Source organism: Mycobacterium europaeum (assembly GCF_034555895.2).
Lineage (GTDB): Bacteria > Actinomycetota > Actinomycetes > Mycobacteriales > Mycobacteriaceae > Mycobacterium > Mycobacterium europaeum.
The window spans coordinates 5,592,108-5,707,450 of the sequence record NZ_CP157315.1; the positions used below are offsets into that span (position 1 = coordinate 5,592,108).

At 63.9% G+C, this 115,343-nt stretch carries 92 protein-coding genes and 9 pseudogenes (2 of these 101 cut by a window edge); 56 read left to right on the forward strand and 45 right to left on the reverse strand.

Annotated features, from left to right (window positions below):
* The 7 genes from U8D42_RS26030 to U8D42_RS26060 all read left to right on the forward strand — a co-directional run.
* On the forward strand, positions 1–1,547 hold the 3' portion of the coding sequence (locus tag U8D42_RS26030) for a PPE domain-containing protein (RefSeq protein WP_007172136.1). The gene continues 199 nt to the left of window position 1, outside the view; the window shows 1,547 of its 1,746 coding nt (coding positions 200–1,746); the start codon falls outside the window, past its left edge; the stop codon is at positions 1,545–1,547.
* Entirely contained in the window at positions 1,544–1,684 is a 141-nt protein-coding gene (locus U8D42_RS26035) for a hypothetical protein (RefSeq protein ID WP_007172137.1), read from the forward strand. The genes U8D42_RS26030 and U8D42_RS26035 overlap by 4 nt, the downstream gene beginning before the upstream one ends.
* Positions 1,681–2,067 carry a YbaB/EbfC family nucleoid-associated protein gene (locus tag U8D42_RS26040; RefSeq protein WP_007172138.1) on the forward strand — a complete coding sequence of 129 codons (387 nt, stop codon included), beginning with the start codon at positions 1,681–1,683 and terminating at the stop codon, positions 2,065–2,067. The genes U8D42_RS26035 and U8D42_RS26040 overlap by 4 nt, the downstream gene beginning before the upstream one ends.
* Positions 2,068–2,136: 69 nt before the next feature.
* Entirely contained in the window at positions 2,137–2,814 is a 678-nt protein-coding gene (locus tag U8D42_RS26045) for a hypothetical protein (protein WP_101930854.1), read from the forward strand.
* Positions 2,814–3,146 carry a hypothetical protein gene (locus U8D42_RS26050; RefSeq protein WP_033717256.1) on the forward strand — a complete coding sequence of 111 codons (333 nt, stop codon included), beginning with the start codon at positions 2,814–2,816 and terminating at the stop codon, positions 3,144–3,146. Before U8D42_RS26045 ends, U8D42_RS26050 begins: the two co-directional genes overlap by 1 nt.
* 287 nt (positions 3,147–3,433) lie before the next feature.
* Positions 3,434–3,721: a hypothetical protein gene (locus U8D42_RS26055; protein ID WP_007172141.1), complete on the forward strand. Its 288-nt coding sequence runs from the start codon at positions 3,434–3,436 to the stop codon at positions 3,719–3,721.
* 18 nt (positions 3,722–3,739) lie between these two features.
* The gene (locus U8D42_RS26060) at positions 3,740–6,094 is read left to right on the forward strand and encodes a hypothetical protein (RefSeq protein ID WP_007172142.1); all 2,355 of its coding nucleotides are present in this window, start codon (positions 3,740–3,742) and stop codon (positions 6,092–6,094) included.
* A gap of 371 nt (positions 6,095–6,465) precedes the next feature.
* Here U8D42_RS26060 and U8D42_RS26065 read toward each other — a convergent pair whose 3' ends face one another.
* The 4 genes from U8D42_RS26065 to istA (U8D42_RS26085) form a co-directional block, all read right to left on the reverse strand.
* Positions 6,466–6,771, reverse strand: coding sequence for a hypothetical protein (locus tag U8D42_RS26065; protein ID WP_007172144.1), 306 nt, complete (start codon positions 6,769–6,771; stop codon positions 6,466–6,468).
* Positions 6,768–6,995, reverse strand: coding sequence for a ribbon-helix-helix protein, CopG family (locus U8D42_RS26070; RefSeq protein WP_007172145.1), 228 nt, complete (start codon positions 6,993–6,995; stop codon positions 6,768–6,770). The genes U8D42_RS26065 and U8D42_RS26070 overlap by 4 nt, the downstream gene beginning before the upstream one ends.
* 294 nt (positions 6,996–7,289) lie before the next feature.
* Positions 7,290–8,099, reverse strand: a complete 810-nt coding sequence (istB, locus tag U8D42_RS26080; RefSeq protein ID WP_007172566.1) for an IS21-like element helper ATPase IstB — start codon at positions 8,097–8,099, stop codon at positions 7,290–7,292.
* The gene (gene istA / locus U8D42_RS26085; RefSeq protein ID WP_079669096.1) at positions 8,096–9,604 is read right to left on the reverse strand and encodes an IS21 family transposase; all 1,509 of its coding nucleotides are present in this window, start codon (positions 9,602–9,604) and stop codon (positions 8,096–8,098) included. Before istA (U8D42_RS26085) ends, istB (U8D42_RS26080) begins: the two co-directional genes overlap by 4 nt.
* A 426-nt stretch (positions 9,605–10,030) precedes the next feature.
* On the opposite strand from istA (U8D42_RS26085), the gene eccB reads away from it, so the two are divergent.
* The 15 genes from eccB to U8D42_RS26160 all read left to right on the forward strand — a co-directional run bounded on the left by eccB (position 10,031) and on the right by U8D42_RS26160 (position 28,551).
* Positions 10,031–11,521: a type VII secretion protein EccB gene (gene eccB / locus U8D42_RS26090; protein ID WP_007172147.1), complete on the forward strand. Its 1,491-nt coding sequence runs from the start codon at positions 10,031–10,033 to the stop codon at positions 11,519–11,521.
* 73 nt (positions 11,522–11,594) lie between these two features.
* Complete coding sequence (locus U8D42_RS26095) at positions 11,595–12,650, forward strand: hypothetical protein (RefSeq protein WP_007172148.1); 1,056 nt, start codon at positions 11,595–11,597, stop codon at positions 12,648–12,650.
* A complete protein-coding gene (gene eccCb / locus U8D42_RS26100) occupies positions 12,640–15,738 on the forward strand; it encodes a type VII secretion protein EccCb (RefSeq protein ID WP_007172149.1) in 3,099 nt (1,032 codons plus the stop codon). Before U8D42_RS26095 ends, eccCb begins: the two co-directional genes overlap by 11 nt.
* Positions 15,735–16,151: a helix-turn-helix domain-containing protein gene (locus U8D42_RS26105; protein ID WP_007172150.1), complete on the forward strand. Its 417-nt coding sequence runs from the start codon at positions 15,735–15,737 to the stop codon at positions 16,149–16,151. Before eccCb ends, U8D42_RS26105 begins: the two co-directional genes overlap by 4 nt.
* 239 nt (positions 16,152–16,390) lie before the next feature.
* The gene (locus tag U8D42_RS26110; protein ID WP_101930858.1) at positions 16,391–16,684 is read left to right on the forward strand and encodes a PE domain-containing protein; all 294 of its coding nucleotides are present in this window, start codon (positions 16,391–16,393) and stop codon (positions 16,682–16,684) included.
* 15 nt (positions 16,685–16,699) lie between these two features.
* Positions 16,700–18,181, forward strand: coding sequence for a PPE family protein (locus tag U8D42_RS26115; protein WP_007172152.1), 1,482 nt, complete (start codon positions 16,700–16,702; stop codon positions 18,179–18,181).
* Positions 18,182–18,259: 78 nt separating this feature from the next.
* Positions 18,260–18,562, forward strand: a complete 303-nt coding sequence (locus U8D42_RS26120; protein ID WP_007172153.1) for a WXG100 family type VII secretion target — start codon at positions 18,260–18,262, stop codon at positions 18,560–18,562.
* 75 nt (positions 18,563–18,637) lie between these two features.
* Entirely contained in the window at positions 18,638–18,904 is a 267-nt protein-coding gene (locus tag U8D42_RS26125; protein WP_232060647.1) for a hypothetical protein, read from the forward strand.
* Complete coding sequence (locus U8D42_RS26130) at positions 18,901–19,842, forward strand: ESX secretion-associated protein EspG (RefSeq protein WP_007172155.1); 942 nt, start codon at positions 18,901–18,903, stop codon at positions 19,840–19,842. The genes U8D42_RS26125 and U8D42_RS26130 overlap by 4 nt, the downstream gene beginning before the upstream one ends.
* 768 nt (positions 19,843–20,610) lie before the next feature.
* Positions 20,611–21,492: a MinD/ParA family ATP-binding protein gene (locus tag U8D42_RS26135; RefSeq protein WP_007172156.1), complete on the forward strand. Its 882-nt coding sequence runs from the start codon at positions 20,611–20,613 to the stop codon at positions 21,490–21,492.
* Positions 21,489–22,985: a type VII secretion integral membrane protein EccD gene (gene eccD, locus U8D42_RS26140; RefSeq protein WP_007172157.1), complete on the forward strand. Its 1,497-nt coding sequence runs from the start codon at positions 21,489–21,491 to the stop codon at positions 22,983–22,985. Before U8D42_RS26135 ends, eccD begins: the two co-directional genes overlap by 4 nt.
* The gene (locus tag U8D42_RS26145; protein WP_040624272.1) at positions 22,985–24,622 is read left to right on the forward strand and encodes a S8 family serine peptidase; all 1,638 of its coding nucleotides are present in this window, start codon (positions 22,985–22,987) and stop codon (positions 24,620–24,622) included. The genes eccD and U8D42_RS26145 overlap by 1 nt, the downstream gene beginning before the upstream one ends.
* Entirely contained in the window at positions 24,622–26,166 is a 1,545-nt protein-coding gene (eccE, locus tag U8D42_RS26150) for a type VII secretion protein EccE (RefSeq protein WP_007172159.1), read from the forward strand. The genes U8D42_RS26145 and eccE overlap by 1 nt, the downstream gene beginning before the upstream one ends.
* Before the next feature lie 65 nt (positions 26,167–26,231).
* Positions 26,232–27,053, forward strand: a complete 822-nt coding sequence (locus tag U8D42_RS26155) for a DUF2637 domain-containing protein (protein ID WP_080691135.1) — start codon at positions 26,232–26,234, stop codon at positions 27,051–27,053.
* Between the two features lie 94 nt (positions 27,054–27,147).
* Positions 27,148–28,551, forward strand: a complete 1,404-nt coding sequence (locus U8D42_RS26160; RefSeq protein ID WP_040624275.1) for a type IV secretory system conjugative DNA transfer family protein — start codon at positions 27,148–27,150, stop codon at positions 28,549–28,551.
* Between the two features lie 199 nt (positions 28,552–28,750).
* Here the strand turns inward: U8D42_RS26160 and U8D42_RS26165 are convergent, their stop codons facing one another.
* The 3 genes from U8D42_RS26165 to U8D42_RS26175 form a co-directional block, all read right to left on the reverse strand.
* Entirely contained in the window at positions 28,751–29,029 is a 279-nt protein-coding gene (locus U8D42_RS26165; RefSeq protein WP_007172162.1) for a hypothetical protein, read from the reverse strand.
* A 99-nt stretch (positions 29,030–29,128) separates the two neighbouring features.
* A complete protein-coding gene (locus U8D42_RS26170) occupies positions 29,129–29,947 on the reverse strand; it encodes a hypothetical protein (RefSeq protein WP_007172163.1) in 819 nt (272 codons plus the stop codon).
* Positions 29,937–30,320 carry a helix-turn-helix domain-containing protein gene (locus U8D42_RS26175; protein WP_073877511.1) on the reverse strand — a complete coding sequence of 128 codons (384 nt, stop codon included), beginning with the start codon at positions 30,318–30,320 and terminating at the stop codon, positions 29,937–29,939. Before U8D42_RS26175 ends, U8D42_RS26170 begins: the two co-directional genes overlap by 11 nt.
* 130 nt (positions 30,321–30,450) lie before the next feature.
* Here U8D42_RS26175 and U8D42_RS26180 point away from each other — a divergent pair, with 130 nt between their 5' ends.
* The 7 genes from U8D42_RS26180 to U8D42_RS26210 all read left to right on the forward strand — a co-directional run bounded on the left by U8D42_RS26180 (position 30,451) and on the right by U8D42_RS26210 (position 40,129).
* Entirely contained in the window at positions 30,451–30,897 is a 447-nt protein-coding gene (locus tag U8D42_RS26180) for a hypothetical protein (RefSeq protein ID WP_007172165.1), read from the forward strand.
* A complete protein-coding gene (locus tag U8D42_RS26185; RefSeq protein ID WP_046182038.1) occupies positions 30,894–31,976 on the forward strand; it encodes a hypothetical protein in 1,083 nt (360 codons plus the stop codon). Before U8D42_RS26180 ends, U8D42_RS26185 begins: the two co-directional genes overlap by 4 nt.
* 10 nt (positions 31,977–31,986) lie before the next feature.
* Positions 31,987–32,910, forward strand: a complete 924-nt coding sequence (locus U8D42_RS26190; RefSeq protein ID WP_073877513.1) for a conjugal transfer protein — start codon at positions 31,987–31,989, stop codon at positions 32,908–32,910.
* Positions 32,911–32,971: 61 nt separating this feature from the next.
* Entirely contained in the window at positions 32,972–33,262 is a 291-nt protein-coding gene (locus U8D42_RS26195; protein WP_225325409.1) for a hypothetical protein, read from the forward strand.
* Positions 33,256–36,171: an ATP-binding protein gene (locus tag U8D42_RS26200; protein WP_225325408.1), complete on the forward strand. Its 2,916-nt coding sequence runs from the start codon at positions 33,256–33,258 to the stop codon at positions 36,169–36,171. The genes U8D42_RS26195 and U8D42_RS26200 overlap by 7 nt, the downstream gene beginning before the upstream one ends.
* A gap of 53 nt (positions 36,172–36,224) precedes the next feature.
* Complete coding sequence (locus U8D42_RS26205) at positions 36,225–38,327, forward strand: hypothetical protein (RefSeq protein WP_047323961.1); 2,103 nt, start codon at positions 36,225–36,227, stop codon at positions 38,325–38,327.
* Positions 38,324–40,129, forward strand: a complete 1,806-nt coding sequence (locus U8D42_RS26210; RefSeq protein ID WP_007172172.1) for an AAA family ATPase — start codon at positions 38,324–38,326, stop codon at positions 40,127–40,129. Before U8D42_RS26205 ends, U8D42_RS26210 begins: the two co-directional genes overlap by 4 nt.
* Here the strand turns inward: U8D42_RS26210 and U8D42_RS26215 are convergent.
* The 4 genes from U8D42_RS26215 to mobF all read right to left on the reverse strand — a co-directional run bounded on the left by U8D42_RS26215 (position 40,119) and on the right by mobF (position 50,313).
* Positions 40,119–40,292 (reverse strand): hypothetical protein, encoded by a 174-nt coding sequence (locus tag U8D42_RS26215; protein ID WP_154074410.1) that lies wholly within the window; start codon positions 40,290–40,292, stop codon positions 40,119–40,121. The genes U8D42_RS26210 and U8D42_RS26215 overlap by 11 nt on opposite strands.
* A 553-nt stretch (positions 40,293–40,845) precedes the next feature.
* Positions 40,846–42,642, reverse strand: a complete 1,797-nt coding sequence (locus U8D42_RS26220) for a DEAD/DEAH box helicase (RefSeq protein ID WP_007172175.1) — start codon at positions 42,640–42,642, stop codon at positions 40,846–40,848.
* 46 nt (positions 42,643–42,688) lie between these two features.
* The gene (locus U8D42_RS26225; RefSeq protein WP_197083339.1) at positions 42,689–44,203 is read right to left on the reverse strand and encodes a serine/threonine-protein kinase; all 1,515 of its coding nucleotides are present in this window, start codon (positions 44,201–44,203) and stop codon (positions 42,689–42,691) included.
* A gap of 248 nt (positions 44,204–44,451) precedes the next feature.
* Complete coding sequence (mobF, locus tag U8D42_RS26230; RefSeq protein ID WP_007172177.1) at positions 44,452–50,313, reverse strand: MobF family relaxase; 5,862 nt, start codon at positions 50,311–50,313, stop codon at positions 44,452–44,454.
* A 289-nt stretch (positions 50,314–50,602) separates the two neighbouring features.
* Between mobF and U8D42_RS26235 the strand changes: the two genes are divergently transcribed.
* The 3 genes from U8D42_RS26235 to U8D42_RS26245 all read left to right on the forward strand — a co-directional run bounded on the left by U8D42_RS26235 (position 50,603) and on the right by U8D42_RS26245 (position 52,755).
* Positions 50,603–51,115, forward strand: coding sequence for a hypothetical protein (locus U8D42_RS26235; RefSeq protein WP_007172179.1), 513 nt, complete (start codon positions 50,603–50,605; stop codon positions 51,113–51,115).
* Between the two features lie 9 nt (positions 51,116–51,124).
* Entirely contained in the window at positions 51,125–51,637 is a 513-nt protein-coding gene (locus U8D42_RS26240) for a hypothetical protein (RefSeq protein ID WP_225325864.1), read from the forward strand.
* 497 nt (positions 51,638–52,134) lie between these two features.
* Entirely contained in the window at positions 52,135–52,755 is a 621-nt protein-coding gene (locus U8D42_RS26245) for a hypothetical protein (RefSeq protein WP_225325865.1), read from the forward strand.
* Positions 52,756–52,836: 81 nt separating this feature from the next.
* On the opposite strand, the gene U8D42_RS26250 is transcribed toward U8D42_RS26245, so the two are convergent.
* The 10 genes from U8D42_RS26250 to U8D42_RS26295 all read right to left on the reverse strand — a co-directional run bounded on the left by U8D42_RS26250 (position 52,837) and on the right by U8D42_RS26295 (position 63,194).
* Entirely contained in the window at positions 52,837–53,430 is a 594-nt protein-coding gene (locus U8D42_RS26250; RefSeq protein WP_007172182.1) for a hypothetical protein, read from the reverse strand.
* Positions 53,427–54,011, reverse strand: a complete 585-nt coding sequence (locus tag U8D42_RS26255) for a hypothetical protein (RefSeq protein ID WP_007172183.1) — start codon at positions 54,009–54,011, stop codon at positions 53,427–53,429. Before U8D42_RS26255 ends, U8D42_RS26250 begins: the two co-directional genes overlap by 4 nt.
* Before the next feature lie 224 nt (positions 54,012–54,235).
* On the reverse strand, positions 54,236–54,706 hold the full coding sequence (locus U8D42_RS26260; RefSeq protein ID WP_007172184.1) for a hypothetical protein: 471 nt from the start codon (positions 54,704–54,706) through the stop codon (positions 54,236–54,238).
* The gene (locus U8D42_RS26265) at positions 54,703–56,904 is read right to left on the reverse strand and encodes a hypothetical protein (protein ID WP_007172185.1); all 2,202 of its coding nucleotides are present in this window, start codon (positions 56,902–56,904) and stop codon (positions 54,703–54,705) included. Before U8D42_RS26265 ends, U8D42_RS26260 begins: the two co-directional genes overlap by 4 nt.
* On the reverse strand, positions 56,901–58,625 hold the full coding sequence (locus U8D42_RS26270; protein WP_007172186.1) for a hypothetical protein: 1,725 nt from the start codon (positions 58,623–58,625) through the stop codon (positions 56,901–56,903). Before U8D42_RS26270 ends, U8D42_RS26265 begins: the two co-directional genes overlap by 4 nt.
* Positions 58,625–60,094: a tyrosine-type recombinase/integrase gene (locus U8D42_RS26275; protein WP_162839945.1), complete on the reverse strand. Its 1,470-nt coding sequence runs from the start codon at positions 60,092–60,094 to the stop codon at positions 58,625–58,627. Before U8D42_RS26275 ends, U8D42_RS26270 begins: the two co-directional genes overlap by 1 nt.
* Before the next feature lie 89 nt (positions 60,095–60,183).
* A complete protein-coding gene (locus U8D42_RS26280) occupies positions 60,184–60,813 on the reverse strand; it encodes a hypothetical protein (RefSeq protein ID WP_007172188.1) in 630 nt (209 codons plus the stop codon).
* Positions 60,810–62,033, reverse strand: coding sequence for a hypothetical protein (locus U8D42_RS26285; RefSeq protein ID WP_007172189.1), 1,224 nt, complete (start codon positions 62,031–62,033; stop codon positions 60,810–60,812). Before U8D42_RS26285 ends, U8D42_RS26280 begins: the two co-directional genes overlap by 4 nt.
* Positions 62,030–62,962, reverse strand: coding sequence for a tyrosine-type recombinase/integrase (locus U8D42_RS26290; RefSeq protein WP_007172190.1), 933 nt, complete (start codon positions 62,960–62,962; stop codon positions 62,030–62,032). Before U8D42_RS26290 ends, U8D42_RS26285 begins: the two co-directional genes overlap by 4 nt.
* On the reverse strand, positions 62,931–63,194 hold the full coding sequence (locus U8D42_RS26295) for a hypothetical protein (protein WP_225325868.1): 264 nt from the start codon (positions 63,192–63,194) through the stop codon (positions 62,931–62,933). Before U8D42_RS26295 ends, U8D42_RS26290 begins: the two co-directional genes overlap by 32 nt.
* Positions 63,195–63,344: 150 nt before the next feature.
* Here U8D42_RS26295 and U8D42_RS26300 point away from each other — a divergent pair.
* The 6 genes and pseudogenes from U8D42_RS26300 to U8D42_RS26325 form a co-directional block, all read left to right on the forward strand.
* A pseudogene (locus U8D42_RS26300) lies at positions 63,345–63,912 on the forward strand (tyrosine-type recombinase/integrase); the annotation flags it as partial.
* Positions 63,872–64,981, forward strand: coding sequence for a tyrosine-type recombinase/integrase (locus tag U8D42_RS26305; RefSeq protein ID WP_007172192.1), 1,110 nt, complete (start codon positions 63,872–63,874; stop codon positions 64,979–64,981). The pseudogene U8D42_RS26300 and the gene U8D42_RS26305, both read left to right, overlap by 41 nt.
* The gene (locus tag U8D42_RS26310; RefSeq protein ID WP_007172193.1) at positions 64,978–67,233 is read left to right on the forward strand and encodes a tyrosine-type recombinase/integrase; all 2,256 of its coding nucleotides are present in this window, start codon (positions 64,978–64,980) and stop codon (positions 67,231–67,233) included. Before U8D42_RS26305 ends, U8D42_RS26310 begins: the two co-directional genes overlap by 4 nt.
* On the forward strand, positions 67,223–67,663 hold the full coding sequence (locus tag U8D42_RS26315) for a DUF6262 family protein (protein WP_007172194.1): 441 nt from the start codon (positions 67,223–67,225) through the stop codon (positions 67,661–67,663). Before U8D42_RS26310 ends, U8D42_RS26315 begins: the two co-directional genes overlap by 11 nt.
* A 225-nt stretch (positions 67,664–67,888) precedes the next feature.
* A complete protein-coding gene (locus U8D42_RS26320; protein ID WP_007172195.1) occupies positions 67,889–68,215 on the forward strand; it encodes a helix-turn-helix domain-containing protein in 327 nt (108 codons plus the stop codon).
* A gap of 848 nt (positions 68,216–69,063) precedes the next feature.
* A complete protein-coding gene (locus tag U8D42_RS26325) occupies positions 69,064–69,684 on the forward strand; it encodes a hypothetical protein (protein WP_007172196.1) in 621 nt (206 codons plus the stop codon).
* Here U8D42_RS26325 and U8D42_RS26330 read toward each other — a convergent pair whose 3' ends face one another.
* Positions 69,685–70,941, reverse strand: coding sequence for an IS30 family transposase (locus U8D42_RS26330; RefSeq protein ID WP_420492635.1), 1,257 nt, complete (start codon positions 70,939–70,941; stop codon positions 69,685–69,687).
* A 169-nt stretch (positions 70,942–71,110) separates the two neighbouring features.
* Between U8D42_RS26330 and U8D42_RS26335 the strand changes: the two genes are divergently transcribed.
* Complete coding sequence (locus U8D42_RS26335; RefSeq protein ID WP_174814221.1) at positions 71,111–71,788, forward strand: hypothetical protein; 678 nt, start codon at positions 71,111–71,113, stop codon at positions 71,786–71,788.
* Positions 71,789–71,947: 159 nt separating this feature from the next.
* On the opposite strand, the gene U8D42_RS26340 is transcribed toward U8D42_RS26335, so the two are convergent.
* The gene (locus U8D42_RS26340; protein WP_033717415.1) at positions 71,948–72,547 is read right to left on the reverse strand and encodes a TetR family transcriptional regulator; all 600 of its coding nucleotides are present in this window, start codon (positions 72,545–72,547) and stop codon (positions 71,948–71,950) included.
* A 428-nt stretch (positions 72,548–72,975) separates the two neighbouring features.
* Here U8D42_RS26340 and U8D42_RS26345 point away from each other — a divergent pair, with 428 nt between their 5' ends.
* Positions 72,976–73,587, forward strand: a complete 612-nt coding sequence (locus tag U8D42_RS26345) for a TetR family transcriptional regulator (RefSeq protein ID WP_007172200.1) — start codon at positions 72,976–72,978, stop codon at positions 73,585–73,587.
* A gap of 75 nt (positions 73,588–73,662) precedes the next feature.
* Positions 73,663–74,109: a DUF6188 family protein gene (locus U8D42_RS26350; RefSeq protein ID WP_007172201.1), complete on the forward strand. Its 447-nt coding sequence runs from the start codon at positions 73,663–73,665 to the stop codon at positions 74,107–74,109.
* Positions 74,110–74,223: 114 nt separating this feature from the next.
* Here U8D42_RS26350 and U8D42_RS26355 read toward each other — a convergent pair whose 3' ends face one another.
* Positions 74,224–75,120 (reverse strand): alpha/beta fold hydrolase, encoded by an 897-nt coding sequence (locus U8D42_RS26355; RefSeq protein ID WP_033717417.1) that lies wholly within the window; start codon positions 75,118–75,120, stop codon positions 74,224–74,226.
* On the reverse strand, positions 75,117–78,203 hold the full coding sequence (locus tag U8D42_RS26360; protein ID WP_007172203.1) for an RND family transporter: 3,087 nt from the start codon (positions 78,201–78,203) through the stop codon (positions 75,117–75,119). The genes U8D42_RS26355 and U8D42_RS26360 overlap by 4 nt, the downstream gene beginning before the upstream one ends.
* A gap of 804 nt (positions 78,204–79,007) precedes the next feature.
* On the opposite strand from U8D42_RS26360, the gene U8D42_RS26365 reads away from it, so the two are divergent.
* Positions 79,008–79,649, forward strand: coding sequence for a TetR/AcrR family transcriptional regulator (locus tag U8D42_RS26365; protein ID WP_007172204.1), 642 nt, complete (start codon positions 79,008–79,010; stop codon positions 79,647–79,649).
* A 245-nt stretch (positions 79,650–79,894) separates the two neighbouring features.
* Positions 79,895–80,051: pseudogene (locus tag U8D42_RS26370) on the forward strand (DUF5078 domain-containing protein); the annotation flags it as partial.
* 50 nt (positions 80,052–80,101) lie between these two features.
* On the opposite strand, the gene U8D42_RS26375 reads toward U8D42_RS26370, so the two are convergent.
* From U8D42_RS26375 to U8D42_RS26390, 4 genes and pseudogenes are all read right to left on the reverse strand, one after another.
* Positions 80,102–83,035, reverse strand: a complete 2,934-nt coding sequence (locus U8D42_RS26375) for an RND family transporter (protein WP_007172562.1) — start codon at positions 83,033–83,035, stop codon at positions 80,102–80,104.
* Entirely contained in the window at positions 83,032–83,451 is a 420-nt protein-coding gene (locus tag U8D42_RS26380; RefSeq protein WP_007172563.1) for an MmpS family transport accessory protein, read from the reverse strand. The genes U8D42_RS26375 and U8D42_RS26380 overlap by 4 nt, the downstream gene beginning before the upstream one ends.
* Positions 83,452–83,669: 218 nt before the next feature.
* A pseudogene (locus U8D42_RS26385) lies at positions 83,670–83,976 on the reverse strand (TetR/AcrR family transcriptional regulator); the annotation flags it as partial.
* Between the two features lie 82 nt (positions 83,977–84,058).
* A complete protein-coding gene (locus U8D42_RS26390; protein ID WP_033721600.1) occupies positions 84,059–85,069 on the reverse strand; it encodes an alpha/beta hydrolase in 1,011 nt (336 codons plus the stop codon).
* Positions 85,070–85,346: 277 nt separating this feature from the next.
* On the opposite strand from U8D42_RS26390, the pseudogene U8D42_RS26395 reads away from it, so the two are divergent.
* Together U8D42_RS26395 and U8D42_RS26400 are read left to right on the forward strand one after the other, a co-directional pair.
* A pseudogene (locus tag U8D42_RS26395) lies at positions 85,347–86,635 on the forward strand (IS1380 family transposase); the annotation flags it as partial.
* Positions 86,634–86,969, forward strand: a pseudogene (locus U8D42_RS26400) (IS5 family transposase); the annotation flags it as partial. The pseudogenes U8D42_RS26395 and U8D42_RS26400, both read left to right, overlap by 2 nt.
* A 14-nt stretch (positions 86,970–86,983) precedes the next feature.
* Here the strand turns inward: U8D42_RS26400 and U8D42_RS26405 are convergent.
* Complete coding sequence (locus tag U8D42_RS26405) at positions 86,984–88,258, reverse strand: ISL3 family transposase (RefSeq protein ID WP_046187320.1); 1,275 nt, start codon at positions 88,256–88,258, stop codon at positions 86,984–86,986.
* Between the two features lie 188 nt (positions 88,259–88,446).
* On the opposite strand from U8D42_RS26405, the pseudogene U8D42_RS26410 reads away from it, so the two are divergent.
* A pseudogene (locus U8D42_RS26410) lies at positions 88,447–89,053 on the forward strand (IS5 family transposase); the annotation flags it as partial.
* A 50-nt stretch (positions 89,054–89,103) separates the two neighbouring features.
* On the opposite strand, the gene U8D42_RS26415 reads toward U8D42_RS26410, so the two are convergent.
* The 7 genes and pseudogenes from U8D42_RS26415 to U8D42_RS26445 all read right to left on the reverse strand — a co-directional run.
* Complete coding sequence (locus tag U8D42_RS26415) at positions 89,104–90,246, reverse strand: acyl-CoA dehydrogenase family protein (protein ID WP_047324229.1); 1,143 nt, start codon at positions 90,244–90,246, stop codon at positions 89,104–89,106.
* A gap of 76 nt (positions 90,247–90,322) precedes the next feature.
* Positions 90,323–90,979, reverse strand: a complete 657-nt coding sequence (locus U8D42_RS26420; RefSeq protein WP_007172209.1) for a transglutaminase-like domain-containing protein — start codon at positions 90,977–90,979, stop codon at positions 90,323–90,325.
* Positions 90,976–92,432 (reverse strand): annotated as a pseudogene (locus U8D42_RS26425) (cytochrome P450). Before U8D42_RS26425 ends, U8D42_RS26420 begins: the two are co-directional and overlap by 4 nt.
* A 185-nt stretch (positions 92,433–92,617) precedes the next feature.
* Positions 92,618–93,106: pseudogene (locus U8D42_RS26430) on the reverse strand (alpha/beta hydrolase fold domain-containing protein); the annotation flags it as partial.
* Positions 93,107–93,278: 172 nt separating this feature from the next.
* Positions 93,279–94,091, reverse strand: coding sequence for an IS21-like element ISMyma9 family helper ATPase IstB (gene istB, locus U8D42_RS26435; protein WP_322861696.1), 813 nt, complete (start codon positions 94,089–94,091; stop codon positions 93,279–93,281).
* Positions 94,091–95,308 carry an IS21 family transposase gene (istA, locus tag U8D42_RS26440; protein WP_322861695.1) on the reverse strand — a complete coding sequence of 406 codons (1,218 nt, stop codon included), beginning with the start codon at positions 95,306–95,308 and terminating at the stop codon, positions 94,091–94,093. Before istA (U8D42_RS26440) ends, istB (U8D42_RS26435) begins: the two co-directional genes overlap by 1 nt.
* A 70-nt stretch (positions 95,309–95,378) precedes the next feature.
* Positions 95,379–95,828 (reverse strand): annotated as a pseudogene (locus U8D42_RS26445) (alpha/beta hydrolase fold domain-containing protein); the annotation flags it as partial.
* 180 nt (positions 95,829–96,008) lie between these two features.
* On the opposite strand from U8D42_RS26445, the gene istA (U8D42_RS26450) reads away from it, so the two are divergent.
* Positions 96,009–97,517 (forward strand): IS21 family transposase, encoded by a 1,509-nt coding sequence (gene istA / locus U8D42_RS26450; RefSeq protein ID WP_079669096.1) that lies wholly within the window; start codon positions 96,009–96,011, stop codon positions 97,515–97,517.
* Positions 97,514–98,323, forward strand: coding sequence for an IS21-like element helper ATPase IstB (istB, locus tag U8D42_RS26455; protein WP_007172566.1), 810 nt, complete (start codon positions 97,514–97,516; stop codon positions 98,321–98,323). Before istA (U8D42_RS26450) ends, istB (U8D42_RS26455) begins: the two co-directional genes overlap by 4 nt.
* 346 nt (positions 98,324–98,669) lie before the next feature.
* Here the strand turns inward: istB (U8D42_RS26455) and U8D42_RS26460 are convergent, their stop codons facing one another.
* From U8D42_RS26460 to U8D42_RS26480, 5 genes are read right to left on the reverse strand one after another with little or no spacing between them, the layout of a single operon-like run.
* On the reverse strand, positions 98,670–99,122 hold the full coding sequence (locus U8D42_RS26460; protein ID WP_007172211.1) for a MaoC/PaaZ C-terminal domain-containing protein: 453 nt from the start codon (positions 99,120–99,122) through the stop codon (positions 98,670–98,672).
* A gap of 14 nt (positions 99,123–99,136) precedes the next feature.
* Positions 99,137–99,613 (reverse strand): FAS1-like dehydratase domain-containing protein, encoded by a 477-nt coding sequence (locus tag U8D42_RS26465; RefSeq protein ID WP_170826177.1) that lies wholly within the window; start codon positions 99,611–99,613, stop codon positions 99,137–99,139.
* A gap of 32 nt (positions 99,614–99,645) precedes the next feature.
* Positions 99,646–99,981, reverse strand: a complete 336-nt coding sequence (locus U8D42_RS26470) for an AtuA-related protein (RefSeq protein WP_007172213.1) — start codon at positions 99,979–99,981, stop codon at positions 99,646–99,648.
* Positions 99,968–101,359 carry an acyclic terpene utilization AtuA family protein gene (locus tag U8D42_RS26475; RefSeq protein WP_033721564.1) on the reverse strand — a complete coding sequence of 464 codons (1,392 nt, stop codon included), beginning with the start codon at positions 101,357–101,359 and terminating at the stop codon, positions 99,968–99,970. The genes U8D42_RS26470 and U8D42_RS26475 overlap by 14 nt, the downstream gene beginning before the upstream one ends.
* Positions 101,356–101,529, reverse strand: a complete 174-nt coding sequence (locus tag U8D42_RS26480) for a hypothetical protein (protein WP_007172215.1) — start codon at positions 101,527–101,529, stop codon at positions 101,356–101,358. The genes U8D42_RS26475 and U8D42_RS26480 overlap by 4 nt, the downstream gene beginning before the upstream one ends.
* A 456-nt stretch (positions 101,530–101,985) precedes the next feature.
* On the opposite strand from U8D42_RS26480, the gene U8D42_RS26485 reads away from it, so the two are divergent.
* The 4 genes from U8D42_RS26485 to U8D42_RS26500 all read left to right on the forward strand — a co-directional run bounded on the left by U8D42_RS26485 (position 101,986) and on the right by U8D42_RS26500 (position 105,366).
* The gene (locus tag U8D42_RS26485) at positions 101,986–103,140 is read left to right on the forward strand and encodes an acyl-CoA dehydrogenase family protein (RefSeq protein ID WP_007172216.1); all 1,155 of its coding nucleotides are present in this window, start codon (positions 101,986–101,988) and stop codon (positions 103,138–103,140) included.
* 40 nt (positions 103,141–103,180) lie between these two features.
* Entirely contained in the window at positions 103,181–104,368 is a 1,188-nt protein-coding gene (locus U8D42_RS26490) for a thiolase family protein (protein ID WP_033721567.1), read from the forward strand.
* A gap of 20 nt (positions 104,369–104,388) precedes the next feature.
* Entirely contained in the window at positions 104,389–104,769 is a 381-nt protein-coding gene (locus U8D42_RS26495; protein ID WP_046185921.1) for a Zn-ribbon domain-containing OB-fold protein, read from the forward strand.
* Positions 104,770–104,841: 72 nt separating this feature from the next.
* Entirely contained in the window at positions 104,842–105,366 is a 525-nt protein-coding gene (locus tag U8D42_RS26500) for a transposase (protein ID WP_369741417.1), read from the forward strand.
* 393 nt (positions 105,367–105,759) lie between these two features.
* Here U8D42_RS26500 and U8D42_RS26505 read toward each other — a convergent pair whose 3' ends face one another.
* Together U8D42_RS26505 and U8D42_RS26510 are read right to left on the reverse strand one after the other, a co-directional pair.
* Complete coding sequence (locus U8D42_RS26505; protein WP_007172220.1) at positions 105,760–107,307, reverse strand: acyl-CoA synthetase; 1,548 nt, start codon at positions 107,305–107,307, stop codon at positions 105,760–105,762.
* A 62-nt stretch (positions 107,308–107,369) separates the two neighbouring features.
* A complete protein-coding gene (locus tag U8D42_RS26510; protein WP_007172221.1) occupies positions 107,370–108,569 on the reverse strand; it encodes an acyl-CoA dehydrogenase family protein in 1,200 nt (399 codons plus the stop codon).
* A 768-nt stretch (positions 108,570–109,337) separates the two neighbouring features.
* Here U8D42_RS26510 and U8D42_RS26515 point away from each other — a divergent pair.
* Positions 109,338–109,991, forward strand: coding sequence for a TetR/AcrR family transcriptional regulator (locus U8D42_RS26515; protein ID WP_007172222.1), 654 nt, complete (start codon positions 109,338–109,340; stop codon positions 109,989–109,991).
* A 214-nt stretch (positions 109,992–110,205) separates the two neighbouring features.
* On the opposite strand, the gene U8D42_RS26520 is transcribed toward U8D42_RS26515, so the two are convergent.
* Positions 110,206–110,970 carry an enoyl-CoA hydratase/isomerase family protein gene (locus tag U8D42_RS26520; protein WP_007172223.1) on the reverse strand — a complete coding sequence of 255 codons (765 nt, stop codon included), beginning with the start codon at positions 110,968–110,970 and terminating at the stop codon, positions 110,206–110,208.
* A gap of 423 nt (positions 110,971–111,393) precedes the next feature.
* Between U8D42_RS26520 and U8D42_RS26525 the strand changes: the two genes are divergently transcribed.
* From U8D42_RS26525 to U8D42_RS26535, 3 genes are all read left to right on the forward strand, one after another.
* On the forward strand, positions 111,394–112,947 hold the full coding sequence (locus U8D42_RS26525; RefSeq protein ID WP_007172224.1) for an acyl-CoA synthetase: 1,554 nt from the start codon (positions 111,394–111,396) through the stop codon (positions 112,945–112,947).
* Between the two features lie 92 nt (positions 112,948–113,039).
* The gene (locus U8D42_RS26530; protein ID WP_007172225.1) at positions 113,040–114,098 is read left to right on the forward strand and encodes a BtrH N-terminal domain-containing protein; all 1,059 of its coding nucleotides are present in this window, start codon (positions 113,040–113,042) and stop codon (positions 114,096–114,098) included.
* Between the two features lie 338 nt (positions 114,099–114,436).
* Positions 114,437–115,343, forward strand: the 5' portion of a protein-coding gene (locus tag U8D42_RS26535) for a flavin-containing monooxygenase (protein ID WP_007172226.1). Its footprint extends 551 nt past the window's final position; only the first 907 of its 1,458 coding nucleotides appear in the window; the start codon lies at positions 114,437–114,439; its stop codon lies off the right edge, out of view.

Sequence of the window (115,343 nt, forward strand, 5' to 3'; positions counted from 1 at the left end):
TTGCGGCCGGCGCCAAGGCGATAACCCAGTCAGCAGTCGCGTATGGGCAGATGGACCAGGCCAATCAAGCGGTGGTGAGCTTGCAAGGTAACCCTGCACCCTCCACGCCGGGCTTCACCCCGGCGGTGACGGTGAATCTTGTTGCGCCTGATGTGCCGATCGCCCCGCCGGGACCCCGCCCAGCCGAAACGACGGCGGCGATCATGGAAGCCGGTCAGCCCGCTGCCGGGGATGCGTTTGTGGCCGACTGTGCGGCACTGTCAGAAGGATTTAGCGCTGCCGCGCGATCGGCCCGCCGCGGGGCGGCCACGGTCAGTGAACATCTCAAAGGGGAAGCAGGACCGCGTATTTCGGCGGCGTTGAATCGTTACGCGGACTGGGCGCAGGAGATGGCCCGCCATGCCGACACCGTTGGAAAGCTCGCCGGCAGCCACAAGAACAGATTTACACAAGCCAAGCAGGCGACTCCGACGACCACGGAGTTCGCTAACCGTCACCGCGAGCTCCACAACGCGATCGCACTCAACAGCTCTTATCCCAGTCCGGGATCGGCGGCCGCGGTGTCTAAGGCACACACGAATTTGACCCAGTTAACGAACCACACCCAGGTTGTGGCCGCTGGCTACCACACCGGCGAGACGATACCGGAGGCTCCGCCGGGGCCACCGCCAGCCCCAGCAATCGTGGAACCTGGTGCCGGACAAGGGGACACCCCGCCGTCTCCAACTCAGCAGGGAGCGGATCCAAAACCGACACGCGATCACCCGGGCACCACCCACGCCGGCGACGTCGACCCCGACACCGACCCCGCCGGCCTCGACGAGAGTCTCAATGCAGGCGATGGTGATCCCGCCGCTAACCCGCTAGCGCCTGCGGGAACGGGTGCGATGCCGGGAATGGCCTCATCTTTGCCGCCGATGTTGACCGGCCTGCTGGGCGCCGGGGTCGGGATGGCCACCCAGATACCGCAGAAATTAGGCCAAGAGCTGCAGGGATTGGCCCAGCAAGCCACCCAGAGCGTTGCAGGTTTGGCACAAGGAATGGCAGGCAAGAACGGGCTGGACGACGCGGCCAAAATTGAGCCAGCAGACTCCCTGGGCAGCGGTGCCGGCGGAGGCGGTGGTGACGACGGCGCTACCGCCCCGGCGGCCAGCGGCGGCGCAGATCTCAAGCCGGCGGCTTCAGCGATCTCCGGAATGAGTTCCCCCACCTCGCCCCCGTTGGCGGGGGCCAGCGCCACCCCGAGTCCCACCGCTGCCGCCGCTGAGAGCGGTATGGGCGGCTCCCCAATGTTCATGCCCCCGATGGGGGGCATGGGCGCTGGCGCCGGGGCGGCCAAGCGCAAGGTAAAGGACCCGGACAAGTCGATCGAGATGCCATCGCGCCCTAATTCCGAGCCGATCAAAGGCGAACGGGGAGACCCAATTCGGCACACGGCCACCGTTGACGCCGCTGCCTACCCCAAAGACGGGCCGAAGCGCACGGTGACCGTTCGGTCACGCAGCCGACGCGTCGACCGCGACCCGGGCAGCGGTGATGACCAGTGAGCGTGAATGGGTGCGTCGGCTATCAGTCCGATCAGAATCTGGTCGCTGAAGTGATGGCCCAGCTCGATTCGGTGTCGATGGCCCTGCCCGACCTGCAGGATGAAATTGCGTCCGACGACGATGGTGAGGCCCCGTGACGGTGTACGAGTATGACGGCTACCAGGCGGATAAGAATTTAACCGCCAGTGTCATAGCGCGCATGGAACGGGTGTCGACGATGCTTTCCAAGCTGCTCGAGGAGATGGATGGCATCGACCTGGAAGCCATCGGCGGCGATGGCGACGTCGTGTTGTCGGTGAACTCCCAAGGACAACTCACCTCGCTGTCGCTGGCGCAGGGCTGCACCACCCGCTACTCACACGGGGCTTTGGCCGAGCTGATCAACACCACGATCGACGAGGCAGTCAACGCCGCGGCCGAGGAAACAGCGAGCGTGGGAGGCGGCCAAGACCAGGAAGCGCTCGACGCTGCTGTGCAAGCGTTCATCAATCCCGAAAGTGAGATCTGGACTGCCACCTGAGCACCGGTTTCGTCTTGGATTCGCGTCCAACGGTAGCCCGATGTCGCCGCAGGACAGTACGCTGATTGCATGAATCCGCAGGCAGTTGGGCAGCCGAGCTACCCCGCTGCGACCGGCGGCCCGCCCACCTCCACGAGTACGGTCGGTGTGCCGACCGGTGCCGCGGTGTTGCCACCACCGCCCAGCTACGTGCCACCCCCACAAGCTCCTGCACCGCCACCGGTGTACCGCAGACGCGGGCCGGGCTGGCTGGCGGTATGGGTAATGCTGGCGCTCGCGCTGCTACTGGCGTTAAGCGCAACGGTGATGAGTGCGATGAAGTTGACCGCATCAAACCCGGCCGCGACAACCACCACGGTGATGGCGCCACCCCCACCGCCGGTGAGCTACAGCCCGGAGCAAGTGGCGGCGGCCAAGAAGGAAGCCTGCGACGCCAGCGATACGGCGGACAAATCGATAATTGCTGCTCAAAAGAACTTCTTCGACGCTGCGCGAGACCGGCAATCGCCTCAATACCATCCTGCACTGGGCAACTTCCAGCTTGTGGTGATACTGGAGACGCAGTACATCCAACAGCATCTTCCGCCGGCTACCCCGAAGAACGTGCTAGACGCGACCAATGAATATGTCACCGCAGTAATTCGGTTGGTCGACGCCAATACCCGCGAGCTGTCCGACCACGATGCCCAGCCGTTCGTGTTAGCGCTTAGAAGTGCGGGAGATCGACTCGACAAGGTGTGTGAGTGATGCGAACCGATGACATTCTGCAGGTCATTCCCGCTGCGGCGGAGTCGGCGAACATGCTGACCGGTTCGGCAACGGTCGAGTTTGCTACGACCGTGCCCGAGCACGCGGCCCATGGCGCGGCGGCCACGGCAGCCGGGGGGGCTCACGCGGCTTCAATGTGGGCGCCGAGCGTGGCAGCAAGCGCAGGTGTGAACCAGCAAGTCGCGGGAGCCGGTGCCGCGCTGGCGCCACGCGGTGGAAAGGTGGCTCAACGCAACGATCAATCGTTGACCGCAGACCTTCAGACCGACAACCAGAACGCTCAGGACCTGACACCGGTGGTGAGCATATGACCGCCACCCTGCACTCGCCCCAAGCGGGGACACCGCTCCCACCCGCTTTCCCGCCACGTCAGCTTCCGCCACCGGCGGGGCCCGGCCGCGGGGCGGTGGGGGGCACGGCGGCGGCGCTAGTCGTTGCGGTCGGAGCCGCCGTCCTTGCCGCAGTAGCGTGGATGACGCCATCCAAAGTTCCCGTCAGTACGGTGGTTGCGCCGTGGTCACCACCTGCCCCGAGTTCCGACCAGGTGGCAGCCGCACGCACAAAGGCATGCCAAGTGTGGGGGATTACCGCGACAGCAATGGACGCGGCCACGAACGCGGTGGCCCACGCTCCAGCCGACTGGAATGACCCTGGCACCCAAGAGGCCTTGGCCAACGAGGCGCGGGTAATCCTGGTGGAAAGCGCATACCTGCGCCGTGAACTGCCCGCCGATACACCGGCAACGATCCGCTCAGGGATCGACGACTACCTTGCGGCCAGCTCGGACATGGAAAACGCCACCACGCATCGCAAGGGCAGCTTGCGAAACGCCGCGATCGGTCGTGCAAACACCGCAGAAGACAAGGTAAACGCCGCTTGCCGGTAGTGTGAGGAAGAGGGAGCCGTGGCGGATGTGCCCGCAACCAGTATCGCTGGGAACATCATCATCACCCCGGATATGGTGCCGCCAGCAGCAGAGCCGTTGGAGACCCAAGCGGCGCACTACGCGGCGTTGGCGGAGAAAGTCGGTGAGCTGCAGCAGCAGCTCAAAGCCGCCAATGCGATGCGCGAAGAGGCCGCACAATCGCCCGGTTGGGAAGCTGGGCACGAAAAGAATCGCCAATTGGCCGCAGACTACGGCCGGATGGTCGAGATATACAACGCGGCGGCAGATTATTTCAACGGAGTCGCTGGCGTTTACCGCGACGCGCAAACCGCCCAACGGAACGTCTTGATGAAAGCCAATGCTGAACTGTCGCAGGCCAAGAACGCGATACAACAGCAGGAGATCGCGGCGCGCTGGCACACGCACGCCCGAGCCCTGACGACCAGCGCGGTAGGAGCCGCTACAGCCAAGGCCGGAGTTTTCGAGCACACTGCAGGCACCGATATCACGGCTCTTACCTCACGCCTAGGCGGTCCGGCACCTCAAGACCCCGTCTTGCCCCATAGCGGCGGAGGCGGAATAGCCGTACCCACAGGCAAAGAGGGCTCCGGACTAGGTGATGACAACGGCGACCCCGCGAACCCCAACGGCACTGGCAATCCGCAGGGAATAGGTAATGGGCACACGCCGCGCCACAGTGGTGCAGCGAAGGGCGAGGACGGCGAGCCGGCGACGACGGGACCAGGATCCACTCCTGCGGTGATGGGGAGCCCTTATCCGGGTGCCGGGCAGATGCCGATGCCGGGTGGTGGTGGCAGCGGGATTCAGTCTGTTGGTTTCCCGCCGGGGTTGACGTCGATGACGGGGGGACTTGGATCGATGCCCGGTGGGGGTGGCATGGGAGGCCTGGGCTCTGGTGGGGGCTTGGGCGGGCTGCCCGGCGGTATGGGGCAGCTGCCCGGTACTCAGGCTGCCGGGCTGGGGAACCTGCCCGCTAATGCCGCACCAGCAGCCGGGGCACCGGCACAGTTGGGACCGGCGTTCTCCCAAGGACTTTCAGCCGGATCGGCGTTGGGGTCGCTGCCGCCTGCGACCGGCACTGGAACGCCGGCCGCAGGGCAAGCAGCCGCAACTCCAGCGGCAGGGCTGACTTCGGGTGCGGGCGTTCCTTCGGCCGGGTTGACAGGAGCAGGTGCGACCCCTCCGGCAGTCAGCCCCGCAGCGCCGGGGCTTGCCACGTCTGGCGGGCCGACGAGTGCTGCACCGGCGGCGATGATGCTTCCGCCCCCGGGTATGGGCGCTCCCGCGGCCCCCGTAGCTGCGGGTGGCGCAAGTGCTGCAGCCCCCGTCGCCCCTGCTGGCAACACGGCCACACCGGGTGGCTCCGCGCCGACAACCGGGCCGGCAGCTGGATCGACGGTCGGATCGGGTGGGGCGGTGGTTGTGCCGGCAAGTGTTGTCAGCGCCGGAGCTGGCGCCCGCAACCGTGGACGACCGGAGTCAGCCGAACTGGCAACCGCAAAAGTGTTGGCGCGCAAGCTCCGTCGTGACAGCGACATTGTTAATTACGCGTGCATTGAGTGGGCCGTGGGCGTATTTCGCCGCGAGGCTGGCGGGGCCACCGAGTGCGTGGTGATGTCCAACGAAGGCTTTGGTTACATTCCGCGGGGAGTGTTCTTGCCACGTACTGCCCGTCTGTTGACGGCAGATAAGTTGGTAGACAACCAATTTCGGGAAGGCTGGTTCGGGTCATCCGATCCTGCCGAGGTGCTAGCCGAATATGCACGGCTGCGCGGCCGCGGCGGAACGCATCTGGTTGCCATGGCAGTAACCGCGGACAGCCCCTACGGTCGGGTGCCAGGGGTCGAATACGCGGTTTGTCAACGCGAATTCGATGACGGTGCTTACATCCGCCCGATTCTCGACGATATGCATATGCATCGTCTCGAAGCGTTGCACCCGGAGGTGTATGCCCGGGTTCAGCAGACGACCTCCACTGAACCTGAGACGCGCATGGTTGAAAATCAGGTCGTTGTGCCGCTGGCTGTGCAGATGATCGAAGCTGTGAAGATGTCGGGGGAGATGACGCTCGATCTGCGGCAGATGTGGGATGTGCTGGGCACCGGCGACCACATCTCGGAGGAGGTATGGAACCAGTACCGGATCGCCTCAACCGTGTACTACGTGAACCTCAGCGCGAACCGGCCTCGGCCGGAGGCCTCCACAGGAGATCGCGAGCGTTATCAGGCGCAGTGGGTCACCGCACGCACGATGGAGTTGCTGCAGGGTTGGGAGCGGCGACCGGTCGACGTAGCGGATATGGTCTACGCTGCGGCGACGGCCTACCCATGGAGATTTTGGCACCAAATTTGAATTGTTATGGCGCGTGGTCGAATCCGAGCTCGGCTGCGGCGTAGCGTGAGGTGCCGCGGCGTGCGACGTGGGATGCAGTGATCAGGATTGACCGCCGAGCGCTGGCGAAAACCGTTATAGGAGCACGCCTTATAAGTACGTGGTAGCTGGGCCTCGATTTGGCGATCGAGGTGATGGCCGGATCGTTGGAGGAGAGACGCCGAGTCGTCACAGTGACGAAATAAGCGGTATTCGCTGGAAGCACCCATCCATCCACCGCCGCGGCCACGCGCGCAGGGTTGCCCGAGAAATTGGTGTCTGTTCTCACGCAATCTCGGGGACATTCTTATCGGATTGGGGGCAAGTTGCGATCGGGGATAGTACGTTGAGGGTCAGGAAATGAGCGCGGTGACGGCGGTCGTGGTCGTGTCAGCGAGCGCGATGCCGCCGATATTGCCGATGGGTTGGTCGAGGGCCGCGACAGGAAGCCACTGGATGAGCTCCGGTAAGACAACCCCTTTGGGTTGCAGCACTGTGACGATCATAGCCATTGTGCTGCTGGGGATTTCACCGGGAATGAAGGGGCAGATGATCACCTGGCCGGTGGCGGCTGCGAGGTGAATCGTGTTAGATAGTACGACAACGTACAGTTCCTGGTTGGTGTCGCGGCCTGGCGTGATGTCTCCGGGTGTGATCACAGGCCAGCGGCCCGGTTCGCCTGATAGACCTTCTCCGCGTAGGCGTCGATGTCGAGCGTTGGCACAGTGTGTGTTGTGTAGTTCTCGAGCGAGATTCGGAGATGCTCGTTGTGCAGGGCTCGTTCGATCATCTCTGAACGATTCAGCCCGGCCGCCTGGGCGTCCGCATCGGCCGCCGCCAGCACGGCCTCTTCAATCATTACGGACACTTTGGCTTTCGCCATACCATTTATCCTACTCTGAGCAGGACAGTTGTCGTGAGGGTACTCCGGCTGGTGGCGCCGACGCAGGTTGCGTTAAATGGTGCGAGGACGACCTACCACAGATTCAGCTTGCCAGTCACGGTTACGGACGGGCCCATGTACGCCGATGACGACGATTCGGGGCGCGAAACGGTGTACCTGCTAGGTTCGCGTGAGAATGCGCGCCGCCTCATGGCGGCCGTCGCACGGTGTCAATGGCCAAGTAGAAGTACCCGCTGGTGGCCGGATAAAAGTACCCACCCCGTGCAGTGATTCTTAGATTGGTTGGGGGTTCTCCTTCCGGTGTTGGGCGTCCTTCATTCGGTAGGACTGGCCGTCGGTGATGACGACGGTGGCGTGATGCAGGAGCCGGTCCAAGATGCTGACGGCGGTGGTCTGCTCGGGCAGGAATCGACCCCACTCTTGGAAGGGCCAGTGCGAGCCGATGGCCAGGGAGCGGCGTTCGTAGGCGCCGGCGACGAGGCGGAACAGCAGCTGGGTGCCGGTGTCGTCGAGTGGGGCGAAGCCCAGTTCGTCGAGGATGATCAGATCGACACGGAGCAGGGATTCGATGATCTTGCCGACGGTGTTGTCGGCCAAGCCGCGGTAGAGGGTTTCGACGAGGTCGGCGGCGGTGAAGTACCGGACCTTGTGCCCAGCATGAATCGCAGCGACCCCCAGTCCGATCAGGGTGTGGGACTTGCCGGTCCCAGCCGGTCCGATGATCGCCAGATTCTGTTGTGTGCGAACCCATTCCAGGCTCGACAGGTAGTCGAACACCTTGGGCTGAATCGACGATGCGGCCACGTCGAAGGACTCCAAGGTCTTGGTGACCGGGAACCCGGCAGCCTTGAGCCGGTTGACGACGTTGGAGGCATCCCGTGCCGCCAGTTCGGTCTCGACGAGGGTCCGTAGCACTTCTTCGGGGGTCCAGCGCTGGGTCTTGGCGGTGATTAGGACTTCGGGGGCGGTGCGCCGGATCGCGGCGAGCTTGAGCCGCCGCAGCCCGGCGTCGAGATCAGCGGCGAATTGCGGAGTGGACAGTGGTGCAACGGGTTTGGTTGCCTTGGCTGGCGTGCCGTTCATGACGTGGCACCACCGTCTGCGGCCGGGTTGACCGTGTAGGCAGCCAGGGATCGGGTCGGGGCGACTGGGAGGTCCAGGATCAACGCATCCCCGGCGGGGCGGGGCTGCGGCGTTCCGGCGCCGGCGGCCAGGATGGACCGCACGTCGATCGCGCGGAACCTCCGGAACGCGACCGCCCGGCGAAGCGCGCCGACCAAGGCGTCGGTGCCGTGGGCGGCGCCCAACGCCAGTAGGACTTCCAGTTCGGAGCCCAGCCGAGTGTTGCCGATCGCGGCGGCCCCGACCAGGAATGCTTGAGCATCCTCGCCGAGTGTGCAGAACTGTTGCTCAGCATGAGTTTTGGGTCGTGGTCCGCGGCTAGGTTCCGGGCGGGGACCGTCGTAGTGATCGTCGAGGACTGATGCGCTGCCTGGGGCACCCAGTTCGTGCTCAGCCACGATCACCCCAGTCGCGGGCTCCACGATGCACAGCGCGCCGTGATCGACGACGACGGCCACGCTGGTCCCGATCAGTCGGGTGGGCACCGAGTAGCGGGCCGAGGCATACCGGACACACGACAGCCGGTCGACCTTGCGGATCACCGACGGTGCCCCGATTCGAAGTTGCAGCGACGGCAACGGTTGCAGGAGTTCCCGTTCGATCAGCAGTTGCTCATCGGGGACCGCACAGATCTCCGAATGCACCGCGGCATTGACCTCCAGACACCACGCCCTGGCCGCAACGTTGGCAGCACGCAGATCAACCGGCACCCCGGCGATGGCGGCGTCGGTGAGCAGCGGGACGGCGAGGTCGCGTTGGGCGTAGCCGCACAAGTTCTCCACGATGCCCTTCGATTTAGGGTCGGATGCATGGCAGAAGTCCGGCGCGAAACCGTAATGACCTGCCAGCCGGACGTATTCGGCGGTAGGGATCACCACGTTGGCGACCACGCCGCCCTTCAGACAGGCCATCCGGTCGGCCAGCACCCGGGCCGGGACACCACCTATCCCGGCCATCGCTTCGGCGATCAACGCCAACGTCGTGGACGCCTTCTGGTCGGTGGCGAACGCGACGAAGCGCCACCGGGAGAACGCCAGCACTGCGCAGAACAGGAACAACCCGGGTGCGGCTTGGGCCCAGTCGATCACCAGATACTCACCCGGTGACCACACCGCCGGGCGACGTCCCCGGTGATGTTCGTTGCGCCACAACACCTTCGCCTCAGCAACGAGGCGACGGAAGTTGCGTGCCGACCCGTCGTAACCGGCGGCCTTCGCGATCGGCAACATCCGCTTCGCCGACATCCGACCCGCCGACTTCTCGACACGCTCGGCGACCAGATCGGCCACCGCATCGTAATTGTGGGCCCGCTCGACCCGCGGCGGTGCGCTCTCACCGGCTTCGAATTTCTCGACGACTTTCTTGACGGTCCTATGGGTGGTGCCGCACAGCTGCGCGGCGCCGCGGTATGACCCGACTTGTTGATAAGCAGAAATGATGTCCATGCGGTCCCTCGCAGACTTCAATGGAACTCCCCGGTGGTGACGATGAGTGGTTGGCACCTTCACCGTCACCACCGGGGCCCGCAGTTCCTGATCGACACGACGAACACGGGGTGGGTACTTTTATCCGGCCACCAGCGGATACCTCCACTTGGCCACCAGTGGGTACTTTTTCATGGCCACGGACACACGGGATAGGGCCGTCGTCCCGGGCTGGCGAGCCTTACTAAGTCGATGGCCGAACTCGAGGAGATGGTCGGCGGCCAGGAGTGAGCTGCGATCCTGATGGGTAGGGCGACTTCGCTTTTGGGGCGGACTCCGATCGCTGGCGGTCAAGGTCCTGAAAGCCCGGTACCTGTAGCGATCTGGCGCCACTGCGGTGTTCTGGGTTTTCATTCAATTTGGACGTGCTGGTAGCGGGGGTGTAGCGGGGGGCGGTACGGTGCCGGTGTGCCGTTGAAGTTGGCGTCTAAGACGCAGGTTTCGGGTCATTTCTTTGTTCGGCGACGCTTGTCGTTTGCGTTGCTGCGCCGTTCGGTGAGCATGGAGATCAATCCGGTTCGCTGGCACCGCACGCTGTTGATGTTGTCGGCGGTGTTGGGTGTGGTGCTCGTGGTGGGGGCGTTCGTGTACGGGTGGTTTCGCCCGGCGGGGGTGATCGACGACTCGTCGAAGATCGTTGCTGATCGTTCGTCGGGGGCGTTGTTTGTGGTGGTCGACAAGCGACTGTATCCGGCGTTGAATCTGGTGTCGGCGCAGCTGATTGCTGGGTCGCCGGATCGGCCGACGTTTGTGGCATCGGGGGAGATTGCGAAGTGGCCCAAAGGGCCGACGGTGGGGATCCAGGGCGCTCCGGTGGAGACACCGGCGGTGGTGTCTCCGCAGGTTTCGCGCTGGGCTGTGTGCGACACGGCGCCGACGACGGTTGGTGGTTCGCCGTTGGTGACGGGCATCAATGGGCAGTTGTTGCTCGGGGAGGCGGCGGGAGAGCTCGCCGGCAGCGAGGCCTTGTTGTTGTCTTATGGGCCGCAGGTACACCTGGTGACTAATGGTGTTCGGATGCCGATTGATCTGTCTCAGTCCGCGGTCGCCGGGCCCCTGGGGATTGCGCCCGGGGCGCAGGCGACGGGGATGTCGCGGGCCCTTTTTGACGCGTTGCCGGCGGGGGGACCGCTGGCTGTTCCCGCGGTGCCTGGCGCCGGTGGGCCCGGTCAGGTGGATTTGGGGGCGGGGGTTGTTGTCGGTGCGGTGGTGGCGAGCCGGGATGTGGCTGCACAGTCGGACCGCTTTTATGTGGTGCTGGCAGATGGGGTTCAAGAGGTCTCGCCTGTGGTGGCTTCGATGCTGCGCCAGCATGATTCGTTTGGTTTAGCCACGCCGCCGCAGATATCGCCGGATCATTTGGCGCATATTCCGCTGCGTCATGTTCTTGATGTGGATTATTATCCGCGGTCGCCTGTGCGCCTGGTTGATGCGGGCAGTCGGCCGGTTTCGTGTGTGGCGTGGCAGTGGAGTGTGAGCGAGCGTCAGGCGCGGCTCGCGGTGATTTCGGGTCGGGGGTTGCCCATCCGCGCGGATCAGCGGGCGAAGATGGTGCCGTTGGTGGGTGCCGGCAATGGCGGGGTGCAAGCGAATCAGGTCTTGGTCGGTGATGGTGCATCGACGTTTGTTAGCACTACTGGTCAGGCATTGGATTCGCCTGCGCGCGAGACGATGTGGCTGACTAGCTCCACCGGGTCGCGCTATGGTGTGCCGTTTGACGACAATAGCGTGCAGGCGTTGGGGCTGGTGTTATCTCAGGTTCGTCCGGCGCCGTGGTCGATGCTGCAGGTGTGGCCTGCGGGACCGGAGTTGTCGCGGGCGGCCGCGTTGACGGTGCATAGCCCGTCGGACGCGGTGGCTGTGTTGCCGACGAAGACCAACGTACGGGCCGGCGGATAGGAGGGGGAGAAGGTTGTCGACGATTCGTTTCAGCCCGTCTCGGCGGCTGAGGGCGCCCAAAGTTGATGGCGGCATGCAGTCGGTACGCGATTCTCCGATCGCGCCGCGCCGGTTGCCGATGACGAAGGCGCAGATCATTTTGCCTGCAGTCATGGGCGCGGCGTTTTTGGGCATGATGGCCATGATCTTGACTCAACCGGGGCTGCGCTCGGGGCCGATGAGTTTGTTTTCGTTGTTTGTGCCGGTGATGATGATTGTGTCGTTCGCCGGGGTGTTTATGCAGGGCCGTTTTGGTGGCGGTGATAAGGCGTTGTCTCCGCAGGCGTTGGAAGAAGAGCGCCGTGCCTACATGGACGAGCTCGACCAGACACGTGATGTGATTCAAAGTGACGCCGAGCGTCAGTTCGCCAATTACCAGTTCTTGCATCCCGAACCGGCGATGCTGCGTGGGTTGGTCGGGTCGCCGCGGATGTGGGAGCGATCGGGTTCTGCTGAGGACTTGGCGATGCACTTTGGTTTTGTCCGTTTCGGAACCGGTACTTCGGATTTGGCGAAGAAGCTGGCTAAGCCTCGGTTGGGGGAGTCGGCCGATTATGAGCCAGTCTGCTATGACGCGCTGCGCAAGTTTTTGTTGGAGCAGTCCAAGATTAGTGGGATCGCTAAACCGCTGTCGCTCAAGGTGATTCCGCTGATGACGTTGGTGGGTGAGGATGGTCCGGACACAGTCCACGGTGTGGTGCGGGCGATGATTTGTCAGGCGGCCTGCTTCCATTCACCGCAGGACTTGAAAGTCATGGTCGTCACCGACGAACCAGCACGATGGGATTGGGTCAAGTGGTTGCCGCATTGCCAACACGACAAGCTCTTTGATAGTGGCGGGCCGTTGCGAATGGTGTGGACGTCGCCGACGGCGATGGATGCGGCGGTTGGTCACGAATTGCATGGCGCTCGAAAGAATTACGGGGACCCTGGCGCCGCGGACGGGGTACGTCCGCATTGGCTTGTGATCAACGACCAGCTCCGTGTGGATAGTGAATGGGACACGTTGAATCGCAGGGGCGTTGGGGGGGTCGCGGGCGTGACCTTTGTGCGTGTAGTGGTCAAGGAGGGCGCGGCGGATGACAACTGAGTTCACATTGCATGTCAAGCGCGACGGGGCATATGACGAGGAGGGGTTTTTCGCGCTCCCCGATACGCTGGACACGGCGTCCGCGGTCGCGTTTGCGCGCAAAATGGCTAGATACCATGCAGATTCGCGGGTAACGCAAAGTTCGACTGCCGCCGCATCGAAGGTCGTGGATCTGTATGAGATTCTCGGCCACGCTGATCCGGGCGATATCGATGTGGAGGAGGCCTGGGCGGCGACGCGGCTGGGTCCGCCGCTGCAAGACGACGAGGGCGAATTGCAGTGGGGTCGGGAGTGGATGCGGTTCCCGATCGGTATTGATCCACGCAATGGACAGCCCGTGGCCCTCGACTTGAAGGAGACTCACGAGTTCGAGGGGATGGGCCATCACGTCGTCGTCGTCGGCACGACTGGGAGTGGTAAATCGGTGTTTTTGACGGCGTTGATTACGTCGGCGTGTTTGACGCATTCGCCAGACTCGTTGAAGGTCGCGGTGTTTGACTTTAAGGGTAGTGCGTTGGCGCATTTGGTGGCGGGATTCCCGCACTGCGTCGCGGCGATGAGCAACTTGCGTAACGATCGCCTGTGGATTGTGAGGATGGAAGATGTCCTCTACGGCGAGATGGAGCGCCGCAAGTCTTGGCTTGACCGGGCTGGGGTCAGTGACATCGCTGAATATGAGTATTTGCGCATTCACAAGAAGGAGAAGTTGCGGCCGATGCCGCACCTGCTGCTGATTGTCGATGAGTTCACGCAGATGTTCGCTGAACATGACGGAGCCAAAGCGGTCATGGACGAGGTCGGCCGCCAGGGCCGCTCGCAGGGGCTTCGCCTCGTGATGGGGTCGCAGCGGCTGGGCCACCAGATGCAGGGCGGCATCATGAGTAACATCCCGGTGCGGGTGGCGCTGCGAACTGTCGGCGACACCGATTCCCACGAGGTGTTGGGTAGCGATGAGGCCAATCATCTGCCCAAAAAACCTGCTGGGGCTGGGCTTTTGAAGGTAGGTGCCAACAAGAACCTGACGAGGTTTCAGACGGCGTTCGTGCTCAAGAGCTATGTACCGCCCCAACGGGCAGCAGCTGCTGCGGCCAGGCAGGAAGCCGGTTACCTTGAGCCACAAGAGTTCCAGGCGGTCGGTATGCCTGCTCTGCAGATGGCCCGCGACGGCGAGGGCGAGCAGACCAAAATCCCGGAACCACGCGCCATCATTGGCGCCGATGGCCGCACCGTCAAACAGGTGCAGGCAACGGTGGATTGCTTGAATCGGCTGAATCTTCCTCCACTGCAAGCGATGTGGCTGCCGCCGCTGCAGCCGGTCCCTGCTGATGAGCTGGTGCGGCGGTTGCGGGGCCAACCGTGGGATGTCGACTATGGCTCGGCCCAAAGCGAGCTCTCGAGGCTGATGTTTCCGGTCGGGATCGAAGACAGGCCGCGCGACCACCGCCAGCTTGTCTATGCGCCCAATCTGGCCGAAGGTAACTGCGCGGTCATTGGTATGGGGCAATCGGGTAAGACGGTGGCCATCGCGACGATGATCTCGGGTGCCGCTTTGTTGTATCATCCTCGGCGGCTTCAGTTCTACGTCATCGCACTCAGCGGGCCGGACCTCAACCTGGTAGCTGGTTTGCCGCACGTCGGTGGTTTCGCACGCGAGGTGGACCCCGAGCAGGTCAAACGAATCATCGCCGAGATGCTGGCGCTGATCGATCAGCGCGAGCAGGCGTTCACCAAGCTAGGTCTGACGCTAACCAAGCTGCGTGAACGCAAATTTGGCGGCGTGCCAGGTGAGGTGCCTCAAGACTCGTTCGGCGATGTGTTTTTGGTGATCGATGGCTGGCCAACGTTTGTGAAGAACTGGGAGCTGTTGGTTTCTGACGTGGAACGAATCTTGGCTAAAGGACCCGATGTTGGGGTGCACGCCATTGTGTCGACCAGTGGCTGGGTGGCCAACAAATTCCCGTCAGGAATGACCAAGAATTTCACCAGCAACGTGGAGCTCAAGCTCGGTGACAACGATGACATGACGGTCAACAATGTGAAGGTCGCGCGCGACGTTCCCTTCGGGGAGCAGAAGATGTTCCTCGACGAAGAGGACGACACTGGCGGTGAGGTCGAGCAGGTCAACGTGGTCAAGATCAGGGGCCGCGGCACGACGATGGAGGGGTACCATTTTCAGGCCGGGTTACCGGAGATAACCGTGCAAGGGCGGCGCGCCGACGTGGCAGCAGCCGTTGAGCCAATTCAGCGGCTCGCTGGACCTGACAGTGCGGCCGCGCGGGTACGGATGCTGCCCAAAATCGTCGGTATCGACGAGGTCTTCGCGCAATGGGAGCAGCGTGAGCATGGGCCGGGTGGGGTCGACTGGAGTGGTGTCGTGCCGTTCGGGATTTCAGAAATCGGTTTGGAGCCGGCGGTCGCGAACTTCGCTGCGACCCCGCATCTGCTGCTTACCGGTCGGCCTGAATGTGGATTGTCGAGCGGGTTGGCCACGGTGGCCCAAGCTGTGATGCGGGTGTACGGGCCCGAGCAGGCCCAGATCTATGTGGTGGACCCTCATAATGAGTTGCTGCGCGTGGTCGAAGGTGAACATTTGGGCGCCTACGTTTTCCGGGAGGACCAGGTGCGTGCCTTGGGTGACAGCCTGGGGGCGATCCTGACTGAACGTATGCCGATGACAGACCTAAGCCAGGCGGAGTTGGCTGCGGGGACGCGGCGTTGGAGCGGGCCAGAGATCTTTGTCTTCATCGATCGTGAAGAGACCCTTGCTAGTTGGGACACTGGTGGGTTCGTGGCAGGAACCGGATACCCGTTGGGCCCGCTGGCGCGGTTTATTGCGCGGGGTAAAGAGGTCGGCCTGCACCTGGTCGTGTCGCGGCGGATCGCTCAGTGGGGCCGCACGCTGACCAATCCGATAATCGGGGAGTTGCTCAAGGCCAAAGCACCTGTCGTGGTAATGGACGGCGACCCTGATGAAGGGCCGATCGTCGGCAAAACGAAAGCCGTGCCAGCTGACCCCGGTCGTGGCCTGTACGTCACTGACCGGATGGTGGCGCCGGTGCAGATCGCGTTCCCGGCGAGCGCCCATTGAGCGAGGATGACCCCGCGTGGCTGCTCGTCCACGCGGTGGAACAAGCCCGCTTAGAACAGGGGTTGTCCAAACATGATCTGGCACGCCTGGCGCGCGTGGCGCGGCCTACGATCTCGCGGCTGATCAACCATGGCATGGTCCCGTCTCGTGCGGCCACGCTGGATAGGATCGGCTCGGCGCTGGGCTGGGAGGCCGGGACGTGTGCGGCCTTGTTGGCCGGCCAACCCCTACCGGGTCCACGCGCGCCGGTGACTCGCTCGGCCCAGCTCGTCGCAGCGCGGCTCACCGAGATTGCCGAGGAGGCGCGGTCGGCCGCCGGTGCTGCCGAGCAGTCGATTCTGCGGCTGAAAACCATCGAGGAGCGTGCGCGTGCGGCTGCGCAGTTCGTGCTGGGCGGTTCAGTAGCTGATTAAGCGGTCGATCTGGACCGATTCATGCGTCGGCATGGGCCTTTGTCGCTCGGTGATGCGTGGCGGTATTTCGCCAGGTGAGCGGCGCCGTAGAGGGTGTCGGGAAACAGGGGGTGTTGCCTTGTGTGGAATGTCGGAGGTTTGGTTGCCGGTGTCCCTGGGGGCGGTTATCGTCGCATCAAACGGCGGCTTTATTGCTCGTGGGGCGAATGGGATATGTGGACAGGGGTGGGATTGCAATGATGTTCATTGAGGCGCCGGCGCTGGCGGCGCAGGCAGCATCAGAGGGCGCAGGCGGGGCGACCACGGCGGCCACTCTTGCCGCTGGGGCACCAGCGATGGGCGCTGTGCTGCCGATGGGCGGCGAGGAAGTGTCGGCAATGTTCGCTCAAGCTATCGCCGCGCACGGCGCGCAGTTCTTGGCGGCAGGTGCTCTAGGTGTGGCTCAGCGGGAGGCGTTCGCAGCCACCGTGGCTACGTCGGCGGCCACCTACACCGCTATGGATGCGGTCGGCAAGGCGCTGCTGTCGCTGTAGCGCGGCGGTGCACTGATGTACTGGGGTATCCCACCAGAGATCAACGCATTTCGGTTGACCAGGATGGGCGCGGGTCCAACGGCGCACGTCCCACAGATCACCGCCTACACGGCTGCTGCGGCCACGCACTTCGAGCAAGGGATGCAGCAGTCGGTGACCGCGATCGCGACCGCGCCGGTTTTCCAGGGCTCTGGCGGAATGGGGATGCTCGATAGTGCCACGCCGATGGCGGCCTGGCAGCAGACCGCCGGGCTGCATGCAGAGACTGCGGCGGCCACCATCCAAACTGGGTTGACTGCGTACAGCGCGGCCGTGTCCGCGACCATTCCTCATGAAGTGGTGGTGGCCAACCGGGTCCGCGAGGCCACTTTGGAATCAACAAATTTCATGGGGATCAACACCCCAGCGATCGCCGAGGCGAATGCTGAATATGGGGAGTATTGGTCGCAGAACGCCGGGGCCATGGTCGGCTACTTGGGCGCTATGGCCCCTGTCGTGAGCGCGCTGACCGTTCCCTTGCCGACGTTGCCTGATATGAGCAATCCGCTGGGGGCGACGGCCGGCTTGGCAGGGTTGGTCGGCGACGGGGTTGGTGCTGGCGTGCAGGCCTTAGGGTCGGGCATTAGCGCCGGTGGGGGAGTGGTGTCGGCTGGCAGTGGGATCAGCACAGGCGTGGCCACTGGGATCTCGAGCGGCGTGTTCAACGGCACGGGAGCAGGCGTGCAGGCCGCAGGGTCGCCCACTGGTGGGCAAACCCCGGCACCGCAGCCAGCGACCACCGGCACGACCGCGGGGCAGGGCGTGCCCGCAACGACGGGCACCGGCCAGGGCGTCACGAGTAACGCGCCGCAGGGAAAAGCTCCACCGTTGCAGGCGGGTCAAGGCGGTCAGCCGCCCCTGGAAGAGTCTGGACAGTCGTTGCTCGGCCAACTCACCCAGGCGCCAACCGAAATGATGAGTTCGCTCAGTTCACCACTGGAGTCACTGGGGCAGCTCCCGTCGAGTGCCAGTGGCCAACTAAGCGGCCTGATGGGCCCGTTGTCGGCGCTGACCGGTGGAATGTCCGGTGGATTGGGTGGGCCCCCAGCCGGGGGAGCACCGGGATTCAGCGCAGCCAGTGCACCGTGGTCGGGACTAAGTGGCGCCAACGGCGGCTTCGCCGGGGGCGCGTCAGCGGTTGCCGCGGCGTTGACGAAACCGTCTGCTGGCGGGCTAGGTGGGCCTGTGGGCGTGCCGGGCGGCTGGTGGGCCGACGTGGCTGATGGCGCTGAAACAGACGAGCAACCGGCTGCGGGACTGCGAAGCGGCGCGGCAGCGGGCAGAGGAGCCATGGCGCCCGGAATGTATGGACCCATGGCGGCAACGGGGCGCTCCGGACGCGGCAGTGAATATGCCGATGTCAGCGAGCAGGATAAGACGATCACGCTACCGGCCTCCGCGCATGCGGCGCCGGTGCTCACGTCTGAGGGCGTGGTCCACGTCGGGCAGGGAGGATAACTCCCGGCAGGGGCCCGGGTCATTGCTGAACTGATCGAACCAGCGGTAACCACTTGCTAGTGAAGGAGATACACCATCATGGCGTTGAACGCCGATGTCGCCCAGATGCTTTCGGGCGCAAGTCAATTGTCGAACATTCAACAAGAGGTGCTGTCGGCGTTGGGCCGTTATGTCACCATGAACCAGAACCTCACCGGTACTGGGTTTAGTGGTGATGCGGCGCTGGCCTCCATGGCCACCACCGAGGACATCAACCGGACCGGCCAACAGGTCAGCCAGCGGTTTCAGAGCGTCATCGACATAATGAAGCGCTCGGCGCACCAGTACCAAGAAACGAACGCGCAGAACCGCGCGGCGCTGGGCTCCATCCAGTCGACCTGACCGCGGCCAATCTTTCAGACATCGAACGACTTTCAGAGGAGAATGGTTATGGATTCAATGCGTTACGACCACGCCATGATCGCCGATCACGTGTCGGCCCAGGCGCAGCTGGTCGCTCACATGAACGATCTGCGTACCCGGGCCATGGGAACAATCAACCAGGTCGCCACAGTCTGGACGCAGCATGGTTCTGACGCTGCCCAGGTCGCCATGCACGAGATCGATCAGGCGTTCCAGGCGGTGTTCACCACGATCGAGCGCCATGGACAGGCCCAGGGGCACGCGTCGACGAATGCGCTGGGCACCGACCACGCGGTCCAGGCTGGTTTCCGGGGCTTGTGACCGAGACCGGAACCGCGGTTGCAGCGCGGCTGTCGACCACGTCGGAAGGTTTGTGGTTGACAGCCGCGCTTTGCGGTGTGGCTCAATTGCCACCTGCCCTCAAGATCCGGCCCATTGGGGCGGTGCAGGCCACCATCGCGGCTCACCCCGGGATGGAGGTGCTCGAAAACGCGGGGATTTGTCAGGGCGGCGAGGTTGACCCCAGCGTGGCCTCTTGGGTGCGGGCCTTGGGGCGTCCCGACGTCGAGATTGACGTGACGATTACCCGCCCCGAGATCCGACCGGAGCGGCTTGAAGGCCCACCAGCGGTCTTCACCGCCCCGGAGGACGCGATTGAGGCCGCCGAGGCGCTGGCACGGTGGTACGCCCAGCGGCCTCCCCAGCGAGTTGTGACATTGTGCCGGCGCGATAACGCGTGGGTGGCCGCCGCGCGGCTCTGGCGCCCGGGCCAAGACACCAGCGATGAGGTTGTGGTCACCCCGCTGGGTGGGACCGAGATCGCGCACGTCGTCGTCGACACGATAGGGCCGGCCGACCCGGCCCAATTCCACGGCATCAATAGCGAAGCAGCGGTACTCAATACAGTTCTGTCGGCCTGGCAGGCCAACCCCGCCATCGACATCATCGCGGGCCTCGTAGAGGTTGGACTTTCAGTTCCCCAGGCGCGGCTAGTCGAAGCGGTCGCCGACCGGGGCACCACCCGCGCGGTTATCGGCGCGGCCGAATTCTCTATCAGTGGCCCGGCGCGGGCGCCGATGGCGGTGACCGTGGCTGACACCTTGATCGGCCGCGTCGTTGTCAGCAACAGCGTTGGTCCTGACGGCAGGCAATGGACCACACTGCTGCCCGGCGCCGATCACGCAATCCACACGGCTGTGGTCGAGCTGCTCGAAACTTTGCCCTCGGGACGCGGCTGGGCGACTCATCAGCGGACATAAAATTTCGATACAGGCGAATATGGTGTCCGTTGTAGACGGATGAAAACCGTGGTTGTTACTGTCGCGCTGTGGCCAAATTATGTGGCGCTAAGCGAAATTCGAATACGTCTGGTGACGAGGGGACACGGTATGACAAGTCCGCATGAGCGTGAGGAACGCGACTTTTTCAATGGCCTGGCGGCAGGTCCGCCGCCCGAGACGCAGCCCGCGCCAGGCGCAGTTGAGCCCAGCCATCCCAACAACAGCGGCGAACCGACGAGCGATGATGGGCGGCCGCGGTTTTCACCCCCGGAGGCCGCTCTTGGGCTCCCCGCCCAGGATGCGACGCCGGCGCCGTCTTCGGCGCCCCAACAAGCCCCGGGTTGGCAGCCGCCGCGGTTTTCGCCCCCGGAGGGCACCTTGGCACCCCAGGGCCAAGACACCCCTCCGCCACCTCCGTGGGCGCAGCAGGCCGGTCCCCATCAGCAGGGGACGCCCAGCGAAAGCTACGGTTCCTCAAGTCAATTGGGCCGCCCACCGCAGGGAGTGTCGGAGGCGGCGCTCGGTGGGCGTCACGGCGCACCGCAGCCAGCCGGTCACGCAGATCCCAGCCAGGTTGCGCGTCCGTATCCGCCGGCAGAAGAACATGGTTGGCGTGCGCCAACACCCCAACCGTCGCCTCGCACCGCGGGCACGCCACGGTCTTCGGACGCGCTGCGAGAGCACCTGCGCGCCACGGACTTGATTGCCCCACACAAGGAGGCGCCATCCAAGGGGTGGCGCAGGGCGTTGCTCAAGGTTTCTGGTGGGCTGATTAACGTCGGTGAGTCCAGCGACGAGCGCACAGTGCGTGGCCTCAAGGCTGCGATCGGGGCCAATTTGCGTGGCACTTATACCGTCGTGGTGCTTGGTGGCAAGGGCGGTTCGGGCAAGACCGCGATGACTGTCGCGACCGCCAGTGAGTTTGCACGCAATCGTAACGACCAAGTGGTCGCTGTCGACGCCGATCCGGCACAGGCCGCAAATTTGGCGGCTCGGGTGGATCCCAAGGCGTCATCGCTGCGTGCGATTAACGACGACCTTAATCTTCATCGCTACGCCGATGTTGGGGCCTTGACGGGCCACAACCAAGTTGGTTTAGACGTTGTGGCTTCCCCGCGCCATGGAGGCGCTCGCGGGGAGGGGTTGACCGCTGATGAGTTCAGCAAGGGCCATATGCGTCTACAACGGTTCTACAGTGTGCTTTTCGTTGACTGCGGTGTCGATCTCGAACACGAGGTGATGAAGGGTGTGTTCGAGCGCGCCGATGCGGTGTTGATGGTGGCCTCGGCCGTCCCGGACGGCGCCGAAGGCGCGAGCACCAATTTCGAGTGGTTGCGCGACGAAGGCTATCACCAGTTGCTGTCGCGAACAGTGTTGGTGATCAACCACATTCGCCCGGCGCGCAATCGGAAGGATCGTAAGGAGGCGGCCAAACTGGTCGCCACACTCAGGGAGCATTTCGGGAGCTGGGTCAAAAACGATCGCATTATCGAGGTACCCTTTGACCCCCACATCGCCTCGGCGGGCGAGTTGGACCTTCGAAGGGTCAACCCTAAGACCGCCAGGGCGGTGCTTAAGACCGCCGCCGCATTGGCGGCAGGGTTCTCGACAGCGGCCGATGCCCGATGACCACCGCCAATTCCGCACAACAGGCGCCGGAAGTCCCTCGGCTGTGCAAGGTTCATTTGCTGGTCGGGGATGACACGCTCATCGATTACGTCCTGCCTGCTGGGGTGGCGTTGATTGCGGTGATCGAGGACCTCATCCCGCGGGTCAATGCGATTCTCAAAGATCGCGGGCGGGCACCTCTTGATGACACGTTGACCTTTCAACTGTGCCGTGCAGACGCCACTCCGCTCGATCCGCAGCGATCCCTTGATGACAGCCGTGTCTACGACGGGGACTTGTTGTGTCTCTTGCCTACTGACGCCACCGAACGCTTCGCACCTGTCATTGAGGAGGTGTCGACGGCGCTGGCTCGTTCAGCACGCCAGCAGTTCGCCACAGTCGATGTCACGGTCGCGCGTCGGGTAGCCGGGGGGCTTTTCGCAGCGCTGGTCGCGTGGGCCGAGGTGATGTTGGCGCAGTTGTGGTGGCAACAGCACGGCTGGCTGCCCGCGGCGGTGTCGTGGGGATTAGCCGCCGTTTTCTTGGTGTCGGCGAGGGCGGCGACGCGGGCACGAGATGAGCAGCGACGCCGATCGGCGGACTTCCTGGTGTGGTCGGCGCTGATTTGCGCCGGTGCAGGCGCGGCGATGTCGGTGCCGGGACCACCCGGTGGCTGGCATGTGGTGGCCGCGACGGCCACCGTGTTGGCCGGCGTGGCGGCATTGACGATGCTGACCGGCCGCTATCTGACTGTGTTTGCGGGGATGGCTGTGGTCGGGTTATCTGCGGGCGCGGTGGCGGCGATCCACGCCAGCGGTTGGCGAGTGCTGCCAGCGCATCTGGCGGTCGTCTTCTTGGTAGCGGACCTGGTGCTAGTGACGTTTGCAACCAGCATCGGGATCGTGGGGGCCGGAGTGCCCGGGCCATGGTTTCCTTCGGTCACTAACCGGGGGGTGTTTGAGACTCGAGAAGGCGCTGCCCTAAACACGGTGTCGCCGGTGGAGCGTCCGGGCAATGAAACCGTTGAGCAGATCGCGACGTGGGCTCGGCGCGGCACCGCCATCGTGACGGGTCTGCTGGCTGGCGGCGCTGTGGTGTTGGTGGCGGCCGCGCGCTATGCAGTGATGCCCGAAACTGGCGGCGGGTGGCGGTTTTTGGCATTCACGTTGGGGATTTGCGCAATCTTTCTGCTCCGGGCGCGCTCGTTTGTTGATCGCAATCAATCGGTGATGCTGGCCGTTGGTGCGGTCGTCGCGGTAGCGGTGGTGATCGGACGATACGCAAGCGCTCCCAACCCGGCTTCGCCGGTTGTCACCCTGATATGTGTTGGCGCAGCGCTAATGTTGGCCGGGGCGGGCCTGCTTGGAGCGCTGGTGGTGCCCAATGCGCGGATCAGCGCACCGGTAAACCGCGCCGTCGAAGTCAGCGAGTACATTCTGCTGATTTTCGTTGTGCCATGGGCGATCTGGCTGCTGAATCTGCTGTGGGTGGTACGAAATGCGGTCCACGGCTGATGATTAAAGCCGTGAGTACGCTGGGCGCGATCGGGCTCGCCGCAGCACTGGTTGCCGTATCTGGCGGCGTGGCCGGCGCGATTGATCCCCCGGTGGTGCCGCCTGGGCCACCCCCGCCCGATCCCGCACCCGGGCCGGATCAGCCGATGCGCCAGATCGCGGCGTGCACAACAACCGGCGTGTTGCCCGGCAGTGATTTGCGTGAGTTGCCCGCGGCGCTGCAGCTGATGAACATGCCAGAAGCGTGGAAAGAATCCACCGGTGTTGGCGTGGTCGTCGGGGTTATCGATACCGGCGTGGCTGCACAACCTCGGCTGCCGCACCTAGTTTCTGGCGGGGACTATGTCATGGGCCCGTTTGGCGACGGCTTATCGGATTGCGACGGGCACGGCACAGTAGTGGCTTCACTGATTGGGGCGGCGCCTTCAGGGCTCGCACTGGTCCCCAAGCCGGCGTGGGCGGCGCCTGCGGCCCCGCCGGCCGGGGCTCCGCCGCCGCGCGCGATTCCACCGCCACCGCCTCCGCCGACGGTCACGGTGACCCAAACGGTGGCGCCGCCGCCGCCACCACCGCCGCCGCCGCCGCCGCCCGACGAGCCATCATGGGTGGGTATGCCGCCGTCTCCGGTTACTCTCGGCCACGCTCGCGGGCCGGCGCCGCTGGAACCGTCGCCCGGTGGTGGTCCAGACGGGCTGATCGGCATCGCCCCAGACGCGGTGCTGCTGTCGATTCGCCAGACCGCGCAGACTTTCGGCCTGGTTGATCCCGGCGTGGTCGACAACCCCGAGGATGTTCGCCGCGCCGGTGACATCAATTCGTTGGCTCGCGCGATCGTGCACGCGGCGAATCTGGGCGTCAAAGTGATCAACATCAGTGTGGTGTCGTGCATCTCGACAGCCAAGCCCCAGGATCAAAGCGCCTTGGCCGACGCGGTCCACTATGCCGCGGTTGACCGCGACGTGGTGATCGTGACCGCGGCGGGCAACGTTCATGCCCAGGGCTGCAATGGGCAAAACCCGGACCCATTACCGGGTGATCCCACTCGGGGGTGGTCGTCAGTCAAAACGATCGCCACCCCAGCATGGTTTAGCGACTACGCGTTGGCGGTGTCGGCCACCGATTCGACCGGCGTTCCCGCCAGCGGCGACGCCGCCTCATTGCACGGCCCGTGGGTAGGACTGGCTGCGCCGGGAGCCGACATCGTGGGGCTGTCGACGAGCGGGCAGGTGATCAACGGTTCAGTCGATGACGACAAGCTGCACCCTATCGCTGGTAGCTCGTTTAGCTCGGCGTTCGTCGGGGGAGTGGCGGCTTTGGTGCGGGCCAAATTTCCCAACCTGACAGCCCATCAAGTGATCCACCGGTTAGAGGCCACCGCGCACCCTCCCGCTGGTGGACGTGACAACGTGGTCGGTTATGGAACTGTGGACCCCGTTGCGGCGCTGACCTGGGATGTGCCGCCGGGTGAGACGTTTGCCCCCGGGGTTCAGCGCGCCCAGTTGAAAGTGCCGGCCCCGCCCCCGCCACGCGACGCACGTCCGGGCTGGGTCGCGATGGCCATCACCGGTCTCGCCGTCGTCAGCGTATTGGGACTTGCTGTGGGCCTGACCGTCTCGCGTCGCAGGGAGCGAATCTGATGAAGCAACGGTTTGTCTCGGCCCGTATCGCACCCCGCGCCGTGGTCACCGGCGAAGTGGTCGCAGGTCTGGTTGCGCTGGCACTGAGCGCCACGCTGGATTCGTGGCCGATCGCCGTCGCCAGCGGCGCCGCGACCGGACTGGTGATCTGTGTGCTGACCTTCCGGGAGCGCACCGTGTGGCAGTGGGCGTGGCGGGCCATGTCCTGGACGCGCCGCCGGGTGCGCAGACTCCAGCTGCCTCAACCGGTCGATGTCACCCTCAACGAGCACACAGTCGGTGTTGTGATCGACGGGCACACCGTGTCCACGATGATCACTGTGCTGGGCAAGCCTTACATCCCCACCCTATTGCACGCCGACCACACCAAAACACTTAATACCGTGCCGATTAGCGTAATCGCACAAGAGATGCAGCGCTGCGGGTTGAGTGTTGATGTCGACATCATCTGCGAGGGCAGCCGCACAGCCAGAGACAACTATGCCGAACTGTATGAAGCGGCGCTACGGGGGCTGCCGGCGGCCGGTCAGCGTAGCGTGACGTTGGTAGTCCGCTTCGATACGCGCAGCGACCGCATTCTGCCTGGACTGCTGTGGCGGCGAGACACGATCGGCGCGGCGGTGGCGGCTTCTCAGCGCATCACCAGAGCGCTGTGCCAAACAAACTGTCGTGCAAGGCTTTTGACCGCAGCGCAGATGAACGACGCGGTAGCGGCCAGCCTGGGTGGGCCCGAAAACGCGACAGCTTCTTACCAGGACCGCTGGACGAATCTGCAGCGCGGCGGGAAGGCCTATGTCACAGCGTATTTCTTCAGCGCCAGTGACGTGCGCTCTGCTCAACTCGACGACGTGTGGGCCTACCAGAGCGACCACACGACCCTGGTGATCGCGTTGCGCAGCGATCCTGCCGGCGTGCGGGCTTCAGCCCTCGTCCGGTTGACCACCGTGCAACCGCTTGCCAGCTCGCCGCGGCTGGTGCTCAACCCGATGGCGGGCCGACAGTGGGAAGCGTTGGCGCTGACCTTGCCTGGGTGCAGGCGGCTGAGGTTGCCATCAACGCCAGTAACTACCGAACTCAACACAGCTGTCGTAGCCGGCGCATCGGGTGTTCTGCTGGGTGAACTGCGAGACGCTATGCTGTTGATGCCGATATCAGATCCCGCGGCCCCCACCCGAATTGCTCTGCACGCCGATGATGACCAGGCGGTGAAACGGCTGATTCGCCGGGCGGCCGCAGCAGGCGAACAGGTCGCCGTTTACGACCCCACTGGGCGTTGGACAATGACGTCTGCTTCCCCACGGATCTGGACGACGCGCGACGTCACAGCCCAGCCGCCACGTCCTCCGACGATGGTGGTACACAATGGTCGCGTCAACAACTACCCACCCGCGCGCACATCGATCACGGTCGGCGATGTGCCCGCCAGCGCTGCACCCGATATCCGTATCGAACAGCGGGGCGAGCGAATCACCGTGAAAACACAGCGTTTTCGCACCACGTTGAGGTCTGTGACATTCCGCAACGAGGATGCTTATCTGCGGTAATCGATCCTCCCAATGTGGCTGACTTTGGTAGACGAATACCGGGGTGGGAGTGCACGATTGCGGGTATGGCTTGCGATAGCGCCCGCAGCACTCCCGCCGATACCGATCCGAAAACCCACCGGCGCGCAGTGCGTTTCTTTTGGGTGGTGTTGATAGGAGCAAGCGCGGCCTCGATCGCTGGCAACGCGTTACACGCGATCGTGCAGGCCGATCACGTCGCCCCGGCGCTGGCGGCCGCGGTGGCCACGGCCCCACCTCTGGTATTGCTCGGGTCCACGGAAGGGCTCTCGCTGCTCATCAAGGTGCACCGCCGGCCCACCTTGACGTTCTGGGCGGCGGTGATCATGACGCTGTTACTGGGGGCCGGTGCGTTTCGCCTGTCATTTGATGCGTTGTGCAGCTTGGCTATCCGGTGCGGTATCCGCCCAAGCTTGGCATGGTTGTGGCCGCTGATCATTGACGTCACGACCGCGCAGGCCACCGTTGCGCTGGTAGCCCTGACCCGGCTCCTACACAGCCGCGCCGAGGCGCCGCCGGCCCTCGTCGAGGAGGACGTCCCGGTGTCCCTGTCGGCGACACCTCTGCCAGTCGCTGGGTCCTCAGCAGGTGAGCGTGATAGGGCCATGGTGGCGGTCGAGCCGGACCGGTCGCTGTCATCGGTTCCAAGAGTGGACGCCGCTGTGCCCCCGCGAGAGCGTCATGAACACGCCGTACGCACAGTGATGGCATCGAAAAGAACCAAGCAGCCTGCAGAAATCATTGACGCTGTGCTGCGCCGCCACGCTGACGGGCAAAAGCCGGGTGAAATCTCAGAGGAACTCAAGCTGCACCACACAACGGTGAACCGGATACTGGCGACGGCGCTCCACTCGGCAGCGGCGGTGTAAACCCGAAGCTTCCGCCGCAGTGACCTACGTCCGGCGATCGCGAATGTCGCTGCTTTGATAGACGTTCGCGGCCAGTGGCGCCCATGATGACGTAGTGGTCAACGAACCGTACACCCCGTACTGCGGCCTCACCTACAATCGCCAAAACGTTGCCGTGCGTGCGGAGACAGCACCTCACATTCTGGTAAGCGCACCAACACGTACGGGTAAAACACGCAGGATTTTGGCCCCGGCGGCGCTCGTGCATCCTGGGCCGGAAGTTTTGGTGTCGTCGAAACCCGACCTGGCAGAGCTTGTTCTAACACGACGCAATATCGGGATTACCGGTGTGATTGATCTGCGGCCTGAGCACACTGAGGTATGGCCGGCCGGGGTTAGGCGTATGGTCACCGACCCGACCCGCACGATCGCCAGCGCCCATGAAGCACTGACCGTTGCTGAGACCATGCTCGCGACCTCGGGCGTGGGTTTCAGTGGCGCATCGGGCGGCAACGCTGTTGCTGCGGGCGGGCTTTGGGAAAGTCAGGCCGCACCGCCGTTGGCATGCCTGCTGTACGCGGCCAGCCCGCAGGGCAACAGTTTGGGAATGCCCTGGGTGCTCGATGCCGTGCAGGATTTCGGTATCGACGAAACCGGCGGCGACCAACCCATCCCCGAGCTCGGACGCCCGTCGTGGCTGACCGCTTACGGGCTTTGCGAACAACCGAAACTCGCGGCCCCGCTGTATTCTGTTATCGCCGGGATGGATTCCCGGCTGCGTGACAGCATCAAGATCACGGTGTCCAAGGCCGTAACACCGTGGCTGCGCTTGGGTTTGAGCGCCGACGAGGGAGCACCGTACTTGAGCGCGGTCGAACGTGTCGCTGTGGAGTCATTCGACGTCCACATGCTTGATGAGCCGGACGCCACATTGTTTGTGATCGCCCCGAACACCGGCTCGGTCGCCGGAGCCGCGGTGGCTCTGATCGATTCCATCGTGCGTCATTTCCGCCGCAAGATGGCCAATCATCAACTGACGCATCCGCTGCTGCTGGAACTCGACGAGGTATGTAACTCATGTCCGTTGCCGGATCTGTTGACCTACGTGGGGGAGTCAGCGGGACTGGGTGTCAACATCTTGGCGACGGTGCAGGCGTCGGCGCATTTCGACGTTGTATTTGGGTCCAAGTACGCTGAAGCGCTGCGGGAGATGTTTCCGGGCACGCTGATCATGTATGGAGCTCACGAGCGCCATTTGCTCGAACAGGCCTCACATTGGCTGGGAGAGACAACCCGACGTACCGAAGCCTATGAGCCCACAGGGGGGAGTCGGGGCCAATCGTCGCAATTCGGCCAGGCGATCGGTTGGCAGGAACTGCTTCCCCAAAGCCGGGAAGAAGCCCAGCTGTTGCAGCGCGGCACGGCTGGCGAGCGAGTTCATATTCCAGACTGGACCGAGTTCCTGGCTCTGTTCGACCAGGCGGTTCAGCGGCGAATCAAAAAGGCGCAGTGGGGTTGACGGGCGGTTGCCGCGACGGGCGCAATCTATGACTGACGCATTGGTCTCGGTGCTCGCGTCCAGCTTCCCAAGTGCGACCGCTGGGCAGCTCCGGGTAGCTGCACCGTGTAATCTGCCTGTGCTGCAACTAATTTGCTGTCGACGCGATCAAGCGTTTCTCGACGCTGGCCGTGTCCGCAGTAGCACTCCAGCTGCGGACCTACCGACGAATGTTGCCCTCACATGACCCTGGGTCCTGACGCGTGTTTTTCACGATATCGCTTGCGTCTGAGGCGATTTGACGCAGGATCTTCAAGAACAGCACTTGCCCGGCCGAGGTGTTGAGATACCACGGCGGATCGCTGAGCATGGCAATGATCTGTTGCCGCATCGCCTCGAGCGACTGCGAACCCGGCGGCGTGTCACAAACCTGGCCAGCTCGCTCGAGCGCGGCTAACACCCGATGCACAACTGCGTCTACGGTCGTACCCCGATCCATACCTTGAACCGTATCTGTGCCGCCACCCCCCGCTCACACCCCAATTTTTGCAAAGCGGTGTAGGCATCAGCGCGCCAGAGTTGGCCCCGAGCAGCGAACTCAGTTCGCGAATAGCTGCATCGAGGTTGACCGGGAGCTGACCGTGTCGAGGTGCTGGTTGGTGGAGCCGAACAGGACGCTGATTGCGCAAATGAGACACCAGATGGAGATCGCTGCGATGACCGCAGTCCCGCCAAGGATGGGGACCCAGTGGATAGGTGGTGGGGTTCGCCGGCGCGCGTGCAGGGATGGCGGTATGCGGCGGGCGGAGCCCGGTTCGGGGAGTGGATCTAAGACGGTGGTGATGGGCAGCGTCGGCCCGAGAATGAGGTCGTCGTCAACCTCGACAGCTTGGGGTGTCAGTGGCCACCAGTCGCTGGATCCTTCCACGGCTAGCCAGCCTTCGAGGACCCCGCAGACGGCTGCGGTGAGCAGGGTTGCGGGCAGTTGTGTTAGAAGCCAGGGGATGATCAGCTCGCCCCAGAGACTAGGGGAGGGGTTATAGAACGGCAAGGGCAGCGCTGCGAGCGCGGCGCCCCAGAGCAGTGCCGGTATCGGGTAAGCGCGGAGCCGCTCGGGGATGAGCGTGACGATTAGTCCGTAGGCGAGTTTGCCGGCCAACCAGCCCAGCGGCGCGATGGCCGCACAGGTTAGCACCAGTGCGACTTCAAATGATCCGCTGGCTGAGGTGGCGGAGCGCATCGGTAGTGGCAGGGCGACGACGTCGTCGTGTGGGTCGGGTCGGGCACCAACATGGCTGCGTGTGCGAGCGCGAATCTTTTTGGCGAGCAGCTCGGCGCGACGCTTTTGGAAGACAAATATCCCAGCGTGTGCGGCTATCCATGCTCGGCGTTGGTCGTCGAAAATGTCAGCGGGCATGCTCGGCCGGGTCCCGGCTTGTCAGGAGTTCGGTGAGCAGCTGACGGGCGTCGGCCAAGATTGAGTGGCATTGCTCGACGAGGCCTTCGACGGCGTGCAAAACGGTGTGTACGTGGGTGTCTTGGGGCGGTGGTGTGGCTGGGACCCCGCCGTCAAGGATCGCCCTTGACGACCCGTGGGCCCACCCGAGCGCCTCATCGAGTCGGGCCAGCGTGGCCAGCGACATGGTGCGTGAGCCGTTACTGGATTTGTGCAGTGTCGAGCGGTTGGGTCCGCCGCGGCGGGCCAGTTCGACACGGGACATGTGCAGGACCGCCAGCCGTTCAGAGACGAAGTAGTCGAGTCGCGCTGGCCCATCATTAGGTGCAATCACGCCCACAAAACTACCTAAACGCAACCATTATCGTCTAACCATGTGGACAACCTTGCCTATTACCGCTTACGGTTGCGTGCATAGGCGCCCACCCGATTTAGCGGCGCCGAGACGACGAAGGGACACCGCGATGAAGGGGCTTGTGGCGACGGCCGCAGTGCTGATGACAGTCATCGCCGCGATCGTGTTGGCGATCGTCGAACTGCTCATCAAACTCGCTCCGTTGCTGGTCGCGGCGGCGTGCTTGTGGGGAGCGGCCAAGCTAATAGGCGCACACCGCGCCCGAGGGGCGGCCGACGAGGAGCGTCTTAAGCAGGACTGGAGCCGGACCGCTCCCCAAGGCCCACCGCAGGCGGCGCCATCCACACCGCTGCCGCCGGTAATTGCTCATCGCGAACGCATGTATGTGGTGCGCGGTGAGGACACCGGCTTGGCCTCTGACCGCGACGACGGCTATGTCAAGGTTTCGGCGACGGCATTGCCGCGTGTGCAGCGTTTGCCGGCCACCTACCATCACCGGCGCAAATTCACGCCGCGCCGGGCTAGCGGGCACCGTTCGGGGCGGCGGCGGCCGTGAGCTCGGTTTCTGATCAGCAATGGCTGCGTCAGATTGGGGTGAATCTCGACGCCGATGCAGAACACGACCAAGACACCCTCGACAGCGGCGCGGCCGGGGAGTCAGCCGACGAGCATCCCGATGATGATGGCGCGATCAGCGACAACGACGCCGCACCCTTCGGCGAGGATCAAAGTGCCGACGCCTTTGCGGGTGCGTTCGTTTCCGACGGCGACGACCACACCGACTCGGCAGAAAACGAAAGCCCCGGTGCCGACGCTGATTTAGATCACGAGGCGGAGCGGCGTACGCGCCGATTTACGCCGTGGGTACTCGGCGCGTTCGCTGGCGTCGTGTTGTTGGCAACGGTGATAACCACGCTGGGCGTCACACTCTCAGGTCCCGACAACCCTTCGCCGAGTCTGCGCCAGCACGCAGTCAAATCGGGCCCCGCACCGACAATGGCGGCAGCACCAGCGCCGACTCCTGCTGATGGCGGCGATCACCCACTGCCGTTTACCGCCTCAGCCGACTGCCCGGCGGGCGCCTCAACTTCGGCGAAATCGATTGCCGATCCCGACAAGCCATCGCCGTGGATCTGCGTGCGGCATACGGATGGACAACCGCTCTATATCACGCTCGGGCCCGCCGGAATCGAACGCGCTTACGTGATCACGGCGGTCAGTATCGTGCCGGGGGATACTGCTGCGGCCCAGGGGTCCGGCGGTGACCCATGGCTACAGCATCGGGTGGTCACGTTGCTGCAGTGGCAGTTCAATGACACTGCGCACACGGTCGTCGACCAGGACACCGGCAATGCTCACGGCGAAGCGGTCAAACTGATTCCCGGGATCAGCGCCTCAAAAATCACTGTGATCATTCGGCACACCAGCCGTCCGGTCGCAGCCCCCCAGCCCAGCGTGTCGGCCCCAGACGGCGGACCGTTCGGCGGAATCCTGGGTGGGCCCACCCCGGCCACCGGCCCGGAACCGACCAACGGGCCTGACCCGACCGGCTTTGGGTCGGGACACGACACCGATCCCAGTGATGGAACCTTCGCGGTGTCGAGCATCAAAGTCATTGGGCACCAGGCGACATGAGGACGATGTGGTGAGAATCAGCAACGTATGGAAGAAGCGCATCACGGTGCTGGGCCACAGCGCCGGCCGGGTCGCTCTTGTGATTCTTGTGGCCAGTTCGTCCATCAACGGTATCGCCCTGCTGTGGGGGTTTGTCTTTCCCCCTGAACCAGCACCAGTGGCGGCGGTGGCCCGCGACGTGATCAACGAGACCGATCCCGTGAAGGCTTTCGCCGTGAATTGCGTGAAAGGGCTACTTGTCGGAACCACCTCGGGTGCTTCGAATTTGACACGCTGCTTTCCCGGGGGACAAAAGTACGAGTTGCCCACGACATCGTCGATGACGGTGTCGAACCCGGCGGCGTGGGCATCTAAGCGCAAGACCTCTTCCAACGACATCGTGCTCTATAGCGTGAAGGTTCAAATCGACGAACTGCCCTACCCGTCGGCGCCGCCGACGACGGCTTTCTACCAGCTGCCGGTGGCGGTATACCGGGATATGGGCATTCAGGCTCTTGATCGGATCAGCAGAGTCGATATGCCGCCTCCGGGAGCCTATGTGCCGCTGGGCTATTCAGCACCAATCGCTGCCAACAGCCCACTTTTTACGATGCTGTCTGGGTTTGCGACGTCGTTTTTAACCACCTCGGGTGGACTGGAACGGTTTATCACCACCGACTCGGGCATCACAGCCGTAGGGTCGTACTCCTCGGCCACAGTGACTGCTGCTCAGGCCGACAACACTCCACCCGATGCTCCCTCCGATAACAACGAATTAGCCACGCACATCGATGTTTCGGCGCGCCGATCCGATTACACCCTCGTATCGCTGTCTTATTCCCTGACGCTGCGTTCGGTGGGCGGCACCTGGTTTGTTGCCCAGATCGACGCGATCCCGCTGTTGGCTGACGCGACACCGACACCGGTGCCCACCACGGCGGTAGCACCGCACTGACCATCACTCACGTTGAGAGAAAGAGGGATTGATCATGATTAGACAGCTAACATTACAGACGTTGGCTACCCACACGACAAATGTGGCTGCCGGGGCCGGCGTGATCAACATGAGCCACGAAGTGCTTTACATCATCGTCGCAGTCGGCGGCACATACTTCCTGGGCAGCGGCATCGTGCGCGGTATGAGAGACCATTGGAAGCGCGGCACCGGTGCCGGATTGTCGGCAATCGCCGGCGGGGTGGCTCTTGCAGTTGTCGTAGCCCACATCGTCGGGCTGTATCAGCGCGGTAACCAGGAATTTGAGCACCTGCCCGGCAGCGTTGGCCACTCCAATACCCGCGGATGGTGACCACCGGCCCAGTTGCCCCACCACGGCCCGTCGACAAGGCCGAAGCGTGGTCGGGCATCCGCGACATCGACATCCAGATCGGGGAAGCCGCTCCCGGGCAGGAATGGCCCGGCGGGCCCTACCGCGGGGTGGAATGGGTGGCCATTGCCGCGATCGCGGGTCCCACGCTGCTATGGGTCGACAGCCAGCCCGCCGGAACCACGCTTCCGGTCCTCGCCGGCGGGGTGGTGCTCTGTGTGGTGACCGTTGGGCTGATGCGGCTACTTTTGCCCAAGGGACGTCCATCTCTTTCAGCACGTCTCGTTTTTGCCCGCAACACTATTCGGCCACCTCACCTGATCACCTCGCAGCCTCGTGCCGCTGAGAGGAAGCTGCGTGTTGACTCCAGTTTTGACCCTCCTGAACGTGTCGAGGACAATCTGGTCTTCACCGGCGGAGGCGTCTATGCCGAATTCTTGATCGATGGTTTGTCGGTCAATATGCGCTCGCTTGACGTCCACCGGCGAGCCGCCAGGCTGACGCGGAACTTGGGGCGCTACCTGCCCTCAGGCTCGCAAGTGCGCGGGTTGCTGGTCGCCGAGGACCAAAACGCCATCATGCGGGCAATGGTGGGTCCGCACACCAACAAGTCGACATGGATTGGGCAGTGCAAGCACTGGGTCCCAACTATCGCCCAAGCGAACAAGTGGATCACCAAGGGATATCGCGGTCCCGTGCGCCCACGGTTTTGGCTAACGGTGCCAGTCGATGCTGGCACCGCGGGACGCACACCGCTCGGACAGGGCAGGCGGGCTTGGGACTGGGTCAGCGGGCGTGACAAAGACTCAAGCACATCGATTCAGCACTACGCCAGTGTTGCCCGCCAGATCTGTGGTGCCCTACCTGATGAGTTTCACGTTCGCGCGGCTAGTCCAGCGCAAATCCATTGGTATCGGCGACATCGCGCCATGCTCGGCGTCATCCATGAGCCGATGCCAGCGGCCAGCACGGGGCCGTCCTCACTGAGCGCTCACGATTTCCCTACCATCGCTTTCGATGAAGGCGACAACGCCGGGCGGCCATGGTGGCGACCCAGTTTCAAAGCCTTGGTTCGCGTCTATGATCCCCACGAGCCCACCTGCAGATCGAGCTACCAGTCGTTTTTGACCGTCGAGCACTTCCCGGAGACAGGCCTGGCCTTTCCACGCGCTTCGTATCTGAATGCGCTGCTCAACGTGAACACCCAGGCCAGTATTGAGTGGACCCAACATATTTACATTCGCACACCCCAGGATGCGCAAGCCCGCAATTTCCGCTACACCAAAAACATCAAAGACCAGATGCGTCAGCGTGGTCACCGCGGAGCTGAAAACGACGAATTGCCAAGGAAGCTAGCGCGCACGCGGGCCTACACATCGCATCTGAACGGCAATCCCGCCGAACGCGAGCTTGACCACACGGTGATGATTGCGGTCGGTGCCGACTCACCGCGGGTCTTGGAGGATGCGGTCAAACAGGTCCGCCAGGAGCTTGACACAGTCGGCATCGCTGTCAAACGCCACCGTGGCGCCCAGGCGTTGCTGTGGAAGGCATTCAATACCGGAAGTGAAAACACCTGCCCGCTCGATGAATTTCGCAATCCCACCAGCGCACATAAGTGGTCGCTGTTCTTGCCGCTGATTTCGGGCCGCGTGGGCAACGTCAAGGGCAGTGCGCTGGCCATCGACCAGACCACGATGCGACCGGCGATCATCCTTCACGATCCCGAGGGAACTGCGCGCCGAAACAAGAACACCGGGCTGGCCGTCGTCGGCGATCCCGGCGGCGGGAAGTCCAACCGCACCAAACTCTCGGCGTATGAACTGATCCTGCGTGGCGGACGCGTTGTGGTGTTCGAGCCAGACACAATCGCTGAATGGAAGCAGGCCCTCACACCCATCGAGGGTGTACGGTTCATCGACCCGACAACGCCGCAGTACTTGTATGACCCGCTGGTGATCTTCCCAGCGCACCTGGCAGGGCGCATCGCGGCCTCGCACATCCTGCCCTGGATTGGGCTGTCTTATGACAGCCTGCTTGCCAAGCGTTACCGACGTTTGGTGCGACCGGAAACCCGGGCCAGGCAAGGGATTACGAGCCACCGCACACTGCTGGACTATCTGCGTTCACAGCCGGACGCCGACAACGACGAGTTGCTGCTGCGCTTAGAAACAGCCCAGGAGGATTTTCCCGGGCTTTTCGATGACCACTTGCCGCCCTACCGGCCAGAAGACTCCCCGGCCACGGTCTACCTGACCGGCAACCTGGGCTTGCCCAGCACCGAGGATCTCACCAACGCCGATCTCTACGCGAAACTGTCGGGGACCCAGCGCGCCGGAATGGCTATCTATGGCCTGCTCATTGAGCTAGAGCAGCGATACATGTTCGACCGCCTCGACGTATTCGACGTCATGATCTTCGAGGAGTGCGCCGAACTGCTTGCCTTTCCCACCACGGCACGCATTGCGCACAAATTCACTCGGCGGGGCCGTAAGCACGCGAGTGGAATCTGGTTCATCACACAGGATTTCAGGGACCTTGCCCGCATGGGGGATGAGTTTGTCACACAAAAATGGATCTTTCGTGTTCAAGACCCTGAACTGGCCTACGCGACACTGAAGTGGGCGCGCATCGACCCAGAAATGTATCCAGAGCTTGTCAGCGCACTAAGCGAGGACACCAGTCCTGGCTCCACCGCTGATGAAGACGTGTTCTCTGATCGCGGGGAATGGGGCGGCTACGCCACCGAGGCCGGGGCGGTCGATCGTGCCCGACTCGGCGAGGGATTCTTAGTCGACGAACTTGGACGTCCCGCACGCGTTCAATTTTTCGGCGCGCCAACCGAAGAGCAGGCACGCGCATTCGATAGCACCGCATCGGTGATCGCATGACTGCCAGCGATTCCCTCGCAGTCTGGCTAGTTGAGCACCCACGGTTGCGCCGCGTGATCGGCGCGATGACAGGTGTCTACGTGCTGTGTCTGTGGGCGGTGGTGGCCGCACCTAAAGCCTCGGCGGCGGTGGGTGCCGCTGCTCTGGGGTGGACGGGACTGCATGACTTGGACAACGTGCCGATCGCTGACTACTTCCTCTCGATGGTCGATACCACCGAAGCCACCTTCAACAACGGCCAACACGTCAGCGCGTTCGATCCCGAATCGTGGGGGTCGTGGATCGTCAAAGCCACCCAAACCGCGATCGCGCATACCACCGCAGCCTGGTGGCTGACCAATGAAGCTGCTCTTGTCGTATTCGCTATCGGGATTGCGCTGTGGCTTCTGCGATTTGCAATGTCGAGCTCGTGGCTCTTGGCCCTCGTTCAAATCGGGCGCCCCGTTTTCGCTACAGTGAACATGCTCGTCAACCAGATGTGGCTGGGGCCATTGGCGGTCGCGGTTTGTGTGGTGTTGGCGGGGTATCACCAACAGCGAGGGCGGCCGGCCCAGGCCCGCAATCTGCTAGGCACCGCCGCGGTGCTAGCTGCATTGGTGTGGACGGTCTTTCGTGACCCCATTGACGATCTAGTCAGCGATCACGGCCTGCTGGGCATGGGTCGAGCGACAGGCTTTCAGATCGCCCAGGACGCCCGCCAGAGTTCGTACGCTCCGGGCCAGTCATTGGATACCCAGCTCGACGCCCTGCTGGCGCAGCTGGTGTCTTCGACGGCGCGACCAGCTCTACAGTTACAGAACTTCGGCATGGTCGTTGATGATGTGGGCACCTGCCGCCAGGCCTGGTCCCAGGCCATCTTGGCCGCGCATAGCCAAGGTCCTGGACCGGCGCACGCGATGGCCGGATGCGGTGCTCCCCAAGCCTTGGCGCACGCTCAACAATTGGGGGCCAACGACTTTGTGCTGGGGCTGGTGTTCTTGTTCGCCGCGTTTTGGATCGGCCTGTTCATCTGGTACGTCGGGGTGAGCACGTTGCTGGTCGGTGCCAAAGCCACCTACTACTGCATCGTGGTGGTTCCCGCGGCGATGGTCGGCATGAGCGGTTGGCAGCGCGGCAAGAAATACGCGGTGCGCTGCGTCTCGCAGGTGTTGTTGCATGGCGTCGAGATGATGATCTTCACTGTCTTTTTGGCGTTGAGTGCGGTCGGGATGGGGTGGGCGCTCACCACGCCGCAACTGGGGCATGGCGCCACCGCGGTCCCGCGCCTGTTGTTGGTGAGCCTGGGTTCGGTCGTAGGCATCTTCTTGTTCCATTACATCGACAAGCATTTCTACACAGACAGTTTGGGCACGATCGCCCACCACATCACTGGGGCGTGGTGCTCCACAAGCGGCGCTGTGCGCGATGAGTACAACGATTACGCCGAGGCGGGACGCAAAGCGCGCGGGCTGTTTCGACGGGTCGCGCGACGCGGCGATAGCGATGGCGCCGGCGACGATGACGGTTCTAACGGCGACGCCGACACCTCAACGCCGGGGTTCGATGCGGTCAAACCTCGGCCCAGCCGGATGCGCGGTGAGGAGGAGACCACGGCGACCCGGACGACCGGGGCCACCACCACCCGGATGGCAGCAGAAAAGGCCGGGGCGAGCGAGGCCGCGGCGACCGCAGGTGGACATGCCGCGGCTGCGGCAGCAGAGGGGGCCGGCGCCACAGCGGCAGAAGGCGCCGCCGCGGCCGCCGCGCCAGAGGTGGTGATTCCCGCCGTCATCACCGAAAAGACCGTCCAGCACATCCGCGGACACCACCACCGCAACGGCTCAGACCCCGGGTCCCAACAAGGCGTCCCGGACAGCGACACCAGCCCGCACCTGGCGGCGTCCAATGCCCTCAGCAACGGCCAGCCAGGGGAACCAGATCAAGGCGAGGTGGCGCCGATGGCCGGCTCAGATGGGCTGCCATCGCTACCGAGCCATCCGCGCCGCCCGGCCCAGGGCGTGGGTCGCCACCAGGCGCCCCCGTCGGCAACCCCTGATGAGGACCCCGGCCTGCCGCTAGATACATCATCTGAGCAGCAGCGATCGTTCGAGCTGTCTGAGTCGCCCGTAGAATTTCCGTCACCACCTCGACCACGAGCAAGGGACTATCACCAGTGAGTGCCCGTGACTATTTCGACATCGGGATTAGCCGCCTGGGCTTCGGTGGGCCCGTGGCCGATCACGCGGGAGCGCGCGAAGCCTTCACGCAGGCCACCGACATGGATCCCGGCATGTGCGACGCGTGGATGGGGTTGGCGGTTGCTGGCGACGTCAGCCTTAACACCATGCGCGGCGCATATGATGCGCTATCGACTTTGCATCGCGAAACGCGTCGGATTGGCCTGGCAGATTCTGCGCTAGCGCCAACCGTGTCTACGCCATTCCTCATTGACCTTTACCCGCACACTCCGACCGGGATCACCATCGCCTACGCGGCGACACTTGTTAGCCAAGGCGACTACGACCAGGCCGAAAAGATCCTCGACGGGGTTGACCTCACCGTCGAGCCCGCGCAAGCGCAGATACACCGGTTCATCGGGGCCACAATGTTTTTCCTGACGCGCCGCTGGCCAGACTTGTTGACGTGGACCTCGCAGGCCTCGTCGAGCAGCGGTGGAATCGTGGAGGCCGCCACACGGCTGCTCAAAGGAATCGCCCAAACCGGGCTGGGACAGTTCGAGGCGGCGCTGGCCACATTGACATCCGTCGTGACGCAGGCCGACCAGGCCAAGCTCGACCAGAGCGGCATCGATACCTCGCACCTGCTGGCCGAGGCGGCCGTATATCGCGGCTTGTGCCACCGCGCGTTGGGGGACGAGGCCGCCGCCCGCAAAGAGTTCAGCGCAGCCAGCGTAGACGGTCAACTGCGCCCGGACGCCGCCGCCGCGCTCGATGACCCCGGCTACGGCGTCACCGTCACGACCCCAGACGTGATTGCCGCCCGGTCCAATCGGTGGGACCCGGATTCTGGACCGAGCGTGGCCGACCTGCGCAGAGCCCGGCAACGCAAGGAAGCCGTACGTGTGCTGGAGCGCGCCGAACGCGAACTCGACGAATTCATTGGGCTCCGCCGCGTCAAAGAGCATGTCAAGGAACTCAAGTTCGTCAAGGTCTACGACCAGAAGATGGCCGAGCGCGGCGTCCAGATCGGTGAGCGCGACACCTTGCACATGACTCTGGTCGGCCCGCCGGGGACCGCGAAAACCTCGATAGCACGGCTGATTTGCGAGATGTATTTCGGCCTGGGCATCCTCGAATCGCCAGAATTCATCGAAGTCTCCCGCAAGGATCTTGTCGACGAGCACATCGGTGGCACCGAGAAGAAAACATCAGCGATCTTGCAAGCTGCCAAAGGCTGTGCACTGTTCATCGACGAGGCACCCGAACTCTACAAACCGGATAATGAGCGCGATTTCGGCCACATCGCCGTTGACGTCATCATGAAGTGGGCAGAAGACCATCGCCACGACACAATGATCGCCATGGCTGGCTACGCCAGCCCAATGAACCGGCTTTTGAGCGCTAACCCGGGACTGCGGTCACGGTTCCCGTTCCAGCTCGAATTCACCTCCTGCGACACCGACGACCTGGTACGGATCGCTGAGCTGTTCGCAGCGCGGTTCCATGTGGCCATCGAACCCTCCGCTCTTTCGCGCTTCAGCAGCAACGCTGAGTGGCTATGCAACACGCCAAGTACACGCCCCGGTGAACCACACATGCTCATCGATGTCGCCGCCAACGGCCGGTTCGCCCGAACCGTCATTGAACAAGCCCTGCGCAAAGCCAAAGCCCGCATCGCAGCGGACCCGACGGTGGACTTGCTCACCGCCGACCTGAGCAGCATTAGCACAATCACGCTGGCAGACATGGACGCTGCCCTCACCGACGTCCTGGCGGCCTTTGAGCTCGTCACGCCCTAAGCCCATCGTGGGCGCTGAAATGCGGATCGTTGTAGGCCACACTGATGCTGGGGATGCTGTCCAGGTGGACGTGGGTCAGCATGGCCTCGTGGTGGTCGCCGGCCGTGAGCTCGTCGGTGCGACGTTCATCGACTACCTCGCACTTGGCTGCATCCGCTATCACACCTGGCGATCTAGATGTCTGGGTAGTCCGGTCGGGCCTGCCCGAGCCGGGCGCGGCAGCCGCAGCCTTCGAAGAACTGCAGCAACAACTGCCCACCTCGGACCTTCAGATCGTCTACGACGATATGAGTCGCGACCGTGACCGCTTCGACGCTCTCACAATGCTTTCCGCGCTGCCGAGAGTCGCGACTGCGATGGGACCTGTGGTCGACGAGCCCGACATCACGGACTACCGCCTTGGCACGCCAGAACCATCGGAGGTCTGTAAGGCTGTCCCCGACGATTAGAGAGGTGGACGGGATCCTGAGTGCGACTCTGGATGTCAGCTGCTTGGCGGGGTTGTTCGCCCGAGCTCTTCTTCAAGGGCAGACAGCTGTTGTCGGGCGGTGTTGATGAACGTTCGAGCGCAATCGCTGCAGTAGTGGGCAGTGTCACGGTCGACCTTGACGATAAGTATCGGGTCGCCCTTATTGAGCACGTGGTTTTTGTCTGACCGACACGGGTGCCGTCGTCCTGCCGTGCCAATCGACAGCGTTCGCAGCAGTGAGCGGGGCTTACCCATGTCGCAGTTCCTCCTCGACCGCAGCAACGATCTGAGGCAACCGCGCGATGAGGTAGTCGCAGTCGTCCGCGGTGTAATCCTTCCTATTGGTGGCACCGCTGGGAACCATTGTCTTGATCCGCCTGTCGATGGCCGATTTCACGGTGACGAAGTTCTCCCGGGTGCGGTCCAGCTCGCGGCCAACGCGATTGAGGCTGTGTTTGGCCAGAAACTTGCCAGCCTCGTTCTTCACCAAATCGTCGAGCAGGGTCTTTTTGGATCGACGTGTCTGTTGTTTGGTGGGCTGGACGCGTTGTAGCTGATCGAATTTGACTCCGGTGTCGATACCCTTTTCCTTGAGCACGGTCAGGGCCTGCGCAACATCTGGGTCGGCGCTGAGGGCGATCAGGGTCAGGTTTTCGAGTTGGATGTCGGCCTGGCCAGTGATCACCGGCAGCGGAGCGTTCTGGCCACCTCCAGGTGGGGGTTCGCGAGTGGGCAGGGGTTCAACAACGGTCTCGTCGATGAGCTGCGCGAAGAACTCTTGGTCTGCTTCGGCGAACTCCTGGAAGTCGTTCCAGACCCCGGTGATGTTGCCGCCGACGTGAAAAACGACGACGCCATCGTTGACGGCATCGAAGGGGTCAACATCTGGAATCACCCGCATGATGCGCCCCACGAACTGCATGAAAGGGCTGAGGTTGTTGAAGATGCTGAAGACAGCGGCGACGCTGAGATACGGGTGGTCGTATCCTTCACCGAGTTTGCGCACCTGTACGATCACGTCGAGTTCGTGGTTCTCCAACCGCTGGTAAACTCGCTCGTTCGCTTTGCTCTTGCCTTCGATCAGGCTGTGAACGAAGTCGGCGCGGAGCCCCAGTTCGCGGAACTTGGCGACGACCTGTTTGCAGTGCTCCATGTTCAACGCCGCCGCAATGATCTTAAGCCTGGCCTCGCCGGTCTTTTCCCGCAGCTCGAACAATTTCTGGCGGGAGGCCTCGGCGATGGTGGTGAGGGTGGCGTCTGAGCTCACGACGCTGCGCCGGAAGCCTGCGTCGCGCTCGCCGAGGCGGCGGACCTCTTCCAAGGACACCTCGACTTCGGTGTTGTCGTCAGGGCGCCGGACGTAGTGCAGCGTGGTCGGGTTGAGGCGGTAGCCGTTGATGCGCTTGACGTATCCCTTCTCCACCGCGCGAGAGATGGGGTAGCTGTAGATGATTTCACCGGCCATGATTCGCCCGTCGGCACGACCGGGGGTGGCGCTCACGTTCACGATGCGTGCGTCCGGGAAGTGCCGCCGCAGAGTGTCCCAGCTCTCGGCCACGTTGTGATGGCCTTCGTCGAACATGATCAGATCGAAGAAGTCGGCAGGAAGCTTTGCAAGCCAGGTGTTTTCGGCTCGCTGGAGCTGATGAATATTCGTCACCACGATGTCAGCCACTTCGAGATCGGTGACGTTGGTCGACGTGCCTCGGATTTCTGCGGGCTCTGGGAACGGCGCGGAGTCCAACACTTTGCGCTTAAGGTAGAAGAACTTCGGGTCGCTAGGTGTCAGATCCTTCAGCAGCTGGTCGGCGATCTTGAGGTTCGGTGCGACCAGCAGTGCGCGGTGAGACTGTGCGGCGAACGGCGTGAGAGCCAGGAGGCCTGACTTCCCGCAGCCCACCGGCAGCACGACGGAGACTTCGCGGCCCTCGGGAGCGTCGAAGTCGTGCCCGGTGAGCGTTTCGTATGCCTCGATCTGCGGCTCGCGCAAGGACGCATTGCCCGTCACGGTGGGTCGCAGGGTGACGTACTGGTCGATTTTCATAAAGCTACCCCTTTTGTGGAAAACGTTGTCGGCAAGGCGATCTGGTTCAGGATGCGGAACTCTTCGGAGGCCGCAGCTTCTCGACGCCGCTACGGATCGCGGGGGGCAGCGTGCGGATCGCGAAATCGCTGATCGACCACTCGACGTCATCGGCGTCGGCCGCCCGCAACGCTTCCACTGCTGCCGAGGCCATCTCGTCAGACTTGACCTCCTGCAGGATCTTGACCAGGACGTCACGCACGTGCCACCGGTTGTGGCGGGGCCCCAGCGACGCGAGCGCGCCCACGCTCATCCGCATCACGCTGGAGTCCTTCGTCTCGGCCACGACAATGCGGGTGAAGTCAGCCAGCACGTCGCAGTACTCGAACGAGAAGTTCCCATGCCTCAGAAAGTCGGTGAACCGCTGGTAGACGCGCTGGAACGCGCCCCGCTGTTCGCTCCAGAGGAATTTGACGGACCCTCGAGTGCACCAGGGCAGCACTCGGGTCAGCACGTGCATGTCGTCGTGGCTGGACTCATCCAACGCGGCTGCCCACTCGATCATCTCGATCAAGTCCGCGTCGGCGACCGACGGACTGCGCATGCGGTCCTGCAGGCGCTCCGCTGCCTCTTCCTTCGACTCGTTGGCCACGTATTCCTCGTGTGCATCAACAGCACGCTCGAGTGCATTCATGAAGTGCTCGATCGACTGGTAACGGCGATCAGGCGAGTTGGCGATCGCGGTCTCGATGACAGGTCGCAGCGGGCCGGGCTCCACCTCGTTGTTCACTGGGAAGTCCTGAGTCACGAGCTCCTGCAGGATCTTGCCCAGACCGTAGATGTCGGAACGGTGGTCGGCGCTTCGGGCCCGTTGCCACTGCTCCGGTGCTGTGTAGACCCACGTGCCCAACCCTTGTCGCAGCGTTGAGGTCAGCGGGTCGGTGTGCCGCTCGGCCTCAACGGCAAGCCCGAAATCCGATACCGCCCAATCGCCGTTGCTCAGCCGCAAAACGTTGGCCGGCTTGAGATCTCGGTGATAGATGCCCCGATCATGGACGTAACCGAGCCCCGTGCAGATCTGACGCATGATGTCGACGATCAATCGCGCTTGGCCGCCCACCGTGTCGACGTAGTCGGTCAGGCTGCCCTGCGCCAACGGCATCGCATACCAGATGTTGTCGTCGTCGGTCTCGCCGTGGGCAAGCACCGAAATAACGTTGGGGTGGTGCAGGTCTTCGAGGAGCCGAAGCTCACGCCGAAACCTCTTGATGGCTTCGGGGTCAACCGCGACGGTGTCCTTCAGCACTTTGACGGCGACCAGTTCGCTGGTCTTGCGGTCGGTGGCACGGAAGACGTCGGCGAAGCCGCCACCACCGATCCGAGCGTGTTCCAGCAGGAATCGCCCACCCAGCGTGCGGGTCTTCTCGTCCGACTTCGGCCTGCCGGCCTTGGTCTGACGGAGGCCTGAGCTGTTCCATCCAGCGACAACATCGAGGTCCCAGATAGGGCCCTGCGCAATCTCCCCCACCGCGTCGGGGAAGTCGTTTCGCTGCCGCAGTGTCGCGATGCGCTGAGTGCTCACGCCGAGCTCCTCGGCCACCTCCGATATTCCGCCAAGACGCACGGTTGCCTCCAGAAATAGTTGTTCTCAAATCAAGTATAACACCGAATTGGTTGTGGTTGGCTCAACTATTTATCGCGTCGTCGCCGAGCGGCGACAAAACCGGTTGCCCACGTCCGCGCGTCGTAGCACGGTGGGGACGACGACGAGTCGGTAATTTGGCTGCGAGAGACCCCGAACGGAACGGATCCCTGTTCTAAGCAGATCACTCAGTCATCGGTGATGCCGATTTCTGGAGATTGTTGCTTGGCGTGGGGGCCGCGTTCGCGAAGCCAGGTGGCCTCAAGGTGTCGCTGGTAGGCGGCGTGGATGGTGGCGTGGAGCTGGGCGGCGCGTGCGAGGCTGTCGCGCAGTCGCTCGTCGAGTATGGCTGGGTGCAGGCGCCCTGCCTGGGTGAGCGCGGGGTCGAGGTCGGGCGGGGTCCCGCGGTTGATGACAGCCGACGTTGGGGGCGCGCCGATGGTTGTCGTCCAGGGTAATTCGGTGGCGACGAGTCGCAGGAGCCGCTGGGCAGGCTTGGGTGGCCACGTTTGGCCGGTCGTGTCGAGCAGGACAAGGCCGGACTGGTTGGCCGCGGCGTGTTCGGCGAGGTCGGCGATTATTGCAGGGTCGGCGCTGGCGGCGTCGTCGATGATGATGAGACTGCCGGGGGGTAACGGCGACTGCGACTTTTTGTTGGTGATGGTGGCGTGGGTTTCGGTGATGGTGGCAGCGGTGTCGGCGAGCTCGTTGGTCACGGCGTCCTCGGCTTGTTCGCGAGTAGGGCTGCACCACAGGATCTTTCGTTCGGAGGCTGCAGCCGCGCTGTGCAGGGTGTGCAGGGCGGCGCGGCGCTCGGGCGAGGGTTGGGCGTGCACGACCGTGACGGCGAAGGGCAGCCTTGCGGTGCTGGTGATGGCGGCGGCTATGGCGGGGGAGAGGTCGGCGGCGGCACTGTTGGCAAGGCTGAGGGGGCGGTGCGGTTGGAAGCGGCTGGCGGCTTCGAGCACGCGTAGCTCGATGGCCAGTTGGCCGAGTTGGGCGGTGATGTGCTCGGCCGAACGGGTTTCGGCGGCCGCGAACGCGGCGGCGGCAGCCAGTTCTGCGCGGTCAAGGTCACGGCGCAGCTGGCTGGAGCGCCGGCGGGCGGCCAGCACGGCGCGATCGTCTTCGGATCGTGCTTCGGCGATGACGTTGTCGACGTCGTCACCGCTGATGACGCGGTCCGCGCCGCCGGCGGCCTTTGCACGCGCCGCGAGTGCTTCGCGAAGCGCAGCCTGATAGCGCTCGGCGGGCGCAGTGTCGGGGAGTGCCATGAGTCGCAGTTGGACATCGAGTTTGGCCGAGGCGATGTCAAGTGGGTCGACGTCAGGTTGAGCCTGCAGCTCGTCGAGCTGGTTGCGCGCCCAGTCGACATGGCTTAGCGCTGTCTCGTATTCGGCTTCGGCGTCGGCCCATTCGGCGGTCACGTCGTGAACGGCGATCAAGTAGGGGCGGTCGGCGTCGGCGCGCTGGCGCAGTTCGCGGATGCGCGGGGTGGCTTGGCGCATTGCCGGTCCGTCACCAATTGCGGCGCGGGCATGCAGGGCCTGATGGTCGGCCAGCGCCTGCTGGTATTGGGTCCGCAAGCTGGTGAGGTCAAGCAGAGCGGCCGGCAGTGGCGGGGGTGCCACGCGGTGGCGGGGGAGGTCGTCGAAGTCCAGGCCGGCGAGTTCGTCGGCGGTCTCAAGCGGGGTGTTGGTCGGGTCGGGCTCAACGAGTTCGGGGTGCCACGGTTGCGTAGACAGGTCGGTGGCAGGCATGTCAATCCTGGTTGCGTGGGGGTCGGGGGGAAGTTGTTCTTCTTCCTCGGGGTGCAGTGGGGGTTGTTCGGGTAGCGGGTGGTCGGCGTGGTCGTGGTGGCCGCCGATCAGGTCGACGGTGTAGGTGATGGTGCGGGCGTATTGGTAGGCGGGGATGGTGTGGTCGGGGTCGACGTCGGCCAGGTGCTCGGCGGCGACGTGAAGAAGGTCGGCGGGGGTCCAGCGGGTGGGGTCGGCGGCATTGACAGCTGAGACGAGGCCGGGCCAGGCGGGATCGGCGACGATGGATTGCGCGGTTGCTGACCCAAAGACGTTGTGCAAGTCAGCGATCCAGGCAGGGCGCAGGCCGGTGTGGGGGGCATCGACGGTGGCCGCGGGCGTGAGTTCGGCGGCAAGACGCCACCACAGCGCGGCGGCGGGCAGCTCGTCGGGGAGCGGACGTTGGATGGCGGCCGCGCGAACGAGGCCGGGCAGGTCGGGCCGGCTGGTGGCGGCTTGGGCGAGGTGGGCGGCCAGTTGGGGCCAGTACCCGTCGGCGCGGATGCGCGGATCGATGGAGTCGATCAGCTGCTCAAAGCGGCGAGCATGCGGGCTTTGGGTGCGCACCACCGCTTGAGCCCGGTTTTCGAGGAGTTTTTGGATGGTGCGGGCGCGCACGGCGTATTGGGGTGGGCCGAGCAGGGTGGTGTCTTCGGCAACCACGTTGTGGGCGGCGCGGAAGACCGCGATTTCGGCGGCGAGTTGGGGGTTGGCGGCCAGCACGGGTTTGGCCCAGGCCGGCGCGGTCGCCGGTGTCCATTGGTGGGTGACGGTTTCACGGATCTGGTCTGCCAGCTCGGCAACCAGCACGGCGCGACCGGTCAGGCAGTTCTCCCATGCGGGGTCGTTGGCCAGCAAAGTGGGAGTGGCGGGCAGCCAGCGCAGCGGCCCGATACCGGCAGAGTGTCCGCCGGTGGGGTCGATGCGCCAGTCGAGCACCGCGGCGGGATCGTGGGCACTGAAAAGCTCGCCTACGCTGGCGGCCTCGGTCAGTGTGGCGAACGGGTCGCGCCCGTCGGCGCCGATGATCGCCAAGTGTTTGCAGAGCACTGGCCATGCTTCGGCGCGGGTCAACCCTGGATAGAGCTGATCGGCGGTGATGTGCAGTTGGGCCAGCAGGGCCGGGGAAGCCAGGGCCTGGGCGGCGTCGCCCAAGGCGTTGTAGTACATCGCCGCGGCCGGGCCCAACCGCACGAAGGGGTCGCGGGCTTCGCGTGCGGCACTGGTGGCCGAGACTTGTGCGCCGTCGCGTGACAGCGTTTTGGTCAGGACATCGACGGCCGTTTCGGGGTGAGTTGCTTTGGGCGACAACACCCGGTGCGGGTCGGATTCCGCGGTGGATAGATAGATGTGGTTTTCGATGCGGCCGCGAGTTAATGCCACGTAGAGCAGTTGGCGAGTGAGACTCCCGGCACCGACGATGTGGCAGGCGTGTCCGGCGGTGAGTCCTTGTGCGGAGTCAATGGTTGCCGCATAGCCGAGGGTGACGTGCTTTATGACGTAGTGGGCGGGGAGGCGCACTGTTTGGCCGCTGCCGAGGTGGCGGGCTTTGATGCTGCCGTTTCGGTGGATTTCCAGGATTTGGAAGCGGTAGCCGTTGCGCACGTAATCGGTGGGGCTCAAGCGCAGCCGGCGGGCATTGCGGCGGGTGCGAATAAGGTCGCCGGGAGAGGCGGCAAGCCGATCAGAAAGGGTGATTTCGTGGCCGCGCCGTGTTGCCGGGTCAGCCGCGGCGAGGCGATCGAGTCGGGCTCGGGCGTTGAGGGTATCGACGATGGCGTTGGTGGGTGCTAACAGGAGGGAATCGCGGCCCGCGTCGAGGTCGGCGGCCCACGCGGTGTAGGCCATGTCGGCGGCGGTCTGATCGGCACCGACGTGCACACGCTGGTGGTCGATGTAAAACCCGAGTCCAGAGGGGTCTCCTCTGCGGATCGCCAGGGTCGCTGCGCTTTCGGCGGTGGAGCCAAAGCGAACCAACTGAGACAGCGTCAGTGAATCGGTCTTGTGGGCGATGTTGCGCAGCACGCCACCGGCTGAGATCGACGCGAGTTGGCAGTCATCACCGACCAGCCGGATGCTGGCGCCACGGGCTAAGGCGTGGGTGATCACCGCATCAAGTTCGAGCGTTCCGGCTTTGCCGGCCTCGTCGATGATGATGAGCGTGTCGCGTCCGACGTTGGTGAACCATGGCGGTGGGGCAGAGCGACTCGACCCGCTGGCCGGGTCGGCCGACCAGACGTATTTGGCGATGGTGTCGGTCGGGGCCGACAGATCCTCGCCCAGTTCGATGGCTGCCGCCGCGGTGGGGGCTAAGCCGACGATGGTCGCGCCCGAGGAGCGCCACGCATGCGACAGCGCGGCCATCGCCGTGGTCTTCCCGGTACCGGCCGGGGCCAGCGCCAACGCCACTCGGCGCCCGCTGCTTGCCATTTCCCGGACCAGTGCGACCTGGCCCTCGTTGAGTTGCTTATCGCGTGCGGCCGAGTCTGCCAGCGCCAGCTCGATATCGATGTCCTCGACCGTGCGCCCGCCGCGTCGGAGGGCGGCAGCAACGATGCGTCGCTCAGCGGCCAGCAGCTCCTGAGAGGTGTAGGTAGCGCTGCCGTGGCGGCTATGCACGCTGGTTCCATCGCGGCGACGCAGCTGCGCAGGTTCTCCCATTTCACCGTCGTCGATATCGATGTGCTGAACCGACAGCGGCTCGGCCAAAGCAGTCTCGGTGATCTTGTCGGCCAGCGTCTCGTCGGCGGCGTGCCCGCTGCCACGAACGAGGCGCTGCGCCTCGGCGAACACGTGGTGGCGTTGCCAGGTCGCGCGGGACCGGGCAACCGTGGCGATGACTTGGGCAGCGCGCGCGGTGATCCAGTCGTCATCGACAGCATCGATTTGGGGCGCCGGCGCGGACAAGACGGTGCCCAGCATCGCGGTCAGCTCCCGCACAGCGCCGAGCACCTCGATCGCTTGGCCGCGCCACATGTGGCGCTGCTCGGCGAATGATCGGGGTTCGTGTTTGGCTTCGCGGGTCTCTAGGGTCGCTTGTTGAGCCAACGCGATGGTTTCCACGTGGGTCGGCTCGCGGCCGTGGGCGGCTTGAAACTGCTTGGCCAGATCGGCGGTGCGGGCTTCGATGGCCAGCCGCCGCGACGACCACGCGGCCATCAGCTCGACTGAGATTCCCACGATTTCACGCACCGGCCTCTTGCCGCGGCCCTCGCCGACCACATCAGCGAACCGCAGCTGCAGTCGCTGTCCAAGGTGGGCTTCCAGGCGCGTGTTGTACAGCTCGGAGGCGGCCACGGTGAACTGGTGCACAGGCTGCCCGTCAAGCGCCAGCCAACGCAACACACCGTCAGGGCCCACCGTGGCGACCTTGTTGGAGATCGCGACATGGGTGTGCAGATCAGGATCGCCAGCGCGTGAATCGCGGTGGGTGAACGCCGCCCCGAGCAGCCCGGTGGTGTCGACCTGGGCGACACCACCCTTACCTGAACGGGTAAATGCGGCGTGAGTTTCTAGCCACGCCAGCGCATCACCGACCGCTACGTCGTGACATTCCTCTACCACTGTTGCGACGGCGCGCGGTGCGATCGCCCACAGCGTCGACACTGACTTCACGGGCGAAAACGTCAAGTCGTAGCCGGCGACCGCGGTCGTGCGCGCGCGAGTTTCCCGCGCGATAAACCCACTGAGTTCGCGATCGTCGGCGGGCGCGCGCTTGTACTGCTCAGCGAACATTCGGCGCGCGACAACGGTGCGGATCGCGGCGCGCGTGGGCGCGGCGATGGGCGCGTTCCAGTGCAGGCCGGCTTCTTCGTTGTGATCGCGGTAGGCCACTGCCAGGGCGCGCACAAAGGTGGTTTCGCTGTCGCGGATATGGAACTTGCGGCCCAGTTTGGCGGCTTCGGCGGCCGCGAGGCCGCGCACGCCGCATTCGGCGACATACTTGGTGATCGCATCGGCGTTGGGGTGCAAGCCTTCCCCGAACAGGGCCTTCATTTGGGCCTCGGTGACCGGCGAATCAACCGGTACGGCCCAAACTTTCGCGAGGTCTTCGGGGGGCACCGGACGTGCCCTTGTCGAGGACAGCGATGCCAGACCCGATCCCACCCATCGGCCCGGAGATTCGCCTTTGGTCGAGTAGTAGTCGATCAGCGGGGCCCGGCCGCGCGCGGTGGTGTCGACAGCAGCGACTTGCCGGATCAGGTACTGGTAACCGTCTCCGGCGGTGAGCTTGTGGCTAGTCATCGTCACTGCAGTGCAATCCCTTTCGAGGCGCACGTTAGAGACGACACCGCAGATCTGTCCTACACAGATCAGGCGGTTCTTAGGAAACTGTGACCTTAATGCAAGAGGTGTGTGGTGTCTGGGGTGGTTCAGAACGGTTGATGCCGGTGGTCATTGGTGTGTGGTGCATGAGGGTGGGATCGGCTTATGTTGTGGGACTGGGGGATCGGGAAACATTGGTGGTGGACAAATGTGGACGCACTGATGTTGGTCAGTGTGGTAGAGCGGGACAGCCGGTTCGTCGTATGGTGCGGCGATGGGAACGATCAACTCGAAATCAGCGGCGCGTAGGCGGGTTCGCGAGGCGCAGCTTAGAGCGAACGAGGCACGCGTGGAGTGCGAGCGGCAAAACGTCGATGACGCGGCGTCGTTACTCGTTGAGCTGGGTCGCCTGGCGGCCGTGGAGGAGTGGGAGGCAACTCGCATCCTCGAGATTCGGGCAGAGGCAGAGCGGCGTCGGCACACGCACCGCCAGGCCGGCGGCATCGCGGTGGCTCGAATGCAGGGTCGCGGCGAATCACTCGCGGCGATAGCGGAATTGGCTGGGGTCAAAGTCGGTAGCGTTCGGATGATGTTAAAGGCGGCGAGCGCGCACACTGGCGCGGCGGTGCAAGCACTAGGTGAGGGCAACGGCGCGGCGGCCCCTGGCGCGGCGCCGTTGGCACTAGGTGCGAACGGCGTTACTGCGCATGACGATGGCGCGGCGGCGCAAGCACTAGGTGCGAATGGCGCTGCGGCGCATGACGAAGGTGTCGGTGGCCGGGTTTAGCGTGGGCGCGTGCGTGTTCATCTGGGGATGCCGCTGTGGGTCGATCCTGTTGTGCACGCCGACGAATGCCGGCGCTTTGACTCCGACGTGGTGCAAGGACCCGGCGCTGACGACTGCGATTTTTTCACGGGGGCTATCGGTAAAGACGGATATGGCCGGTTCTTCATTTACCGTGGGGGTAAAGGGATTTGCGTGCGGCCGCACCGGTACGCGCTGGCGCGTCGACTCAGTGTGCTCCTTCAGCCAGACGAGTTGGGCCTGCACGAGTGCGATAGCCCGCTGTGCGTGAAAGTCTGTGCGGCCGAGGCGACATTCCAGCATGTGGTAATCGGCACTCAGAGTGAAAATATGCGACGAATGGCCCGGATGCGGCGCGGAGGAGGCCGCAGGTCGATTCCCAGTGATGGGTTATGGGCTCGGCGGGAGCGCTCGGTCGCGTTGCACACGGTGTTGCGGGAACGCGGCTGGGATCGGGCCGCAGTGGAGGCGGCGCGCCTCGGTGATATGCCGATGTTGTGGTGAGGGTGTAAGCACTGTTGGTGATTTAGCCGGCGAGTACTGCCGGTCGTGCTGCGCTGCTGTGGGAACGGGGTGGATGCGATCCAGCCGATAGACGGCGGTATGCATCGCCCAGTAGACGGCGACGATGTTGGCCCCGGGTATCACGCTGGCTAAGACGGGCCCGCACGTCGGCCGGATTGCTTCACCGTATGCGGCTGCGGCGCACTGCTCGGGGCTGGGAAGAACCCTGGCCGGGGCGCTGTGGGCGGTGTGAGGCGACGCTTGGCGCCAACAGGGTGCTTGTCGGACTAGTTCAGTGCACTTGCGGGTCGATGCACCGTACTCACTTCTGCCGCAGGACGAGCGGAATTGCATCTGCTGCAACATAATTGCTCGGTTGAGAGCGAGTATAGCGCCCAGTAAAGCGCGTCCCGCGGACATCGGATCACACCTCAGAAAGGGTGCTGTCTCGACACTTACGTCTGGCGCATCATTGTCGCATCTAGTACAACAGGATGGTGGGCGTCGAGTTGCCGGGGTCAGCAGCGCTGTCGCTGGTGTCGAAAGTGCTTCCGTTGGATCCAGAAGCCACGGTCTTCACCGCGATGCTGTCTGGCTGGGCTGATCAGCAGCGAGCCCGGGTGTGCAAGCCACCGACGGTGCAGGCGCGGGCGAGCGTGGTGCGCCGTTTCGCCGAGTTCACCGGGACGTATCCCTGGCAGTGGCAAGCAGATGACGCGGATGCGTTTTTCTCCCAACTGCTTTCCGGTGCGGAGCCAAAAGCTGACTCGACGGTACGGGGATACCAAAACGCATTGCGGTTGTTCGGCGACTTCGTTACTGACACGCGATATGGATGGGCGTCTTTGTGCGCTGAGCGGTTCGGGCAGGCCCCGGCACAGATCCTGCATGACTGGAACACCGTGCGTCACGTCAACGAGTTTGAGGGGCGGCCGGGACGGCGCCCGCTGAGCTATGACGAGGTTCAAGAGCTCTTCGATGCCGCCGATGGCTTGGTAGATCAGGCGCGACTTCGCCACCGCAAGGGAGCGTTGTCAGCGTTGCGGGACTCGACGCTGCTGAAGACCGTCTACGCGTATGGGCTGCTCTCCGGGGCTCAACCAGATGCAGCGGCGTGATTCTCTGAGTTTGTGCAGTTCAGAAGCTGATGTTGGGATGCTATCTGCTGCAACAGGTGTGGTGCAAGTCGACTCGCGGTTTCAGCGGGGCCGGCCTGGCGCGTTGAGTCGGGCCATGAGTTCGCGGTTGGTAGCGCGGGCGGCGGCGAGGTCTTCGTCGCGTTCGTCGAGTTGTTGTTGTTGGTCGAGGACCTGCTGTTCGAGATGGGTGATCCGTTGGTGGAGTGCATCGATGTCGGTTGGGGCGTCGAGCCCGGACTCGCGCCATGTTTGTTCGCCGAGTGCTTGGGAGAGCCGCTGCTCGAGTTGGCGGATGCGGGCGTTGAGCCGGGCGGCGCGTTCGTGGGCGGCGAGCAGGTCGGCCTGCAGTGAGGCTTGGGTGACCGTGGGGCCGGTGTGTTCGTCGGGGACTGGATCTGTTTGCAGCGCATGGATTTTCTCGAGTAGGTCGCGGTACCGATAGAGGAATGTGCGGTCGACTCCGGCCGCACGAGCGATCGCGGCCGCGCTGAGCCGGTCGCCGGCGGCTGCGGCTTGGTCGATCGCGGCCAGCACGCGCCGGCGTCGGCGCATCGAGTCGCCGCGACGGCCGTCGAGCATCGATCGGGTGCGTGTGCTCGACGAGACAGATTGTGCGCGTGTGTGATTCGACGTGGTGTCGGTGGTTGTGGTCATGCGGTGGCCTCCGAAGCGGGGGTTGCTGGTGCGGGTGGGGTGGCGGCGAGGGTGGGCATGCCGAGCGGGACCGTGTGGGCCGCACGATGACGACGCACGATGGCGACCGCGTCGTTGATCTGCGCTCGCTCCGTGTCGTCGAGTTCGGCGATGTCGCCTTTGATCCTGTTGATCAGTCGCCGGATTCGGGTGATCTCCTCCTCGGTGGGGGTGGCGTCGGCGCGGGCCCATTCGTCCACTCCGTCGATGGTGGCGGCCAGCCGTTCGCGGGTGCGCAGCAGGTCGTCCAGGTATGCCTGCAGGTCGGGCAGGAAGGCGATGTTGGTGCGGAAGTGATCGCAGCCGACGCAGCGGAATCGGATCGGGCAGGCACCGCCGCCGGCCTTGACGTTGGTTGGTTCGGTGCAGGTGCCGTCGGGGACGGCGACCTCGCCGATGGCGTGGCGGGCGCGCTCGGAGTCCAGCAGGGCGTGTGCGTCACGCCAGATCCGGTTGCCGTGCCGGTCGAAGCTGAGCGTGGTGACCGTGTCGACGGCGTCGCGGCGGCGGTCCTCGCCGATGCGGTAGTAGCGGCGGGTCACCGAATAGCTTCGGTGATCGAGCAGTTCGGCCAGGACGTCGATCGGGATGCCGGCGTCGGCGTGGCGTTGGGCGTAGGAATGGCTTGTCTCCGCAGTGGCTGTGTGCGGTCGGGTTCGTGTTGCGTTTGACGTGGCCGATTCTCGGCGTGGAGTTCGTGACGCTGATCGCCGTTCGTGTGGCGATAACGCGAAACCGATTGTGATGGACGTCACTGCCGGGTCGGTCAGCATGGTCCCATTACCCTCTGCTGGTATTTCGGGCGATTCGACGCGAGGCGGGTGATGCCTGCCGCCGGGTCGTTGGCCGTGCGGAGCCGAAGGATCTCGTCGTGCTGGGCAGCGATCCGGGCCAGGGCCTGGCTTCGGAAGTTGGTGAGCTCCTGGATTGTCGAGTTGACGTGGGCGAGGTTGTTTTTCAGCTTCTCGACCTCCGTCTTGAGGCGTTCGATCTGTGCGGTTTTCGGGTCCGGGGTTTCTCCGGCCTGCTGAAGCTGCTGGAGGCGGTGCTCGAATTCGGCGCGTAGGTGTGCGTAGGGCCGGGTGCCGTAGAAGGCGGTGCGGTCGACCCCGGCTGATAGTGCGAGGGTCTTGATATCGCAGTTGCCGCCGGGTGAGATCTCGCCGCGCAGAAGCCGGTCCATGGCGGCGCGGATGCGGTTCTCGTTGTGGATGCGTTGGGCGGCAGTGATTCTCATGCCTGTTCCTCGGGTGCGCTGGTTCCTGTGGCAGTGTCGATGCTGGTGATGACCTGGACGGCGCGGTCGTAGTCGGCCTGCAGACGAGCGCGTTCGGCGGTTCGGGTTTTGCCGAGTTGGCCGAGGAAGGTTTTGGTGCGTTCGGCGTGCTCGGCCCAGACGGGCCGGTGGTGCTGGTGGTGGGTGGCCTGCGGGCAGCGTGCGGAGTCACACATGCCGATCATCGGCCGGTCCGCGGTCAGGGTGCCTGCAAGTTTCAGGCAGAGCGCGCGGGAGGGGTCGGTGAACCAGCAGTAGTTCGCTGGGCCGAGGTGCAGCGCCGTGGCGCGTTTGGACAGCAGGTTGAGGATGTCGCGGTCGTTGCGCTGGATCTTCGGCGCCGCAGTGGCTTTGGTGTTCGGGTCGGTGTCGATGGTGGCGAAGAATTCGGTCAGGCTGCGGGCGCCGGGTCCGGCGGGCAGGATGCCTTGCTGGTAGTTGCGGAACTCGGCCAGCACGAGCTTGAGTATGTGGTCGGCCTCGAGCTTGTTGACCTCGGCCAGCAACTCTGCTTGAGCGCCGCCCGGTCGAGCCGCGTAGCCTTCCGTTGTCGCCGCGGCGATATGTTTGAGGTGCAGTTTTGCGGCGAGGACACCGCCAGGCCGGTAAGCCATCTCCAGGGCAACCGTTCTTCTGAGCATACGCAGTGCTACTGGTTCGTCGGGGATCGGGACGAGTCCGAGACGGGCTCCGGCCGGGGAATTCACCCAGGCGCGGAACCAGAGGTAGCGGACTCGGAAGCTGAACCGGGACAGCAGGAGAACACCGTCACGCGGGTCGTCGTGGAGCTGCTCGATGAGTTCGATCGCGCGGTGGACCGGTTCGATGACGACCCATTCGTCGTCGGTGCCGCCGAGGCCCTGACCTTTGATGATTTTGCTGGCGATGCGATAGCACTTCAGGCCGGAGATCGGTTCCTCGACCCGGCGGCAGCCGACCCGCAGTTCCATCAGCTCACTGGCCCGCATTCCGGACGCGCCAGCCAGGACAACGATCGCTGCGGTGCGGGCGATGCCGACCATGGCGACCGCTTCGGACCGGTGCACTGGCAGTGTCCAAGGCAGCAAGGTCGCACCATCGGCGGCCGGGACTTCGGCGGCGTTGCGGCCGAAGATCTTCTCGACTCCGACGGTGTTGAGGGTGTCGATCAGCGGTTTGCGCAGTGTGGGCATCCATTTCGCCCAGAACTGGACGTATCCGGCCTGCCGCGCCAGGGTCCCGGTGGAGACCGGCAGCAGCGGGTCGTTCGCGTCCCAGCCAGCCTTGAGTCTGCGGTTGACGTCGTGTTCTTCGAGCATCGGCAGCGGTGTGTCGGTCGCCCTGTGGTCGGCCAGCAGCATCGTGATGTCGCTGACCATCGCCGGGGAGCCGTGACGAAGCCCGGGGGCTCCGGTAGCCCAGACACGGTCGATCTTGCGGATCTGCTCGTTCAGCTCGACAACGTGCGGGCCGAGGATCTGCACCAGGTGCAGGGCCGCGGCCAGCATCGGCTGCAGCACTTCGGCAGGAACGGCAGGTGTCTTGTTTCCGTCGCGACCAGAAGGCATTTCGGCGACCGCGGATGCTGTTGCGCCGCCCCAGGGGCGCAGATCGGCCGGAACCCGGTCGGCGGTGAACAGGTCACGGTAGTCGACCAGATCGACGATCATCTGCGCGGCTGCGCGCCGGACGCCTGGGCTCTGCTCGCCAACGATGACGCCGTCGGGGTCGATCACGTAGCGTCGGAACGCCAGGTATTCCTCGCAGAGGTGGGTGTCGAGCTCGGTGAGGGCAGTGATGCCCCGCTGATCGAGCCAGCCGAAGAACTTGCCGGCCTCGTAGAGGCGGCTGTAGCAGCTGGTCAGATGCAGTGGGGTGCGGTAGGCGCGTGGCAGACGGACCACGGCATTGTGATTCGGGGCCAGCAGCGCCAGGATCAGCTCCTTGGCGACCAGCCGCCAGCGGGTGTCGGTGATGGTGGTGAAGTCGAATCGGCGTCGGTAAAGGGCCATTTGGACCGGGAGCCCGACCACGTCGGTGAAATCCCACAGGTCGTCGTCGAATACCGGTCGTGGCGTGCCGCCCGGCAGCGTGAGCCCGGCGTCGCGGCAGATGTCCGCGCCGGTGAACGGCGACCGTGGTTGAACGCCGGGTGCTGCGGTCGCGATTGTGCTCGTCATGCGGTGCGTTCCTCTGGGCGCAAGGGGATTTCGTCGTCGCTGTCGGTGACGCGTGCGGCTGCGACAGCGAGTTCGGCGGGGTCGAAGCGGTCGAGGATCTGGTCGATCCGGGCGGCGTAGGGGCCGAAGACGGTCATGAAGTGGGCGGCGGGCATCTGCTGCCACTGGCGCGAGAAGAATGCCTTGAGCCGCAGCAGGTTCACTGCGTGCCGCGGAGCGAACACCGCCAGCGGGCAGAGCAGGCAGACCCAGGGACGTGCCGGGCATGGTTTGCCTGCCGGCCCGTGTAACCCGGCCAGCTGATCGGCGCAGGCTGCGGTGAACACATCCCGCGCGCCACCGACCAGCTCGGCGAGCACGCCTTCGTCGAGCTTCATCACCGCCAGCAGCTGCGGGTAACCCTCGGCGAGCGCCGCCGCGTCTTCCTCGGTGATCACGGCCGGAGGGTGCGCGCGGCGGAGGATGTCGTGCTGGGCGTCGGCGATGATCGTCTCGACGGCGTGGCGTTGACCGGGAGTCGTCGCCGACAGGTAGTGGTCACCCTCGACCGCGGGCGTGTGGTTCGGGTCGATCGTGGCGCGCGCATTCCCGGTCCAGGACTTCTTGTCCCGCATCGCGTGATGGGTGGTGCGGATGCGGGACCGGTGCAGTTTCATCGGCTGACCGTCGTCGCCGACGATGCCATGGCGGCGCATCCACCGGCCAATCGCGGACCGGTTCACGTCATCGAGGCGGCGGGAGTAGCCGGGCTGGCTCATCCCCAACCACAGCGTGGTGCGCTCGTCCGGCGGCACGAAGCTGCGCAACAGCGCCGAGTGCGCCAGCCACTGCTCGAGCAACCGCACCGCCGGCCGCGGCAACGTCGCGCTCTCGGCGGCGGTGCGCCGTTTGATATAGGACAGCAGAACAGTCGAATCCCCGGCCCAGTCGATGTCCCCGATGTCCAAGTCGGCGATGCCGTCGGGGACGATGCCGGAATAGATCCCGAACAGCAGCCGGTAGGCGATCACGACCTCGAGATGCGGGAACATCGCCAGCGCAGCCTCGTGGAAGACAGCGATGACTCCTCGATGACGGAAAACGTTGATGGACATGCCAATTTCCTCAGCAGCTTCGCTGCTGCCAAGCGGGCCGAGTGTCGACAACAGCCAGCAGAAGTTCTGATGAGTCCACGCACCCGTGCCCGGATGCCGCCCTCCGGCGGCGGACGCCAGCGCGCGCCGATGTGCCGCGTAGGAGTCGTCGACCTGCTGTCGGCAGGCCATGGTCAGCCGCTGCCATGCGCCCTCGGAATAGGGCGGCAACGGGCGCCGATTGCGCTGAATGTTGAAGTGCCGCCCTGCGGCCAGCTCCAGCACCCCCTCGCCGAGACGGCCGCCGGATCGCGCATAACCTTCCACCAAGTACCGAGTCAGCGCCTCCAGCCAGTTCGGGCCCGCCATCCAGAACTGCGCCAGCTGTCCGCGCCGCAGATCGCCGACACCGCCGGTGAAACCCTGATCAGAAAGTGTTCGCACCATCCTGTGCAACCCACGCACGTACTGGTCGACGGTGCCAGCAGTATCGACGCTGCCGTGAGGATGGATCAGCTCCACCAACCCGGTGGCCAGATCACGCACCAACCCGGGGTTCGGCAACCCCGTGAGATCGAATGCAGCTCTGCTGCCGTCGCTGAACACGCAGGCCAAACGCAGCGGATCATCGAGCACCGTCGTCGGCATCACAGCTCCTCTTCGGTGTCGTCGTCGAACTCGGCGTCGGCTTCCCGCTGTGCGGCGGTATCCTCGGTGAGTCCCGCTGCGGCTCCGGCGGTTTCGTAGGCTTGCCGGTAAATCCGCGTCGTATCAAGACGTTTCAGGTATTTCTCGGTCGTCAGAACCGTGGAATGCCCGAGCAAATCGCGCAGCACCAGCAGCGGGTCGGCCTTGGTCAGGTAGAACACCAGCGCTGCGTCGGCGTCGGTGTCGCATACCAGCTTCGCTGCCTGTCGGTAATAGCCGGTCACCAGATATTCCAGCGTCTGCATCGAGAACGAGTGGCGGAGTCGGTGCGGGTGGACGTGCGGGAACCGTGGTTCGAACCGTGCGCGGATCCGGTCGGAGGTGCGTTCGAACACCGTCGCCCACGCCGTGAACGGGCCACCATCACCCTTCACCGCTAGCAGGCACGACCCGCCCTCGGGTGCCACCAGCCGCCGTCGCTCGGCCGGGGTGAGCGACTCCCAGGACCGGCGGACGCCGTTGATCCGGCCGCCACGGGCGTCCGGTTCGGTGACCTGCAGCGGTTCGCCCCGGCGTCGTGGTGGCCGCCAGGCCGATCCGTCGGTGACGGCAGCGCGGTCGAGCTGCAGGTAGTCGTGCAGCCCGGCCAAGGCGTCGTAGGAGATCCAGGTGGTTCTGAACTTGCGGCCCTTGGTGATTCCCGCAGGCACCGGAAACGGGATCGGGATCACCGTCGGCGCCGGCGGCAGAGCCGGGATTTCCCACGGCAGCAGATGTGTGAACTCGCCCAGCCGCAACCCGGTCGCCAGCGCGAGGTCCCCGATCGCGGCGTTGCGGGTCATCTCCCGGCCCGCGAACCCGGTGTCGCGGGTGCCATCCGGCGCCAAACCGCGCAACCCCTTCCGGAACAGGTCGGTGAAGTCCGGCTCCAAATACTTGATGGTCACATGCGGTTTCGGGGTGCGGCGCACCGCCAAGTTCACCCGGACATCGCGGCCGGTGCCGGCGAAGACCGCTCGCGCGGATCGGTAGGTGAACGGCTCCGCCTCGGCGTATCCCTCGTCCATCGCCCACCGGTAGAACAGCGACAGGATGCTCATGTGCTGCGCCCACGTGGTCGCCGCGAATCTCGCCCGGATTGCTCCGGCGGCGCGGTGCTCGGCGTATCGGCTCAGCCCTGCCTTGAGCCGGTCTCGCGAATCGAACAGGCCCACACCGTGTTCGGCGAGGAATTCCGTCCATTCCTTGACCGCCCGCGCGTAGTTCTCCCACGAACTCGGCGCCGGAGCCCCGCTGGCCGGAAGCAGCCGCAACCACCGATTGATCACCGTCGTCGGCCGCGGCACGGCCGGGCCGTCCTCGAACAGCAAGTCGTCATCGATCAGCACCGGCATCCCCTCTGGGATCACCGGCCGGTGCTCGACACCCCAGGACTGCCAGCCCTGCGACGAGAAAAAGCTCAAGATCACGACTGGAGACCATACAAACACCACACGGCCTCACCAAAGCAGAAACGCCGAGCACGCCCGGGCCTTTCAGGCCAATCGCAACACGGGAACTAAGCGGGGACAATGTGCCGGTAGGCGTAGGGCACGATCTTGGTCATGTCAAACTCGACTCCATCGCGGGTGCGCAGTGTCGGCAGGTCGGCCACCCAGTCGCGGTGGCGCGCCTGCAGGGTGGTTCTGCTGATTGCCTTGTGCCCGTCGGGATTTCGATAGGGCGTGGGCAGCAGCTTCAGCTTCGCGGCCAGGGTGTGGGGGAAGCGTTGACGGATTCGTTGTTGTTGGCCGGTGATCACCGCGGCGGTGGCCGTGCTGATCGGCAGCCGTCGGCCGAGCCGGTTGGCTTTGATGTTGTCGTAGACCAGTACGTCGCCGCCGTCTTTGTCGCGGGCCAGGCAATCCAGCGGCAGATTGAGGATGTCCTCGGGGCGGCGGCCGGTGTCGATGCCGATCTGGGTGGCGACCCTGACCTCGACGGGTTCGAGGGAGTCGAGGTTGGCGCACAGGACGGCCATGATCTCCGGTGGCAGGCATCGGCCGGGCTCGCCGCGTTCGGGGTCGGCGGGGATGTCGGCGCGTTCGATGGCGCAGTCGCCGGGCAACCCGGCCGCCGGCCGTCCGGTTCTCGTCAGCCCCAGGGATCGGATCCCGGCCAACACCTGCCGCATGTCACGGCAGATCATGTTGCGGCGGTAGCGACCGATCTGGCCGGTGAACTCCAGATGGCCGAGCCGGTTGAGGAATCCCTCCAAGTCGGTCCGGCCCAGCGCGGTCGGGTCAAGCCCGTGATCGGGTCGGCGATGCAAGTGCTCGGACAGCAGCCCGATGCTGTTGATCTTGCCGCGAACGCGAGAGGCGCCGCTGCCGCGGTGCTGGGGCAGTTGCTCGGCAGCCCACCGCTTCGCGGCCCCGGCCAGCCAGGGCTGGGTGATCTTGGTGAACGACAGCGTGCCGGGGTACCGAAGATCGCCAGATCCCAGCGGTCCTTATCCTGCTCGACACCCGGATCGGCCAACACGCGGCGGGCGTCGCGGGCGAACGAGGCCAGCACCGAGCGTGCACGCTTGCCGGGAGCCAGGCCCGGATCGCAGTCGTGGATCGAGCCGACCTGGTGGCGACGCAGCGTGTCGCAGACCGCTCGCAGCACAACGTCGGTGAGCCGCAAGCCATCCCTAACACGGGTCTGCAAGCCCGTCAGCACTTCCACAACTACCAGGGAAGGCAGCGCCCGCAGGTTGACCTGCCCCGGCTCGGCCACGCCCGATTCCCGGACCCGCCACCACTGTTCATCGAGTTCGGCATGCTCTTGCTGGTCCACGCTCCATCGCTGATAGTGGGTCGTGCAGTAGCCGATCGCGCCGTCGGCCGTGCGGGTGCACGCCGGCACCAGGCATGCCGGCAGCGGCGGCCTTGGCCGCACTCGCGGATCGCTCACGAACTGTTCCAGCGAGATCGGGATGCGCCTGCCCCGGAACTGTTGGGCGTGCGGTTCACACATCACCGCGTCCCGCACCGTCGGCGTGCACCGGCACTGCGGGACGGCGCAGCGTTCCGCGGGAACCGGTGCGGCGGGCAGGCTTTCGGCAGCGGCGATGTCCTCGACGCTCATGCCCATGCCGGTCAGCCTGGTGAAACATCGGTGGCAGATCTCGGGGGCGTCGTTGTGGACGGTTCCGACGCATCGTTCCACCCGGCACACCTTCCGGCCGAGCAGCCGATGCTGCGCGGGCAAGTACAGCACCCGGGTCACCGGATCCCATCCGGCCTCGTCAAGCAGTCCTTGGTCCAGCGCCCTGGCCAGGTGCGTGGCCGCGCCACTCAGGGCGGCCCCGTCCAACACATGCGCGAACTTGCAGGATTCCTCATCGCCCGGGATCGTCCTGGCCGACGTCACGGCGGTCACCGGCTCGCTCCGGTCTGTTCGCGGGGGCTGGGCACCGCGTCCACCGCGGCCCGCAGTCGAGATGCGTCCGGATGCAGGTAGATCTGGGACGAGGAGACAGCCGCGTGTCCGAGCAAATCAGCGACCACGTCGATACCGGCCCCGGCGTCGACGACGTTGCTGCCGTAGGCGTGTCGCAGCTGGTGCGGGCGGACCGGGGTGTCCAATCCGGCCCGGCGGGAGACCGCTGCCATCAGCTCGCCGATCGCGTCGGGCCGCATCGGCGCGCCGACGCGGCCGCGGAACAGGTTGACGAACACGAAATCACTACCCGCCGCGGCCGGAACTCGCATGCGCTCGAACTCGTAGACGTCGAATGCTTGCACGACAAGGAAATCCAGCGGCACCACCCGCTGTCGGCGCGATTTGGCCCACGCCCCGTTCGGGTTGTCGTCTCGGCGCACCACATGCAGATGCGCCCGAGCGACCTCGCATCCCAACCGGCGCGAATCCACCAGCAGGTGCACATCACTGCGCCGCAGCCCGCACACCTCGCCCCGACGCAGCCCGCCCCTGGCCATCAGCAGCACGATCAGCTTGTCCCGCGTGGACCGGCAGGCCCGCAGCAGCGCGACGATCTGCTCATCGCTGGCCCGATCGATCGTCGTTTCCGGTTCCCGCAACCGGTGCCGGGCCCGCATCCGCCATGCCAGGTGGCCATCGTCGTTGCGGGCTTCCGCCGGCAGGTCTCGGTCATCGGCCACCTCGTACAGCATCGACACCAAACCCGCCGAGCCGTTGCCGGTCGCGACCGCGTGCACCACCATCCCCCGCACCGCGGTGAGCACCCCGTTGATCCGCGATGGGCCCCGCGCCGGGGCGGCCCCCGGACCGGCCAACACCACTCCCGAAGCGACGTCATCGACGCCCGCTGGCCAGCGGTCCGGCATGGGCCAGCCACGTCATGAACAACGCGAACTGCTCGACACCGGCCTGCCAGGACCGGCCCGTCCTGGCGCACCAGCGCAGGAACAACGCGATCGCGTGTGCATACGCCTTCGTCGTGGATTCCGCGCCGTCGCGGCCGAACCGCTGATGCCGCAGATACTCATCGGCGATGCCGACTACCTGCAGATCCTCATCCAGCACCGTCCAATACCGTTGCCCGGACGGCAAACTCACCGGAAACGCTCGCATGGGCCCTCGCTTTCAAGTCGACAGTCAGAAACGACTACCAGCCACGAGCACCACACCCACGGAGAAACGCCGCACCGCCCACCAGATCACCCACTACGAGCGACGTCATGCAACAGGTCGCAGACCCCCGGAGAAGGCTTGCGGCGCCAAGAGGCGGTGGGGCTAGACCTGGTGGATCTGAGATCGAATCCAAAGCTACCGTCCTACGGGCGTTTTGGCGGCGTATTCGTCCGATTCGGAAAAGCGTCCCGCGGTAGTTCGCCGAAGCGACGCGTCGTGCTGACGGTGCCGGAAATGGACTGGATTGTCCAGGTTTTCGAGTCCTACCTGGAGGAGGTTCGTCCATGCTTTCGAGCGGGCCGGCATCCGGCGTTATGGGTCACCGAACGTTGCGGCCGTCTCTCCAGACGCGCCGCGAACGAGGCCTTTGTGGCTGCGCGTGACGCCGCGGGGTTGCCGCAGGAGCTGGACCTGCATTCGCTGCGCCAGACCCTACGTCACACACCTGACCGAATTCGATTACCCGGAGCGCTTCGTGCAAGTTCTCTCGAGCCCGCACAGGGGTGTCCACGACGTGCAACACGCACGTGGCGTTGGCGGCGATCTTCGTGGCGGAGGTGGTTATCTGCAGCGGTCCATCACGCAGATTCCACGGAGGTTTGATGCTTGTGCAACGGGTACTGATGCCCACTTCGTCGCTTGAATCCTGGACGGTCCTCGGCGACGGAGGCGGCTCGGTGGAGCCAATCGAGCGCTACCTGGCCTATCTGACCGACATCGAGCGGTCCCCGAACACGGTCAAGGCCTATGCGCACGACCTGAAGGACTGGTTCGTCTTCCTCGACGCTCGCAGCCTGAACTGGCGCGAGGTCCGATTGGAGGATCTCGGGGAGTTCGTGTCCTGGCTGCGGCTGCCGCCGGCTGGCCGGGCTGGCGCAGTGGTGCTGTTGCCCTCGGCTGAGCATCACTGCTCTGCGGGAACCGTCAACCGGAAGCTGGCGGCGATCAGCGGCCTCTACACGTTTCACGCCCGGCACGGAGTCGACCTCGGCGACTTGGTCACTGAACTGCACCCAGGTCGGCGCCGGCGCTCGGGATGGAAGCCGTTCCTCTACCACCTGAGCAGCGGCCAGCCGGAGCGGCGGCGCACGATCAAGCTCCGGACCCCGCGTCAGCATCCGACCATTCTGACCGCCGGTCAGGTGCAGGCGATCCTAGATGCCTGCATCCACCTGCGGGATCGCTTGTTGTGGGCGTTGTTGTGGGACACAGGGATTCGGATTGGTGAAGCGCTAGGTCTGCGTCACGAGGACGTGGCCGCTGCCGAGGGTGAGTTGACGGTCGCGCCGCGATCCAACGACAACAGGGCGCGCGCCAAGTCGGCGACACCGCGCACCATCCCGATCAGCCCGCAGCTCATCCGCCTCTACGCCGACTACCTGCACGACGAATACGGCGATCTGGACTCCGACTACGTGTTCGTCAACCTCTGGGGCGAACCGTTCGGGCACCCGTGGGGCTATCCCGCGGTCTACGACCTGGTGTTGCGGCTGCGCCGGAGCACCGGCATCGACTTCGATCCCCACTGGTATCGGCACACCTACGCCACGCGTTTGCTCCGCCAGAACACCCCGATCGAGGTCGTCAGCACGCTGCTGGGACACTCCTCGATCGCGACCACGATGGACATTTACGGGCATCTGTCCGTCGAGGACGCCCGCCGGGCTCTGGAGGCGGCCGGCTTCCTGACCGGGCAGGAGGTGCAGTGGTGACCGCGGCAGTCCCGCCGCTACCGTCGGCTGCGGCTCCGGGCTTGCTGCGCAAGCTGGTGGCCGCGGTTCGACCGGAGTTCCGGGTGGACATCCTCGTTCCCGAGCGTGGTGCGCTGGTGTTCGACACCGCGCCGTGCCGGGTGCCGGGCTGCGTGCGCCAACCGCGCACCCGCGGGCTCTGCAAAGGCCACTACGTCGGTTGGCAGCAAGAAGGCCGCCCGGACATCGACGTGTTCGCCACGACTGCAGCACCGGAAGGGCTCGGGCGCAAAGAGCTCACGGTCTGCGCCGTCCAGGGCTGCCGGTACGGAGGTGCTCGCCGGGGTTTATGCCCACGCCACCAAGGGTTTTGGGAACGGTCCGGCATCGCCGACCGAGACGTATGGCTGGCTGCCGTTGCTCCGGTGGATGATCCCGATCATCCCGTCTGCGCGTTGTCCTATTGCACGCTATGGACGCAGGGACGGTCGCCGTTCTGCGTCAATCATCGGTCCCGATGGGCAGCGGTGGGATGTCCCGACATCGACGAGTTCATCGTGCTCTGCGAGTCCTATGGCGACGACCGGTTCGACTTCCGACCGTTCGGTGATCGCCGACAGCTCAAATTGGAGATGCAGTACGCGCTGCAGTGCCGGCACGATGAACGCCAGGTCAAGACTCCCGCTGCCGTCGCGCGTCCTGTCATCGCACTCACGGCCGCCAGTGGGGTGGCCTCGCTGCTGGACTGGCCGATGGCACGTTGGATCGAGTTCTTCGACGCCAACCACGCTGCGCAACACGGCCAGAACGGACAGCTGGCGTTTCTGCGTTACGCCTATCGCTGTCTGGAGGACCTGCACTGCGGCAGCGGGTGGGAGGCCGAGTTCCCGCGCGACGTGTGGGAGCTGCACCGGCTCGGCGTCGAGGGCCGCAAGCGGCTGCGCTTCGACGGCATTGCGCAACCGTGGCTGCGGGATCTGGCCAAGCGGTTCGCCCGCTGGCGGTTAAGCATCGGACGCAGCCCCAACCAGACCTACATCGACGTCCAGGCGGTGACGCGTTTGGCCGGCTTCTTGGCGTCCCCGCCGGTCGACATCACCAGCCTGGCCGGCATCAACCGCGCGGTATTGGAGCGCTACCTGGCCGACCTGTCCACCGACCCCCGGGCACTGCACTCCCGCAGCCGCGACATCAGCTCGCTCGGTGCGTTCCTCGACGCGATCCGCCGCCACGAGTGGGACCACGACCTGCCCGCGAGTGCCGCGTTCTATCCCGACGACTTCCCCAAACCCGCGAAACGCCTGCCCCGCGGGCTGGCCGAGCACATCATGGCCCAGGTCGAACAGCCCGCGAACCTCGACGGATGGAACAACCCCGAGAGTCGGCTGCTCACGATCATCCTGATGCGCTGCGGACTGCGCGTCGGTGACGCCACCAAGATCGCCTTCGACTGCGTCATCCGTGGCGGCGACGGAGCTCCCTATCTGCGCTACACCAACGGCAAGATGAAACGCGAAGCTCTCGTCCCGATCGACGAGGAAGTCGAGCAGGCCATCGCCGAGCAACAACAGCGGATCCTGCGCCGCTGGACCAACGGCAGCCCCTGGCTGTTCGCCGCTCCGAAGATGAACCCAGACGGCCGCCGGCCGCTGACTACGCCCTCCTACCGCGGCCAGCTACGGGACTGGCTGGCGCGCTGCGAGATCCGCGACGAGCACGGCCGTCCAGTGCATCTGACTCCGCACCAATGGCGGCACACCTTTGGAACACGGTTGATCAACCGGGACGTGCCGCAAGAAGTCGTACGGGTGTTACTCGATCACTCCAGCGGTGAGATGACAGCTCACTACGCCCGCCTTCACGACACCACCGTCCGCCGGCACTGGGAGTCCGCCCGCAAGGTCGATGCCAGGGGCCAAACCGTTGCGATCGACCCCGACGGCCCACTGGCCGAAGCGAACTGGGCCAAGCAACGGCTCGGGCGCGTGACCCAAGCATTGCCCAACGGCTTCTGCGGGCTGCCAGTTCAAAAGACCTGCCCGCATGCCAATGCTTGTCTGACATGTCCGATGTTCGTGACTACGCCCGAGTTCCTGCCGCAACACCACGAACACCGTCAGCAAGTCCTGCAGATCATCTCCGCTGCCGAGGCGCGCGGTCAGTTACGCCTCGTCGAGATGAACCAACAAGTCCTGGGAAACCTCGACACCATCATCACCACACTCGAAACCGACTCCGGTTCAGAGGAATTGGATTCTGCTGATGCGGGCTGACAACACCCGGCACCTCATCGTCGCCGCCCGACAACGCCACGAACTCACCCGAGCCAAGGCGATCCAGGCATTGAGGACCCTCGACGCCGAAGGGCGCCCGGTCACCTTCGAGGCCGTGGCTCAAGCAGCGGCGGTGTCTCGGTCCTGGCTCTACGCGCAATCCGACGTCCGAGCTGAGATCGAACGGCTTCGCGCTGCCCACCGTCGAGCACCCGCGACACCGGTCCCCGCGCGGCAACGAACCTCGGACGCCTCACTGCTACGCAGGCTCGAAGCCGCCAACCAGCGCAACCGGAAATTGGCCGAGGAGAACCGCACGCTCCGAGACCAACTCGCCCGAGCACTCGGCCAGCAGCGCACCGCATCCGAAACCACGTCAACCCGCACCCCCCGGAAACGTCTCAGCTCGATAACGATCGGTCCCTGCTGAAAGGCCTCCCCCATGACCCCACCTCAAACGTCGACGACAACGTCCACAACGAAACACCGCAGGTCAAAGCCCCGAATAGGCCAGCGGCTCAAGATAATTCAACACCAAGTCGGACATTCCTATGCGAGCACCACGTCGATCTATAGCCACGTCTGACGAGTACCGCAACCGTTTGCTCCGTGAAGCGCTCACCAAACGCGGCATTGCCGTCGGGGAGGATCAACCGTGATCAAGAAGATGGGTTATCAGTGGCGGCTGCGGGCGCTGATGGCGCAACGGGAGCTGTACCAGACGACTGATCTGGTTCCGCTGTTGGCCGAACGTGGCGTGGTCCTGTCGCGAGAGCAAGTGTTTCGCCTGGTCACTGCGCCTCCCCAACGGCTCTCAATGGACGTGCTGGCAGCGTTGTGCGACATCTTGGAATGCTCGCCCAACGACCTGATCGAAATCGAAGCCGTCAATCAATCGGTGAAGAAGGCGGCCGGGGACTCACCGCGGGAGGTGCCGAAGGTGCGGCGCACGACTGTGCGTCGACCTGACCGCAGCTCATGAGAGGATCGGCGAACTTCAGGCCCGACGCGTGGGATCGAGTCCGCGCTCACGTAGTCCGCGCTCTTGGCGACCTATCGCTTGCAGATGCCGACCGCCTCCTGAAAGCTGCTCGTGTCGACCGGCCGAAAACGCTCAATCAGGTCGACGCGTACCTGGCCGCTCATGGCGACGGAGTGCTCAACCCGGACGCGTCCTGCCCGCGGGGGCTTATGCGCTTGACGCACGTACTGGTGGCTGATGGCCACGCGTCGGTGAAGCCGCCGGCCTGTACGAATTGTCAACAGCGCGTGTCTCTGACCGCGATCGGTCCGACCGGCCGCATTTGTGGTCGCTGCAGAGATCTCGATCGATCGTTCACGTGCGCGCGATGCGCAAAGACCTCTGTCAGCAGACGCGTCAATCTTCCCGACGGACCCGTGTGCACGAACTGTTACAGCCGCGACCCGTTGTCGCGCAAGGAATGTAGCATCTGCGGACGCCTCCGTCCCCGGGCACGTCGACTCGTCGACGGCGGCGTGCTGTGTCCCACGTGCGCGCCACCGCGCCTATACACCTGCTCGGGATGCGGACAACGGCGCCGCGCCCCGTACGTGGCATCGGAAGGACGCATCTGCACGAACTGCTACGCCAAAGCCAGCACCGTGTGGGTATGCGGATTATGCGGAGCCACCCGGCGCCGCCAAAGCAGCAGCGTCCTCGGCCCGCACTTGTGCGGCACCTGCCGCGCCATCACAACGAGGACCTATTCCGGGATACGTTCACCACACTCGAAATCCACCTGCGCGTTCTGCCGACAACGGCGCGTTGTAGCCCGCCATTGGCCAGCGGGGCCTGTCTGCACACCGTGCGTGCGCAAGGCGAAGATGTACCCGTCACCATGCGCGGCGTGCGGCCAGCAGGCGGTGCTGATCGGATTTGACCCCGACGAGCGCCAAATCTGCGGGCCATGTTCTGGCTCCACGCTCGACTACCGCTGCGCCAATTGCGGTCAACCGGGTATTCGCGCGCATAATCGATGTAGCCGCTGCCACACCGCCGAATTACTGCACAACGCCTTAGCCGGGCCGGATGGCCAGATACCGGCGCAACTGAAGCCACTGGCGGACGCTCTTGCCAACGCCAATGATCCACGCAGCGTCGCCGTCTGGCTCGGCAAGAGCGCCGCCGCGGAGCTCCTCATGAATCTGGCGCGCACCGGACAGACCATCACTCACCACGCACTCGATCAGCTCCCACCCGGTGGGCATGTCAACTACGTACGTGAAATCCTCGTTCGCACAGCAGTATTGACGCCGCGTAACGAATACCTCGAACGTATCGAGCCATGGGTGGATCGCCACCTAGCCAACTATCCCGCCGAACACGCACGGCTGGTCCGCAGCTACACCATCTGGTACCTCCTGCACCGAGCCCGCCGAGCCAAACAACCACTAAGCAATCCCGGGTGTCAACGGCGGGGTGGCTTCTAGTCAACGTCGCAACAGTTGATGGTCTGGTGAGGTTAGCAGCGCGGTGAAAAGTTCGGCGGGACTGCGGTCTTCGAGGGTGTGGCGGGGGCGGTTATTGATCTCGTATTCGACAGCGCGCAGATGGTCGGGTGTGTAGGTGCTTAGGCTGGTGCCCTTGGGGAAATATTGGCGTAGCAGCCCGTTCGCGTTCTCGTTGCTGCCGCGCTGCCACGGCGAGCGGGAGTCGCAAAAGTAGACCGGCACGCCGAGGTCTGCGGTGATGTCGGTGTGTCGGGCCATTTCGATGCCCTGATCCCAGGTGATCGATCGGATCAAGTTCGATGGCAGGCCACCCATGGTCGTGGCGATCGCGATACGCAGGGAGTCGGCGTCACGGGTGGGAAGGTGCATCAGCCGAATCAGGCGGGTCTGGCGCTCGACCAGGGTCCCGATCGCCGAGCGCTGGTTCTTGCCGACGATGAGGTCACCTTCCCAATGCCCCGGCTGGCTGCGGTCGGCGGGAGCGAATGGCCGCTGATGGATCGACAACATCGGCTGGGCGAACCTCGGACGCCGCCGACCCGGCCGCTGGTGCGCGCGGCGATGGGTCCTGCCAGTGCGCAACGGACCCCGGTGTGACGACCTGACCTGTGGCGGCCGTATCAAGCGCGAATGGGGTTGGTACACAGCCCGGTAGATGCTTTCGTGGCACAACCACATCAATCGGTCCTCGGGGTATTCGCGCCGCAAGTGTCGGGCGATCTGCTGCGGGCTCCACCGTTGAGCGAGGAGCTCGGCGATCAGGTCACACAGGGCGGGATTCTTGTCGACCCGCCGCTGGTGACGACGCGCTCTGCGCTGAACCGCCCAGCGGTGGGCTTCAAACGGCCGGTACTGGCCGTCGCGGCGGCTGTTGCGGCGCAACTCCCTCGATACGGTCGATGGTGCCCGGCCAAGCGTGGTGGCGATCTGCCGAACACCCATGCCCGTGCGGCGCAGATCGGCGATGCCGATCCGCTCCTCTTCGGATAGATAGCGATCGCTGATCTGGCGCACAGCCAAACGATCGAGTGCGGGCACGAATCCCACGGCCTCGCCACGCCGATAGGTTTTGTACCCCCTTGCCCAATTGTTTGCTGCGGTACGGGACACACCGACTTCACGACCCGCCGCCAAGATGGACCAGCCCCGGGCGCGCAGCTCCGTAAATCGCTCACGCTTGGCGGACTGTGGCCGTCGGCCCGGGCCTTTTTTCACGCGACGCGACGATGACAACACAACCTCCAGAACCTAGAGAAGTGTTGCGACCGCCCCTAGAAACCACCCGGGGACACGGGGTCAGTTTTCAGACGACGCCGACACCGGGGCAGCACGCATTCGCCGCCAGGTGTGCGTCGCACTGGAATTCCTCGCTTGGCTCGAGACCCGGGGACGCACCCTCGCCACCATGGACCAAGCAGACATCGACAACTGGTTGGCCCACGGCACCTGGCGACACCGAGAGATCCGGCCCTTCCTGCACTGGACAACTCAGCGTCGCATCACCCACGGCGCCTCCGCGCCGGCCAACCGACCCAGCCCGCCCTCGGTGTTCATCGACGAAGCCACGCACCTCGAGCAACTCCGCCGATGCCTCAACGACAACACCATTGACATCGATGTGCGCGCCAGTGGTGCGCTCATCCTGCTGTACGGAATCACCACCATGCGAGTACTCGGGTTACGACAGAACCAGATACACACCCAGGACGGCCACACCTACCTCACCCTGCGCGACCACGAAATGGTGCTGCCTCCTAAGCTCGCCCAACTGCTCGCACAACTGCCGCGTCCAACCCGGCGCTCGACCCTGCCCGAACCCTCAACACCGGACCGGCTCCTGTTTCCCGGACGAACACCAGACCGCCCAGTCAACTCGGGCGTGTTCGGCAAGCGACTCAAACATAGCGGCCTGACAATCCGAGGCGGTCGCAACACCGGCCTCATCACAATGGCAGCCGAGTTACCGGGCGCAGTTCTGGCCGACCTACTCGCCATCGATATCGTCACCGCGACCCGCTGGGCGGCATATGCCAAACGCGACTGGAATCAGTATCTTGCCACCCGAAAAGCGGGCTCTACCTAGCAATTGCGCCTGCCCCACTAGGGTTAGCCCATTTGATCACCGGTGGTTGCCGTTACAAATATGGTGTGGGGTTTCGGGTTACCGGCCGGGTCCTCCGGGCTGTGGACGTGGCAACGGCCGCGGCTGCCGCCGAGCGCGATGGTTCATCGCGGTCCGCGATTAGTCGAATCCGGCTAGTGTGATTCTCAAGGCTTGTTCCAGTTGAATGTGGAGCGGTGGACTCGTTTTGGTGTCCGTGCTAAGCCAGCGCCGAAGTATGAATTGTGCAGTGGCCAAACCCGTGTGGACCAGCAGCGAGGGGCGGATGTCGGTCACCGCGTCGACGTCCATATGCGTAGCGACCAGTTCGATGAGCCGGTGGTTATCGTTCTCGCTGATCAGCGCCGATTCGCCCAGTAGGTGGGGGGCGGTCCGGATGGCTTCTCGCCAGTATTGCAGATTCTGATTTGCTTTGTCCCAAGCGGTTTCGATAAGCAGACGCATCAGAGTTTCGGTTGCTGATGCATCGGACGGCTGGGCGCGGTAGGACGCAACGATTTCGGCGACCGTTTGCCGGACGGGTGCGACAAGCAGGTCTTCCTTGGTGGGTGCGTAGCGGAAGTAGGTACTGATCGAGATTCCGGCCGCGGCCGCGATGTCCTCGGTTGTCACGGCAGCGAATCCGCGTTCGGCGAAAAGCTGGTGTGCGGTGTTCTGGATCTCGGAGATCAACTCGGCGCGGCGTCGGTCCCGTAACGAGCGGATGTTTGCTGACGGCATGCCATCACCTTCGTCAATGTGACATTCCAACTGCATTATGAGCTATGGTACGAACAGTAGCGTAGCGAAACCGAAAGTACTGGGGGTATTTCCTTGCCGGTGTCGCAGCGTCGGGTGCCGTGGGTTGCGTGGGGAATTGCGGCTACCCGCATGAGTATTCGCTGCCGAGTGCGCCCGGAAGCGTCCGCCGATCGGGTCCGCGTTTCGCACCGCGGTCTGGACGGCACAGCTTCAGTACCCACTCATGGCTGTGTCACCAGTACGCTCGTGCTAGCCCCGTTTACCGCACTCGCGGCTCTTGCAGTTGCGCTTGCGGCTGCACGCATATCCAACGGTCTGCAAAGACATCGTCTTCCCCGAAGGGGGATTTGAGGAATGTCATCCCGCCACCTCCTCGTCGAAAGGTCTATCCCCGAAGTGAAGTCGTAGTGTCGGTTGACGTACCGTTCCGCGCGGCGCCAGATTCCGAGACCGGTACCGGGGGCAGCACCGCAATCCTCGATGCTGCCCGAGCGGTCGCAACGGCGGGCGGTTTCAAGGCCGTGCGTCTCAAGACGGTGGCCAAGCAAGCTGGCATCACTGTCGGGTCACTGTATGACCATTTCGCGTCGAAGACCGACCTGCTGGTGACGCTGCTCGCCCGTGAGTTCGAGCGGGTGAATCAGGAACGCGACTGGAGCACGTGCGCCGCTTCCCCGAGTGACCGACTGGGATCGTTGACAGCGCGGCTCCACGACGAGTGGCAGCAAAACCTGCAGCTCACCGAGGCCGTGGTTCGGGCATTCGTTATGGCGGGCACAGACGAAGCCTTGACAGTGCAACACGCCGCCGACGTCGTCGAAAGCATGCTGGCGCGCACGGTTGGTGGGCCGACGCAGGGAGCTTGCGAGCGACAGATCGCCGGAGTCATCGCAGATATCTGGCTGGCCAATCTAATGGCTTTCGTCGTCGGACGGGCGACAGCAGCGGAGGCGCGCGAGCGCATTGATCGAGGTCTGCAGCGCATTCTTGCTGCGTGGAACGCGAGCAAGAGCGCATAGCAATACTAATAGTATCGGTGCGCTACTAGCGGTAGCATAGGTAGGCGACTCGCTGGTGCGTCGAAGGGAGTGGTTATGTACACGCAATGGATCGAGCAGTGCACCGTGCAACGAGTCTCGCTGCACGAAGGGCTGGTAGTCGACCTGGACGATCACAACCAGCTGGTGATTTCCCGACCGATGCGGCTGACCCTCCCTCCGGCAGCAGGCTGGCCTGAGGAAGAAGTGTTGATCGACCCTATCAATCTTTCGGCCGAGGAGCGGCCACTGTTGGACCTGGCCGGAGCGATCTGCACGCGTGCCTGGTGCGACGACGACGGTGCGCTGCATCTGTGTTTCTCCCGCGGCCACCGCATCGATGTCGACCCGGATGCGGCGGCGACTTCGTGGGAGCTCTATGGCAAGTGCCACGGCTACATGGCGTGTCTGCCGCGGGGTCGAGTCCGGGTGATTCGGCACGACCTTCCTGTTGACGAGAATGACTTAGACGCAACACAATCAGTGGCCATGGCGCATCAGTAGCCGCGCGCCTGGCGACAGGACGGCACAAGCGCCGAAGGCGTGCGAACGATAGATCGAGCCATCTCGATGGGTGTCCGACGTGTCAGCCGGGGCGGGTGCAGGTTCGCTGGATGCTTACGTCGGGGTCCTTGTGGTGCGGTCGAGGAAGTCGGTGACCGCGGCGGTAAACGCGTCGTTGTTGTCGCCGGCAACCATGTGACCGGTGCCGGTGACGTCCGTCGTTTCGGCGTGCGGGACGAGCTGGAGGAATTCGTTGACGGTTTCCTGGGAGACTACGTCTGACAGTGCGCCGCGTACTAACAGCGTTGGGGCCGTGATTCGACGTGCTCCTTCGGCGAGAAATCCGCTGATGGCGTCGAACTCCTCGCTGCCTGTCATGAGATTGCCTTGCAGGACATCGAAGTTGGAGCTGATGAACGCTGGGTCCCAGCGCCAGATCCATCGTCCGTCGCTACGTTGCCGCAGGACCTTGTGCAGGCCGTCGAGATTTTCGGGTCGCGCGCGCCGGGGGTTGTATTCGGCGATGATGTCGGCGGCGTCATTGAGTGAGCCGAATCCGTCGGGGTGGGCGGCCATGAATGACACGACGCGACGGGCTCCATGAAATTCGATCCGCGGGGTGATGTCGACCAGGACAACGGCTGCCCAGAGGTCGGGTGGGGCCAGCAGATGGGTAGCGAGGATGATCAGCCCACCCAGCGACGCGCCGACGACGGCGGGGGGACTGTCGGCGCTGACGTGTCCTCGTACCGAGATCAGATCGGATACGAACCGTTCGACGTCGTATTGTCCGATCGGGTCCCAGTCGCTGTCGCCGTGACCTCGTGTGTCGTAGGCGACGACGGTGTAGCCGTGGGAATGGAGTCGACGAGCGGTGGTGGCCCACGCGTGACGGTTCTGACCGCCGCCATGGAGGAGCAGCACGACGGGGCGAGTCGCGGCGTGCCGGTAGCAGTCGGCCACGAGAGTGATCCCGTCGCTGGTGCGGATGCGCTCCTGGCTAATTGTCATGTGGTCCGATGTGGTCGGCCGTTGTGAGTCAGGGGTTTCCGTTGCGGCCACCAGCTCGCTTCGCGCAGCAGTGTGGCGATCGCGGGAACCGTGAGCGTGCGAACGACGAAGGTATCCAGAAGTAGGCCGCAGCCAATGATGAACCCGGCTTGGATCATGATCGCGATGGAGCCGACGATCAGGCCGAACATGCTGGCGGCGAAGATGAGCCCGGCCGAAGTGATGACTGAGCCGGTATTTGCGACGGTTCGCAGGACGCCGACGCGAATGTTGTGGGTCGATTCTTCGCGTAGTCGCGAGATGAGCAGCATGTTGTAGTCGGCGCCGACGGCCACCAGGATTATGAACGCTAGAAGCGGTACGGGCCAGGCGATTTCCTTGCCGAGGCCATATTGAAAGACGAGGGTTCCCAGTCCGAGCGCGGCGCCGTAGTTGAGCACGACGGTACCCAACAGGTAGAGCGGGGCGACCAGGGCGCGCAGCAATACGACCAAGATGAGGCCGACGATGACGAGGGTCGCAAAGGCCAGCTGATGAAAGTCGGCGGAAAGCAGGCGTTGGATGTCGGAGTTGACGGCGGGGAATCCGGCCATCGACACCGTGGCGTTGGCCAGCGAGGTGTTGGGTCGTGCGGCATCGGCGATCTCGGTGATTTTGTGGGCGAGGTTCATCGCGTCGCTGCTGTAGGGGTCGTAACTGGATTCGATGGCGAAACGCGCGGTTTTGCCGTCGGGCGACAGGAAATGCTTTGCGACGTCGGCGAATTGGCGGTTCTCGAAGGCATTGGTGGGAAGGTAGAAGCCGCTGGCGTTGTCTGAGCCGGCGGTGGTTCGTGCGGAATTCTGCAGTTGGGTGGCGATTTGGCTCATGCCCGACAGCATTTCGATGTTGCTGTCGGCCAGGGTGTGCACGCCGGTGGCGAGGGCCTGTGCGCCGGAGGCGAGTTGGCTGATGCCGCTTTGGAGGCGGCGGATGTTGCCGGCCAGGTCGGCAGGGTCGCCGAGTGCTCCGAAAGCCTTGTCCAGCGACGTGATTGCGTTTTGGACGTCGGCCACGGTGCCGGCCGCGGTGTCGCTGCCGGGCTGGTAAAGGTCGCCGAGGTTGGCGAGCTGGTTGAAGAAGCCGGTATGGCGCAGGGTCACCAGGATCTGCACCTGGTCGCGGAGTTGGGCGCATTCCGGTGTGGTCGCACACCATGGGGAGGTGTTGAGCGCACCGACGAGCGGGTCGATGGCGGCGATTGCGTTTTGGGCTTGGTCGGCTTGCTGGCGCAGTCCCGGACCGGTTCGGATGGCTTGGTCGACGGCCGGGGCGGTAGCCGAAAGCTGCTGTAGCAGCGGACGGAACCGCTGGACTTGGGATCCACTGGATTGGGCCTGGGTGAGGATCCCGGTCAACGGTGTCAACGCGGTGCGCAAGGTGGTGTCCAGTTGCGCGAGACCGCCGGCGAGTTGGTCGGCGCCGTGGGTGAGTTTGGCCAGGTCATCCTTATGGGCGTCTCCCTTGGCGACCGCGCCGGCCATCTTGTTACCGATCTGGCCGTTTTGCCACGACAGTTGAGCCTGGTCCAGGCGTGCGCCCGTGGGCCGGGTGACACCGGAGACCTTGGTGACACCAGGCAGTTGCGAGACCCGAGACGCCATTTCATCCAGGTCGGCCAGGGCCTTGCTGGTGCGCATATCAGTGGGCGATTCAACCAGCATGAATTCGGTGATGATGACGTCCTTGCGAAAGTGGCGGTCCAGCAGGTGATACCCCTCATTGCTGGCGGTGGTCGCCGGCTGTCCTTGGCGATCGTCGTAGCTGATGTGCATAGTCAGCGCGACGGCCGCCAGGCCTAGCACCAGGGCCAGACTGGCGACCAGCAGTGGAACGGGTCGACGCACCACGGCCACGGCGATCCAGTTCCAGTAGCGGCGTGTGCGGTCGGCCTTGGGTTCACCGATGCCGCGTTTGGCCGCCAGCGCCAACACCGGGGGAAATAAAGTCACCGTGGCCGCAAATCCGACAAAGACGGCGATTGCGCACGCGGGACCCAACGCGGCGAACACGCTCAACTTCGCGAACACCATGGCCAGAAACGCAAACGCCACGGTGGCGGCCGAAGCCAAAATCACGCGCCCGATGGTGGCGGTCGCGTTGATCACCGACAGATCCGGCGGGACGTTTTGGCGTCGCTGCTCGTGATATCGACTGATCAAGAACACCGAATAATCGGTGCCGGCACCCAGCAAGATCACCGTCATGAAGGCGATGGTGAACTGCGACACCGGCATGCCCGATTCGCCCAACGCTGATAGCACTCCGCGCCCCACCGCCAGGCTCACGCCGATGACCAGCAGCGGCAGCAAGGCGGTAAACACCGACCGATACACGACCAGCAAAATCATCGCGATCAGGCCTGCTGTCGCGACCGAGATGACAACCAAATCCTCTTCGGCCGAAGCGATTTGATCGCGGAAGGTGGCCGGGGGCCCGGTGACGCGAACATCGGTGGGTGAGCCGCTAAATGCCTGGGCGGCGATCGTGCGGACCGCCTGGACCGATTCGGCAGCTTTGAGATCGCCCAGCGTTCCGGCCACTCCCACCGGCACATACCAGGCTTTGCCGTCTTGGCTGACTGCCTGGCTTGCGGTGACTGGGTCGGCCAACAAGTCTTGAACCAAGCGCACATGCTCCGAATCGGCACGCAACCGGGAAATCATCGCGTTGTAGCGTCCGCGCACCGGCGCAGTCAGGCCCGCCGGATCCTCCATCGCGACAAATATCGTCGTCTTGGATCCCTGCTCGCCGAAGGCCGCGCCCATGCGGTCTACCGTCTGAAGCGATGGCGCATCGCGCGGTATGAGATTCACTGACTGCTGTCTAACAACGGTTTCCAGCTGCGGGAACAGCACCGCCAGGGCAGCGGCGCTCACCACCCACATGCCGATGATCAGCACCTTATGTCGGATACTGAAACCCGCCAAGCGCGCTAGCCGATCGCTGTACGCGCCCTCACCGGCCGCAACCTTTTGAAGTCGCTCCCGAACAGGGCGACTCAAGGTCGCCACGCCCGAAGAGACCCACCCGTTGTCTGCCATCCCCCGCCCCGCTACTTCGAAAGAAATCAACGGTATCGCAACAGTACTACCAGTACCCTTCTACCTGCCCGGCGAAACCGCCACCGGTGTCCGAAGCTCTCTGATCGCCGCCGCGCAACCAGCCGCTTCAGGCGGTGACCAACGCGCCGTCGACGGTCCAGCATGTCCGGTACAGCGACACGTGATCCCTTTGCGCACAGGCGGTTTGACAATGACGATGCACCGACTCCGAAACAGTGACCGCTTCATGAACGGCGCAGGCGAAATCCCAGCCGGGAGATCAACCTGATCGGCTCGTCGCGCACGTGGTCATACATTTCCCGGTTCATCAACTCGTCGTCCAAGTAGGAGCAGGAGCGAGGAGGGTAGTGACGGGGACGAACGCGGCCGCGGTCATCAACCGGCGGCTGTCGGTGTAGGCGCCGAGTGATACCGCGGCGGACCAGCCTGAAATCGCGAACCCCCCGCGCCCACACATGCGTCTTGGTTAGCCCAAGCGGCACATTCATCGCCGACCAGCCCCGCCCGTCTGTGCGATTCCCCCTCGCGCCCGCCGGCAGAGTTCGTTCGTCCGCCACACGAACCGGCCTGTGGTGGCCGCGCCCTGGAGCTGCTCAACCAGGGATCGTCCGACCCGCTGCCCGATCATGCGTCCTCCTTCGCCCCACAGACCCTTACAGACAAGTGTACTAGTGGTATCGCTACGCTACTAGTAGTAGCGTAGCCGTCTAGGGGTCGAATCAATCGACCGATGCAGCCGCGATTCGGTGCCGGCCAGCTACGCGCGAGGTTTACGGTGACTACATGGAGCGCGACACCCTGGAATTCCCGGTCGACGACGATGATGACGTCGACCCGCGCCTGTTGCGCTCACGAACCCGGCTATTGGATGCGGCCACCAAACTCCTGAGCGCCGGCGGCATCGAAGCCGTCACCATCGACGCGGTCACCAAAGCCTCCAAAGTCGCGCGCACGACCCTGTATCGCCACTTCAGCAGCTCCACTCAACTGCTTGCCGCCACATTTGAAAGGCTGCTGCCGCAGGTCCACCCTGCACCGGAGACGGGATCGTTGCGCGACCAACTCATCGAACTGTTGAGCCGACAGGCCACGCTGTTCCAGGAGGCACCGCTGCACGTCACCACCCTGGCCTGGGTCGCGCTTGGCCGCACACCAAACGGCACCCAGGAAACCCACGACCGGCACGCGCTGCGCACACGGATCATCGACCAGTATCGCCAGCCATTCGATGCCCTGTTGCAAAGCCCCGAAGCCCGCGCCGACCTCGACGATTTCGACCCGGAGCTCATCCTGTGTCAACTCGTCGGGCCAGTGGCGTTTGCCCGACTCACCGGGCTGCGTGCCATCGATCGTCAAGACTGTGAGCGCATCGTCGATGACTTCCTCGCCGCGCACCGCCGCAAGGCCGATGAGCCCGCATCGTAGGCCACCGTCCGCAAACCCCTCTTTCCGCAGCAGCCGCTTCACTTTGTCCTCCAAGACTTCAGGACTTCATGCTCGACGGTGAGGTCTTTGATGGTTTCCCTATAGACCAACCGCCAACGTCACCAGCGGGCCTATGTCGCCGAAGTGTCTTCTGGTGCGGGGTGCAGCAGAAAGTAGGCGTTTAGGTCGATGTCTTAGCGACCGTCGGGCGCTATTGAGAAAGGTGCGTTGGATGTTGCAAAACTCGCGTGTTCTCCGAGGCTGTCTACGGCGATCCGCTTTGGTTCGCGTGGCCCAATCACATGAAGATCTTCTGCAACAACAAGGGCGTTGTCGCCAAGTCCACCCACGTGTGCAACAACTACCTTCCCCGGGGAAATGTCGGTCTGGAACTGGAGCTAACCCCGCCCTAGTCCCGCCGCGGTCGGGACTGCATGCACCTCAGCAATGCCTTAGTAGTGCGGTGAGGCCGCCGGGAACCGGTCGGTGGTCGCCGACTGCGGGTCATCTTGCCGGGGCAGCAGGTAGGCGCGAACCGCCGAACGTGGCCCGTAGGGCCGAAGTAGCTGGCTGGCCGGGCGAGTGCGTACCTGCTGCGGCCACCAGAACCAGCGCCCCAGCAGCGCGGCGACGGACGGCATCATGAATGAGCGCACGATCAGGGTGTCGAACAGCAGACCCAGGCCGATGGTGGTGCCGACCTGCCCGACGACTTTCAAATCGCTGAATATGAACGAGGCCATGGTGGCGGCGAAGACCAGGCCCGCAGACGTCACCACCGCACCGGTGCCGGCCATCGAGCGGATGATTCCGGTTTTCAAACCGGCACCGATTTCTTCTTTGAAACGGGACACCAGCAGCAGGTTGTAGTCGGATCCGACGGCCAGCATCAAGATGATGGACATCGCCAGCACCATCCAGTGCAGTTTGAAGCCGATGATGTCCTGCCACACCAGCACGGACAGTCCGAACGAGGCGCCCAACGAGATCAGCACCGTGCCCACGATGGTGACCGCGGCGACCAGGCTTCGGGTGATGATCAGCATGATGATCAAAATCAGGCTGGCCGCAGCTATTGCCGCGATCATCAGGTCGTATTTGGAGCCGTCGCGCATGTCCTTGTAGACCGCGGCGGTGCCGGCAAGGTAGATCTTGGCGCCCTCCAGCGGAGTTCCCTTGATGGCTTCCTTGGCTGCGTTCTTGATCGGCTCGACGTGCGAAATGCCTTCCGGGGTCGCGGGATCCCCTTCATGGGAGATGATGAAGCGGGCCGCGTGCCCGTCCGGCGACAGGAACATCTTCAGACCGCGCTTGAAGTCGGGGTTGTCGAAGACTTCCGGCGGGATGTAGAACGAGTCGTCGTTCTTGGCGGCGTCGAAGGCCTGGCCCATGGCGGTCGAGTTTTGGCTCATCACGTCCATCTGGTCATACAGCGACGACATCGAGCTGTGCATGGTCAGCATCATTTGCTTCATGGTCGTCATGGTGGCGATCATGGGCGGCATCTGCGCCAGCATCTGCGGCATCAAGGCGTCCAGCTGAGATATGTCGCCGGCAAGATAGGTGAATTTTTCGGTGATCTGATCCAGACCGTCGAGCGCGTCGAAGAGGGATCGCAGCGACCAGCAGCCCGGGATGTCGAAGCAGTGCTTTTCCCAGTAGAAGTAGCTGCGAATCGGCCGGAAGAAATCATCGAAGTTGGCGATGTTGTCGCGCAATGTGTTTGTGACATCCAACATTTCATGCGTGAGGCCGTCCATGTGGTGGGTGACCGCGGCCATCTGCGAGGTGATGTTGTACATGCGCTGCATGGTGTCGATGGACTGTTGCATCGCGTCGGCCTGCTTGAGCATGTCGTCCATGCGCTGGTGCATGTACTGCTGGTTTTCGACCTGCGTGGTGTTTTGCATGCTGATCTGGAACGGGATTGAGGTGTGCTCGATCGGCGTTCCCAGCGGCCGGGTGATCGCCTGGACGCGCGCGACACCCGGGATGTGGAAGACCCCCCTGGCGATCCGGTCCAACACCAGCATGCCCGCCGGGTTGCGCATGTCGTGATCGGTCTCGATCATCAACAATTCCGGATTCATCCGGGACGCGGGGAAATGCCGTTCGGCGGCGGCGTAGCCGATATTCGCGGGGACGCTCGGGGGTAAATACAGCCGGTTGTCGTAATTGGTTTGATAACCGGGTAGGGCGAGTAGACCGATGAGGGCGATCGCGACTGACACCGCGAGAATTGGCCCGGGCCAGCGCACGATCGCGGTGCCCACCCGTCGCCATCCCCGGGTCCGCATCTTGCGCTTAGGATCGAACAGCTTGAAGAAACTGCCGACGGTCAGGACCGCCGGACCCAAGGTCAGCGCGGCAGCAACGGCGACCAGCATCCCGACCGCACAAGGGATACCCATAGTCTGGAAATACGGAAGCCGGGTAAAGCTCAGGCAATACATCGCACCGGCAATAGTCAGGCCAGAGCCAAGGACGACGTGCGCGGTTCCGTGGAACATGGTGTAGAAGGCTTTTTCGCGGTCCTCGCCTAGGCCGCGCGCCTCTTGATATCGGCCGAGAATAAAGATCGCATAGTCTGTCCCAGCGGCGATGGCCAACAGCACCAAAATATTAACCGCGAAGGTCGACAATCCCATGATGTTGTTGTAGGCCAGGAAAGCGACAACCCCCCGAGCCGCCATCACCTCGATCACCACCATGAACAACGTGCTGAACACGGTGATAATCGAGCGGTATACCCACAGCAACATCACGATGATCACCACGAAGGTGATGATCGTGACCTTCTGGAGGCTCTTTTGTCCGGCCGAGTGCTGATCGGCGATCAACGCCCCAGCGCCGGTCACATAGGCCTTGACCCCCGACGGCGCAGGCACGCTGTCCACGATCTTGCGGACCGCCGCGACAGACTCGCTGGCCAGGCTCTCGCCCTGGTTACCAGCAAGATACGCCTGCACATAGGCGGCCTTGCCGTCGGAGCTTTGCGAACCGGCGGCCGTCAGCGGATCCCCCCAGAAGTCCTGGACGTGCTGGACGTGTTTCGTGTCAGCCTCGAGTTTGCGGACGATCTGGTCGTAGAAATGGTGGGCCTCATCGCCCAGCGGCTTGTCACCTTCCAGCACGATCATGACCGCACTGTCACTGTTGAATTCGTTGAATACTTTGCCGATGTGCTTCATCGCTTGCATCGACGGCGCGTCCTTGGGGCTCATCGACACGGTGTGTTCTTCGGCGACCGCGTCCAGCGATGGAACCAAGACGCTGAGGACGACGACAAGCCCCACCCAGGCAAAGACGACGGGCACCGCGAGTTTGTGGACCGTTCGCGCGAAAACCGGCATATGCGGCAGCCCTGCGGCCCGGTCATCGGTCATGCGGACTTCACTATGCAGAACGTTTGCGCATTCATACCCTGACTCGACCTTTCGTCCTTGACCACCTCGTCCACGATGATCCGGCAGCCGATTTGGTTGCTGTCGCCCTGCGCGACGATGTTGACGCTCACCGAGGGCAGCGTCGAGGTAACCGAGAGCGTCCAGGGCAAAGGCACGTTGCTAGCTTTCTGGGGCTGGGCATTGATGTCCAAGTAGTTGATGTTGGCCACCGTCCCCGGGGGACCATAAACCTGGTAAACCACGCGCTTGGGATTGAACGGCTTGATCTCATCGGCGATGCCGCTGGTCATCGTCTGATCGTCGTGGACGCCGAAAAAGGTGCGAAGCCGCAGTACGCAGAAGCCCGCTACCGCCACCACCGCCACGATGACCAGGACGATCCACATTTTCTTCATCGCAGCGCCAACGTGAATCCTCCCCAGCCAACCATCTCCCGCTAGTTGGGCGCCCCACCGCCCATTCGACTGGATCGATCGCAACTTAGCGTTTGGCGCAAAGCCATTGCCGGCGGAAGGCTGCGCGGTCTCGCCTGGTTCCCGGCCATCGACAAGGTTGGCATCGTTTTCACCGGTTGCAGTTCGCCAAGCCACTGCGTCCTGGTCTCCTTTTCTGTTCATGAGGTTTCAGAGATGAGGCCGATGCACCTGGCGGTCAGCAGGCGGGTCAAGGCGGACGCGAAGCCCAGATTCCACTCGGGCGGAACGACTTGCGCGCCCTTTGCGTAGACATCGGTGAGCCGCTCTGGCGGGTTGGCGTCTGCCAGAGGGTGGCCACCAGCGAGTAGGCGGCCAACAGCATATCCAGTGATCCCGAACGGCCGAGCGCAGGCAACGAGCTCTCAATTGCGTCGGCGGGGATAGCGTCGCGGCGGTCCTGATCCGCTTGACCTCGACAACCCGTTCGTCGTCCACCTCGTGCTGCGACCGGCGTCTTGGTCCGCGCCGCACTTGAAGCCCTGCGCTACTGGCTGCTCTATGTTCCACGACCTGCGCGATGGGCGGATTATGCGCTGTTCTTTTCCGGCGCGGTGGTGAGATGACGGATAAACATCGCCACCTCCTCAACCGCGCGAAGCGCATCTGGGTTGACGTCGAAACCGAGCTGGAACATGTGCATCGCCTTGTGCCACTGCTGCACCCACACTGGTACGCCGTGAGCCCGCAGCCGGTCGGCCAGCGTGAGGGTGTCATTGAGCAGCATCTCGTGGGTGCCAACCTGGAGCAAAAATGGGCCAAGGCCATGCAGATCGGCCTCCGACGGCATCACTGGCGCCGCCCGGGTGCCGTTGACAGTACCGAAGACGTCATAGAGGAACTTCACCGTCATGAACGGAAACATCACGTCGCGATGGTCTTTGAGGGCCCGGTACTTCAGCCCCATATCCGACGACGTCAGCGGTGACATCAGCGCCTGACCCGCAGGCACCGGCAGCCCGCTGTCGCGGGCGGCCAGTGCGGTACCGGCAGCCACCATGCCACCGGCCGAATCTCCTGCTAGCACAATGCGATCCGCTGAAAAGCCGAGCGACATAACGTAGCGGTAGGCGTCGAGCCCGTCGGACACGGCATCCTCAAGGCGGGCCTGCGGGGCCAGCCGGTAACCGACATTGAATACCCGCGCGCCGGTCTCTTGGGAGAGCTTACCGACAAACCGCCGATGCGAATTGAGACCCAAAGTCACCAGCGCCGAGCCGTGGAAGTAGACGATAACCCGGTCGGACTGGCGGGCCGTCGGGAATACCACCCACTCGGCCGGACACTGTGGCAATGCGACGGGGGTCACTTGAGTTCCCGCCGGTGGCGGCACCACGCGCAGCGGTTTGTCGATGACGTCAAGGCGTGCACGCTGCAACAGGTGAGGACTGAAACGGTTGATGACTATGCCGATGACGGTCAAGGTAGCGAGCACTGGGCGCGCGAAGATAGCCGTCAATAACGCCAGCAGGCGCGACTGCCAGCAGATGGAGCCGAAGTGGGCGCTCGCGGGCCGATCCCGCCAATCAGACGAATTCACAGAGCCAACGGTATCAGGTACCGCATGTATTAGATACTATCTGTATGGGGTCCGCTGTAACGCGCGAAGGAGTGAGGACGGTAGCGGTCTGCACGTTCGACAGACCCCTCGCGATCGGACGGGAGGGGCCCAGATCGCCGACTTCACAATGCTAGCCTCGAGGTTTCATGTCGTTGGGGGTTGTGACGGCGTGTAATGCACGGAAGCGCCTGTCCTGCAGGGAATTCTTGGGATTGCTGAAGTCTCAAGATCCTCAAGCAGGAAGGCAACTCCGTAGGTGAAGCGTAACGCAGTTGGTGGGCTGGTCGTCGATGATGTCCGCGAGTCGTTGGTGACGTCATCGGGCGCGGCGATGATGAACGAGACGATCCGGGTTGCGGGCCTGGGGCTTGTCCTATCGAGGGCGCTGGGGCCGTGGCGGCTGGCGCGGGCCCGCCATGATCCGGGCAAGGTGCTGCTTGACGTGGCGATCGCGGTCGCGCTCGGTGGTGACTGTTTGGCCGATGTGGCCGCAGTCCGTGCGCAGCGCGACTTGTTCGGAGTCGTGGCCTCCGACCCGACTGTGTCTCGGTTGTTTGCGGCGTTGGCCGTCGATGACGCCACCACCGATGCTGCGGTCATGGCGCTGCGCTCGGCACACGCTGCAGCCCGTGACCGGGTCTGGTCACGGCGTCGGCCGCTGGCGGGAACACCGGGAACACGAGAGGGTGGGCAGGTCATCGTCGATATCGATGCCACCCTGGTGGCGGCGCATTCGGATAAGGAGGGCGCTGAGGCGACCCACAAGATGTCTTATGGGTTCGCCCCGATGTGCGCTTTTGTCGACCATGGCGAGCACGGCACCGGAGAAACTCTGGCGCTGGACCTACGCCCGGAAAGGCCTCGCCGTTCAATAGTTCTGATCACATCACAGTGCTGGGCGCCGCGCTGGAACAACTGCCCGCCGCCGAGCGGGGCCAGGTGCTGGTGCGCGCCGATGCCGGCGGGGCGTCTAAAGCATTCCTGCATCACCTCACCGACGCCGGATTGCACTATTCCATCGGGTTTCCCGCTCACGGCCCTGTCCAGGCCGCGATCGAGACGATTCCCGAGCAGGCTTGGGTGGCTGCGCTCGACAGTGACGGCGCACCTCGTGAGGGTGCGCAGGTCGCCGAGCTCACCAACTGGATGCCGACCCCGGTCAAACCCACCCGTTCGCCGGCCAAGTACGGCCCCCAGGAATGGCCACGCGGGATGCGAGTCATCGCCCGCCGTGAACGTCCTCACCCCGGTGCCCAGCTACGGCTGACCGACCATAACGGCTGGCGAATCACCTGCTTTGCGACCAACACTCGCGGAACCGGCTGGACGCTGCCGACCCTGGAAGTGCGTCACCGCCAACGCGCCCGCGCCGAAGACCGTATCCGCTGTCTGAAGGACACCGGCCTGCGTAACCTGCCTTTCCACAGCTACCGGGCCAACCGGATCTGGCTCGAAGTCGTCGCCCTGGCTGGCGACCTGATCGCCTGGACTCAAACCCTGGCCTTCGAGCGTCATCAACCCGCCCGCAGCCAAGATCGATCTCGTGACACGGACGGGTGTGATTTGTGATGAGTTTTGGGCGGTGGTCGAGCCGTTGATGCCGTCGCATGACGGTAAGCGAGGCAACAGGTTTCGTGATCACCGGCTGATCCTGGAAGCGATCGCCTGGCATTTTCGCACAGGATGCCCGTGGCGGGACCTGCCCGCCGAATTCGGGCCGTGGCAAACAGTGTGGAAACGCCATCACCGGTGGTCGCTGGACGGCACGTACGACGAGATGTTCGCCCGGGTCGCGGCCTCGTTCGGGTTCGACGCCGACGTGCACGCCGACATCGAAAAGCTGTTATCAGTCGATTCGACCAACGTGCGTGCCCATCAACGGCTCTTCGTAATTCAGAGTGCATTGACAAGTTGGTGGAGTGCTCCGCTGTGTAGTAGTGAGCGCCAACGGTAGTGGGTGAGGTTGCGGAATCCGAGGGCGTTGCGGCGCAATGCTTCCAGGCGGCCGTTGATGGCCTCGGTGGGTCCGTTGGAGACGTGGTGGTCGAAGAAGGCCAGGATGTCGGCGCGGCGGCGCGATAGCGTGCGGCCGAGTTGGGCGATCTCCTCCAATCCGGCGGGTACGCCGCGCCGTATCGACTCGATCAGCCTGGTCATTGCCTTCTTGCCGTGACGTCGGTTCGGGTCGGCGTAGGCGGCGATGATCTTCTGATAGATCAGCCAGGCGACCTTGACGGCGAGATGGTCGTCGCCGTCGAGCACCTCGGTCAGCCGGGTGTATTGGCGTGGGGAGAGCAGCTGCAGGCGGGTTCGGGCGATGCGCCGGATCCCATAGAGCGGGTCACCGGTGTGTCCGCGCCGACCCAGGGTCTGCTGCTGGATGCGTTGGCGGATCAGGTCGAGCTTGGTCCCGGCCAAAGCCACAACGTGGAAGGGGTCCATCACGGTGACCGCGTCCGGGATGACCTCGGTGGCGGCGGTCTTGTAGCCGGCGAACCCGTCCATCGCAATGACCTCCACGGCCCGGGCAAAGTCGGTGGGTTGGGCGGCCAACCACGTGGCCAGTGCGGTCGCTGAGCGTCCTTCGACCAGGTCGAGCAGGCGTGCCGGGCCGGTCTGGTCGTGGGTAGGCGTGAGGTCGATGATCAGCGTGACGAACCCCTCTGTGCCGCGACGCCGAGGCGCCCAGCGATGCTCATCGACACCGATCACCGTCACCCCGGCCAGCCGATCCGGCCCGGTTGTGGCGATCAGGCCGGCGGTCGCACGCATCGCGATGGAGCTGACAGTATGCCAGGACACCCCGAGTTCGGCGGCGATCGCCGAAATGGTGGTGCGGTCGATCATCAACCGCCGCAATACATACCGGGCACAGCGCCGCGTCGTCGATGAGCGCGGGGCCGCCAACTTGCCCAGATCCTGGTTGAACACTGCCCGCCCACACGCTGGCGTTGTGCAGCGGTAGCGAGGTAGGGCACCCTGCAGCACCAGCGGGTAGCCGGCCACCGGCAGATCCGTCAACGGCCGAGTCACAGTGTCGCGGTAGCGGCCCTCCCGGCCGCAGTCCGGACACCTGGCGTCACAGGCCACCGGCCTGCAGAAGATCGTCGTCGTCTTCTCGTCGACCGCGGCGTCGGTGATCGTCACCCCCAACTCGATGGTGCGCATGATCGTGTCGGCAACAACCGACGGCGGGCAGGCAGTAGCCTCAGGCAAGGGTCACCTCGGTGGTGTTGGTGAAGCGGCGTGTAGGAACCTGAATCGTCACCCACCGAGGCCCCACCTCAGCTCAACGACACGAACCCCCACCGCGGATATCCGCCAACCACTGCTGCACGCTCATTTCCGCAGAGCCCCATCAACACTCGGCGGGCGCCCGTTCGGACACGTTGTGCACAGGGGGCACTGTCGAATTCGAATTACAAGAAATCTGCCGATGAGCCCGACGATCATGCGATCGGGCGTTCCCGCGGCGGGCTGACCACCAAGATCCACGCGCTGACTGATCCTCGCGAAGCTCCCGTGGCGGTCCGGCTCACCGCCGGCCAAGCCGGCGACAACCCGCAATTGATGGCGCTGCTCGATGATTACGCCGCGACATGCAGGGATTCAGACCAGTCCGCTGACGATTTCCGGTTGCTCGCCGACAAGGCGTATTCGCATCCGAGCACCCGTACCCAATTGCGTTCCCGCAGAATCAAGCACACGATTCCCGAACGTCGAGATCAGATCGACCGCCGCAAGGCCAAGGGATCCGCCGGCGGCCGCCCACCGGCGTTCGACGCCGAGATCTACGCGCTGCGCAACACCGTCGAACGTGGCTTCAATCGGCTCAAGCAGTGGCGCGGCATCGCGACCCGCTACGACAAGTACGCCCTAACATACCTCGGCGGTGTACTGCTGGCCTGCGCCGTGATCCATTCGATGGCTTTATCTGCGGTGGAGCTTGCCTGTCTCAAGTAGCAGATCCTCATCTGCGTTGATACACCGGGCGTTCGGTCGTCGCTATCTTGTCAAAGCGACCTCGAAATAATCTCTTTCATTATTTCGTTAGACCCCGCGTAGATTTTCTGTACTCGCTGATCAACCCAGAGACGCGAAATCGGATATTCCGTCATGTATCCGTACCCGCCGTGCAGCTGCAGGCAGTCGTCGAGGACTTTCATCGCCCGTTCCGTCGTCCACCATTTGGCCATCGCGACAGTTTGCACGTCGAGCTGGCCCTGGAGGTGTAGGCAGATGCAGTGGTCGAGGAATACTCGCGCAATCCTTGTTTCAGTGGCCGCTTCGGCCAGGGTGAACTTGGTGTTCTGGAACCCGAAGATCGTTCGTCCGAAGGCCTCTCGTTCGCGCGTGTATTTGACCGTCTGCTGCAAGGCCAATTCCATGGCGGCAACCGCTCCGACCGCAACGATTAGTCGCTCCTGCGGCAGTTGCGTCATCAGCTGGATGAAACCTTGCCCCTCGGTGTCGCCTAGCAGATGCGTCTTGGGGACGCGCACGCCGTCGAAAAACAATTCAGATGTGTCCTGACCGCGCTGACCTATTTTGCTGAGGACTCGTCCTCTCCGGAACCCGGGGCGATCGGCTTCCACGACAATCAGCGAAATACCGTTGGCACCTTGAGTATGGTCGGTCTTGGCCACGACGACAATGAGATCGGCTTGCTGACCATTGGTGATGAACGTCTTCGAGCCGGTGATGACGTACTCGTCCCCATCGAGGACGGCGCGCGTCTTCACGCTTTGAAGATCAGATCCGGTTCCGGCCTCCGTCATCGCAATGGCACCGATCAATTCGCCCGACGCCATCTTGGGCAGCCACTGCCTTTTCAGGTCTTCCCGGGCGTAGTGCAGGATGTAGTGTGCGACGATGCCGCTGTGCAGGCCGGCGCCCCACGAACTGTCCCCGATTCGAGCTTGCTCTTCGAGCAGAACTGCCTCGTGTGCGAATGTCCCGCCGCCGCCGCCGTATTCGACCGGCATCGACATGCACAGCAGGCCCAGCTCGCCTGCTCGTTCCCACACCGCCCGGTCGACATGGTGTTGCTCGGCGAAGCGCTCTGAGTGGGGTGCAATCTCAGTGGCAACGAACTTTGCGGCGAGATCACGAAGCGCTTCCAATTCCGGGTTGAGCCAGGGTGAGGCGGCTGTCATAGGGAGGCGTCCTTTCGGTTAGCTGCCGTGAGATATCCCGCATTAGTGCTTTGCACAAGCATAATCTTTCAAACTGTTAATTGGTGAACGAGTCTGATATGGGCGGAGGTTCGTAGATGAGTTCGCTGTAGTTGTCGCGCAGCGCGTCGATGATTTCCGTGAGGGGAAGGTCGTCGAAAACGCCACGGTCATGGAGGTATTCCATGTGTTGGGAGCCGTCGCCTGTGTGAGCGTGCAACATGGCGTCTCGCTGACCGTCGAATTCGATAGGAGGGACCCCGAAGCGCGCGCATAACTCGCGGTTGAACGCCGGCGTGGCCTTGACCCACCGGCCATTCAGCAGCATTTGACTGTAGCCGTGGTAGACGAAAACGTCCGAGCCACCCATCCGTTCACGGAGACTCGGGGTCTGCAGATGGTTGCGGACGTCGGCGAAACCCAACCGCGCCGGAATCCCCGCGGCGCGACACGCAGCCGTCAAGAGCACCGCCTTGGGGACACAGTAGGCGCGCTCGGCGACGGCGACCGCGCTGGCTCGGTACTGGCACGGGTCGTCGGAGACGGAATACGGGTCGTACCAGATCGAATCACGGACAGCGGTGAAGATGCGGCACGCCTTATCGACGGAATCAATGGCGTTACGCGTCGCCGATTCGGTGAACTGCTGCACGGCATCGTGTTTCCAGTCGAGGAATTCGGTGGGTGCAAGGAACCGCGCGAACTCTAACTTCATCGGTGGTGGAGCCTGATCGGTAACCCGTCGACCGGGATCGGCAGCGATGTGTTGTCCCAACGGATGCGGTAATCGGTGTCGAGGCCGAAGGTGAACGTGCGCAGCATCTGGTGCAGGATCGCTTTCACCTCGAGGGTGCCGAAATGCATACCGATGCATTTGTGCGCGCCACCCCCGAACGGCAGCCACGCGAAGCGATGGGCTTGGTCTTCGCGGCGTGGGACGTCGAAACGTAAGGGGTCGAAGCGATCCGGGTTATGCCAGACTTCGCGGACGAAATGGTTGACGGCGGGAGTGATCGCCACAAGCGTGTCGCGGGGAATGTAGTGGCCGTCTATTGCGGTGTCTTCCACTGTTTTGCGCATCACTAGCGGAACCGGCGCCACGAGTCTCATGGATTCCTTGATCACCAGATCGAGGGACCTGAGCCCTTCCAAATCATCGATCTCCGGTGACCGGTCGCCGAGAACATCGCTTTCGGCGCGAACCCGATCCTGCCATTCTGGATGCTTTGCCAGGTAATAAGTTACCGCGGTGGTGGTGATCGTCGATGTGTCGTGAGCGGCCATCATCAGAAAAATCATGTGGTTGATGACATCGGAGTCACTGAAACGTTGCCCGTCTTCGGTGCTGGCATGGCACAGCGCCGAGAACAGGTCATTGCTGTCGCCGGCCCGGGCGGCCGGCAAGTGCCGGGCGAAGTACTCCTCAAGCACCCGTCGGCCGCGGACCCCGGCGCGATAGCGGGTACCGGGAAGCGGCGCGCGGACGAGCGAACTGGCCGCGCGTACCGTAGCGACGAACGCCTGGTTAATGGCGTCGCTGCTGTCTTTGCCTCGGCCACCCATGAACACATCGGTGGCGATGTCGAGGGTCAGGTTTTTCAACAGCGGGTACATGCGGACGGACGGGCCGGTCGGCCACGTGGGCAGGGTTGCGCGGACGCAAGGGGTCACTTGGGTGACGTAGCCGGCCAGTCGCGGCCGCGTGAAGGCCTCCTGCATGATGCGCCGGTGCATGAGGTGTTCGTCAAAGCTCATCAGCATCAATCCGCGGTGGAAGAACGCGTCGATGAGAAAGGCCCAGCCGTCTTGCGAGAACGCCTTTGCGTTGGTGGTGAGCGCCTCTTGGGTAGCTTGGGGGCCCGCGATGACCGCCATTTTGGTACCGAACGCTCCCATCCACGAGACAGAACCGAACCGCTCGTAGCGCTCTCTGCCCAGGTCGGACCCAAACCGGATGTAGTCGAGGGTGTGCCCGACCAAGGGGAGCCCGGCATCACCGAGAACCGGTCGCAATCCGCTTCCAGCCGGGGGGCTGCCAGTTCACGCACTGGCCACCGCCGACTCCACCGGCGAAGTCCGTCGTCCACCCGTTGCGGCGCGGGAATCAAGATGACCGAAGATAACCGTTCCCGGGCTTTATCGACGGGTGCGTGTAGCGGGTTAACCATTGTCGCTCCCCGGCCTGTGGTCGTCGTGGGCGGCCTGCTCGCGATGAGGAACCGACCAGCTGTTTACATTACGCCCAATAATGTCAAAATTAATACATGCATATCTGACTTGTCAACGGGCTCCCAGTGGCGCGCAAAGGCGGTCGCCGCGCAGCTAGCCGCTGCGCCCGCGTTCAGCTCCGGCGTCAAGGAAACTTGCGTTCAGCGCTGTCGGCGAGAAACGCCCCGCTGAGGCGCAAAGCGTGACGCGCCTCGGGCAAGAGTCGAAACAGGGCTTGAAACACGTGAATTTGACCGCGAAACACCTGAAGTTGCACGGACGACCCCGCGGCGAGCATGCGCTCGGCGAGTCGTCGGGAATCGTCGAGCAGCATTTCTCTCCCGCCCACCTGGATCAATGTCGGCGGCATGCCGGTGAGGTCGGTGGCGAGCACGTTGACGCGGGGGTCGTGCGGATCGGCGTCGCCCACGTAGAGACTCAGCGCCCGCGACGCGGATCGGGCGGATGCGAAAGGATCGCGGCGCCAGATTTCGCGAGCCGTCGCCAGCTGACACGTCAGATCGATGACGGGGGACATCAGTAGCATGCGGTCAGGCAACGGCAGGCGATGTGCGAGTGCACCCAACGAGGTCGCGACCGCCAGTTGGCCGCCCGCCGAATCGCCTGTGTCGGCGGCAAGTGAATACTGACCAGTGCGCGGCCGACTCCTGATCAGTTTTCGATTGCCGTTGACAGCCTGCGATCGCTACCGTGCGGGCTGATGTCGATTCTTCAGAGCCCGCCAACCTGTCGGCCCCGGTCGAATTTTGAGCAGTTTCTTCCGGTCGAAAACTGAGCAGGTTTGTTTACGGGGTTGAGTCTGCCTGACGGTCGGCTTCGACGGAGGGCAGGGACTCGATTGCGGTGTGTTTGATGCGGTAGCTGGCCCCTTTGAGGGCGATGACGTCGGCGTGGTGCACGATGCGGTCGATCATCGCTGAGGCGATGGTGGCCTCGCCGAAGACCTGGCCCCACCGGGAAAACGGCAGGTTAGAGGTCAAGATGATCGAGGATTTCTCGTATCGGGTGGACACCAGTTGGAAGAACAGGTTGGCCGCTTCGGTGTCGAAGGGTATGTAGCCGACTTCATCGATGACGATCAGCCCGATGCGCGAGATTTTGCGCAGCTCGGAATCGAGGCGCCCGATGCGGTGGGCTTCGGCCAGCCGGGTGACCCAGCCGGTGGCCGCCGCGAAGGCGACCCGGTGCCCGGCCTGGGCGGCTGCGATCGCTAACGCGGTCGCCAAGTGTGTTTTGCCGGTGCCCGGTGGTCCTAGCAGCACGATGTTGCGGGCTTCGGCCAGCCAGCCGCCGGCTTCTAGGCGGGCGATCTGTGCGCGGTCGACGTGGGGTTGGGCGGTGAAGTCGAAGTCGTTGATCGTTTTGATCGCCGGGAACCCCGCATAGCGGATGCGTTGCCGGGCACCAGATTCGGCCCGGGCATTGGATTCCACGGCTAGCACGGCAGCCAGGTAGTCCTCGAGTGACCAGCCCGCAGCGCGGCCTTGTTCGGCCAGCCGCCCGTAGTGGGCGGCGATCCGCGGGGCTTTGAGCAGCCGGGATTGGTGGGCGATCAGCTTGTCCGCCTCCCCGGGAACGGGAGCGCGTTTGGTGGCCATCAGGCGACCTCCCCGGTCCCAAACAGCGCGTCATAGGCCCCTAGATCGGCGACTTGGACCTCCACGTCCATGTGAGCACCCGCCGTCGGGCGGTCCCGGAAGTTCTCCCGCATGATCGCCGCCGCGGCCAGATGCTCAGGATCACCAACCAATCCCGCGGTGCCCCAGAGCCGTTGGTGGTCAGCGACCACCCGCTCACCACAGCGGGCCATCACCCGATCCAGCGATACGGACACGGTGATCATCCGACCGATCGCCTCGGGATGCACCGAATAGGCGTTGCCGCCGATGCTGACGTAGTAGTCGCGACCCAGCCGCGTGGTGATCATGGTGCCGGTGGCCGGGGCCACCGGCGGCAGCGCGGCCATCGCCTGCAGATCGGTGCCCAGCGCCTGGGCGGGGATCATCGTGGTCGTAGCGTGCCGGCGTGGGTTGGCCACCTGCGCCAGCCACTGCGCGAGCTGGGTGTTGAAGTCCGCAGGCGAGCAAAACCGCCGACCCGGCAGAAACGACGACCTCAAATAGCCGTTGGCCCGCTCGACGAGCCCCTTGGTCTCCGGATCATAGGGGCGGGCCTGGATGAGCCGGGTGCCCAAGACTCCGCAGAACCCGGCCACCCCGTCGGCAAGCCGACCGCGTTGACCAATCCCGGCCTCGTTGTCCCACAACAATGTTCGCGGCACCGCGCCGATGCACCCCGAGAGCAGCTGCCACATGCCGCCCAGCAGATCCCCGGTGACCCGCGACGGGATCATCATCGCGGCGATAAACCGCGAGTAGGCGGCCACCATCACCAATACGGGAAACGATCGCAGCACTCCGGCATGGTCGGGCACCACCCGGCCGGGCAGCCACAGATCGCACTGCACCTGCTCACCGGGCAGATGCACCAGCCGGTCGCACGGATCAGCCGGGGCGTACTCCGGGCGAATCCGGGCAACGTTTTCCCCAAACCACGAGTGCCCACCCGTCCAACCCACTCGCTCGGCGATCACCGTCGCCGGCATCCTCGGATACGCGCTGAGCACCGCTCGCACGGCTGGCTCGATCTGCGCCCACGCCGAGGTCGTCACCGGCGCCCGCTCATAGCGCGGCGGACTATCCGAACCCAGCGCCTTGGCCACAGTGTTGCGTGACAGACCCAGCCGTCGGGCGATCGCAGCCTGCGACAACTTCTCCGACCGATACAGCCGGCGGATCTCAGCCCAATCCTCCACAGTGATCACTCTCCAATCGAAGGGTGCTCACTTTTCGACCGGAATCACCTGCTCACTTTTCGACCGGAACCGACACCAACCACCGGTAGGCCCTCAGTGCGTCGTCAGCAGCCGCCGGATACGGGTAACGCGGAGCCAATCGATAGCGGACCGCGAAGACCGGGCGCAGCGACGCGGCAGACAGTTCGCCCAGCAGACCGCGATGGGTTTTGGGAGAGCACATCGAAAATGCGCCGCCGTGAATGTAAAGGATCGGTGGCCCGTCCGGGTTGACGTTCGGTGCGACGACCCAATCTCCCCTCACTCGATCGCCGGCGAAGACGGTGTCGACCAGCCTTACGCGCAGTCCTGGGCGTGGGCGGGACGCGATGAGCGCCGCCCGAAGCACCCGATCCATCACAGCAAGCCCGTACTGGTTGGACGGTAGTGCTTGCGTCAATGGGCGAAGGACCCCGCGTGCGGATGTTGCGATGAGGTAGCTTGTCAGGCTCGGATCCCAATCCGAGGAAACGGATATCACGATAAGCCAGCCAGCTTGTCCGTGGCCATGAAAAAGTACCCACTGGTGGCCAAGTGGAGGTATCCGCTGGTGGCCGGATAAAAGTACCCACCCCGTGTTCGTCGTGTCGATCAGGAACTGCGGGCCCCGGTGGTGACGGTGAAGGTGCCAACCACTCATCGTCACCACCGGGGAGTTCCATTGAAGTCTGCGAGGGACCGCATGGACATCATTTCTGCTTATCAACAAGTCGGGTCATACCGCGGCGCCGCGCAGCTGTGCGGCACCACCCATAGGACCGTCAAGAAAGTCGTCGAGAAATTCGAAGCCGGTGAGAGCGCACCGCCGCGGGTCGAGCGGGCCCACAATTACGATGCGGTGGCCGATCTGGTCGCCGAGCGTGTCGAGAAGTCGGCGGGTCGGATGTCGGCGAAGCGGATGTTGCCGATCGCGAAGGCCGCCGGTTACGACGGGTCGGCACGCAACTTCCGTCGCCTCGTTGCTGAGGCGAAGGTGTTGTGGCGCAACGAACATCACCGGGGACGTCGCCCGGCGGTGTGGTCACCGGGTGAGTATCTGGTGATCGACTGGGCCCAAGCCGCACCCGGGTTGTTCCTGTTCTGCGCAGTGCTGGCGTTCTCCCGGTGGCGCTTCGTCGCGTTCGCCACCGACCAGAAGGCGTCCACGACGTTGGCGTTGATCGCCGAAGCGATGGCCGGGATAGGTGGTGTCCCGGCCCGGGTGCTGGCCGACCGGATGGCCTGTCTGAAGGGCGGCGTGGTCGCCAACGTGGTGATCCCTACCGCCGAATACGTCCGGCTGGCAGGTCATTACGGTTTCGCGCCGGACTTCTGCCATGCATCCGACCCTAAATCGAAGGGCATCGTGGAGAACTTGTGCGGCTACGCCCAACGCGACCTCGCCGTCCCGCTGCTCACCGACGCCGCCATCGCCGGGGTGCCGGTTGATCTGCGTGCTGCCAACGTTGCGGCCAGGGCGTGGTGTCTGGAGGTCAATGCCGCGGTGCATTCGGAGATCTGTGCGGTCCCCGATGAGCAACTGCTGATCGAACGGGAACTCCTGCAACCGTTGCCGTCGCTGCAACTTCGAATCGGGGCACCGTCGGTGATCCGCAAGGTCGACCGGCTGTCGTGTGTCCGGTATGCCTCGGCCCGCTACTCGGTGCCCACCCGACTGATCGGGACCAGCGTGGCCGTCGTCGTCGATCACGGCGCGCTGTGCATCGTGGAGCCCGCGACTGGGGTGATCGTGGCTGAGCACGAACTGGGTGCCCCAGGCAGCGCATCAGTCCTCGACGATCACTACGACGGTCCCCGCCCGGAACCTAGCCGCGGACCACGACCCAAAACTCATGCTGAGCAACAGTTCTGCACACTCGGCGAGGATGCTCAAGCATTCCTGGTCGGGGCCGCCGCGATCGGCAACACTCGGCTGGGCTCCGAACTGGAAGTCCTACTGGCGTTGGGCGCCGCCCACGGCACCGACGCCTTGGTCGGCGCGCTTCGCCGGGCGGTCGCGTTCCGGAGGTTCCGCGCGATCGACGTGCGGTCCATCCTGGCCGCCGGCGCCGGAACGCCGCAGCCCCGCCCCGCCGGGGATGCGTTGATCCTGGACCTCCCAGTCGCCCCGACCCGATCCCTGGCTGCCTACACGGTCAACCCGGCCGCAGACGGTGGTGCCACGTCATGAACGGCACGCCAGCCAAGGCAACCAAACCCGTTGCACCACTGTCCACTCCGCAATTCGCCGCTGATCTCGACGCCGGGCTGCGGCGGCTCAAGCTCGCCGCGATCCGGCGCACCGCCCCCGAAGTCCTAATCACCGCCAAGACCCAGCGCTGGACCCCCGAAGAAGTGCTACGGACCCTCGTCGAGACCGAACTGGCGGCACGGGATGCCTCCAACGTCGTCAACCGGCTCAAGGCTGCCGGGTTCCCGGTCACCAAGACCTTGGAGTCCTTCGACGTGGCCGCATCGTCGATTCAGCCCAAGGTGTTCGACTACCTGTCGAGCCTGGAATGGGTTCGCACACAACAGAATCTGGCGATCATCGGACCGGCTGGGACCGGCAAGTCCCACACCCTGATCGGACTGGGGGTCGCTGCGATTCATGCTGGGCACAAGGTCCGGTACTTCACCGCCGCCGACCTCGTCGAAACCCTCTACCGCGGCTTGGCCGACAACACCGTCGGCAAGATCATCGAATCCCTGCTCCGTGTCGATCTGATCATCCTCGACGAACTGGGCTTCGCCCCACTCGACGACACCGGCACCCAGCTGCTGTTCCGCCTCGTCGCCGGCGCCTACGAACGCCGCTCCCTGGCCATCGGCTCGCACTGGCCCTTCCAAGAGTGGGGTCGATTCCTGCCCGAGCAGACCACCGCCGTCAGCATCTTGGACCGGCTCCTGCATCACGCCACCGTCGTCATCACCGACGGCCAGTCCTACCGAATGAAGGACGCCCAACACCGGAAGGAGAACCCCCAACCAATCTAAGAATCACTGCACGGGGTGGGTACTTTTATCCGGCCACCAGCGGGTACTTCTACTTGGCCATTGACACAGCTTTTCGTTGGTGCGGCCCCCTGTAGCATCCCAAAGCCCGCGTATAGCGGATCGAGGTCGCTGGCGCGGGGCCACGTCGTCTTTGAAGTGGTGGGTATAAGAAGGAAGCAGGCCTTGTAGGAACCACTGTTACTGATCTACCGGCAGCCTTCAAAGCGACGCGCGCCGTCGTCGCCAGAGCCGCAGAGCTACGCGATCCAGAGCGGGTCGTCCCCCGGTCGAGCTGGCGCAGGAACGTAGGCAACGATGATGCAGCGACGGCTGTCGAAGTTCTCGATTACCGCCGACCGGCCGGCAGTTGCAAGGTCGCCTCACTGGGCACGCATATGCCCTCCTCGCTGGACACTGCCAGTTCCAGGTCGACCAGGCGCATTCCGCGGTCTTGGCGCTTGGCCACCACCCGCCCGGTAAGGGTCGCGGTCTGTCCCGGGTAGATCGACTTGATCATCGATATCTTGCGCCGGCGCAGGAGCGCGTCGGGGCCCGCCCAGTCGGTGAGGCCCCGGTCGATGAAGCCGTGAAAGAACAGCGTCGACAGGTAGATCGTTCGCTGGCCCTGGCTGCGTGCGTACTCCGGATCGTGATGGCCCGGGAACCAGTCCCACGTCGCCGCGGCGTTCATGCAGACCCGCTTGTAGGTGATAGGAATCGACACCGGCGTGATCTCGTCGCCGACAATGACGTCATCGAAGGTAAGGCCTTTGATGTCTGCAGTGCTGATCTTGGTCATGAGCGCCCCCGGGTTTACTGGGCTGTGTCGTAGCGGAACAGGACGTTGGTGTTGCGGGCGATGTTCTCGCCGTGCTGGTCGGTGTAGGTGGTAAGCGATGTGATGAAGACGCCGGTTCCCAGCCGAGTCGTCTTCTCGTCGGATAGCGAGACGATCTCCTCGACTATCCAAACGTGGTCACCGACTCGGGGTCGGCGCTCCAGCTCGGTGGTGGTGGAGGCGTTGATGATGTGGTGGCCGGGCAGGGGAACGTTGAGCGCGAAAAGCCCGTCCTCGCGGTGCAGGTGCGCGGGCGCCCATTGCGGGTTCATGCCCAGGGTCATCAGCAGGCCCGGTGGGCACTCGTCGCCCTCCCAGTACCGTGGGTTGGCGTCCTCAACCAGAGAGCAGTAGTAGAGGATCATCGATCGGTCGATCGGAAACCACGCCTGCTTTGGCTCGGAGCGACGACCGACCCAGGACCGGCCCTCCTCTAGAGTGCCGAACGCCATCCCGAGCCCGGTGACATCGTTGGTGTGGGAGCTCACGGTGTTGCCTTCCCTTCGATGGCGGGTTCGGGCAGGGGCATGCGGGACAGGATCGAACACATCGACTTGCCGGTCTCGTCGAAGCGCAGTGTTGCGGTTGCGCCGCCGCCGAGGGCTCCCCGCATGACGATGTTGAACGCATGCAGGCGAGGCAGCGTGTAGATCGTCACGGTTCCGGTGACCAGACCCTTCATGAAGGAGGTGATGGCCTCCGGCCGCAGTCCGCGTTGCAGCGCGGCAAAAGCCTCGGCGTCGCGGGCGAGCACCACGACGTTGGAGATGTCACCCTTGTCGCCTGAACGCACGAACGCCAACTCGTCAATGGTGGGCATCGAGCATCTCCTTGGCGGCCTGGACACGGACGTGCTGTGGGACGAACTCACGCGGTACCAGGGTCGGCCACAGCGCTATCACCTTGCGCACCGCCAGCGGCGCGCCGAAGGCGGTACCCACCGGACCGGCCGTCGCTGGCAGCAGCATCGCGCGGCGGGCGACCTCGGCCTCGCTGCGGGTGCGGCACTTGGCCACCATCCGGAGCTCGACCTCGTTGGGCTGGGCGTCGGGTGCCGGTCGTGGGGCCACCGGGCCGGCCAGCGCGTCCCAACCGACACGGTCGAAACGCATCTCCTGCGGAATGACACCCAGGTACTTGATGCGGCCGCGCACTAGCCTCTCGCAGAAGTCGGCCTTCTCCAGAGCATCGGGCCAGGGGATCATCGTGCGCCCCTCGGCGAGGTAGCCGTCCTCGTAGCCGATCTGCACCTTGAGCGTGTCCGGCCGTCGGCGGCCGGTCATGCCCGTGAGCTGCACGCGGTCGGGGCCGAGTTCTTTGACCTCGACACCGCCCATGTCGACGACACCGTCGGGCAGCAAATAGCAGAACGGGTCGTGCACTTCGTAAAGCAAATGCTCTTTGATGGTCCACTCGTTGAGCACCCCACCCGAGCCCGGCACCTTACTGATCACAGCGGTGCCGTCAGCCGACATCTCGGCCATCGGGAACCCGAGCCGCCACGGATCACGCGACAGCCGCCACTGCGAGGACATGCCGCCGGTCGCGATGCCCGCACACTCCAGTACATGACCGACGGTAAGCGCGGCGCCGATCAGGTCGGGATTACGCTCAAATATCCACCCGAAGTGGCGCATGAGCGGCCCGCAATAAAGCGCAGAGTCGGCAAGCCTGCCGCCGATCACGACATCGGCGTCGCCGTCAAGTGCGTCAATGATCCCGTCGGAGCCGGTGTACGCCGAGACAGCGACGATCCGGTCGGCGATGCGGTCGATGTCTTCTTCGCCGGACTCAAGGTGCGCGAATTGCCAACCCGAATCCCTGATTTCGGCGATTCTCCCCGTCAAGTCGTCGCCCTCAATGGTTCCGATGCGGGTGTCGGGATATCCGGCGTCACAGGCCACTCGCGCAGCGGCCAGTGCGGCGGCACCCGGGTTCGCTCCGCCCCCATTGGTCACGATGCCGACGTCGTTACGGCGGGCAGCGGGCAGCGCCTGACGCAGAATGGGTTCGACATCGGGCACGTACCCTTTACCCGGGTCACGCATCTTGGCACGGGTAAGGAGCGCAACGGTCAACTCGGCCAGCAGGTCGAAGCAGGCAAACTCGACACCGCCCTGCTCAATGAGTTCCACCGCGGGATCCACCATGTCACCCCAATAGCCGGCACCAGCACCGATCCGCACGCTGGCACTCATGCGCACTCCTGCGCCGCCTCGGCGCTTGCCGCCGCGATGTCGGCACTAGGCGGCGGCGCGCTTGGCGGTATCCCGCCGACTGCCGGATCGACAAAGGGCACGAATGCGGCGCGCCCGGCCAGCCGTCCTTTGCCGGTGACCCCCGCAGCAATCAGCATCGTTCCGGGCATCGTGTTTTCCTCCTCTCTGTCCCCGGCCGTCGACCGCAAAGCTCTTGGCCGCGGGCCTGTTAATTGGCGTTAGCGTACGCTGTCTTGACACCGCTCGGCAGTGACCCGAGGCCCGGCGTCCGGGTCAAGCGAATCGAGCTTCCCGAAGTTGTCGACGTTGCGCCACGCCAGAGGGGCGAGATTGCCTTTCTGCTCATGGGCTGGGGATTAGAACGACTCCGGCTGCTGCCGAGAAATCACGTATCCGGCGTGGCGTAAAGCCGGTCACTGGAAGTCGACGCACTACCGACACGCGGACTTGCGCGTCAATGTTAACGGCCGATAACGTATCACCGGGCGATTACGCTGCTGTCGAGCGGTGACGGAAGCTTCCCTCGAATTCCTCGGTGTGTCGCCTGAAGTTTGTCGTGGCCGGTGCAAACCCGGACCTGCGGGTGATTCAAGGGGTTGAGCGGTATGGAGATATCAGAGAGCCAGGAACGGCGGGATCTGCGGGCGGCGGTTGCGGCCATCGGGAAGTCGTACGGCCACGATTACTACCTGACCAAATCCCTGGGGGGCGAGAAGTCTACGGAACTGTGGCAGGAGGTAGGTAAGCAAGGTTTTCTCGGGGTGAATATTGCCGAGGAGTACGGCGGTGGCGGTGGGGGTATCTACGAACTGCATGCCGTGGGAGAGGAGTTGGCGGCGGCGGGGTGCCCGTTGTTGATGACGGTGGTGTCGCCGGCCATTTGTGGCACCATCATCCAAGCGTTCGGAACCGACGAGCAGAAACGGCGTTGGCTTCCGGGCATTGCGAGCGGCGAGATCATAATGTCGTTTGCGATCACCGAGCCCGACGCGGGCTCAAACTCGCACAACATAGCGACGACCGCCAAGCGGGACGGCGCCGACTGGGTTCTGCGTGGCACCAAGTACTACATCTCGGGAGTGGACGAGGCGCAAGCCATCTTGGTGGTCACCCGAACGGGTACTGACGAGCGTGGGCGCGGCCGGCTGTCGCTGATGGTGGTTCCCACGGACGCTGCCGGCCTGCAGAAGACTCTGATTCCCGTGCAAGCCGTGACACCGGAGAAACAGTTCACCCTGTTCTTCGACGATGTACGTGTTCCCGGTGACAACTTGATCGGCGCTCGGGACGAGGGACTGCGGCAGGTATTCGTTGGTCTGAATCCGGAACGGATAATGGGGGCGGCGCTGGGCAATGGGATCGGCCGGTACGCGTTAAACAAGGCATGTACCTACGCCCGGGAGCGCAGGGTGTGGGACACCCCTATAGGGGCACATCAGGGAGTCGCTCATCCGCTGGCGCACGCCAAAATTCAGGTTGAACTCGCACGCTTGATGACCCAACGGGCGGCCGCCTTACACGATGCCGGCGAGGCAGGGGCCGGCGAGGCGGCGAATATGGCCAAGTACGCGGCAGCTGAAGCCGGAATCCTTGCGCTGGACCAAGCGATTCAGACGCATGGCGGCAACGGTCTGGCTACGGAGTACGGGTTGGCGACGTTGTGGGGACCGGCGCGGTTGATGCGGACGGCACCGATCAGCCGGGAGATGATCCTCAATTATGTTGCGCAGCATAGTCTCGCGCTTCCACGGTCATACTGAACGTCGACTAGGTTTGGGTGGCTGCTTCCATGAGGTCAACGTGAGAACTTGGGCACTTGCCAGCGAGCCGGCTATCGCCGCAGTAGAAGAACTACCGCCAGGAAAGTACGAAGGCCACGACGGCGCGGGCATGCAGGAGTTGGTGCTTCGTCGGTTTCTGCAGAGCCATTCACTTGGTCCCCGCGATGTGGACGGCCTGCTGGTTTGCCCGTCCGGCATGGCCAGCGGTGCGGGTGCCGACATCTTCGTCCACGAGCGCCTCAATGACGTGTTGGGCATCCGGCCGCGCTTTTGTGAGACTGTCAACGTCGGTGGGGCGACCTACACGATCATGCTGTCGCGGGCTGCACTTGCAATCAGCGCCGGCCTTGCAAACGCGGTGCTCTGTATCGGTGCGGGGAAATTCCCCAAGGTGGGGCGGGGAGGCGGCGCCAACGCAATGGCGCGCATGATCAGCCACCCGGACTTTGAGTACCCATACGGCAGCTTCATCCCAGCCCTTTACGCCTTAGCCGCCACGCGGCATATGGCCGAACGCGGAACGAGCCGCGATGCTCTTGCCGCCGTGGCGGTCTCGAGCCGCGAGTGGGCGTTACGGCATCCAGATGCTTTGATGCGCAACGCGGGTCCGCTCACCGTCGAGATGGTTCTGGCTTCACGACCTATCGCGTGGCCGTTCAATTTGCTGGACTGCTCAGTACCGTGTGAAGGTGGCGCCGTGTTCCTAGTGGCCCATGGTGACCGCGCGCGGGAAATCACCGACCAACCGGCCTATGTATTGGGCTTCGGTGAACACCACGATCACGGCAACATCACCCACACCAGCGACTTCGCAACAATGGGTGCCAGCGTGTCAGCGCGTGCCGCGTTCGAAATGGCCGATCTTTCGCCTTCGGACGTGCAGGTGGCCGAACTGTACGATGCCTTCACGATCAACCCGATACTGCTGTTGGAGGAAACGGGGCTGGTGGCGGCAGCTAAAGGTGGCCACTTCTTCCTGGATGGGCGGGGGGCGCCCGGCGGTGACCTTCCGGTGAACACCTACGGGGGTCTGCTGTCATTCGGACACACCGGCGACGCGTCGGGAATGTCGATGCTGATCGAAGCTGCGCGCCAAGTGATGGGGAAGGCTGCGGATCGTCAAGTGTCTGCAGAAATAGCATTGGTACACACTTACGGCGGCATGATGGCAGACCATTCGACCGTACTCTTGGGGAGGACGCCGTGACAACTGCTCCCATGCCCACCGTGACTGACAGCACGGCCGTGTACTGGCAGCAGGCAGCTGTCGGGCGGTTTGTGCTCCCGAAATGTCGGGAGTGCAAGCGATTCCATCATCATCCCCGCCCTTGGTGCCCATACTGCTGGGCTGCGGATCTGGATTGGCAAGAACCTTCGGGAAAAGCGACGATCGTCACCTACACCGTCGTCCGTCAGGCCCCGTCGCCAGCTTTCACCGCTCCTTACGTCTTGGCGATAGTGGAGCTGGAAGAAGGACCTCGAATGATGACCAACGTGATCGAATGCAACGTCGATGAAGTGCGGGTCGGTATGGCTGTCGAGGTGGTCTTCGAATCACGAGGCAACCTGGCACTTCCGCAGTTCCGACGGGTCACGTCAACTGCGTGACGAGCCGACGCGAAAACTCACTTATCCAGCACCGATTACCTGTATTTGTGGGTGGATGGCATCCACCTCAAGGTGCGCCTTGAGGTGGAGAAACTCTGTTTGCTGGTAATGATCGGGGTCCGTGCTGATGGCCGCATGGAGCTCGTCGGGCTGGCTGACGGCTTCCGGGGATCGACTGAGTTCTGGGCTGATTTGCTGCGCGATTGCCGCCGCCGCGCCATGACCGCAGCGGTGCTCGCGGTCGGCGACGGCGCCCTGGGCTTCTGCAAGGCGTGCGGGAGGTGTTCCCGGATATTCGAGAGTAGCGCTGCTGGTGGCATAAGCAGGCCAATATTCTTGCCGCACTGCCGAAATCGGTGCACCCAGGGTGCAGTCGCGGCGATGAAGGAGATCTACAACGCCGAGGATATCGACAAAGCCCAGCTCGCGATCAAAGCGTTCGAGATCGACTACGGCGCCAAATACCCCAAAGCGGTCGCCCAAGATCGTCGACGACGCCGAGGTGTTTTTGGAGTTCTACCGGTATCCCGCCGAGCATTGGATCCACCAATCGCACCACAAATCCGATCGAAAGTACCTTTGCGACAGTACGTTTGAGGACCAAAGTCACCAAAGGGCCGGGCTCCCGCGCGGCCTGGCTGGCGATGGCCTACAAGCTAATCGAGGCCGCCCAGGCCCGCTGGCGCGCGGTCAACGCACCACACTTGGTCGCCCTCGTCCGTGCCAGCGCCGTCTTCCACAAGGGCAAGCCGCTCGAACGGCCTATCGACATCACACCCGAACCGTCGGCAGCTGAGCCTCGAACCGTCGGATCATCCGCCATCCCGCTGCGCTGCCACTCGTATCCACCCATGAACGACTCTCACCCAAAGCGATTCGGCAGGCGTGCGAAGATTTACGTCCATGCTGCCGCTGACCGCATTCTGCGTACCGCAACGTGGTCGAGGTGTGGCGAAAAGCAAATGTGCGTCTGGCCGAGAGAACGGCGTTTCAACGCAGAACTGAAAGCCCCTCCCCGCCGAATTGCAGGCGAAGCTCCGTCTTGAGCACCTTGCCGGTGGCGTTTCGCGGCAAGTCGGGAACGACATGTACTCGTGACGGGCATTTGAAGTGGGCAAGGCGTTCTCGAGCGTAATCGATAAGCTCCTCTGCATTGACGGCGGCATCCTGCTGAAGGGCCACGACGGCCACCGGAGTTTCGCCCCAACGCGGATGCGGCACACCGACAACCGCGACCTCGCGCACGGCATGGTGACGGTAGAGGACCTGCTCCACCTCGATCGGGTAAACGTTCTCACCACCGCTGATGATCATGTCTTTTTTTCGGTCGACCAGAGTGATGAAACCTTCTCGGTCAATGCGGCCCAAGTCGCCAGTATGAAACCAGCCGCCACGAAAAGCTTGCACTGTCGCCTCGGGAAGACCCCAGTAGCCCGCGAATACGTTAGGGCCGCGCACTACTAACTCGCCCACCTCGTCGACGGGGACGTCGTTGTCGGCGTCGTCGACGATACGAGCTTCGACGTGAAAAGCCGTCCGACCGATCGATCCGGCCTTCTCCTTAACGTGTTCAGCGTCGAGGAATGAGACGATAGGCGCGGTTTCGGTCATCCCGAAACCCTCCTGGAACGGCAGACTGCGTCCTTGGAAGAATTCGATGACGGTCAACGGACACGGTGCGCCACCCGCAGCCGCCAGTTCGAGAGCCGACAAATCGTGGTCCTCGAATCCATCGACGTTCATCAGCGCGGCCCACATCGCCGGAACCATGAATTGCACTGTCGCATGCTCTTGGGCCATCATCGCCAGCGTCTGTCGCGGATCGAAGGACGGCAGCAGCACGCTGCAACCGCCGACATGCAGCAGCGGCAGCGTGTGCACTCCGAGTCCCCCGATGTGGAACATCGGAGCCACGGCGACGGTCACGTCCGTCTCACGCAGCCCGCGCCCGATTGTCAGCGCGTTCATGACGTTCCACAGATGGTTGTCGTGGGTGAGCATCACACCTTTGGGACGCCCCGTAGTCCCGGACGTATACATCAGATTTGCAATGTCATGGCCCGCCACGTCGGAGCCCACAGCTGTGGGCGCTTCACTGTTCACAACGTCGTCGTAGGAAAGCTCACCGGCAAGGCATTCACCGCCGACGGCCATTTGGTGGCGGACCCGCACCCCATCCTCTGACACCGCGGCGCGGGCGACCGGGGCCAGCGGGTTGGAATACACGAGCACGTCTGCGCCTGAGTCGGCCAGCTGGTAAGCCACCTCTGCTGGCGCCAACCGCACGTTCATGGGCACGAAGATCGCGCCTAGTTTCGCGGCCGCCAGCATCGTTTCTATGAACGCGGGACTGTTGATCAAGAGACCGCCAACCCTGTCGCCCTTGCGGACACCGAGCGCTCGCAGGGCACGCGCAAGCCGGTTGGTCCGTTCATCGAGCTGAGTGAAGGTGATCCGTCGGTTATCGTCAACGAGGGCGGTGCGGTCGCCGGACAGGAAGGCCCGTTTCGTCGCCCAACTGCCAATACCCCTGTCCATGTGAACTCCTTCGGAGCCGGTCGCCCAGACACGTCGTCGTGGGCCGATTCAGTGCCGAACAGCTATAAGCCGATGCGCTTGGCGATGATCTCGTTCATGATCTCGTTGGTGCCACCGCCTATTCCGAGAATGCGGCAATCTCGGTAATGCCGTTCGACTTCGGACTCGCGCATATAACCCATCCCACCAAAGATTTGAACCGCCTCATTCACCACATAATCGCACGCGTATACGGCGGTGTTCTTGGCCATCGACACCTCAGTGACTACATCCTCCCCGGCCAGCCACCGTTGCATCACGGCGCGGGTGTAGGCGCGCGCGACGTCGACCTGCCTGGCCATTTCCGCGAGCTTATGGCGGATCACTTGACGAGCCGTCAGAGGTTTCCCGAAAGTCTGGCGTTCGCGCGCCCAACCCTTGGCTAATTTGAGCGCGCGCTCCGCCGTCGCGTATGCCTGCACGGCAATGCCGAGTCGTTCCGACTGAAACTGCTGCATGATCTGCAAGAATCCGCCGTTCTCTGCCCCCACCAGGTTCGCAGCGGGAACGCGAACGTCAAAGAACGAGAGTTCTGCGGTATCGCTGCAACGCCATCCCATCTTGTCCAGCCGGCGGTCAACCTTGAACCCCGGTGTGCCCTTGTCGATAACCAGCAACGAAACTCCGCCGTACCCGGGTCCCCCGGTACGCACCGCGGTAGTCACGAAGTCGGCGCGGACACCGCTCGTGATGAAGGTCTTAGCACCGTTGACCACGTACGTGTCACCATCGCGGACTGCTCGTGTGCGTAGGTTCGCCACATCTGAGCCCGCTCCGGGCTCGGTGACTGCCAGCGAGCCGATCATATCTCCGGCCAGGGTGGGGCGAACGTAGTGGTCGATCAGGGCATCCGATCCATTCGCGGCGATGTGCGGAAGCGCGATGCCGTGGGTGAACAACGCGGCGCACACGCCGGTAGACCCACCGCACGCCAGAATTGCCTCGGTTACCAACGCCGAATCGATCGCGTCGCCGCCGCTGCCTCCCACGTTCTCGGGGAATCCAACCCCGAGAAGTCCCACATCGGCAGCCTTACGGTGCAGCTCGCGCGGGATTTCACCTGCCTCCTCCCAATCCGTCACTTTCGGTGTTATCTCGCGAGCGACGAAAGATCGCGCCAACTGGCTCAGTGCTAGCCGCTCCGGCGTGGTCCACGGATCGTTGGGCACAGCGCAGCCTTCCGTCCCGGCTATGTGTTTGGTGGTTGCTTCGATATCCGTCATGATGGCTCCCGGATCGAATTGCGTCGGCAACCGAACAGCGGTTGCACGCAGGTGCAAGGTGTCTCAATTCGATTGTGCAGTCGGACGATTCGGAAAGCATTCGCCCAACGGGGCGAGCGGCCCGTGTGCTGAATTCCGAAACAATCGGAGCGAAACTTTGTCTTCGCCTCCCAGCGCACGCGCCGAAAGCATTGTCCTGGAGCATGACTGCGCCGCCCACCAACACGATCAAGCGCATAGGCGGCATCGGTCAGCCAGGCTCCTCGCGCGAGGATCGGCACTGAATCTCTCAAACCGATCCCTTCCTACCCACTCGCGACCGCGACTTAAGTCAATGCAAGGCTCGGGCGTCGCGTGCAAGTGGCCACCTCAAGGAGTGCTTCGCGTGCCCCGATTAGTCCAGAAACCGTCGAAGCTCAACAGCCTCAGTTACTGGTGGCTAACGTTACGTGCGAGGCCCAAGGATTTGCAACACCCATCGCGTAGATGTCGCGCTCCGGTGCACCAGATCTACGACTCATGCGAATGAAGGAGGTCTCGTCCGCCGATCACTGCAATCTATCCGGGTTGATTGTCTTGGTGGTTGCAGCCGCGCCGCGCTTGGAGGTACCCCGGGGCCTCTCCCAGTATGGACGTTGGATGGCGCGGCAGTTGTGCGTGGGGAGTGGGCATCGTGAAGAAGTGTTAACGTTCGTAGATCACCCGGAACGTGTGGGCGTTTCGAACGGAAGAGGTATTGCTGCTTCGACTGCGAAAGGATGGTCGACCGTGACCGACACAGTCACCGTCGGCCGCACGCGAGGAGGCGAGCGTCGCGAGCGGATTCTGGCGGCCGCCGCCGAACTCATCGCGGACCGTGGCTATCACGCTGTTTCTATGGCCGATATCGGCATCTCGGCAGGGGTCGTCGGTCCAGCGATCTACCGGCACTTTGACAGCAAGGCGGGCTTGCTGGCGGCACTGTTCGAACAAGTGATTGACACGCTGCTGCGACGGGCGTCGGCGATCGTTGAACAAAGCCGAGATGATCGCGAGGCGCTGACTGCCTTAGTAGCCGACCACGTTGCCCTGGTGATGGAGAAGCGCGAACTCGCCATTGTTTACTACCGAGAAGTCCATAATCTGCCTGACCATCGACGTAGTCGCCTGCGCCGCAAACAGCGCCTCTACGTTGAAGAGTGGGTGCACGTTTTGGGCGAGTTAAGGCCGGAGTTGGACGAGACGGAATTGCGCGCCGTTGTTCACGGCGCGATCGGTGCCATCCAATCGACGTTGCAATATCGCGATACGGGGATGCCTCCCGAGCGCGTCTCGGTGCTGCTCGCGCGGATGGGGCACGCTGTTCTCGGCGTTCCACCGTGCGAGTCGCACAGTGAGGATCGGGCAAGCCACGCGTTGCCGCAGCGCCGAGGTCGACGGTAGGCGCAACCTCGGAGTGTCCTCGCCTCGGCGTGTCCTCGGGAGGGTGATTTCGCTGAGCAGAGGCTGTCAATGATTTGCTTCGTGTCGATGGCTCCCTGGCCACGATTAAGCACGCCGCCAATCGGCTTGCTTGGCGGGCCCGCACGCCGCGCCAGTCAGCCGGCGGTCTCGCCGCGCGGTCCTTGGCACGAGCATTCGCAGACATCCGGCGTGTTCAGCGTCCCCGCCATACAGGTGCCCGTTTCTCCCGGAATGCGCGTGGGCCCTCCTGCGCGTCCGCGGAGTGGTACACGGGTTCCCAGATCTTCTCAGCCAGCGTGTATGCCTCCTCAAGGCGATGTCGCGCCGATAGATACGCAGTCTGTTTAGCGGCCAGCACCGACAGCGGAGCATTTCCAGCGATTAGAGCGCCCAGCTTCTGGGCTCGATCCCTAAGCCGAGCGGCGGGCACCACCTCGTTAACAAGACCCACTTCGAACGCCCGGGCCGCGCTGATCGGTTCGCCGGTGAGCATCATCTGCAGAGCGATTCTCGGTGGAACGAGCCACGAAAGAGGAGCGGCCCAGGGAGCTCCACGGCCGACTTTGACTTCGGTGATCGCGAACAGGGCATGCTCGGCGGCGACGATCAGGTCACACTGCTGTGCGAGCAGGAACCCGCCGGCGAATGCAACACCGTTGACCGCCGCGATGGTCGGTTTAGCGATGTCGATGTTGCGGCCGAACTGCGGGGCGAAGTCCAGTGGCGGAACCGCCAGCGCCTGGTGCGCCATCTCTTTAAGGTCGCCGCCGGCGCAGAATGCCTTTTCACCCGCGCCGGTCAAAACGAGTACGCGCGCGTCAGCGTCCTCATTGAACCGACGTGCGCCATCCCATAATCCTTGGCGCACGGCGACACTGAGCGCATTGCGAGAGTGGGGCCGGTTGATAGTCAGCCAGGCCACCCCATCGACGACGTCATAAATCACCGGATCATCCAAGGTAGTCCTTCCGCGTGTTCTGGGCACTGTCTCCATCGACAATGCCGGCGTCCCATCGGCGACCACTTGGACGTCCCAGCGACACCTTCTGCGGGGCGTGCAGGTCTGGGCTGCGACGGGGTCTTCGATTTTATCGCCTCCAACGCCACCTAATTGGAGTAGTCGACTTGGAAGTGGGGACTGGTAACACCGTTCCCGCCACAAGTCGCAGCATATGTGACTAAGCATTCACGATTGTGGGACGTGACGACGATTCGATGCAGGCGGGTGACTGGGTGGGCTCTCAGTTGTCGAGTTCAAAGGACGATTGTGCTATCCATCGGCGCCCCAGTAATGTTAACCACTGATAACGTGAGGGCGCTCGGGGCCACTGGATGTGTCATTGCCGGGCCCGCACCGGTTGAGAGTTCAGGAGGAGACGTGATGTACCTCACGCAGGGCTTGCACAGAGCACTGCAACAACACCCGGACCGCCTCGCCACCATCGACGCGGATCGAACACGGACCTATGCGCAGTCCGCACAACGAATCGCGAAGTTGGCGAGCGCATTACGGACGATTGGCGTTAACCGCGGGGATCGCGTCGGCATGCTGGCGCTCAACTCCGACCGTTACCATGAGTACCTGCTGGCGGTGCCGTGGGCGGACGCGGTATTAAACCCGATCAATATCCGCTGGAGCCCTCCGGAGATTGCCTACGCCCTGCGCGACTCCCAAACCGATGTCTTATTTGTCGATGACGCCTTCAGTCCAGCAGTCCCCGCACTTCGCGCGTCATATCCTGACCTGCGCGCAGTCGTTCATTGCGGAAACGCCCCGACCCCGGAGGGAATGTTCTGCTATGAGGAACTCATAGCCGGCGGCGAAGTCGGTGATGACGTGCGGCGCAGCGGCGATCAACTGGCCGGTGTGTTCTACACCGGTGGCACCACGGGTCTACCCAAGGGCGTCATGCTTAGCCACGCGAACCTGATGACCTCCGTGCTGGGAATGCTCAGCGTGGGAAGCTTTCTGAGTTCGGAGGCTCGACTGCTTCATGTTGCGCCGTTGTTCCATCTCGCGGACTTGGCCGCCTGGGCGGGGCAAACCACCCTGGGTGGCACACATGTGATGCTCTCGACTTTCGAGCCCAGTGCCATTCTCCAGACCATCGAACGCCACCAGGTCACCGACGTCCTTTTAGTGCCGACCATGCTGCAGATGGTCGTCGACCATCCCGCCGTCAGGGATTACGACCTCTCCAGCCTCAGAAACGTGATGTACGGGGCATCGCCGATTTCCGAGGCGGTCCTGTCGCGCGCGATGAAGACCGTGCGGTCGGCGCGATTCATGCAGGGTTATGGCATGACAGAACTGTCCCCCCTAGCCACAGTCCTGCGTCCTGAGGACCACGAGCATCCGGACCTATTGCGTTCAGCCGGCCGCGCCGCGCCCTGCGCCGAGGTCAAAATCGTCGATGCTGACGATAAGGAAGTGCCGCCGGGCAATACCGGCGAAATCGTCGTGCGTGGCGGCAACGTGATGTTGGGCTACTGGAATAAACCAGACGAGACAGCGGCCGCGCTGCGCAATGGGTGGATGCACACCGGTGACGCCGGTTACATGGACGAGCGGGGTTATGTGTTCGTCGTCGACCGCATCAAAGACATGATTATCTCGGGTGGCGAGAATGTCTACTCGACGGAAGTCGAGAATGTTCTGTCCAGGCACCCGGAGGTGGCGGCGTGCGCGGTCATCGGAGTTGCCGATGAAAATTGGGGCGAGCGCGTTCATGCGGTCGTCGTCTTGACCGAAAACTCCTCGGTGACAGCCGAAGAGCTCAGAGACTTCTGTAAGACTCAGATCGCGGGATACAAGGCGCCCCGTACAGCCTCGTTCGTTGATGCGCTCCCTCTCTCAGGTGCTGGCAAGGTGCTCAAACGCGAACTGCGAAAACAGTTCCGGCAAGAGTGCACAAGCACTAGCCGGGGTCGATAGGTGCCCTTGCAGCGCGCCCCGCGGCCATCGACGCGGCTGCCTCCAAAGGATTTCCCTAGACGCCCTGGGCAGGCCGTCAGGACGGGATCGTCATGGCGCGCGTAGAGGTGCCTTACAGACACGAGCTCGGCGGCCACTGCGGGTCCGGTGCCCTCCGCGATCTGACCGAGTGGGCCGGACTCCGTTGGGGTGTGCACGCCCCCCGCGAAGGACTGGTTTTCGCGCTGAGCGGCACGCTGGATTTTTCCTATGCCCGTTCCGACGAGTTATTTCCGCCGGTGTACCTCGTTGGCAGGGGCCCCGATCTCGAAGAGCAATACCTCACTAATGTCGGTGCACAGTTCGAGATTCGCGCCACCGATGACGGCGACCTCGGGTGGAAGTGGGTGACCGATCAACTCGACCGCCGCACCCCCGTGATGGTTTGGGCCGACATTGCTCATCTGCCCTATCTGCGCGCACGGTTGAGCATGAGCCGCCACGACATTGTCATCACCGGCTACGACGACGACCGAGGCGTGGCCTTGGTCGTTGACAACGACCGAGATTCGGTCCAACTGGTCCCCTACGAGGATCTCCGTCGGGCACGGTCTTCGACCGGCTTTCCCGTGCCGACCCGTCACACCGCCTACATCGTCGACTGGCCGACTACGGCGCCGGACTTGGCGGCGATCGCCGGTCCCGCCCTTATCCGAAGCGCGCAGGCGATGGCGGCAATCACCGACAGCCGGGGTCTTACAGTCACTCGCGACCCTGAGGCACAGAAGGATGGACTCGATGGTGTCGAGCATTTCGCCGTCGACGTGGCGGCGTGGCCTGACGCCCTGGACGATCACAACCTCGAAAGCGCCCTGTTTGCGCTGTGGGCGTTCATTGAGAAGGCGGGGACGGGAGGGGGGTTGTTCAGGGCCCTGCAGGCCGACGGCTGTCGAAGCATCGCCAACTTGCTGCATTCCGAAGCCGCCCTGGAGGCGTCGAGGGCTGCTCGGGAGGTGTCGACCGCCTGGACCGAAGTAGCCCGGATGGCTTACAACCCAGGCACCCCACTGCGGGCTCGCGCCGCCGCCACTGCGGCCGCAGCCGAGCGTGTGCCTGACGCCGAAAAGCGGCTCACGGAATCGCTCTTCGCCGCCGGAGCGGCTCTGACGTAACAATTTCCGCCTTGGGCCGGCCGCTGCATTCAGCTTGGCATCTGGGTGCCGAACGTCCACGCAGCGCGGCTTTTGACCCACCGGAGCCATTTTCGAGGGGTACGCTAACGACGGTTAACACTGTTGGTGGCTCCACACGTGTAGCGGTCCGCAACTGGGGCAGCAGGAGGGAACGCTTGGTGCACGGAACAAGGGTCGCCGCACCGGCGTGCGCGGGTAGGACGGCTGGTCGTGTGCCGACAACGAGCGGAAGCGCGCATCAATGCCTTAGTGCGTAGCGGCGCCGGTATCGGCGTGATCGGCAGTGCCGAGTACAAGTAGCACTTCAAGAATGAGTGATGAACATGACGGAACAACGGTCAGTCAAAGTCGCAATCATCGGTGCGGGCATGTCGGGACTGTGCATGGCGATCAAGCTGCAGGACGCCGGCATTGACTCGTACACCATTTTCGAACAGGCCGAGGATGTCGGCGGCACATGGCGAGACAACACCTACCCGGGGCTAACCTGCGATATCCCATCGCGGTATTACTCCTACTCGTTTCGGCCCAACCCGAACTGGTCGCACCTGCTGCCGCCGGGGCCGGAGATCCAGGCCTATTTCCAGCAGGTGGCCGACGAACGGGCCATCCGCCCGCACATCAAGTTCGGCGCCGAGGTCATATCCGCCCGATACGACGACGAGCGGTGGCGGATCACGACCGACGACAGCGAAGAGACATTCGACGTCCTTGTCACCGCGACCGGCGTGCTCCGGGTGCCGCGCTATCCGGACATTCCCGGCCAGGAGAGTTTTGCCGGGCCGGTGTTCCACTCCGCGGAATGGGATCACTCCGTCACCTTGCGGGACAAGCGGGTCGGACTGATCGGGACGGGCTCGACAGGCATACAGATCATTGCCGAACTCGGGGGCAAGGTCAGTCGGCTCACCGTCTTCCAACGCACTGCGCAGTGGGTCTTTCCGATGCCCAATCCGCACTACTCACCGCTGATCCAGGCCGCGTTGACGCGGTGGCCGAGGTTGAACGGCCTGGGCTATTGGTTCTGGGGATTGGTGGTCAGGCGCATCTTCGGCCGCGCGCCGATCCGTCCGGGATTTCAGCGCCGCTTGGTTCAGACGCTATGTCGATGGAACCTGCGACTCTCGGTGCGCGACCCGCAGTTGCGCGCGAAACTCACCCCGAAAGATCAGCCGATGTGCAAGCGCCAGATTATGGCGGGACATTTCTACCGTTCGGTCCAAC

Coding starts and splice junctions, on each gene's coding strand:
- U8D42_RS26420 (WP_007172209.1), bottom strand. CDS start 90,979: ATGAAGTTAGAGTTCGCGCGGTTCCTTGCACCCACCGAATTCCTCGAC.
- U8D42_RS26280 (WP_007172188.1), bottom strand. CDS start 60,813: ATGATCTGCCGTGACATGCGGCAGGTGTTGGCCGGGATCCGATCCCTG.
- U8D42_RS26315 (WP_007172194.1), top strand. CDS start 67,223: ATGCGGGCTGACAACACCCGGCACCTCATCGTCGCCGCCCGACAACGC.
- istB (WP_007172566.1), bottom strand. CDS start 8,099: ATGAACGGCACGCCAGCCAAGGCAACCAAACCCGTTGCACCACTGTCC.
- U8D42_RS26375 (WP_007172562.1), bottom strand. CDS start 83,035: ATGACCGATGACCGGGCCGCAGGGCTGCCGCATATGCCGGTTTTCGCG.
- U8D42_RS26095 (WP_007172148.1), top strand. CDS start 11,595: ATGCAGTCGGTACGCGATTCTCCGATCGCGCCGCGCCGGTTGCCGATG.
- U8D42_RS26465 (WP_170826177.1), bottom strand. CDS start 99,613: ATGGCGTTCGGCACTCTAGAGGAGGGCCGGTCCTGGGTCGGTCGTCGC.
- U8D42_RS26365 (WP_007172204.1), top strand. CDS start 79,008: ATGGAGCGCGACACCCTGGAATTCCCGGTCGACGACGATGATGACGTC.
- U8D42_RS26145 (WP_040624272.1), top strand. CDS start 22,985: ATGATTAAAGCCGTGAGTACGCTGGGCGCGATCGGGCTCGCCGCAGCA.
- U8D42_RS26405 (WP_046187320.1), bottom strand. CDS start 88,258: ATGCGCACCATCGAGTTGGGGGTGACGATCACCGACGCCGCGGTCGAC.
- U8D42_RS26380 (WP_007172563.1), bottom strand. CDS start 83,451: ATGAAGAAAATGTGGATCGTCCTGGTCATCGTGGCGGTGGTGGCGGTA.
- eccE (WP_007172159.1), top strand. CDS start 24,622: ATGAAGCAACGGTTTGTCTCGGCCCGTATCGCACCCCGCGCCGTGGTC.
- U8D42_RS26525 (WP_007172224.1), top strand. CDS start 111,394: ATGTACCTCACGCAGGGCTTGCACAGAGCACTGCAACAACACCCGGAC.
- istB (WP_007172566.1), top strand. CDS start 97,514: ATGAACGGCACGCCAGCCAAGGCAACCAAACCCGTTGCACCACTGTCC.
- U8D42_RS26155 (WP_080691135.1), top strand. CDS start 26,232: ATGGCTTGCGATAGCGCCCGCAGCACTCCCGCCGATACCGATCCGAAA.
- U8D42_RS26505 (WP_007172220.1), bottom strand. CDS start 107,307: ATGGACAGGGGTATTGGCAGTTGGGCGACGAAACGGGCCTTCCTGTCC.
- eccD (WP_007172157.1), top strand. CDS start 21,489: ATGACCACCGCCAATTCCGCACAACAGGCGCCGGAAGTCCCTCGGCTG.
- U8D42_RS26070 (WP_007172145.1), bottom strand. CDS start 6,995: ATGGCGAAAGCCAAAGTGTCCGTAATGATTGAAGAGGCCGTGCTGGCG.
- U8D42_RS26200 (WP_225325408.1), top strand. CDS start 33,256: ATGGTGACCACCGGCCCAGTTGCCCCACCACGGCCCGTCGACAAGGCC.
- U8D42_RS26480 (WP_007172215.1), bottom strand. CDS start 101,529: ATGCCCGGAACGATGCTGATTGCTGCGGGGGTCACCGGCAAAGGACGG.
- U8D42_RS26305 (WP_007172192.1), top strand. CDS start 63,872: ATGCTTGTGCAACGGGTACTGATGCCCACTTCGTCGCTTGAATCCTGG.
- U8D42_RS26335 (WP_174814221.1), top strand. CDS start 71,111: ATGGACCAAGCAGACATCGACAACTGGTTGGCCCACGGCACCTGGCGA.
- U8D42_RS26265 (WP_007172185.1), bottom strand. CDS start 56,904: ATGACGAGCACAATCGCGACCGCAGCACCCGGCGTTCAACCACGGTCG.
- U8D42_RS26180 (WP_007172165.1), top strand. CDS start 30,451: ATGAAGGGGCTTGTGGCGACGGCCGCAGTGCTGATGACAGTCATCGCC.
- U8D42_RS26530 (WP_007172225.1), top strand. CDS start 113,040: ATGGCGCGCGTAGAGGTGCCTTACAGACACGAGCTCGGCGGCCACTGC.
- U8D42_RS26045 (WP_101930854.1), top strand. CDS start 2,137: ATGAATCCGCAGGCAGTTGGGCAGCCGAGCTACCCCGCTGCGACCGGC.
- U8D42_RS26485 (WP_007172216.1), top strand. CDS start 101,986: ATGGAGATATCAGAGAGCCAGGAACGGCGGGATCTGCGGGCGGCGGTT.
- istB (WP_322861696.1), bottom strand. CDS start 94,091: ATGGCCACCAAACGCGCTCCCGTTCCCGGGGAGGCGGACAAGCTGATC.
- U8D42_RS26250 (WP_007172182.1), bottom strand. CDS start 53,430: ATGACCACAACCACCGACACCACGTCGAATCACACACGCGCACAATCT.
- U8D42_RS26170 (WP_007172163.1), bottom strand. CDS start 29,947: ATGCCCGCTGACATTTTCGACGACCAACGCCGAGCATGGATAGCCGCA.
- U8D42_RS26290 (WP_007172190.1), bottom strand. CDS start 62,962: ATGCCGGACCGCTGGCCAGCGGGCGTCGATGACGTCGCTTCGGGAGTG.
- U8D42_RS26460 (WP_007172211.1), bottom strand. CDS start 99,122: ATGACCAAGATCAGCACTGCAGACATCAAAGGCCTTACCTTCGATGAC.
- U8D42_RS26270 (WP_007172186.1), bottom strand. CDS start 58,625: ATGCCGACGACGGTGCTCGATGATCCGCTGCGTTTGGCCTGCGTGTTC.
- U8D42_RS26050 (WP_033717256.1), top strand. CDS start 2,814: ATGCGAACCGATGACATTCTGCAGGTCATTCCCGCTGCGGCGGAGTCG.
- U8D42_RS26055 (WP_007172141.1), top strand. CDS start 3,434: ATGGACGCGGCCACGAACGCGGTGGCCCACGCTCCAGCCGACTGGAAT.
- U8D42_RS26125 (WP_232060647.1), top strand. CDS start 18,638: ATGATCGCCGATCACGTGTCGGCCCAGGCGCAGCTGGTCGCTCACATG.
- eccCb (WP_007172149.1), top strand. CDS start 12,640: ATGACAACTGAGTTCACATTGCATGTCAAGCGCGACGGGGCATATGAC.
- U8D42_RS26260 (WP_007172184.1), bottom strand. CDS start 54,706: ATGAGAATCACTGCCGCCCAACGCATCCACAACGAGAACCGCATCCGC.
- U8D42_RS26475 (WP_033721564.1), bottom strand. CDS start 101,359: ATGAGTGCCAGCGTGCGGATCGGTGCTGGTGCCGGCTATTGGGGTGAC.
- U8D42_RS26350 (WP_007172201.1), top strand. CDS start 73,663: ATGTACACGCAATGGATCGAGCAGTGCACCGTGCAACGAGTCTCGCTG.
- U8D42_RS26470 (WP_007172213.1), bottom strand. CDS start 99,981: ATGCCCACCATTGACGAGTTGGCGTTCGTGCGTTCAGGCGACAAGGGT.
- U8D42_RS26340 (WP_033717415.1), bottom strand. CDS start 72,547: ATGCCGTCAGCAAACATCCGCTCGTTACGGGACCGACGCCGCGCCGAG.
- U8D42_RS26120 (WP_007172153.1), top strand. CDS start 18,260: ATGGCGTTGAACGCCGATGTCGCCCAGATGCTTTCGGGCGCAAGTCAA.
- U8D42_RS26235 (WP_007172179.1), top strand. CDS start 50,603: ATGGGAACGATCAACTCGAAATCAGCGGCGCGTAGGCGGGTTCGCGAG.
- U8D42_RS26115 (WP_007172152.1), top strand. CDS start 16,700: ATGTACTGGGGTATCCCACCAGAGATCAACGCATTTCGGTTGACCAGG.
- U8D42_RS26355 (WP_033717417.1), bottom strand. CDS start 75,120: ATGACAATTAGCCAGGAGCGCATCCGCACCAGCGACGGGATCACTCTC.
- U8D42_RS26510 (WP_007172221.1), bottom strand. CDS start 108,569: ATGACGGATATCGAAGCAACCACCAAACACATAGCCGGGACGGAAGGC.
- U8D42_RS26360 (WP_007172203.1), bottom strand. CDS start 78,203: ATGGCAGACAACGGGTGGGTCTCTTCGGGCGTGGCGACCTTGAGTCGC.
- U8D42_RS26220 (WP_007172175.1), bottom strand. CDS start 42,642: ATGAAAATCGACCAGTACGTCACCCTGCGACCCACCGTGACGGGCAAT.
- U8D42_RS26110 (WP_101930858.1), top strand. CDS start 16,391: ATGTTCATTGAGGCGCCGGCGCTGGCGGCGCAGGCAGCATCAGAGGGC.
- U8D42_RS26165 (WP_007172162.1), bottom strand. CDS start 29,029: ATGGATCGGGGTACGACCGTAGACGCAGTTGTGCATCGGGTGTTAGCC.
- U8D42_RS26415 (WP_047324229.1), bottom strand. CDS start 90,246: ATGACAGCCGCCTCACCCTGGCTCAACCCGGAATTGGAAGCGCTTCGT.